The sequence below is a fragment of the Thalassospira sp. genome, assembly GCF_030690045.1.
In the GTDB taxonomy this organism is placed as follows: domain Bacteria; phylum Pseudomonadota; class Alphaproteobacteria; order Rhodospirillales; family Thalassospiraceae; genus Thalassospira.
This window is the reverse complement of sequence record NZ_JAUYHK010000014.1, coordinates 115,344-230,686: the sequence shown is the minus strand read 5'-3', so window position 1 is coordinate 230,686 and position 115,343 is coordinate 115,344. Positions and strand designations below refer to the sequence as shown.

Here is a 115,343-nt window from a genome sequence, read left to right as displayed (position 1 = left end):
GACCGTCGGGTGCGTTACCTTCGCAAACGGATCGAGGATGCGGTGGTCGTCCGCCCCGAAGATCAGGCCGATCATGCGCGGATTTTCTTTGGCGCGACCGTGACGTACGTAAATGCGCGGGACGAAGAAAAAACCATCCGCATCGTTGGCGAGGACGAGGCGGAATCCCTTGTCGGCAAAATCAGCTGGATTTCCCCGGTCGCCCGCGCCCTGATGAAATGCAAGGTTGGTGATGTGGTCACCCTGCGCACCCCGGCGGGCGAGGATGAGCTTGAGGTTTTGAAGATCAGCTATTGCGTCTGATCGTCCTGTTGATGGTCCTCTTGATGGTCTGGCCCGCCCGGCGATGTCAACGCAACCTCATAGCCATCCGGGTCGCGGACAAAGAACTGTAACCCGCCATTCTCAAGTTCGACCACCGGTTCCGGCTTGTAACCCGCATCATGCAGCGTCTGGAACAGCCCCGGCGCATCATCACATTCCAGATACAGCACCAGCCCGGCAAAGGGCGGACGCATGCGGCGTTCTTCATGCGAAACACCGCCATGCGCCGCCAGCATCAGCCGCACCGGATGATCCTGACCCTCCGGTGTTTCGGCCTGCATCATCACCCAGACCGCTTCACCATCCTGTTCCGACAATGTCCGCGCCACCACCTCAAAGCCCAGCAGCCGGTAAAACGCGGCACTGCGGTTGATTTCCGCAACATTCAAAAGCGGGGTGGTGGCGGTGATCGGCATTGGATTCTACAATCCGTAAACACACAAAATTGTATCTACAAAGTTGACACGATTTTCCCGGAAAGGTAATGTATCTTCATAGTAGATACATCAGAGGTTAACATGCTTTCCCAAATCAAGAAATGGGGCAATAGCGCCGCGATCCGCCTTCCGGCCAACATCCTGCTGGAAGCCGGGTTGCAAGCTGACAGCAAAGTCAACATCTCGAACGAAGAAGGACGGATCATTATCGAGAAGTCCCCTGATCCTGCCCAGTCCCTTGACGAACTGCTGGCGGGCATTTCGGATGAAAACCTTCATAACGAAGTCGATTTTGGCCCGGCGCGCGGCAAGGAATCCTTTTGATGGCTGGCGGTTATGTGCCCGATAGCGGTGATATCGTGTGGCTTGAATTTTCGCCACACGCCGGACATGAACAAGCCGGTCACCGCCCCGCACTTGTCCTGAGCCCCAAAGGTTATAACGGTAAAACAGGATTGATGCTGTGTTGCCCGATGACAACACAGATCAAGTCCTATCCATTTGAGGTCGCGATATCAGGGGATCGCAATAGCGTCGTACTTGCCGATCAGGTTAAAAGCCTTGACTGGCGTGCCCGCAATGCAAAGCCCAAAGGCCGCATCACCGATCAGGAATTGCAGCAAGTGCGACGCCTTGCCCGCACCCTTATCGGCACCGAATAATCGTTCCTGTCCAGCGACAGCCAAGTCCTGACCTACCCCCGCGGTTTCGGGTTTTTCACCCGCCGGGTCGGTTCGGCCAAAAGCGGATCATCGGGCCAGTAATGTCGGGGATAGCGACCCTTCATTTCCGATTTGACGTGGGCGTAGGACCCCTGCCAGAACCCGGCAAGATCGCCCGTAACCTGCAAGGGGCGCTGGGCGGGGGAGAGCAGATGCAGGGTGACGGCGACCTTGCCCCCGGCAATTTTCGGGGTATCGGTCGCCCCGAACATTTCCTGTAACCGCACCGGCAGGGCCGGGCCATCGGGCCGGTAATCAAGGCGGATATGCGATCCGGTCGGCACCGTCCAGTGGGTCGGTGCGAGGCGGTCCATTTCCTGTCTTTGTTGCCAGTCCAGCCCGGACAGCAAGGCAGCAGCCAAATCCAGATTGCGCAACTGGCTGCGTTTTGACATCCCGCCCAGATACGGCCCCAGCCAGTTTTCCAGCCCGGCCAACAAGGCGGCATCGCCAACATCCGGCCAGTGTTGCGGATCAAATTCGTGCAGAAAAGCCAGCCTTGCCCGCAGACCTTCGCTGTCGCGGTTCCACGGCAGGCAGGACAGGCCCAGACGCCGGATGCCGTCGATCATTGCCGCCGTGATTTTGGCAGTCATTCTGGCCGGATCAGCATCCTTTCCGGCGGCTTTTTCGTCTAGCACCAGCGCCCCGATCCGCCTTTGCCAGCGGGCGGTCACACCGTCGCCTTGCATGTCCCAGAAAACTTCTTCGCCTTCGGTCATCTGATCGGCGAAACGGGTTTCGAGCGTTGTGCGCGACAAGGGGGCCGCCAGATAAATCCGCGCTTCGCGCGATTGCCCATCCAGTTCGGCAACCGCCAGAAAGGTTTCCTGCGCCAGACCATCCTCATTGGGCAACACGCCGCCACCGCCGCCCGACAGGCGATAGCGTGCATCGCCGCCCTTGCGCCGTTCGGCGATTCGGTCCGGATAGGCAAAGGCCAGCAACAATCCGGCCTGATCATGAAGATCGACAACAGGATTGCCGGGTTTTTGCCCCTTTGTTGCGTCTTTCAGGCGGCGGGACAATTGCCGGGCGGCATCCATGATCATGCCCGGCGCATGGCCTTGTGCCATCGCATCAAGCCGGTGGCGGATATCAGCCCCGCGCCCGCGCAGAAAATCACGGTCCGACAGGATTGCCGCCAGCGCACAGGCGGCATCGGCAAGACCCAGCCTTGCCCCGCGCAACATCATATGCGCCAGACGCGGATGCACCGGCAACCCGGCCATCGCCTGCCCCATTGCGGTGATGCGGTTATTCTCATCAATGGCTTCGAGCCGTCGCAACACATCGCGGGCCTGATCCATCCGGGCGGCATCGGGCAGATCAAGCCACGGCAGACTGGCCGGATCAGCCACCCCCCATCGCGCCAGTTCCAGGGTAAGCGGGGCCAGATCGGCCCCGGCAATTTCGGGGGCGGTAAAAGGCGGGCGGGCACGTTGTTCGGCCTCCGCCCACAGGCGATAACAGATGCCCGGTTCCAGCCGCCCGGCGCGACCGCGCCGTTGTTCGGCACTTGATTGCGAGGATTTGACCGTCACCAGCCGCGTCATGCCCGATGCCGGATCAAAGCGCGGCAAGCGTTGCAAACCGCAATCAACCACCACCCGGATGCCGTCAATCGTCAATGATGTTTCGGCAATCGCGGTTGCCAGCACCACCTTGCGGCACCCGGCAGGCGCAGGCAAAATCGCCAGATCCTGTGCCTTGGCCGCCATCGCGCCATAAAGCGGGGCGAGGATCACATCGGGGCCCACCACATGGCGCAGGGCCGCCTCAACCCGGCTGATTTCGCCCTGTCCGGGCAAAAAGGCCAGTACCGATCCGCTTTCCTCGCGCAGGGCGTGGCGGATGGCAGCACTCATTGCGGTATCAATCCTGTCATCGGAGCGCATTGGCAGATAACGGGTTTGCACCGGAAAGGCACGGCCCTGGCTGGTGATCACCGGGCAATCGCCCAGAAGGGCGGCAATCGGTGCGCCGTCAAGGGTGGCCGACATCACGATGATGCGCAGATCATCGCGCAAGGCCCCTTGGGTTTCCAGCGATAGTGCCAGCCCAAGATCGGCATCAAGGGATCGTTCATGAAATTCATCGAAAATCAGCGCACCAATGCCGGTCAATTCCGGGTCATCCTGAATCATCCGCACCAGAATGCCTTCGGTCACGACCTCGATCCGGGTTTTCGCCGAGATTTTGTTGTCGAACCGGACACGATAACCGACGGTCTCGCCGATATCCTCGCCCAGCATCTGCGCCATGCGACGTGCGCTGGCCCGTGCGGCCAGACGGCGGGGTTCCAGCATGACAATCTTGCGCCCGGCCAGCCATGCGGCATCGCGCAAGGCCAGCGGCACCTTGGTTGTCTTGCCCGCCCCCGGCGGGGCCTGTAGCACCAGATTGCGCCCATCCCCGGCAAGGGCCGCCGCCATATCGGGCAGCACCGCATCAATCGGCAAGGGGAAAGCATCAGACATCATATGGCGCGGCACCCGGCAGCAAAAACAAAACCCTGCTGCCCGTTATTCCCGAAACAGGCCGGAGTGGCAAGGAGACAGGAGGATCAGATGTCATACCTGGCGGATTGCACCTGAATACCGGGCAACCATGGGGTCCGCAGTCAGCAGCACAATTCATTCGGCCCGCTGCACTTTCAGGACAATTCCCCTTTCCCCGCCAATTCGTTGCAGGGTTTTCAGGCCGCGTGTCAGGCCATAAAGCCGTTCCATATCACCCGCCCGGCGCATCGCCGATGCCTCGGCGCGGGTGCGGTGATACAGATCCCGAAAACCGGTTTCGGACAGGCGATACAGCATGGCTTCCTTATCGGCCCGATCCGGGTCGGGGTGGTCAAAACTCAGGATTTGCATCATTTGTCGGCCTGTTGTTGCGCCGCCCGGATCATAATCGACAGCGCCCAGACCATCCAGCCCTGTGTCCAGCGCATGAAAACCCGGCGGTCGGGGCCAAGATACCCAAGACCGGCGTAAAACAGACCGCGATCATCGTCAAACAAACGGTCCAGGGCAAACGCCATGACATGCCGTGCAGGGCCATCAAAACCAAACCGTTGCAAGGTACCGATGGCTTGGGCGACGGCGTGTGTATCAATATATCCGGCCCGCCCGGCAAAGGTTCGGGGCAGGCCGTGCGCATTGAAACACTGCGCCCGGTAAAAATCCAGCCCACGGGCAATTGGCGTATCAAGGTCCGCCATCCCGGCCTTGCGGAACCGGTCCAGCAGATCCAGCAGATAGCCGGTATGAAACCCATCGACAAAGCGATGATGGGGCCGCGTGCCATAGGACCATGATCCATCCGCCTGTTGGGCGGCCACCACCCGCGCCACGGCGCGATGTGATACTTCGTGGCCCGGTCGTATTTGATGCAGCGCCCATGCCGTCCACAGGCTGGCATTATGGATTTCGGTATCATCATCGCCCAGATAGGCAAAATAGCCATGCCGCCACAGATCGCGGATCATGAAATCCGCCGCCCGTTTCATCGCCGGATCATGCCGGGCCAGACCATTTGCAATCAGCCCATCGACGGCAAAGGCGGTGACAATCGCGTTTGACTGAGTGCGCCCGGCATAAAATGCCCGCGCCTGCCACGCAAAGGGATAGCCCCAGCCGCCATCGGGATTTTGCAGCGACAGCAATCGGTCGCCAACCGCGCACAAGGCAACACCATCCGCCGCCCCCGACATCAAAGCCAGCGTTTTGGGATTGCAGGCCAGCGGAATATGTGCCGCATGGCGCATCCATCCCGGCGCATGTTTGAGGATTTGCAGCCACACCAGCCGCGTTTCGCGCCAGCGGCCAAGGCCGGACATCTGAAACCACCGGCTTTCAAGCCCGTCAAACGGATCGGCCCCGGTAAAATCCTGTGCCTGCATCCAGCCCAGAACCCGGTCCTGCACCCCGGTCGTCCGGCGGATCAGATCATCGGTCATCTGCATTCCTCATCGCCATGCCTGCGGCAATCCCACTGACGATCAGATAATGCCCGTAGGACAGGGTATTATCCGTGATCATGGTCAGCATCACGGACAGTAAAATCATGACCGCCGCCCGCGATGACCGCACCCGCCAGACCAACCAGATCCACAACATCCCCCATAACCCCGCCCCGATCCAGCCGGTTTCAAACAGGATGCGGAAATGGTCATTATGCAGGGCACCGAACGATGCGGCACTGTCAAGCTGGGACAGGACCGCCTCGACACGGCCTGCGCCAAAACCAAACCAGCGATCCGGGGCCGGGGCATTTTGCCATGCCTGCCAGAACATCTGCCAAAATGCCAGCCGTCCGCTGCCATGTGTCTGCAACAGGCGTGGTAAAAACAGGGCCGCAATCCCGACCAATGCCAACGCAGCAGGCAAAAGCCACAACCATGTCACGGCGCGCTGCCAGCGCAAATGCCCCACCCCGATCACCAGCAAGGCCAGAACGGCAATGCGGGTCTGGCTCATCATCACCGCAAGGGCCGCCAGAATTGCGCCGGTTTTTCCGGCCTTGTCCCCGGTCCCGGCCCAGATCGACACCAGCGCCAGAAACAAAAACGGATGATTAAGCCGCCAGCCTTCATGGGTCAGGATCAGACGGGCATCGAAAACCAGAAACACCCCCATCGCCAGACCGACCGGCAAGATACAACGCCGCCCATACACCGCCCCGGCGACAATGCCCAGCGGCAGCAACACCACATTGCCGATCAGCCGGATTTTTTCGTCCATGGTTCCGGCGCCGATCCCGATCCAGACGCACAAAGCCAGCACACACAACCCGCCCGCCACATCATGGCGTGATACCCGGCCCATACCGGCCCTTAATACCGCCAGACCCCAAAACCCGACCAGAACCGCCTTGGACGCCGTCCCGCCCAGCGGCAACAACCATAAAGACAACACCATTGCCGCCAGGGCGGTCATGGTGAAAACGGCATTTTCGGGATGGGAACCAACACCTGCTGGCTGTTTTGTGCCGGTCATTCTATTCTCATGCCTTCTGGACCCGGATGGATATGGATAAAGCATGGCTGCAAGGATTGCTGTTTACTGTTTGCTTTTGCCGGTGGTCATTGCCCCGATTTTGCTGGGCGGGGCGCGGTTGTGGGCGCTGGCGATTCTGATCCTGTGTCTGGGGATCGGGGGGATGGCGGGCAGTTTTGCCCAACAGCGCATCGATTATCCGATCCTTGCCAAAATCTGGCTGGCCGGGGTGCTGTTGGGCGGCTGGATGGTTGTGCAATCCCTGCCGCTGTTTGGCCCTGCCGATTTTCCGGCGATTGACAGCACCATCGCGCTGAACCCGGCGGCCCTGCCTGCGGGTTTGCTGATGCTGTTGTTCTGTTTGCTGGCTTTTACGCTGGCGCACATCCTGCGACCGGACGGCAATCTGATCATCCGTATCGTTATCGCCTCGGCGCTGATACAGGCGGTTCTGGCCGGAATTCTTGCCGGGTTTGAGGTGCCGACAAATTTGTGGTTCACCAAAACCGCCCATATCGGGGATGCCACCGGCAGTTTTGCCAATCGCAATGCCTTTGGCGCGTTGATGGTAATCGGCATTCTGGGGTGTCTGCATCAATGGGCACGGGTTTCCGGTCCGTTGATGCACCGTCTGGACCGACAGGGCGGCTGGATCGCGCTTGCGATGATCCTGACCGTCGCCCTGATTGCCGCCCATTCGCGGGCCAGCCTGATCAGCCTTGCCACCGGCCTGATGGCGATGATGGTTTTTGCGCCGGTGGCCCGCCGCAAGATCATTATGTTCATGATTCCCCTGGCGATGATGTTGCTGATCCTCAGTGACACGACCCTGACCGCACGCTTTGCCGAACTGGCCCGCCCCGATTTTTTGCAACGTGATGATTTGTGGCGCACGGCACTGGCTGCCATCGCGGCACGGCCCCTTGCCGGATATGGCACGGGCGGAATGAATCTGGTGATTGATCATTTTGCGACACCGGAATTGAACATGGCGGCAAGATGGCCCAACAGCCATAATCTGTTTTTGGACGCGGCCCTGTGTTTTGGCCTGCCTGTCGCCTTCATCGGGATCGCTGCAATCCTTGCCTTTGCCATCCGTATCCTGCGCGCAACTGCCCAGCCCAAAGATCGGGCCCTGCTGGCCGGATTTGTCACCGTCGCCCTGACCCATGCCCTGTTTGACAGCGTGATCATTCTGCCTGCCCTGATCTTGCCGATATTGATTCTGGCCGGTTCAACTGTGCCAGTGTCGCCTGCCACAAGGGCGGTAAATCGGGGCGATGCGGGGCCAGACGGGCAGCCCGTGACAGCAGGGCGGTAATGTCGTTCTGGCGGGCGATGCCATCTGGTCCCTGTGCCAAAATCAGCGCATAGATGCTGATCACCCCGGCATCATGGGGGCGAATTTGCATCTGACGTTCGGCCCATATCCGCATTGTCGGCCAATCGCCCGCCTGCCATGCGGTTGCCATTCCGGATTCCTGCGCGGCGCGGATAAAGCCGACCGGATGGCGTACCAGATCGTTACCGCCGCCACCCGACCTGAAGGCCTGTCCCTCAAGGATCAGCACCACCAGCGCAATCACAACCGACGCCAGCCCGACCGCAAAAATCCGGATCCGGCCCGTCATTGTGCTGCCGCGTCCCATGAGGCGGCATGATCGACCGCCCCGCCATAGGCCCCACGCGATGGCACCCCGATCAAAACCATGCCATCCATTGGACCGACACTGGCGACCAGCCGCGCAATCGCCCGGCTTATATCGCCTGCCTTGCTATGCCCGGCCCGAACCAGCAGCAACCCGGTATCGGCCGCTTTCATCAGCCAGATCGCATCGCTGACCGGTAAAACCGGCGGTGCATCCACCACGATCACATCATAGATTTCGCGCAATTGGGTTAATATTCCGGGCATTTTCCCGGCAATCAAAAGAGCCGCCATATCGCCCGGCAGGGCCGCACGCGCCCCGATGAAATCGGCCAAACCGCCACCCGAACGGACAATCGCATCGGCAAGGTCGCATTCCCCAATCAGAACCGCGCATAAATCCGCCGACACCGCACCGGGGAGGGCCACATGGGACGGGCGGCGCAAATCGGCATCCAGCAACAATGTCTTGCGCCCGGTGGCGGCAAAACTGCGGGCCAGATTGCGGGCAAGGCGGCTTTTGCCTTCGCCCGATACTGCCGATGTCAGACAGACAATCTTGCGATTCACCCCGACGCCGCCAATTTGCAACATTGTGCGTAAATGGGCGACGGCATCGCGTTCTTCGGCACCGCCATCACGCCCGGCCTGCGGGATTTCGGCAAAAAGCGGCACCGCCCCGAATTGTGCCAGATCATCGCCATTGCGCACCGCCTGATCGCTGTAATGGCGCAACAATGCCGCCGCCACAGCGGCAAAAAGAGCCAGCATAACCACGGCAAGGGCCAGATCGCGACGGGCGGGGAATTGCGGCTGACCGGGGATTACCGCCATGCGCAAAATTTCGGTATCGGACTGCAATGCTGCCAGTTCGGCCCGGATATTGCGTTCGGTTTCGCCCAGAATTACAAGATTCTGACGCGCCAGATCGGCCTTGCGGATCAGATCATTCAGCGTCAACCGGGCCGTATGGCGCAATTGCAAGGCATCCTGCCATTGCGCCATGCGGGCGGCCAATTGGTTTTGACGGATATCGGCCTGCGCCAGATCGCGGGAAATCCGGTTCCCGATCCGGGTGGCTATCTGCAAAATATCGGCATATAGCGCATCGCTTTCGGCCTGTCGGGCGATTACCGCCGGGTGACGATCGCCATAACGTTGCCGCAAGTCGGACAAGGTTCCACGCAACTGGCTGTGGCGGGTAGTCATGCTGCGCAGGGTTTCGTCCCCAGCGATTTCGGGGAGAGTCAGAAGAGTTTGCGCATTACCGTCCTGTTGCGCCTGTTGCCATATCCGGGCGCGTTCGCGGATCTGTTCAAATTCAATGCGGGCGGACTCATATTCCGGGGTCAGATCGCGCAGACGGGCGCGGGCCATGTCGCTGTCATCGGGTTCCAGAAAACCGTTGCCCGCCTGCCAGGCTGCGATATTGGCATCGGCCTGTTGCAAGGCGGTTTCGACCTGTTCGCGTTGGGCGACGATATCCATCAGGCGGTTTGACAAGACACGTCTTTGATCGCGTTCGCGCTGCCAGACATAGGTTTCGGCAATTGCATCCGCGATAAGGGCGGCGCGTACCGGGTCGTGATCGTGCACCGCAATTGCCAGAACCCGTGCATGACCGGCCTGCTCCACCGTCATTTTTGCGCGTAAAGCCGCAATATCCAGGACTTCGGGGTCATCGCCGGGCCGGATATCCTTCGCCGGGGAAATTTCCACCCCTTGCCCGACAATTACTGCCCGTGCCGCTGACAAAACAGAGGTGCTGCGCAAAATCGCGGCCTCTGTTTCAAGATCGCCATTGCTGTGCGCCACAGGCAGGCCAAAGCCATTGCCTTGCCCCCCGGACAATGCCGGAACCGGGTGAGCAAAACCGATTTCCGCCACGGCCCGCCAGGCCGGATCAAACCGCGAAATTCCAGCCCCGCCGATCACCATCACCACAACGGCGACCACCACCACAATGCCGCGCCGCTGCCACAGGACCGGAATGAGATCGGCCAGTGACACAAAACGATCCGGCGCCATAACATGACCGGAAGCAGATGGCATGGAACGCGGCGTATCTGTCGTCATGGGGTTTTGGTTCCTGTCAATAGGGGCTGGCATCGGGGCGGCTGGTATCGGGCAGCGCGATCACATCGCGCGCCTCGGCCAGATCAAGATTCCAGTACATGCCGCCATGATCGGAGCGGCGAAACACCCGGTCCGGTTCGGTATTATACAAAAACCCGCCCCGGTTCGGAGCCGATGCGACGGGCGATGGACTGGTATCGGGCACAGCAGCGGATAGCACCTGTCGCGCCCCCGGACCCAACCGGGCGGCGAGTGCCGGGGCATAGCGCAAAATATCCGCTGCCAGACCATCGCGGCCCCGCGTCAGTTCCACAAGATATGCCACGGCTTCGTCGATCCAGTTCTCCAGTGCCGCAACCAAGGCAGTTGCAAACAGGTGCGGCGCATTGACAACCCTGACCCAAACCTGTTCGATCACCATCATGACATCCTGCCAGATCAGGCGATCTTCGACCCCGGCCCCGTACTGGTCGCGGAAAAAGGTTTCCAGCGCATGGATCAGGGCTGGCGCGTCAATCCCGGCATCATCCCGCCCCTGCAAAAACCCGGCAACAATCTGCGTTGCAGCCTGAATGCGGGCAAAACGGTTATCGGCGGACGGAAGCGCGGCCAGATTTTGGCGCAGGGTATCTGGCGGTGCAATTTCCTGCCCCTTCGCCGTGCCAAAACCCAAAAAGCAGGCGCAAAGCACAATGGCGGCAAGGGCAAGGCGCATCCGCCGCACCATCGCAGTGGCAATCAATCCGGCAAACTGCGTCAGCCCCATGCCGTATCGCGGTGCTTTATCACGCGGGTCCTGCAACACCCGCCACAGCCATTCACATCCGCAATTTTGCCAGATTTTGGGGGCCCGGCGGATATCCCCGGCAATCACATCAAACGCCCCACCCACCGCCATCATCAGGTAGCATCCGGTGGCATCGGCCTGATCGCACACAAAAATATCCTTGCGCGGCGATGGCAGGGCGACAAACGCCACATCGGCCCGGCTGGCCCTTATGATTTTCGTCAAAGCATCATCATCGCCATTATAGCCATGATGATACCCGCCGATGATCAGGCCGGGATAATCGCGTTGTAAAATATCGGCTGTTCGCGCCACGATTTGGGGCCGTGCGCCTAGCAAAAACACCCGCAATCCCCGTTGTGCCAATCCGGGCATCAAGGCCATCATCAGATCAATGCCACTGACCCGTTCGGCCACCCGATATCCCAGCATCCTTGCGGCCCAGACAATACCCATGCCATCGGCAGACAAAACATCACAGCGTGCAAGGGCATCCTGCAAGGCCGGATCGCGGCGGGCCGACACCAGTTTGACCGCATTCAACGACAAATGCCGGACCCGGTGCCCGTTTTCCATATCGGCCAATATCGTCTTTGCCACCACATCCAGAGGACGATGGTCCAGCCGCAACCCGAAAAATATGCTCATCCCCCGCCTACCCCCCGGCACCGGATCATTTTGAGGATGAAGCTTAACCCGTGATTGCGTAGGATGCCAAGATGGCGCGTTAAAAATGAAAGTTTCCCGTGCGGATTGTTCTTCTGACCAACCTGATCCCGCCTTATCGAAAGGCGGTCTATGCTGCTTTTGCCGACAGGCTGGTGCAAGAAGGCGGGATGTTGCACATCATCACGACACAGGCGGGCGAACCGCAACGCGACTGGCCGATTGCCACCGGCCCCTATGCCCAGACCCGTTTGCCCGGTCTGGCACTGCCATTGGGCGAAAACCGCGTATTGACGTTCAATACCGGGCTTGTCGCGTCGCTGAAGTCGATCCGGCCCGATATCGTGATCATTGCCGGATTTGGTCCGGCACAATGGCGTGCTGCGTTCTGGTGCAAGGCAAATCATATTCCCTATATCGTGCAATCGGATGGCTGGACCGGGTCGGAACGGATTTATGCCAATCCGCTGCGCCGTCGGGTCCGCCGTTACCTGATGTCCGGTGCCGCCGCCGAGATTGCGGCGGGAAGCAAGGGGGCAGACTGGTTCGTGCAGTCCGGCATGGAACCCCGCCGGATTGTCATTGCGCCGATCCCGGCTTCTTTTGCGGTTCCGGCTTCAATCGCCCCGCCTTTGGAAACCCGCCGGTTTGATGTGCTGTGGTGTGGCCGACCGACGTTTTCAAAGGGGTTTGAGGATTTCCTGTGCATTGTTGCCCGCTTGCGCGATTGCCATTCTGTCACCGGCCTTCACATTGTCGGCATTCCCGATGATGACACCATCGCCCGCAAGGCCATCACCCGGTATGGCTTGCACGATATCAGCACCATCACGGCCCCGGTCACACCGCATCGCCTGTCTGCTATTTACCAATCCGCCCGTCTGTTTCTGCTTCCCAGTCATAATGATGCGTACGGCGTTGCGGTGATCGAGGCAATGCAATCGGGCACGGTGGCACTTGCCAGTGACCGGACAGGTTGTGCCCATGATGTTCTGGTGGCCGGTGAAACCATGTTGCCAGTGGGAAAAATCGATATCTGGGTTGAAAAATGTGCGGCCCTGTTACGAGACAACACCACATGGCATAACACCTGCACGACACAACAGACCGCGACCGCCCACCTGACAGCCCAATATGCGGCCGATCAGATGTGGCGGGCCTGTGCCCTTATCCCCAAATCAGGGGATTTATCATGACCGAAAACCGCGATATCTGGATGATTGGCCGGGTGGACCAGTTTCGCATTCTGGCGGCACATCTGACCCAAAAGAACCGGCTGGCACGGTGGGACAGTTTCTGGCGAACCGATGGGACGGGCTGGCCCAATCCCGCCGCCCGGCGACTTGATCCGGTTATCTCGTCCATACCGGGCCGTCATGTGATGCCCGATATTTTGGGCAAGGCCGCACGGACTTTGCGCCTGCCGGGCCATAATCTTTGGTCCGATCTGCCGTTATCGTGGCTGGCAAAATATCACATGCCGGGCCCCATTCGCCTGTTGCACGGACAGGGTAATTACAGTCTGCCTGCGATGCGCAAGGCGCGTGATCAGGGCATTGTGTGCATCAGCGATGTCACCGGGCAACTGGCCCCGATCCGCCAGAAACAGCTTGCCCCGGAATATTGCCGTCATGGCCGGACATGGCGGGAAATATCGGGATTTCTGGCACAACGCCGCACCGCAGAAGCCCGTTTTGCCGATGCGGTATTTGCACCGTCCGAAACCGTTGCCTGCGGATTGGCAGAATGCGGGATTGCGGAACGGCATATTCACATCATCCCGTTTGACGCGCCGCGTGCCAGCCATCTTTTAACCCAACCGCGCCGCACGGATGGCGGGGAAAACGGGATCAAACTGTTGTATGTTGGCGATATTGCCATTGCCAAAGGTATCCGGCCATTGCTGGCCGCATTTTCGATGTTGCGGCATCAGGTCGGCATTTCCGTGACCCTGACCCTGATCGGCCCGGCACGCGACTGCGCCAGACCGTATCTGGCCGCTCTGCCCGACGGGTGCGACTGGCAGGGGAAACGCCCGGCAAAGCATGTGATGGATGCCCTGCACAATGCCGATATTTTCGTCTTTCCCAGTTTTTCCGAAGGCAGCAGCCTTGCCGTGATCGAGGCGATGGCCGCAAACCTTGCCGTGATTGCCACCCCGAATGCCGGAAGCCCGATCCGCGATGGTCATGACGGGGTGTTGACGCCTGCGGGTGATGTAACGGCACTTCACACCGCCCTGATGTGCCTGATCCATCATCCTGCCCTGCGTCAAAACCTTGGCGCACAGGCCCGCGCGACCATCCGTCATTTGACGGCGGAGGGATATGGCACGCGGGTCGAGGCGGCCTATGAAAGGGTGTTGTCGCGTCATGGCTGAATTTCTTGCGCCGGTCTGGATGATGATGGCCACCGGTTTGGCGCGTGCCGGGGGTCTGGTGATTTTACTGATACTGGGCCGTCATTTCAGCGCCGGTTTGCTGGCGCCGTATTTTAATGCCCTGATCATGGCCGGGGTCGGTGTGACCATTATTCAGGCCGGATGCGGGCCGCTTCTGGTTCGTCTTGCCCAAACCGCACAACACCGTATTTTGCTTATGCTATTGGGGTTGCGGTTGATCCTTGCCGGAATGGTCATTGTCATTCTTGCCCCCATGCTGCCCCTGGCAACATGGCCGGTTTTGCTGATGCCAATATGCGCGGCGCTTGCCCCGGACTGGCTGATGACCGCCCGCCTGCAATTTTCCAGACTGACCCTGCTTGCCGCCATCGCCCAACTGGCCGGGATTGTGATGGCCGTGTTTGCCGTTGGCAGTGACTCTGTCAACGGGTTGGTCTGGTGTGCGCCGATAATCAGTCTGGTGGCCTGTTTGGGGGCCGGTTGTTTTGCGGTTTCCAACCATCCATTGCCTGTTCCAAAACTCGCCCCTTTGCCCGCCCGTACGATTATGACGCTGGTGGTGATGACGCTTCTGGCCGGGTTATTGCCCAATCTGGATATTGCCCTTCTGGCCGGAAAGCTGTCATCTGCCGATCATACCGCCCTGATGATGGCGCATCGTCTTGTTTTGCTCGCCAGTGCGCTGTTTGCCGGCATTGCATCGGCATTGTTTGCGCAAAAATCCGTTGGATGGCGACGCGATATCTGGTTGCTGCTGCCGGGGGTATTGATCGCCCTGCCGATGCTGATCCTGCCGGATATGGTTATCCGCGTTATCTATCAAAATCCGGTTGCCGGGCTTGCGGAATTGCTTCGGATTGCCAGCCTGTGGCCGCTGCTGACCGGCTTTGTCTTGCGCCAGATTTTGGTCTGGCAGGAAAATCCGGGCGGCCTGTGGCCTGCCATTGCAGCATTGCTGTTGTTTGTCGGCGGTGCCGTTGTCCTTGCCCTTATGCCCGAATGGACGGCGCAAACGGTGTTGATCGCAATGACAGTCAAACTTGGATTTTTGGCCGCCCTGCTGTCGCTGGTCGGGCGGTTTTCGGTGATGCAAAGGCAGATGGCATGACCCGGTTGGTTGCCGATATCGTGGATCATCGCCTGTTACGGGGGCAATATGGGCCGTTTGGTTTTGGCAATTGGGGATTTGAGGCATCTGATCGCCAGTCTTTCCTGACACTCAGTGAAACCAGCCGCCATGTGACGCGGACGGGGGATGTTTTTGAGTTTGCCGAAGGATCATGGCGGCTGGAATATCAGACCATCCCTGATCCCGATCATAACCTGATCCGCATCACCGCCCGCCTGACCGCATTGCGCGATGGCATCTTGCAGGATGGTGTGATCCGTCTGGTGTTTGACAAAGACGCCATTGATTGCGGCACCCTTGCCGGACAGACATATCGCCACCGCAATACCGGTCGGTATCGCCTGTTTGCCACCCGCCATGTCACCTTGTCGGGGACCGGTCATCAGATTGATATCACGCTGGATCATGCCGACGGGGCCGGGCGGTTTGATCCTTATATGTATCTGCGCGACGAGGGGGATTTGTGGATTGTGCATGCGCGGATGTTGCCGTCCGCACCCGAAGATGTCATCTGGCTGCGCTGGGCCAACCGGTTATTTACCGTTACCGCGCCGGAAGCGGTGGCAAGATTTCTGTGGCAAAACCGCGTTGGCAAGGCATTGTTATGGCGCTTGCGCGAACGCTGGGGCCGTCATGCCCCGGAAATTCAGGCTGTACCGCTGAATATCCTGCGGCGCGGACAATCCTTGCAGATGGAGGTGACATGCCGGTTTCGCTGACCTCCGACCGCATCGGGCATCCGCAGCAACGCTGTTTGCGGCTGGCGCGATTAATCGCGATTGAGCTTGCCAGTATCCAGCGCCCCACCGGCGATTTTCCGCAACCGGGTTTTTATGCCGGTGCCTTTGCCGTTGCCCTGTGGCAACATCTTGACCCGGTTACCTTTGCCGATCCGGTGGCGCGGGCGCTGTCATTTTTGCGTACAGAACCGAAAACCCGGACCTGGCATTACGAATTTATCGACCATGCCCTGCGCGATGCGCCGGGGATTTCGGATGCCACCCGCACGGAAATTTTGCAAGGTGCCCGCCCGCAAAATCCGCCGGTTGCCAATTGGCGACTGATGCGGCTGATTGCCCTTGCACAGGGCAATCGACGGGAGCGTCTCCACGCCATTCTGGCAGGCCGGTTCTTTATGCGGCAATTCGTCCGGGGCGGGTTGATCTATGACCGCAAGGGATGTTTTTCCGCGCAATATCATGCCTTTTGCGCGATGTTACTCAGCCAAAGCGATGATGCCAGACACCGCCAACTGGCACAGGATGCCACCGCCCTGATTGCCAAACTGACCGATGATCATGGCCATGCCAATCTGATCGGGCGCGGGGCCGGGCAAAGTTTTGGTGCGGTCACCGCCCTTTATGCCCTGCTTGCACATGGTTACGTCCCGCAAACCACCGCCATCCTGACCCGGCTGGAAAGCGCGATGCTGGCGGATAACAGCCTGCCGCTGAATTTGCTGGCATCGGGTGACCTGCCCGGCATTCCTCATGACCCGTCCCCGGATCATCCCGACACACCGGGCTGGTACAGTTATAACCGCCATTATGATTATCTGGCCTTTGCCGGATATGTTCTGGCCCGTGCAGCGCAATTGCCTGCCGTATCCCCACCAGAACACGCCACCGCACCGGTGGTCTTGCCACCCGATACTTTGGGAATTTATCGCGGCGACCGTTATCAGGCTTATGGTTGCGTGCGTGGCACGGCCCCCTATGACATCACCCCGGCCCCGGTTGTCGTGGCCGATGGTGCGGTGTTGCTGCCACCCACCGGCGGCGAACAGGATTTCAGAAGCCTTTATGACAGTGCCAGCCTGCCGCTGCCCTGCCTGCCGCGCGGTCGGCATTTTGCGCGTTTTATCGGCGGTGCGATTGGCCGGAATGACATGCGCGTCGATTTCGATCTGGCCGGATGCAAGGGGCAACGCCATGTGCATTTCGCCGCCGATCATATCAGGATCACCGATCACATCACCCCGGCCGATGATCGCAGCGGCACGGATGATGAATTTCGGTTATTGCGCCTGTTTTTGCCCGCCGGGTTGGTTTTGCATCACCCCGCGCCCGATATTCTGACGGATCAAAACAGTGGCCTGACCCTGACCGGCTCTGCCGCCCTCCATATCGGACCATCACACCATTTTTCAGCCTTTGGCCCGGTGCAACTGGTGTTTCTGACCGCCCGCATGGGGCAGGATGGCGGGTGCAGCGGGTCGGTGCGGCTGTCATGGGGGGTGGCATGACACCCCCGATCACGATGATTGTTACCATCCATAACGGCCATGATCATTGGTCGGGTTGTCTTGCCAATCTGGCGGCAATCCTGACGGCAGATGATGGTGCCATTCTGGTTGATGACGGATCGGACCCGCCATTTGTGCTGCCTGCGCCCTATGATCAGGATAAGCGATTTCGCCTGATTTCGCCCGGTCGCATTGGCCGGGGGGCGGCGCTTGATCTTGCCATAAACCATGCATCCGACGGGATAATCTGCATTCAGGATGTCGATGACCGTTCCTTGCCGGAACGTCTTGCACATGTGCGCAGGATTTTAGGGCAATATCCGGACAAAATCCTGCTTGCCGCCGCAAAGGATGATCGCAAGATCTCATCCGAATCCCTGATTCCCGTCCCACCACACCGCCTTTATCGTGGCAATCCGTTTCATCATTCATCCCTGGCTTTCTGGCGCGATACTTGGGATACGGTTGGTGGATATGACGCCAGCCTGCCCTGTTGTGTCGATTATGATTTTTATCTGCGCTGTCTGGCCCGTCGCCCCGATGCGATGTTGTTTGCCGATACAGCGATGATCACGCGCAACCGGCAGGGCAACCGTCATTATCAAAATCTTGATCCGTCGATTTATCATCAGACGATGCGCCAGATTCGCAACCGATACCGGGCGGTACTTCGCCCGCCTTTATGGACCCGGCTTTATGATCTGCGGTTCTGGCGGGGCATATGGTGATGAAGACCCATCTTGTGGCCCTTGTGCAATTACCGCCGCCGATACATGGCGCGGCCATTATGAACCAACGCGCCCTTGCGGCCTTGCAGGCCCAATATCGCGTCACGATCCTGCCGATGCGGTTTACCCCGACCATTGCCGCGATTGGCAAAACCGGCATTGGTAAAATCCTGTCGGGATTGCGGTTATGGATTCGATTGATCGGGGTGATCTTTCGTGATCGGCCCGATGCCCTTTATATCTGCCTCGCACCGCGCGGGGCAGCGTTCTGGCGCGATGGGTTTTATGTTGCAAGCGCCCGACTGGCAGGCATTCCCTGTCTTGCGCATCTGCATGGGCGGGGTTTGCAAGATGGCATCCTGCAACGCTTCTTTGCCCGACTGGTTTTGCACGGGCAGACCGTGATTCTGCCCGGTGATGCCTTGCGGGATGAGGTCGCCGGTCTGGCCTGCGATATCCGCATTCTGCCCAATTGCGTATCGGCGGATGATTTTGCCAGCCCCGACCGCCCGCCGATCCATCGGGCACGACCCCTGAATTTATTGTTTCTGTCCAACCTGATTGCGACAAAGGGTATTGATACGGTGATTGCAGCGACATCGATCCTGCGGGAACGGAACATTGAATTTGATCTGGTTTTTGCCGGGGCGGAGGGCGACATCACCACCGATCAGCTTCATCGCAAAATCAGGGATGCCGGGTTATCGGATCAATGCCGCTATCACGGGCCGGTTACCGGGGCCGCGAAATCCGCCTTGCTGGCGCAGGCCGATCTTTTGCTGTTCCCGTCGCGCTATCGCAACGAGGCGCAGCCGCTTGTCGTGCTGGAGGCGATGGCCGCAAACCTGCCGGTGATTTGCAGCCCGGTCGGCACCTTGGGCGACATCATCCGCGATGGCGAAACCGGGCGCATTTGTGCGCCCGACAATCCGTTTGATCTGGCCGATAAAATCGTTCTGGCCCGCGACAATCCGCAACAAACCGTGAAAATGGCACGGGCCGCGCGTGCCTTGTGTCAGGAACATTTCGGTGCAGAAAATTTTGGCCGCATTTTGCGCCATCTGGTTCGGGATTGTCTCTTGATTTCGCCCGCCATGCCAAACAAGAATGGTCACGCTGCTTCACAGTGCAAAGAGGCCCCGGATGACCCGTGACGAGTTCAATGACTTTTGCCGTTCCCTGCCGATGACGACCCATGTTGTGCAATGGGGCGGGGCCGATGTCTGGAAAGTGGGCGGCAAGGTTTTTGCCATTGCGGGCTGGACCAAAGGCAACACGATGGGGATTACCTTCAAGACATCCGATATTGCCTATGAGGTTTTACGCACGCAGCCCGGCCTGCGGCCTGCACCCTATCTGGCGTCACGCGGCATGAAATGGATTCAGCATTACGATACACCCGGCCTTGATGACGCGGGGCTTCGCGATCATGTGCAGACATCACACCGGATCGTGGCACAGGGCCTGACAAAAAAGATGCAGCGTGAACTGGGGCTGTACCCGAATTAAAGCCGCCAGAAATCAATCCCGACCGGCACAGCATCACGGTCCAGCACCGCGCGGACATCGGCGACAAAACCTTGCTGGTCTTTTAGAAGATTCTGCACCATCGGCCAGCCGCCCTTGCCATATTGCCGGTGCGAAACCGCCAGAACCAGTGCATCTGCCGGTTTCAAATCCGCCTCGGCGACCAGTTCCAGCCCGTCAAATTCATGACGGACTTCGGCAGGATCGGCCAGCGGGTCATGAAGCTGCACCGTGATCCCGGCATCTTCGAGTTCGCGAATGATGTCGATCACGCGGGTATTGCGGATATCGGGCACATCTTCCTTAAAGGTCAGGCCCAGAACCGTTACCACTGGCGATTTGATACCGCCCTTGCGCAACAGGGCACGGATCACCTTGTTGGCAACCACCGCCCCCATGCCGTCATTGATCCTGCGCCCGGCCAAAATCACCTGCGGGTAATATCCCAGTTCTTCGGCCTTGTGCGTCAGGTAATAGGGATCAACGCCAATGCAATGCCCGCCAACCAGACCCGGCGTGAATTTCAGGAAATTCCATTTGGTGCCGGCAGCTTCCAGCACATCGCGGGTATCAATACCGGCCCGATCAAAGATCAGCGACAATTCATTCATCAGGGCGATATTCAGATCGCGCTGGGTGTTTTCAATCACCTTGGCGGCTTCGGCGGCCTTGATCGTCGGGGCCTTGTGGACACCGGCGGTTACGACACTGCCATAAACATCAGCGACAATTTCAAGGGTTTCCGGGGTCTGGCCCGACACCACTTTCAGGATGGTGGTAAAGCGGTGTTCGCGGTCGCCCGGATTGATGCGTTCGGGTGAATAACCGACCGTGAAATCCACCCCGGCCTTAAGGCCTGACAGGCTTTCAAGGATCGGCACACAGACTTCTTCGGTCGCACCGGGATAGACCGTGCTTTCATACACCACGATGTCGCCGCGTTTCAAAATGCCGCCCACGGTTTTGGAGGCAGAACGCAAGGGCGACAAATCCGGGCGGTTGGAGCCATCAATCGGGGTCGGCACAGTAACGATGTGAAAATCGGCCTGCCGCAAATCATCGGGATCATCCGTCAGAACCAGATCGGCAGCAGCCAGTTCAGGATCATCTATCTCGCCGGTGGCATCATGCCCGGCGCGCAATTGCGCGATACGGTTCTTGTTGATGTCAAACGCCACCGTCCGGCCAATATGCGTGCCAAAGGCCACCGCCACCGGCAAACCGACATAGCCCAACCCAATCACCGAAATCTTGCGCCCGTGGCTCATCAATCCACCCCTGAAATAAAAGACCGGTGAGTTCTAGCCAGCATGGCGGGCATCGTCAATCCTCATCACCGTCACCGGCCCGTTCCGGTATCATTGCTGATGCACATAACTTCCGGGCGCATCCTCCAGCACGGCATATCCGCGGGCCGAATTGCCGATTGCCGGAGGGGCCACTTGCCCGTTCGATCCGGTCGCCAGCCATTTCTGCCATTCCGGCCACCATGATCCTTCGTGATGCGGGGTCGTTTGTTGCCAGTTATCCGGATCGACATAACGATCCCCGGCCTTTTTCGTCGATATCTGAAAGGACCGGTGCGGATGGCCCGGTTCGCTGACGATTCCGGCATTGTGGCCGCCGCTGGTCAGAACAAAGGTCACATCGGTGGCCGGATGGAAGGTGATTTTATAAACCGACCGCCACGGCGCGACATGATCCTTGACCGTGCCGACTGCAAAGACCGGAAGGCGGATATCGGCCAGATTGACCGGGGTACCATCGACCATATGCCGGCCCGCCGCCAGATTGTTGTCCAGAAACAATCCGCGCAGATATTCCGAATGCATTTTATAGGGCATGCGCGTCAAATCGGCGTTCCACGCCATCAGATCATTCATTTCCTGGCGTTCACCCAACAGATATTCCTGCGCCAGCCGCGACCAGATCAGATCATTGGAACGCAAAATCTGAAAGGCCCCGGCCATCTGATAACCATCGAGAAACCCCTGATCCCACATCATGCTTTCAAGGTACGACACCTCGCTTTCGCGCACGAAATACATCAGTTCCCCGGCTTCGGTGAAATCGATCTGGGTCGCGAAACTGGTCAGGCTGGCAAGCCGGTCATCGCCGTCGCGCGCCATCGCGGCGGCGGCAATCGACATCAAGGTTCCCCCCAGACAATAACCGACCGCATGAATTTTCCGGTTCGGGACAATTGCACTGACCGCATCAAGGGCCGCCATCACACCCAGGGTACGATAATCCTCCATCCCCAGATCACGGTCGTCCGAGGTCGGATTGCGCCACGACACCATGAAAACCGTATGCCCCTGATCGACCAGATATTTCACCAGCGAATTATGCGCCGACAAATCCAGAATGTAGTATTTCATGATCCATGCCGGAACGATCAGGACCGGTTCGGCATAAACCTTTGGCGTGGTCGGGGCATACTGGATCAGTTCGATCAGATGATTGCGATACACCACCTTGCCCGGTGTGACCGCCACATCGCGCCCGACCTTGAAATTTTCGGCCCCGGCCGGTTTCTTTCCCGCCAGCATCAATTGGGCATCTTCGGCCAGATGTTCCAGCCCGCGCACCAGATTCATGCCGCCCTGTTCCAGTGTCGCGGCCAGAATTTCCGGATTGGTGGCAATGAAATTTGACGGGGCGGCGTGATCAAGAATCTGACGCAGGATAAAGGACATCACCTTTTCATCCTCGTCTGAGAGGCCATCGACATCGGTGGTGGCATTGTGCCACCATTGCTGGGTCAGCAAAAAGGACTGCGACATCACATTCCACGGCCATTTTTGCCACGCTGCCCCGGCAAACCGTTTGTCGGTCGGCAGTGGATCGATGCAGGGCGCACTGTCCGGATTTATGGCGTTATGCAGGCTGTATTGCCAAAGGCGGGCGAATTTGCGGTTATATTTTTCCGCCAGTTCGATCTGTTTGCCCGGCGACACCGCCAGATGCGCCAGCCAGTTAAAGGTGATCCCGGCCACCCCGGCAGGCGAAATACCGTTGGTCAGACGCGCCAGATTGGCCTTGAAAGCCCGGTCAATCGCATGGGCGGTATAATGGCCGGGGTCGGTATGATCCGGGCGGCAGGCGACGGCGGATGCATCATCCGTGGCCGTGGCCGAAACCGGGGATGTGCGCTTTGCCATGATTTATCCCTTGTCCAAAGGCCCAAAGTCATCATGGCGTGATCCTGCCACAGGTCTTGCAACGCCGCATTGCCATGAGTCAATTCATGACAATCGGGCCGTTTCAGATCGGCGTGATTATGCTAGACTGTGCGATAGTAAAGAAAGGATCAGCCCACATGACCGCCAGCATATCGATCACCATCAGCGATGACATGCGCAACCGCCTTGACCAAGTCGCCGCCCTGCGCGATCAGGAAAGTGATGATCTGATCCGCGCTGCCCTTGAAGATTATCTGACCCGCGAAATTGATATCATCAACGCCATCCAACGCGGCAGTGAGGATATCAAGGCCGGGCGGACGGTTGCGCATGATGATGCAATGGACGAAATTGACGCCATGCTGGATGCCATGTCTGTCCGGAAAACGGCGTGACATATCTGGTCCGCTGGTCTCGCGATGCGCTGGACGATATCAGGGAACAGGTCCGATATATCGGCACACACAACCTTCCGGCGGCACGCAAGGTTGCACAACGGTTGCGGCAGGCCGGAAACGATCTGACGCAGTTCAATTATGGCCGCAAAGGTCCTTTACCCGGAACATTTGAGAAAATCCTGCCCGACCTGCCCTATATCATCGTCTATCAACCCGATGAAGCATCGGGTTGCATCTTCATCCTGCGTCTGCTGCATTCCCGACAAAACCGGCCTGAACCATAAAGGGCGTCCCGAGGTGGAACGCCCTTTGGTCTGGTATTGAGGGTCGGTGGCGATCAGCCTTTGACCACGATATTGAGCAGTTTCGGCACCGGTTTGCCGACATAGATCACCTTGACGATTTCCATGCCGTCGAGATGGCGGGCGACATTGGGGTCGGCCTTGGCCAGGGCCTCGACACTGGCCTGATCGGCCCCGGCGGCGACCATGATCGCACCGCGTTTCTTGCCATTGACCTGTACGGGCACTTCAAATTCATCATCCCTGGCTTTTTCCGGGTCGAACACCGGCCAGTCAAACCGGATCACCGATTTTTTGGCAGCAAATTCGGCCGGGGCAAGGTGGCTTAACAATTCCTCGCCCAGATGCGGGGCAAAGGGGGCCACCATAAGGGCCAGTGCGCGGACATGATCGCCATGAACCGCATCCTGTTTGCCCAGCGCATTGGTCAGTTCGATCAAAGCCGCCAGCGCGGTATTGAGACGCAAATCGTCAATATCGGCTGTGACCTTGGCGATGGTTTTATGCAATTGCGTTTCGATTTTCGGATCGACAATACCGGTGCGTTCCGCCTGGGTTGCCAGTTTCCAGACATTGCCCAGAAACCGCAACATGCCGACAATCGCATCGGATTGCCACGGTTTGGACTGATCCAACGGTCCCATATACATTTCATAGGTGCGGAAGGTATCAATCGTGAAATTGTCGCAGATTTCCTCGGGCGGCAGGCCATTTTTATAGCGCTTGCCCATTTTGCCGGGAATGGTGATCAGGCGTTCGCCGGTATTTTTGTCAAAGGGGGCCTTTTTGCCGCCGTCATCGCGCATTTCGACATCATGGATATCGACATAGACCCCACGGGCGTCGGTATAGGCATCGGCCGTGATCATGCCCTGATTGAACAGTTTCTGGAACGGTTCGGGCGTTGCGACATAGCCCAGATCGAACAGAACCTTGTGCCAGAAGCGGGCATAAAGCAGATGCAACACCGCATGTTCCGCCCCGCCGACATACAAATCAACCGCGCCGGGTTTGGGTTTGCCATCGGCATCGGTCGAGGTGCCCCAATAGGCCGCCGCATCGGGCGAGGCAAAGGCCTGATCGTTATGGGCATCGAAATAGCGCAGATAATACCAGCACGACCCCGCCCAGTTCGGCATCGAATTGGCATCGCGGCGGAAGGCCTGCACTGTGTAATCGCGCCCGTCATGGGCATAAGTCGCGCCAATTTCGGCAGTGACCGGCAGGACCGATCCATCATCCAGCACAATCCCGGCGACATCCATCCATTCCTTTGCCCGTGCCAAGGGCGGTTCGGGTTCGGAATTGGGGTCTTCGTTTGATTGCGGTTTGAAATCGCTGACCTCGGGCAGCAATACCGGCAGGGCCTGTGCCGCGATGCCGCGCACCTTGCCGGTTTCGACCTCGAACAACACCGGAAACGGTTCGCCCCAATAACGTTGCCGCGAAAACAGCCAGTCGCGCAGTTTATATTGCACCCGGCCCCGGCCAATGCCACGGGATTCCAGCCATTCGATGATTTTCGCCTTGGCATCGGGGGTGGAAAGCCCGTTGATCGATACGGCATCATTCGCGGAATTGACGGTTTCGCCGATTTCGGTCTGGGCGATTTTAAAGGCCCCCGGTTCGGCGATATAGCGTGCAAAAAGCGCATCCGCGTCCAGCCCGGCGGCATCGGACGGCGCATTGTCGCGCAGCCAGTTTTCCGATGGTTTGGTGGTTGCGACAATCGGCAGATTGAATTTGTGCGCAAATTCAAAATCGCGCTGATCCCCCGCCGGAACCGCCATGATCGCCCCGGTGCCATAGCCCATCAGGACATAATCGGCGATCCAGACCGGGATATTTTCGCCCGTTACCGGATTGGTGGCGTGTGCGCCAATGAAAACGCCGGTTTTTTCACGTTCGGCATCATCCTTGGCCGAGACGGCCTTGAGTTCCGATGCCTGTTGGCGATAGGCCGCGACAGCATCGCGGCACTCATCGGCCACCAGCAGATCCACCAGCGGATGTTCGGGGGCCAGCACCATATAGGTTGCGCCAAAAATCGTATCGGGACGGGTGGTATAGACGGCGATTTTATCATTTGTGCCATCGCGGCGCGTCACCGGGAAATTGACCCGCGCCCCGGTCGAACGCCCGATCCAGCTTTTTTGCATTTCAACGACGCCATTGGGCCAGTCCAGCCCTTCGAGATCGGCGACCAGCCGGTCGGCATAGGACGTGATGCGCAACATCCATTGTTTGAGCGGGCGTTTGTAAACCGGATAATCGCCACGTTCGGATTTGCCGTCATTGGTGACTTCTTCATTCGACAAAACCGTGCCCAGCATCGGGCACCAATTGACATTGACCTCGTCAACAAAGGCCAGACGGCCCCGGTCAATGGCGGCCCCGATGTCATCTGCTGCGCATTTCACGCCATCGGAAATCAGGCTGGCGGGTTGCGGCACGCCGTCTTCGTCCAGCAACCATGCGCCGGATTGCAGCAGGGGTTCCAGTTCGGCAATCGGGCGGGCGCGGCCGGTGACGGATTTGCCGTCCGGCGCGGTCCAGATCAGGGTCGGGTCATAGAAACTGTTGAACAGTTGCAGGAAAATCCACTGCGTCCATTTGTAATAATCGGCATCGGTGGTGGCAAAACGGCGATGCGGATCATGGCCCAGACCAATCACCTGCAGTTGCCGCAGCATATTGTCGATATTGGATTCGGTGGTGATGCGCGGATGTTGCCCGGTCTGGATCGCATATTGTTCGGCCGGCAGGCCAAAGGCATCAAAGCCCATCGAATGCAGCACGTTAAAGCCGCGCATGCGGGCAAAGCGGGCCTTTACATCGGTCGCGATATAGCCGAGCGGATGGCCGATATGCAGGCCGACCCCGCTGGGATAGGGGAACATATCGAGGATGACGCTTTTTTTCCGGGTCGCATCGAAATCGGCATCGCCGGGATTGGGGGTGCGATAAATATCGTTTTCGCGCCAATAATCCTGCCAGCGTTTTTCAAATTCGCGCGCACTTTCCTGATAGGTCGCCACCGTAAATCTGCTCCTGCCTGTCCGGGGCATCCAAAGGGCAAGGCCAAGTCCGCCTTGCCGGGAAACCGCCCGGAAACAATATTGAAATTGAACCCGATTGAATATTGGTTCCGGGCGCGCGGTGCAATCCCTGATCACAGGGTTTGTGACGGTTTTGTCCGCCGCCATCCCCTGCCCCATATGTTTGACGATGGCTTTCTACCGCCAGATGTGCCATATTGGGGGTATGTTATGGGACTTCTGGCGGAACCGCGCCGGGAAACAGGAGACGGTCATGGATATCTCAACCACCGGATATGGCTTGCAAAACGGCAATGTATCGTTGCGTTCGGCGCAATCTTATTTGCCTTCGCAAGACGACTCGGACAGGGCGGGCAATCGTCGGGTCGAAACTGTTCTGGCGTCGGGCTTTCCGGATGCCACCAAGGTTTCCCTGTCGTCGCAATCCACCAATCTGTTATCGGCCGATCAGATTGTTTCGGCTATCAATGAAAGCCTGTCTTCGTCGGGTCTGTCGGTCAACGGGGTGAACCCGGATGATTACACGCCCGAGGCCGTGGCGGACCGCATCCTGTCGCTTGCCAGCGATGTGATTGCCAACAATGCCGGCAGCGAAGACGAAGCCCGCGAGATTTTTGCACAGGTCAAAACCGGGGTCGAACGCGGCCTTGAACAGGCGCGTGAAATTCTGGACGGGCTGGGCGCGCTGAATGGCACGGTTGCCAGCAATGTCGATGATACCGAACAACGGCTTCAGGATGGCCTGAATTCGCTTGAGGCCCGCCTGACCGAATTGCTGGGCCGCCCCGAAGCCACCGAACGGACCGACATCACCCCGGAACGCGATGAGCAGGTAACGCAAAGCCAGGTGACCCAGACCGCGCAAACCAGCCAGCAGCTGGCCGAATCCGAAATTGCCCGCGAGCGTTTCCGCACCCAGACCGCCGGGGTTCGCTAACCCCCTCACCGCCCGGAAAGCGTGATTTTTCGGGATTCTCATTTTTTTGAAAAAAGTTCTTGATTTGTTCTTTTTGCTGTGGCATAAGAGAAAAATCAACGGGGCAAATGCGCCCGGACCGAAACCCGCAAAGCCTTGTGCCTTGCGGGTTTTTGCGTTTGGCGCCAGATGAAAGAGACGATGATGATGCAGCGACAAAACAGCAGACAGACCGGCGGACGACCCCGCAAGATCATGACCGGCGGATGGAAAAGCCATTACGGCGGCAATCCGCCCAGGCGGTGAACACGGCCATTTGTCAGGACGCCCGAATTGCGTCTTGGTGGTGGCCGTGCGCCCGGATCGTGCCCGGTGTCATCCGGCAGTGCCGGGGTGGCGAAGGACCCGATGCGTGCGGCGCTTCGGGATGCGGGACCTCCCGCCCGATTTGCGCCTGCTGCCTTTCCGCCCGGCTCTCTCCACCCGGCTCCGGTCCGGCTTCGGCCGCCCGGAATCCGTTTGGCGGCCGCCCGACATGGGTGTGCAGGGCATTGGCGGGAGACTGGCATGGCTTTGCCCCATCGCAAGGATTTTGTGCGCCCGGACCAGAAGGCCGCAGGCCCGTATCCTGCCCGTCGGCGGTTATCGGTCTGCTATTGGCCCGGTATAGGCTCGGCATCGGCACATCGGCCTATAACCCGCCGGCAAGCGGGGGATCGCCATCATGGCGGGCACGGAAAAGTTTGCGCCCGGCATCCTGAATGCGGTTAAAGGCATCCTCGGCCATGAAACCGGAAACAAAGGCCATGAAGGTCAGCAGGAACGGGCTGATATCGATCTTGCCCGTGCTTTCCGATCCGCCGCCCTGTGTGACCATCAGCATCCCGGCCTGTGTGAACAGGAAAATGGCGATGGCGGCGGCGACACCCTCGCTGACCATGACCAGAAGCCTGCCGATGACGGCCGGATTGCCGCAGGTATCGATGATTGCATCGCCGGTGGATTGAGGGGTGGGTTGCGGGGCGGATTGCGGGGTGGATTGCGGCGATCCGACGGTCGCAGTGCCCGGCGACCTGCCCGCCGATGGCAAGGCCAGGCGATATCGCCGGATAAACGACACCACAGACCCCAGCCCGCCCGCCGCCACCGTCACCATCAGGGTCAGCATGATGGCGGGCATCTGCATCAGAAAGGCCAGAACACTGCCGACCGGCTGTTGAAACAGCGCCACCAGCGACCAGTGCCCCGCCGGGCCATCATGGCCCACACCGGCGGCGGTTCCGGCGGCGGTTCCGGCGGCGGGGCCGTATCCGGCAAGGCTGGCGATTTCGCGCTGCATGTCTTCCATTTCGGTCACAAGGCTGCTGCGCAGTTTTTCGGCCTGTTCGCGCTCTGTCAGAAGATTGATCTGTTCGACCTGCCCCCGGCCCCGGATTTCGGCAAAATGCATGGTGGCGGCTTCGGCCTCGGTTGCCCTTGCCGTAAAGCCGTTGCGAAAATCCATATCCGCCGCCGGGGAAAAGGCATTTTGGGAGATGGCATTGCGAAGGGCGGCCATGATGCGTTCGCCTTCGCGGTTGCGCGCCGTTTCCTGCCCGCGCAACATGGAACGCGCCCCGACATTGCCCGCCGCCATGCCATTTTGCGGCTCCTCGTCATAGAACCCTTCCGCGCCGTCTGATCCGTCTGCTCCGCCATCGGGCCCGGCGGGCGGGAAAGCAAGAAAATCATAGGCCGCGCGGATGGCGGCAAGGTAACTTTCGCGAAAACCGGGATCGAAATTTGCCCCATCGCGCGTGACCATTTCGCCGATATCGGCATAAAGATCAAAGGCGGTGCGCCATGCATCGACCGCATCGCGCCGCAATAGCTGCCCCTGTCGCACGATTTTGAGTGTATCGGCATCGATGGCGCGGATTTTCTGACGCAAATTGCGCACCCCGTCGCGCAATTCGGCCTCGTGCATGCCCTGAAGCACGACCCGCTCCAACGCCCCGGGCGAGGAGATGCCAAGCTCGCGACTGATCATTTCGCGCTGAATATCGGCGGTGAAACCGGCGAACAGAACCACGACAAAGAAAAGATACAAAACACACACCAGCGCAATCAGCGCCGAAGGCCCAACCCATATTGTCCAGCCCGCCCGGCGGACCCGGTTTTCCCTGATCATCTATACCGCCGTCAAAACAGGCGGCGCAAACCCGCGCCGCGAAAGGGATAGTTTGACGACGTTTGGGTAGAGGATGTGTGAGGGGGATGAAGGGATTGGAACTGAAAGCCGTCGGGTTCGCGCCGGTGGTACGTGTCGAGATCGAGGCGTGCGCCGAAGAAACCTTGCGCCGGAACCGCCCGGTCGGTGGGAGACAGGATGAACCAGTATGTCAATGGCAAGGGCAAACTTTACGCCCAGATTCTCAACACCGCCGTGCGCTTTGCCGTCGGCACAGGCAAGGCCGCAGTCATCCAGGCAGGCACCGACGATTATAAATCCCAGCCGTCAGGGGATACCGGGGACCGGATTGCTTGTGCGGTGATTGAGTAAAAAGATAAAAGGATCTTCACTGAGAATAAATTCAGGATATAAACATCAAAATCCCTATGTATATCTATATATACAATATATTTTAAAGATTAAATTCTATTTTTCACTATCAAATAAGTTAGTTTGTATAATCTCTGGCCCAGACTCACTTGAACTAATCTTTTTAATTATTAGATTACCATCTTTAATTTGCATAGAAAAACTCAGACATCCTCCCAAAGAAGATAAATTAACACTTGCTCTTCCGATTGAGTTCATTATAGCCATGAGGGGAACTGAAAAACCATCTTTAGTGTTTTGCGGTTTACTTAATGTATCCAGACTAACTACAGCTTGGCCTGAGTCTGTAGTAGCGGGACGGGCTAACGAGGTCTCGATCAATACCTTTCGATCCAAGAATCCACCACGCTTTTCTCTTTTTTGCTTCGCCGCTGCCTCTACTTCGTCCCAATCTAAATTGGCGTTTGCAGCCAACCCTCGCACGACTTCATAAACGTCTGCCATTTCTGCGAGCCTGTCTTCGCCGCCAACTGCATTGATAAACTCTTCCAGTTCTTCAACGACTTTTGCAGACAATCCATGGAGAGCATCATCTCTTTCAAGAATTGCCTCGACAACCTCTTCGCCACCATAAGCGATATTTGTTGGTATTTTATCCCGAACGATTTTTCCAAATTCCCTTTTTCCACGTTTTCGACTGTACTTGGCCCGGTTTTCGACCACAACACCGACACCTGCTTCGCATAGTCGATAATAGATGTGTGCAAGCATCGAACCTTCTAGCTTGACGGGAAGGCGGCGCTGCTTTGCTGTCTCAATTACTTTCTCTAGAAAAACATCGTCTCGTATCAAATTTGCGTCAGGCATCAATTTAATCGTTGCTTGCCTTTCAGTCAGCTTGTCCAAATCTGCGTAGCAGGTAACATCTACTTCCTTAAATTTTGCATCCACCCGAGGCGCTGTATCAAACTGTTCACGAGAACGAAACCACGGCAAATTTCTTCCGACACCGTAACCAACTGGAATCCCGCAGAACCACATAATTTGTGCATCGCTACCAAGCTTATCTGCGATCCGATGCGTTCGCTTTGCGATTTCCAGAATATCTTTGGGCTTAAGAACTTTAGAACGCCCTTTGCTCCGAAGCACACTCACATACGCCCAATTCCCATCATCCCGCTCAGACAAGAACCGCGTTTTATGTACTGATCGAGTATCAATAATCTTTTCTTGAGGAACAACGACTTCATAGGTATCGACAGGCAAAACCTGCATTCCGTCTGGCAATCCCCACAAAGCATCAACGATCACGGTTGGACTACCTTTGCGAGCATAAGCCCATGCTGAGGCTAGAGCCGGCAAAAATGCATGAATGAGAAACATTACATCAGATGGTTCAACGCCCTCCGTTTGAAGAGCGTTTAACGTTTTCTCACACCAATCCACAGCAGCTTCTGCCGTTACAGTATCTGTTCTCGGCAAATTGAATGATCGGAAATCTTCCTTACCACAATCGGTTCGCACCACTGCTCGATCATTAGTTACACGTTTGATTTCATGAACCAATTCCAGTCTTTTCTCCTGATCACCAGATGTTTGGACAACATCAGTACCCGAAAGCTGAAAAATTATTGGCTGAGAATGCTGCTCTTCAAAATCAAACTCAGAAAGGTTTTTTAGCTTCTTCCATTTCGTATGAGAGCCAATTTCATATTTTCGCAAGAAGCTTGTATTTTCAAGCTCTGGAACAAAATCACTTGTAACAGCAAGGTCCGTAGACGGATCTATTCCGTTATCAAGCTCTTTCCACTCCATGTCCAATTGCACAAGCCAAAGAATGCCGTCGGAACACACCCATTCCAAATGACATCTAGGGGCAACATTACTGCACACCCAGTTACCAACAGCACGAAGCAACTGATGAGGAACTGAACTACCACTCGCAAGCTTTTCCTTGGGGTCAGGCAACGGGGAAAATTTTGAATTCAAACCCTTAGTCGGAGCCCAAGGATGTTCAATTTCATATTTCCACTGATTCCTCGTTGGACTGTGCCGCACCTCGTTGGAAAGATGCCCAATTAGCGATGGCCTGACATATTGTTGAACAATCAATCCAAGAGCATCAGTTTTATCAACGCTTTCAGCTCGCTGATAAACCTCGGCAATAACATCCTCTAACTGCTTGATATCTTTCGCATCACCAACTTCAATTGAAGTATATTTTCCTCGATCAGCAATAGTTTCATTTCTACCACTTGATCGAATGATAACCTTGGGAATATTGGATTTTTCTGCCCACTCAAAAATCTCATTAACAAGATCAGAAAGGCAGTTTGGTTTTTCTTTCCATTTCTCATAAAATGAGACTGGAACAACAATGAATGTAGGCACCCATGTTGATGGCAACAGTATTAACCCGGCCGCTTTCGCTCCGAAAATTTTCGAAACATTCTGAAATGTTGAAAAAGAAAAACTTCCGCCCGATATTTCGGGCGCTAAATCCTTAATTATTTCTTCTGGATACGAAGTTATCAACTATCTGAACTCAAAGTCCCAAATATTTTTTGGGCAATCTTCTGCATAGAAGCGAGTATATTATCGGAGAAATAACCAAAAACAAATCCAAAACCTAAAAGAGTATATACTTCTCTAAAGTCTTCATTTCTTAAAAATGGGACAACACCGGATGCAAACAAGTACCCTGTAAAAAGAGATACCATTGCCGAATTAAAAGGAACAATTAACCGCCACAGAATCCTATCTTGATTCCATATCCCTCGACCAACCGAATGGTAAAGCCATTTCAAGTCAAATACGATACCACCAATCATTCCGGCGATAGCCAAGGCGACCCAATTTGCTCCGTCCACCGACAACCTTAAGCCTGTCAGGTTCGAAACAATAAACTCTGCCTGATCAATGCCACTCGGCTCACTCCAAAGCGCACCATCAACAAGCACGGCAATGCCAAGGCATAATAAAGTAATTAAATAAATGAGTTCGATGGAGATTTGAACCCAAGCCGCCGCGCAGAATCTGGTTTTCCATTCTCCAACTTTTCTGCCGTCATCAAGCTCGTGGTGATCTTCCCCGTGCGACATCTACTGACCAAACGCTTTAGCGGTTTTGTGAAGCCGATCCAAACTTGGAAACTTCTTATAGTCCCATCTATTTGCACATCCCAAGTTTCTTGCAATAATTTTGCGAAACCACTGAGATGTGTTTTTCTCAGGAAAACCAACAAACTCCGTATCGTAATTTGCTAAGTACAAATATTCACGACCGCTCGTAATCGTCTCATCAAGCTTATAAGCTTCCGGTATTTGCTGCCAGTCAACACCAGTTTCTGAAATCGATGTCGCGATCAAATCAAAAGGAAGTGGAACTAAATGCAAATGCGCTTGATCTACGGAGCAGCTCACCACCGAACCGTATCTGCCTCCATGCTCAAACGAGAACACACTCTCCGAAAAAAGTTCAAGCCTCTTGGTCAAGTTTTGGCGCAAGGTAACCAGCTCACGCCGCTCACCTTCCGTCAATCCAGCTAAATTTGGCATGGGACGTTTAGGGACAATGAGAATCCACCCGTCAACGAGCGATCCCAAGGAGGGCAAGACAACGAAGTTATCTGTTTCCGAGAGGACGATATCGTAACTTGGCTTATGCTGCTTATCCGCAGACATAAATAACCAAGAAAATTTCGAACCTGTATCAGCTCGGCGCATGTCGTTCTGCCTCTAGTCGCGAAGTCACTTAAAAATAGACCTATTTCGTTAAGTTTTAAATACTAATCTGATTGCTATTCCCCACTCTAACATCATAATCGCCCCGTGGATCCATATAAATAGTATACTCAAAAGCTCGCCGCATCCCATACCGAGAACAATCCTGATAAACGGCACGTCGTTAATTTCCAGACCAAGCCCGGTTAACAATGCACGTGAACACTACCTGCGAAAAAATTAGCTCTTGGCACCACCTCTCCCCCGACTGGCTGAACTGGGCGGATCAACTCGCCCCCGCAGCACAGAAGATCAACCGGCATCTAATCGACGCCCTCGACCTGCCTGCTTTGGCGCGGGCCGCCGACGGGCGGGCCTTGGTGGTGCTTGATCTGGCATCGGGGGTTGGCGAACCGGCCTTTGGCATTGCGCGGATGCTGGCCGGGGAGGAGGATGCCGCCCTGCACGGTCATGTGATTGCATCCGACATTGTGCCGGGCATGTGTGCCGGGTTGCGGGCGCGGGCACAGGCCGGGGGGATTGGCAATCTGTCGGTGGTGGCGGCGGATATGGAAAAGCTGCCGTTTGGGGCAGGGGCGGTTGATGCCGTTTCCTGCCGGTTTGGCGTGATGTTTTGCGCCGATCCCGACCGCGCCCTTGGCGAGGCCCGGCGCGTTTTACGCCCCGGTGGGCGGGCGGCATTTATGGTTTGGGGGGCGATGGCCGACAATCCGCTGTTTGGCGCGATGGAAGATGTGCTGGACCGTGTCCTTGGCACCGGGTTTGATGCCTGCGGGCATGATATCTGTGCGCTGGCCGATCCGGGCCTTGCCCGTGCGCGGCTGGAACGCGCCGGGTTTGCCGGGGTGGACATCACCACCCACCGCCCCGTCGGGCGCATTCCCGAAACGGCGGCATTCTGGGTGCCGCAACTGGAAATGCTGTTTGGGCATGTGATGCGCAGCGCCACACCGGGCCAGATTGAATCGATTCACTCCGCAATGTCTGACCGCCTGCGCCCCCATATCGCAGACGGGCATTTCCGGGTGCCGATGTGTTTTCATGTGGTGTCGGGGAAGACACCACTGATAAAATTCATATCAGCTTAATTTAAATGAAAATCAATTTAAACTAGACATATACTTATCAACAAATGAGAATATTAAATCTCCAACCGAAATTAATAGAGACATCGACATAAAAATAGAAATTGTATAAGATAAATACCTATTTTTAGAGAAATTTGTTTTCGAAAGAATCTTTAATGCAACCACAAGATTCATAACGTACAATGTAAATCCTGAAATGCTAAGTAAAATTCCCGTTACCATTCCAACATAAGGAAGTATAATAAATTTAGATCCATACTTAAGTATGTACAAACCAGCAGCCATAACTGATGCTGCGATTAAATAATTCCGAATGTGATCAAATATTAATTTTATATTTTTCCCACCATCTTTTGGGTCTGATACAAAATCCAAAAAATCAAGCAGCTTCCCATGAGAACCCTTATTCTCCGACATCCCATCCCCTCTCAAATTCAACTCACTGAAGAAATATCTTCGCATTTTGGGTGTCACAATGACACCAAGATGAATATCAGTCTTGTCGCAATTTCACTTGTAATAAGCTGTCAGTCGTGGCACATCGCGGCCATTGGTAGGGTAGTTCCCTCCCCTGTCGTAGCACCAGGTTAAAAACACGAAAGACATGACATATGAAGACGATTGTCGTCTGCTCTGGCGGGCTGGATTCCGTCACGCTGGCCTATAAGGTCGCGGCCGAGCATAATCTGCATTCCCTGATTTCGTTCGATTATGGCCAGCGCCATAAAAAGGAACTGGATTACGCCGCACGTGCCGCATCCGACCTTGGCGTCAAACATCATATTGTTGATTTGACCCCGGTCGGCGCACTTCTGACCGGATCATCGCTGACCAGTGATGATATTGATGTGCCCGACGGCCATTATGCGCAGGAAACCATGCGCATCACCGTGGTGCCCAACCGCAATGCCATCATGCTGGCGGTTGCGTTCGGGGCGGCGGCCTCGGCCGGGGCCGATGCAGTTGCCACCGCCGTTCATGGCGGGGATCATTTTATCTATCCCGATTGCCGCCCCGGTTTCATCAAATCGTTCCAGACCATGCAGAACCACGCCCTTGAAGGGGTGCGCGACGTTGCGCTTTATACGCCGTTCGTCAATGTGTCCAAGGCCGATATCGCGCATGAGGCCGGGCGGCTTGGCGTGCCGATTGACCGCACATGGTCGTGTTACAAGGGCGGGGATGTGCATTGCGGGCGGTGCGGCACCTGTGTCGAGCGGCGCGAGGCGCTGGAACTTGCCCGTGTGCCCGATCCGACGGTTTATGCAGATCGTGATTACTGGAAACAGGCCCGAGCGGAGCATATGGCGCGGACCCTTGGGGCTTCCTCCCCCTCCTCCGTCACGCCTGCGCGGGCATGACGGGGATATACACATTCCGCCCCTCCCGCGCAGGCGGGCGTCCATATCGCCACAACGAGAATTTTGCACTCTGGAACCAAACCGGCCGCAAGCCCTCCGCCGCATCGCGGGCACGGGCGCGCCGTATCGAAAGCAGCAACGATGTTTACCATCACCAAACAATTCGCCTTTTCCGCCAGCCATCAACTGGCGGGGCTTGCCGCCGATCATCCGTGTTCGCGCCTGCATGGGCATAATTATATTGTCGAGGTCGAATTGCGCGGTGCGACGCTGGATGATCGTGGCTTTGTCCGCGATTACCGGGAATTGTCGCCGCTTAAACGCCTGATCGACGATGAATTTGATCACCGGCACCTGAACGAGGTTCTGGGCCATGATCATCCCACCGCCGAAAAACTTGCCAAATTCTTTTGCGACTGGGCGCAGGCCCGCTGGCCGGAGGTTTCGGCGGTGCGGGTCTCGGAAACCCCGAAAACATGGGCGGAATACCGGCCATGAACATGCCATCCCATCCGCGCGACACCACCGGCGATATCATCCGCATTTCCGAAATTTTCGGCCCGACCGTGCAGGGCGAAGGTGCGCTGATCGGCGTGCCGACGGTGTTTGTGCGCACCGGCGGCTGTGATTTTCGCTGTTCATGGTGCGATACGCTGTATGCCGTCGATCCGGCCTTTCGCGCCGACTGGCACCCGATGACGGCACCCGATATTCTGAACGCCGTCAAAAAACTGTCGCAGGACAAGCCGATCCTGATCACGCTGTCGGGCGGCAATCCGGCGATCCAGCCGCTGGGCGGATTGATTGCGCGGGGCAAGGCCGATGGTTTTACCTTTGCCCTTGAAACCCAGGGCAGCATCGCCCGCGACTGGTTCGCCGATCTGGATTATCTGACGCTCAGCCCCAAGCCGCCCAGCGCGCAAACCCCGTTTGATGCCGATGCGCTGGCGGCCTGTATTGCCCGCGCGCAGGCAGGCGGGCTGTTAACCGGCCCGGCGATCACCCTTAAATTTCCGGTGCGCGATGGCTATGATTTGCAATTTGCCGATCATGTCCGCCGTTTGCATCCGGGCATTCCGGTGTGTGTGCAGCCGGTCAATACCACGCCGGCGGACCCGCACCCGGACGGCGCAAACGGGGTGGATATTGCCGGACTGACCGAACGGTATCGCTGGCTGGTGGATCAGGTGGCGGCAAAGGGCTGGTTCGATATCCGGGTTTTGCCGCAATGGCATGTGCATGTCTGGGGCAATCTGCGCGGGGTGTGATCAGAACAGAGTGACCAGCGGTTTGATCCAGCCGCTGTCTTGCGCCATCTTTACCGCCTCGCACAGCGGAATGGCGACCACAAACCAGCAGGCATCGCGCACGGTGCGCACAAACAGGGCCGGGCGGCAGGTGATATCGGAAACATCGCGCCAGCGATACCATGTCGGACGAAATCGCGGGACGGTATTGCAATAGACGCGGTATGCCCTGCCGAAAGTTTGCATCAGCACTTTTTCCTCAAGCAAGACCACGGGCCGGAACACACCGACACAAACCAAAAGGCAGGCACAGGCGATCAGGATGCTGCCGCTTTGCGCCCCGGCGCCAAAGGCCCCGATGAAACTGAACATATAAAGCGGATTGCGGCAGATCGAATAAGGCCCGGTGGTGACCAGTTCGGTTTTTTTGCGCCCGCCAATATAAAGCGCGCACCAGCCCCGGCCAAAAATGCAGATCGCAATGGCGACAAAGCCGACCGCCCGGATCATGTCATGGATCGCGGTGCTGTGGTGCCAGTATGCCTGAGTAAACACAATCAACGCAAACAGGGCCACCCCCCCCAGCCGCAACGCATATTTGCGCAGGCGGTGAACCTGTTGCAGATTGTTGGGCGGGATGGCGGGAATACTGTCGGGAACACTGTCGGCGACACTGTCCTCGACACTGGCGGCCGTCATTTCAGGGACGGCATGCGGTTCCGGATTTGTCATTCGGGTCTCCTGCAATCGGGAATCGGAATTGCAGGAGACTGGCCTGTTGCACGGCGGTTGGCGTCCGGTTGGAGCAACCCGGACGTCCGGCTGCACCCGTTCGGACGGTCAGGCCACCTCTGGCCTGTTTTCGATCTGGTTTTCTGGTCGGCTTTCGGACGGGTCTTCCAGTTGGCCACTTTCCTTGCGGCGCAAGGTACTGGGCGTTTCACCGGTCAGTTTCCTGAAGGCCAGATTGAAGGTCGATTTGGAATTGAACCCGACGCTCAGCGCGACATCGAGGATCGTTCTGTCCGGTTCGGCAATCAGGACGGCGCGGGCTTCTTCGATCCGCGCCCCATTGACATAATCAAAGAAATTCTGCCCGACATGGTGGTTCAGAACATAAGACAACTGATTGGGCGACACCCCCACCGCCCGCGCCAGTTTGGGCAGCGATACCAGCGGGTCCAGCAACAAATCCCCCGCCCGGCGCACATCCCCCAACCGCCGGACGACCAGGGCGGCCGTATCCTCGTCCACCAGGGCACGCGGTGCGCCTTCGGGGCCGCGACCTGTTGCCGGGGCGGGTAAAACGACGTTCCCAAGGTCGTCATCGTTCTCATCCTCTGCATCATCGTCTTCGGGCCAGCGGGGCATGACAAACAGCACCGGGCGGGTGGCAAGGATATAGCTGAGGATCAGAAACATGATCAGAAAGGAGGCCTGAACGCTCAGCCCGGTGAATTCGCCGGAAAACAGGGATTTGCTGACGACAAGGGTGGCAAAGATAAAGGTAATGCTGCCGACAATCGCCGTCACCCAGACCCGCATGGCAGCACGGTCTGCGCCAAGCTGTTCCTGGGTTTGCCGGAAATAGTGATACCCGGCCTTCCAGATCAGCACCAGATAGACCGCCGCCTGCACCTTGGCCAGCCCATAGGGGAAAAATCCCGGCAATGCGCGATAACCCATGGCATCCCACGGCACCAGAACCCCGCCATGGGGCATTCCGGCACCGTTATAGACAAAAACCCATGCCACCAGATTGAACATGATCGCCGCAGGCAGGAAATGCAGCCATTGATACCGCGATGGCGTGCCGGAAATTTCGCGGAAATACAGATAAATGGCCGGGGCAATGGTAAAATTGACCGGCAGGAAAAACAGCGCCGCGTAATAGGTCATCTGCGGTAACGCCACGATTTCGATGACTTCTTCGCTCATATTCAGGGCCGAGGTGATGACAAAAACCATCATCCAGCGATTGGCCCGCAAGGCGCGCACCCCCTCGCCCCGCAACAACAGGCACAAAAAAAGCGCCTGTATGATTGCACAAACGGCAATCACTGTTTCCACGTAGTTCACCATATTCCCAACTCAGTCCCTTTGCCGTATGGCATTATTTTTGGCCGATTGCACCCATTGCGTCTGCCCGGGGGGCCGGTTCGGTCAGATCATTTGCAACCGCATTGCGTGCCGTGGCCCGAATTGCACTGGGCGTTTCGCCGGTCAGTTTCCTGAAGGCCAGATTGAAGGTCGATTTGGAATTAAACCCGACGCTAAGGGCAATATCAAGGATCGTGCGATCCGGTTCGGCCAGCAAAACCGCACGGGCTTCGTCAATCCGGGCGTTATTCACATAATCAAAGAAATTCTGTCCGACATGACGATTCAGCACATAAGAAAGCTGATTGGGGGAAATCCCCACCGCGCGCGCCAGTTTGGGCAGGGATACCAGCGGATCGAACAAAAGATCACCCTGTTTGCGAATGTCATCCAGCCGCCGACGCGCCAGAACAATCCCCTCATCATCAAGCAAAGGCCGGGATACGCCCGAAGTGCCATTATCCGGTACGGGGATGGTGGTGTTCACAGGTGCTGCCGCGTCATCGTCAGGCCAGTCTGCCATGACAAACAGAACGGGCTGGGTCGCAATCACGTAACTCATGGCGAACAGCACCAGCACAAAGGCAACCCCGGTGCCGGTCATTGCCATGTCTTCGGGCAGGTAGAAAGCGGTGATCTTACTGGTAATGACCGTCACGAAAATCAGACTGACACCGCCCAGAATAACCACCATCCAGCGCTGCATCGCGTGCCGGTCCGCCCCCAGCTGGGTCTGGGTCTGACGGAAATAACGGCGCGACACCCGCCAGATCAGCATAATATAGATCGCGATCTGGGTAATGATCGCAAACCAGCAAAAACTTTCAATCGCCGAAGACAGAATGCCAGGGGCGCCCGATACGGTTGCGGTTTGCCCGCCATCCATCGTCACCAGCCATGCCATCAGGTTAAAAATCAGCCCGGCCAAAAGGAAATGCACCCAGGGCCGACGCGATGGCGTCCCCGATATTTCGCGAAAATACAGATAAATCGCCGGGGCGATCAGGAAATTGGCCGGAAAGAAGAATAACAGGATCAGGCCTTCGCCCCGACCGTCGGCGAACAGTTCGATAACGTCTTCAAACAGATTGATCATCACCCCGCCAATGAAAAGCATCATCCAGCGGTTGGCGGCAAAGGCCCGCATGCCTTCGGCACGCAACAACAGGAACAAAAAGACCCCCTGCACCAGCCCGACCACCCCGATTGTGACATCGGCATATTTGGCAAATTCCACCGTCATAAAAATACCCGTTCGTCGCATCAATGCGCACCGGCATCCCTGCCAACACAATCGTTTCAATATGCACGACCAGACACAATCGGCGTCCGACCATGCACAAACGGACGCAAAACCCGCAACATCCGTTCATTTTCAGGCCGGGGCATCCTGTTTCAATCCGGGGGAGCATAACACTGTTGACAACTTCTTGACTATATCAATCCGTCATACTACAGACTGATATATATCGGACCGATACAGTCACCCTGATCAGGTGAAAACAGAAAAGACAAAATGTAATGGATGTACGCACGTTATGCCTTGGTGCCCTGATGGGGGGTGAGGCCAGCGGATATGAAATTCGCAAAATGTTTGAAGATGGCACCTACAGCCATTTTCAAATGGCTTCGCTGGGGTCCATCTATCCGGCCCTGACCCGCCTGACACAGGACGGGATGGTAACCTTTGTCGAGAAGGAGCAGGAAAACCGCCCCGACAAAAAGGTTTATCAACTGACATCCGAGGGACGGCGCAGCTTTTTGCGCGGCCTGCTGCAAACCCGGCCGGGCGAAGACCGTTATCGTTCCGACATTTTGTTCATGCTGACCTTTGCCGAAGAATTGCCGGTCGAACTGACCGAAGCCCTGCTGGACGAAATGGAAGCCCGCCAGGAAATTGCCCTGGCGCAGATTGACCCGGACCGTAAACGCGACGACACATCGTGCGGCATTTATGGCCGCGAGGAAAATGGCGATCTGAAACCCGGTTGCAAGTTTGTCTCCGGGCTGGGCGAGGCGATGTATCGCGCCACGCTGGACTTTATCCGCAAGAACAAAACCGCCCTGATCGATGATCTTAGGGCGCGCCGCAACAATCATAAAAGCCGTTAACCTTCGGGTCCGGCCCACAGGATGACAACAAAGGACTGATACCATGAATGCCTCACGCATCATTGCCATTGCTCTTGCTGTCGGGGCGACCCTGTGGGTGGTCTCGGGCATGTTCGCCGGAGAGGGCGACAGTGCGACCACCGACGGGCCGGACGGCGCCACGGTATCCCAGCCGGCCGAGGCCCTGCCTGCGGTGCGTGTCATGACATCGACCGCACAGGAACATGTGGATTATCTGCATCTTTCCGGCCGGACCGAGGCGGTGATCAAGGTGGATATCAAGGCCGAAACCGCCGCCCGCGTCACCGAAGTCGCCGTGGAAAAAGGCAACCGGGTTGAAAAGGGCGATGTGTTGATCCGCCTTGCGACCGAAGACCGCACCGCACGTCTTGAACGGGCACGTGCCCTGGTCGAACAGCGCAAACTGGAAAACGATGCCTCCGAAAGCCTTGCACAAAAGGATTACCGGTCGAAAACCGGGGTTGCCGAGAGCAAGGCCCTGCTGGAAGAAGCCCGGTCCGATCTGAAGGTTATCGAGGTTGAACTGGCCAATACCGTGATCCGCGCCCCGTTTTCCGGCCTTGTCGAGGACCGGCAGGCTGAAATCGGCGATCTGGTGGCGGTGGGCGATATCGTCGCCACCGTGATTGACAGCGACCCGATTCTGGTGGTCGGCCATGTCCCCGAACATTCGATTGGCATGATTGAGCCGGGACAACTTGCCCTGGCGCATTTGCTGGACGGGACCGAACGCGAAGGGATGGTGCGCTATACCTCACGCATGTCCGATGCGGCAACCCGCACCTTTCGGGTGGAAATTGAAATTGCCAATCCCGATTACCGTATTCCCGATGGCATGACCGCCGAACTTCAGGTGCCGATTGGCACCAAACGCGCCCATCCGGTGCCGCCGTCTGTCCTGACGCTGAACGATGCCGGGCAATTGGGTGTGCGCGGGGTGGTTGATGACCATGTGGTGTTTTATCCGGTCGATTTGCAGGGCGGGAACCGTGATTCCGTCTGGGTTGGCGACCTGCCCGATCAGATTGAATTGATTGTGGTCGGCCATGACTGGGTGCGCGAAGGCGTGCATGTCACCGTCAGCCGCCTTGATCCTGCCGATGTCGCCAAAAATCCAGCCAACGCGGTCGCAAACTAGCGCCATTCAGACGAGGGACATCACATGTCTTTGATTGACGCTGCCCTGAACCGGTCCCGCACCGTGATTCTGACCCTGATCCTGCTGCTGGTGGCGGGTTGGGTGGCCTATGACGCCATCCCCAAGGAAGCCGATCCGGATATTCAGATTCCGATCCTGTATGTATCGATGCATCATGACGGCATTTCGCCCGAGGACGCCGAACGGTTGTTGCTGCGCCCGATGGAGCAGCAATTGCGCACGGTCGAAGGCGTCAAGGAAATGCGGTCGCAATCGTATCAGGACGGGGCATCGGTCACGCTGGAATTCTATGCCAATGTCGATATTGACGAGGCACTGGCCGATGTGCGCGAACGGGTCGATATCGCCAAATCCGACCTGCCCGACGATACCGACGATCCCGAAGTGCATGAAGTCAATCTGTCGCTGTTTCCGGTTCTGGTCGTCACCTTGTCGGGCGATCTTCCCGAACGGACCCTGGTGCGGCTTGCCCGCGATCTGAAAGACGATATCGAAGGCATTCCGGCCGTATTGGAGGCCAATCTGGCCGGGGACCGCGAGGAACTGGTCGAATTCATCATTGATCCGGTCAAGGTTGAAAGTTATCGCCTGAACGGCACCGATCTGGTGCAACTGGTGCGCAATTCCAATTCATTGGTTGCCGCAGGCGCACTTGACACCGGCACGGGGCGCTTTAACATCAAGGTTCCCGGCCTGTTTGAAACGGTTGATGATATCCTTGATATGCCGCTTGTGGTCGATGGCGATGCCGTGGTGCGGTTCCGCGATATCGGCGAAGTCCGCCGGACATTTAAGGACGTTACCAGCTTTGCCCGCCTGAATGGCCAGCCCGCCATTGCAATCGAGATTTCCAAACGGGTCGGTGAAAACATCATCGAGGTGATCGATAACGTCAAGGCATTGACAGCCGCGCGTGCCGAAACCTTCCCGCCGACCGTTCAGATCAGCTATTCACAGGATCAATCCAACGATATCCGCACCATGCTGAACGAACTGCAAAACAGCGTGATTCTGGCGATTTTGCTGGTGATGATTGTGGTGATCTGGTCGCTGGGCTGGCGGTCGGGGCTGTTGGTTGGTCTTGCCATTCCGGGGTCGTTCCTGACCGGGATTCTGATCCTGTATGCGTTGGGCATGACGGTGAATATCGTGGTGCTGTTCAGCCTTATACTGGCCGTCGGGATGCTGGTGGATGGCGCGATTGTCGTGACCGAATATGCCGATCGCAAGATGCTGGACGGCCTGCATCGCAAACAGGCCTATCCGCTGGCGGCCAAACGCATGGGTATGCCGATCATTGCCTCGACCGCCACCACCCTTGCCGCCTTTTTGCCGTTGGCTTTTTGGCCCGATATTGTCGGCGAGTTTATGAAATTCCTGCCGATTACGGTGCTGTTTACCCTGTCTGCATCGCTTGTCATGGCCCTGATTTTTGTGCCGACCGTCGGCGCATGGTTTGGCAAGCCCGGTGCCGCATCCAGCCCGGCCCTTGACGCCGTGGCGGCTGGTCAAATCGATCAGCTAAACGATCTGACCGGTGGCACGGGGTTTTATGTCCGCACGCTGCGCCGTGCCCTGAAAGTCTATTGGCTGATTATTCCGTTGGCCTTTGGCATTCTGATCGGTGTCTGGATGGTCTTTGGACAGTTTGGCAAGGGGTTTGAATTTTTCCCGGAAGTCGAACCCGAAGTATCGTCCATCCAGATCCGGGCACGCGGCAACATGTCCTATTACGAGCAGGATGAGCTGGTCCGCGAGGTTGAAAACCGCATTCTTGAACTGGATGCAGGGCATGTGAACCAACACTGGTTTGATACCGTCTATGCCCGGTCGGGTCTGGGTTCCGGGGGCAACGAAGCCGCCGAAGACGTGATCGGCGTCATTCAGCTTGAATATGCCGATTGGCAGAACCGGCCCAAGGCATCGATCATGGAACAGGAAATCCTTGCCGTCACGGAGGACCTTGCCGGGGTGCATGTCGAAATCAGTGCCGCCGAAGCCGGACCGCCGCAAGGCAAGGATGTGCAGATTCAATTACGGTCATATTATCCGCAATTGCTGGACGAAGCGGCCACCCGCATTACCGATGGCCTGCATGAACTGGGCGGTCTTTATAATTACGAAGATGGCAAATCACCGCCCGGTATTGACTGGGAATATGTGGTGGACCGTGCCCAGGCGCTCAAATTCGGGGCCGATATTACGACGATCGGCAACACCATCAAACTGGTGACCAACGGCATTACCTTTTCGACCTATCGCCCGGATGATTCGACCGAGGAAATCGATATTGTCGGACGTTATCCCGATGACCGCCGCACGCTGGAAGAATTGCAACGCCTGCGGATTGTCACCGATCAGGGGCTGGTGCCGTTGTCGAACTTTGTTGAACGCCGCCCCAAACTGAAAACCGGCACCCTGACCCGGGTGGACAGCCAGCGCGCCCTGACCGTCAAGGCTGACGTATCCGAAGGTGTTCTGGTCGACACCAAAGTGCGTGAGGTCAAGGAATGGATGGCCGGGCTGGAAATCGACCCGCGCGTCAGTGTCACCTTCAAGGGGCAGGACGAAGAACAGCAAAAATCGGCAGACTTCCTTGCCAAGGCCTTCACGGTTGCGCTGTTCATCATGTTTGTCATTCTGGTCACCCAGTTTAACAGCATTTCCAGTTCGCTTTTGATCATGGCCGCCATCATCATGTCTACGGCGGGTGTTCTGGCCGGGTTGTTACTGACCGGGCAGGCTTTTTCGATTGTCATGAACGGCATTGGCATTGTCGCGCTGGCCGGGATTGTCGTGAACAACAATATCGTGCTGATCGATACCTTTGACCGGCTTAAAATCACGGCGGACAATATCGAGGATGCCATTCTGCAAACCGGGGCACAACGTTTGCGTCCGGTGATGCTGACGACCATCACCACCATTCTGGGGCTGGTGCCGATGGTTTTGCAGATCAATATCGATTTTGCCACCCGCGAATTTTCCATCGGCGCGCCTTCGACGCAATGGTGGGTGCAACTGGCAACCTCGATTGCCTTTGGCCTTGCCTTTGCCACCGTGCTGACCCTGATTTTTACCCCCTGCGCCTTGTTGATGCGTCACAAGGCGGCGGGTCTGATGCGGCGTGTGCGGGCACGCCTTGCCCGTCGCTTTGGCCATCAGGAAGGTGAAACCGGTCAGGTGCCGCTGTAACGAGACAGGCCGCGCAGACTCTCCCCCCGACCCCGCTGCGCGGTTTGACCGGCCCCCTGTTTTCAGGGGGCCGGTACTTTTTGGAACGCATCCCGGACCGCACACTATGCAATGGGATAGTATTTTACACTTTCTTATGTAATTCTGTGATAAAGTCTGCGTCATCTGGCCGGAACAGTAGCGAGAAAGTCAGCATTATGGGCTGTTTGCGTTCCTTCATTGCCGCAAGCTGTTTTATTCTGGGCGGATATGACATCGCGCGGGCTGCTGATCCGGTGGCTTTGACATGGGCGGCACCGGTGTTTCCCCCGGCCTTTATCGAGGATGGTGCAGGTTTGTCGGGCTATGGTGCCCAAACCCAGAACTGGTTCACCGAACGCCTGCCGGATTATCGCCATAACAATGTCATCCTGCCGATTTCGCGCATTCTGGCCGAAATTCGCAACGGGACGCTGGTGTGCAGTTCATCCCTGATCCCGACCGAAGACCGCAAGAGTTATATCAGCTTTGCCGATACCATCCTGTTGCATTTGCCCGTTACGGTCATCATTCGCGAGACGGATCGGGACCGTTTTGCCGGTTATCTTGATGCCAATGGCCATCTTGATTTTTCGTCGCTTGTGTCGGACACGTCGCTTCGGGCGGCCTTGCGCAGCGGTCGCGCCTATGGCCCGGCGATTGACACCATTCTGGATCACATCCCGCAAACCGCCCATATTACCCGCATCAGCAATGACGACAAATTTCTGGCCCTGCTGGACCTCAAGCGGATCGACTGGACCCTGTTTTTCCCGTCCGAGATTGAATATTTCCGCCGCCAGATCAATCCGCAAACCGGCTTTACCACCCTGCCGGTTGCCGGAAATACCGACCTTTTACAGGCCACCTATGGCTGTTCAAACACCCCTGCCGGACAGGCGGCGATTGCTGCCATCAATGACATTGTTGATGACCATCCCGACATGCCGTGGACGCATTTTTATGCCACTTGGCTGAGCGATGCCGACCGCGCATGGTATGCCAATGCGGTGCGCATCTGGCAGAATGGCCGCAATCGGCCACCGTCATAATCACCGGTTTTCCGACATATTGAAACCGAATCCCCGTCATCCCAGATAACAGGAAGCCTTATTAAAACCGATACCGTCAAGGACACACGGCACCATGAAAGCACCCGCAACATTCCGCAATCTCTATCGCGTGGCTGTCGTTGTCTTTCTGTTCCTGAACGGCACGGGATTTGCATCGGCCCAACAAACGATTATCTGGGCCCATGATGCCCAACCACCCGGCTTTGTTGAAACCCCGAATGGCCTTGAAGGTTTTGCCGGATATACCTTGCGCTGGTTTCAGGAACATCTGACCGGTTATGATCATCAAACCACTGTCATGCCGCTGGCCCGGACGATTGCCGACATGCGCAATGGCAACTTTGCCTGCTGGGCAGGCCTGATCAAAACCGAAGAACGGGCGAATTTTGTGACCTTCAGTGACGTGATCGCTGTCAATTTGCCGGTTTCCGTGATCATCCGGGCAGAACAATTGACGCTTTTCACTCCTTATCTGAATGATGACGGCGCTTTGAGCCTGCAACGCCTGTTGCAAAACACCGCGCTGAATACTGCGATCCGAGGCAGCCGTTCCTATGGGCCGACGATTGATGATATGTTGAAACACACCAATCTGATGCGCAATGTCCGGCAAACTGCGAATGACGACATGTTTCTGGAATTGCTGGCCCTGGGGCGGTTGGACTGGGTTTTGTATTATCCCGCCGAAATGTATCATTACCGCGCCAGTGCAGATACCGACACCGATTTGATATCGATCCCGATTATCGAGGCCCCGGACCCTTTGAATATCCATGTCGGCTGCACCAAAAACCCGGTCGGGATGGCGGTGATAAATGACATCAATACCCTAATCAAAGTCCGCCCCGACAAACCGTGGATGAAACAGTTTCTGGCCCTGCATACCATCGCCGAACAACAGCGCATTTTTGCCGCCATGGAACATCATCCGGAAGACCTGACCGAATAGGGACGCCCCAAACAAAACGGGCAAGGTTATGACCCTGCCCGTTTTTCTGCGAAATATCCGGTTTTCTCAGTTCTGATGCACCCGGTTCAGCCCGTCATCAGGGTCATCATCGGATTGCCCCAGATCGTCTTCTTCCTCCGCCCCGCCTTCTTCGCGGTGATGTTCGATTCCCATGCGGCGATAGGACTGGAAACTGAAGAAAAAGGTCGCGAAATAAACCCCGGCAATGATCGACAATGTCAGCCACGGCGACGATACCAGAAATGCCACCGACGCCCCGAAGGCCAGCATCAACGGCAAGACCCAGGCACGCGGCACCTTGATTTTCTTGAAACTGAAGGTCGGCAACCGCGACACGGCCAGACAGGCAACCAGCACGATATAGGGGGCGGTGATCACCGGGCTGTCGAAAAATTCGCCGCCGAACTGGAATTGCAACACCATCGGCCACATCAAAAGCCCGGCCGCCGCCGGGGCAGGCACCCCGGTAAAGAACCGGTAGGCCCATGTCGGCAATTCCGGTTCGCCCAGCATTTGCGTATTGAATCGCGCCAGACGCAACACCATACACACCGCAAATAACAGCGACAGCGCCCAGCCGATCGACCCCAACTGATGCAATGACCAGAAATACATCATCATCGCCGGCGCAACGCCAAAACAGACGAAATCCGACAGGGAATCGAGTTCGGCGCCAAAGCGGCTGCTGGAATTGAGCATCCGTGCCAGACGCCCGTCCAGCCCGTCAATGATTCCGGCAATCAGAATCGCGGCAACGGCGGCTTCCCACCGCCCCTGCATCGCAAAGCGGATTGCCGTCAGACCCGCACACATGCCCAGCAACGTCGCGACATTCGGCGCCAGACGCGCCATCGACAATGCCTTGAAACGGCGGGGTTTGCGGTGCGTGCCGTCTGCCATTAACGAATCTCCCCGGTCAGAACTGTTGCATCACTGGCCGAAACATCGGCCAGAACGGTTTCACCGGCCACGGTCAATTGCCCGACGCAGACCTTTGGCTCCACCCCTTCGGGTAGATAAACATCAACGCGCGAGCCAAACCGGATCAGGCCAAACCGTTCACCCGCCTTGAGGATCGACCCGCGACCGACATCACACAAAATCCGCCGTGCGACCAGACCGGCAATCTGCACCACGCCAAATTCGCGGCCCCCGGCATCGCGGACCAGCAAAATCTGCCGTTCGTTGGCCTCGGATGCCTTGTCCAGTTCGGCATTGACGAATTTGCCAGGCACATAGGCCTCGCCAACGATTTCACCGGCCACCGGCGACCGGTTTACATGGACGTTAAAAACATTCATGAAAATCGAAATGCGAGTGCGCGGGGTTTTGTCGTCCAGTTCCAGTTCCTTGGGCAACGGGGCCTTGGAAATCATGCAAATCCGGCCATCGGCCGGGGCAATCACCAGATTGTCACCAACCGGGGTGACGCGATCCGGGTCGCGAAAGAAATACGCGCACCACAAGGTCAAGATCACGCCAATCCAGCCCACAGGCTCGGCAATCAGAAACAGGATCACGGTCACTGCGGCGAAAATCGCAATAAATTTCCAGCCTTCGGGATTGATCGGTACAAGAACTGATTTCAAAATATTATTCCCTAATTGCCATGCATCCGGCCCGATCCACGGGCCGAACGACGTTCTTATCATCTAGTAGGGGGTGCGGGCAACGCAACCTGAACCAAAAAGCGAAAACGCCGCTTATTGCGGCGTTTCCCCGGTTTCTGGCAAGGCAAATATTTGCCCTGGGTAAATCAGGTCAGGATCGCGAATCTGCCCGCGATTCTGATTATAGATCACCCAATATTGCAAACCGTCGCCATAGGTCCGACGCGCAATGCGCCACAAACTGTTGCCCGGTTGCACGACATAGCGTGCGCCCGGCTCCAAAATCCGGCTGGTATCGGCGCGTTCAAACGGAATTTCTACCCGTGCCACCACCTTGCCATCGGGATCAAGCTGATCGGCACGCAGGGTATATTGCCCCGGTTCAACCGGTTCGCCAATCGTCAGGGCCCATGCGCCGTCATCACTGCCGGGGGCCTCGCCGACAAAACGGTTATCCAGATAGACCCGGACATCATGACCGGCATCGGTCTTGCCCGACATCGCCACCCGGCCCTGATCGTCGTAATCGACAACATCGATGCTCAGGCGCGGCTGTGGTGCGGCATCAGTTGCGGCGTCAATCCGGGCGTCATTTGCCGGATTTTCAACAGCCCCTGGCCCCTGCATCACTGTCGTCGGACCATCCCCGTCATTGGGCACCAGAAGGGCAATGACAGATTGCTGTTCCGGCGCCGCCGGTGCCGCAGCAGGTTCGTCAGCCGTTTCGGCCGGAGCAGGAGCCGCTTCAGCAGCCGGTGTCGGTGCGGCCTGTTCCGGGATCAACAGCACAACATGATCATCGGCGGTGCGGATTTCGCCGTCGGTTCCCTCGGCCTCGACCGATAATTCACGATCCCCGGCAGATAACGGCGTTTCCGGTAAAATCACCCATTCGCCGCGCGCATCGGCGGTTGCCTCGCCAATCACCGTTTCACCGTCGCGGACACGCACCTGGCTGCCCGGTTCGGCGCGACCGGCAATCACGGTATTGCCTTCGGGACTGACCCGGACAACATCGAAACTGGGATTGGCAATTTCCGGCGCATCCCCGGAGGGGTCCCCCGTCACCGGCGCACCATCACCCGACGTCGGGCCAGGCCGCGCCATCGGAGCCACGGATGATGCGTCGGATGAAACCGGCGCGTCATCATCGGCTGAACGGGTCAACATGTAATTGAGGATGATCGCAGCAATAATCAGCAATACGCCAATAATGACGAGGATATAAGGTCTTTTCACCGGCAATATCCTTGAACGGTGGTTGTGTTTTTTTATAGCGACCGGGAAAAAGCCCCTGCACCGGCATAACCAATTGCCACAGGTCTGGCCCTTCTCCCGGCACGATTTGAAACTTGTACTACTTTCATCGCACAGTTTCCATACCGTAACAAATGCAGATTACGCCCCAACCCTTAGGCAAAGATGAACAGTTTCAGGATGTTTGCATCGATGCCCCGATATAAGCGACCAAAACCGCCACCAGAACCGGCAACACCAGCACGCTGGCCCGCACCATCAGCGAAACCACAAGTTGCCCGGCCCCGCCCGAAACCGGCAAGGATCGTTCAATCATTGCCGATCCGGTCCCGGCAAAAATCACCAGAACCAATATCAGGTGGGCCACCACCGATGCCGGGACCATGATCATCGCACTGCTGGCCGCCACCATCAGGCCCGGCCCCATCGCCAACCACAGGGCCGCCCGATATTCGGGGGCCGCCTTTTCCCAGATCAGGGCAACCAGCAAGGCCACCGCCATCGCCCCGTGCAAAATCACATGATCATGGAGGCCAAACAGGCCGGCAATCATGCCCTGCCCGATTGAAAGCGCCAGAAACACCGCCACTGCGCCCGGCCCCCGGTCTGCTGTGGTTGCCGCAGCGGCAACCGTTTCGCGGCTTTTTTTCGACCGGGTTTTCTTGCCTGACCCGGCGGGTTCAACGGTAAAATCAGGTACCGTCACCGCCATCAATGCCGCGCCAAATCCGAAAAACGCCGCCCAGCACACCATGACCAGAATGGCCGATCCGCCCGGAATCCCGCCATGAACCCCGGTGGACAGCACCAGCCACCCGGCCCCGGTCAGGACCAAAGCCGCCATGATCGCCGCACTGCGCCCGGCCAGACGCATGACATCAAGAACAGCCCCGGCCATACCGCCCAGAAGAACCGCCACCAGAACCGCGCCCACCCCGTTGCGTGCGCTCTCGGGCAGGCCGCCTGCCGCAGGCACCGCAACCATGATTGCCGGAATCACGGCGGCCAGAACAATGCGCCGCGCCACCGCCCGGTCAAGACCCAGCCACAGGGCAAGCATCAAAACCGTGGCGGTCACACCCGACACCAGAATGGCGAACCAAAAGGGATTATCGACAAACACCGGGGAAAACCTGCCTTTATTCAAATCATATATTCAGGGCGACAACCGGCATCCTGCCCGGAATTACGGCACAATTCGGGTTGTATCATCAAATTCTGTTGACCGCGTTGCCATATCATAAGCTATGGTCCCGAAGAAAGGGGACAGTAACATCGGGCAAAAGTCCCGATACTGTTTCCATCCGCAACACGATAATCAAAGAGGCCGGTCGCCAATGACCAAGATCAAATCCATTTGCGTTTTTTGCGGCGCATCGAATGGCGTCAATCCGCAACACCGTGAAAATGCCATTGCCTTTGGCCGCATGATGGCCGAACGCGGTGTGGCACTTGTTTATGGCGGGGGCCGCATTGGCCTGATGGGGGCAGTTGCCGATGCCGTCATGGCCCATGGCGGCAAGGTTATTGGCATCATCCCGCAGCATCTTGACGATATCGAAGTCGGCCATACCGGCCTGTCGGAACTGATCGTGTGCAAATCGATGTATGAACGCAAGGTCGAAATGTTTCGCCGGTCCGATGCCTTTGTCACCCTTGCGGGCGGCATGGGCAGCCTTGACGAAGCGTTCGAGGCCCTGACCCTGCGCCAGCTTGGCATTCATGACAAGCCGCTGGTGTTTTTCAATGACCTTGGTTATTGGGACAAATGCCTTGAAATGATTGACGGCATTATCGAGGAAGGCTTTGCCCGCCCGTCGAACCGCAATCTTTTTACGGTTGCCGATACCCTTGAAGAGGTTTTTGAACAGCTTGCCGCCGAACCGGCTCCGAAATTCGATCCGCGCGAAAAACTGCTGTAAGTCCTGCTGTTACGGTTCAAATCCCGCAGTCTGTGGCTGCGGGATTTTTGCGTTTTCCGCGACACTCATGATTTGCAGATTCTTGCCTTGATTCAGGACAAACAGACGGCTTCTATTTACATTAGAACTTTGACATAAGTCATGGTTCCCAAAGCCCCCCGGTGGTGTAGTTCCCTGACCTGAAGAGAGAAAGAGGGGACTATCATGAGAGTTTCAAGTATGATCCGGTTGTTGGGGACAACGGCGATGATCGCCGGGATCAGCACCGCCGCATTTGCCACCGACATTGCCAGCCTGCGCGAAATGGCAAATGAAAATTTCGACGTCATTCCGTCCATGGTTCCCGCCGTGCGCGACAATGCCGTTACCCGTGACAAGGTCGAACTGGGCAAGATGCTGTTTTTCGATCCGCGCCTGTCGTCTTCGGCGCTGATTTCCTGCAATACCTGCCATAATCTGGGCATGGGCGGGGATGACAATCTGGAAGTATCGATTGGTCATGGCTGGCAGAAAGGCCCGCGCAATGCGCCGACCGTCCTGAACGCCGTGTTCAACGAAGCCCAGTTCTGGGATGGCCGCGCCGAAGATCTCAAGGCACAGGCCAAAGGCCCGGTTCAGGCCGGGGTTGAAATGGCCAGCACGCCGGAACGGGTTGTTGAAGTGCTGAACAGCATGCCGGAATATATTGCCCGTTTCAAACTTGCCTTCCCCGGCGAGGCAGACCCGGTCAGCTTTGACAATATGGCCAAGGCGATAGAAGCCTTTGAAGCCACCCTGATCACCCCGGCATCGCGGTTTGACCAGTTCCTTGAAGGCAATGACGCTGTCATGACCGAAACCGAACTGGCCGGGCTTGAAAAATTCATCGATGCCGGATGTGTGTCCTGCCACAATGGGGTGAATATCGGCGGCAGTGGGTATTACCCGTTCGGTGTGATGGAACAGCCCGGTGCTGAAATCCTGCCGCCTGATGACCGGGGCCGCTTTGCCGTTACCCAGACGGCAGACGATGAATATGTCTTCCGTGCCGGTCCGTTGCGCAATATCGAACTGACCGCGCCCTATTTCCATTCCGGCAAGGTCTGGAGCCTTGAACAGGCCGTGGCCGTCATGAGTTCCAGCCAGCTTGGCACCGAAATGGATGATGCCGACATCAAACTGATCACGGCATTTCTGCGCACCCTGACCGGTGAAACCCCGCGGGTTGAATATCCGATCCTGCCGGTCGAAACTGCAACCACCCCGCGCCCGGTATCGATGACCGCACCGTGATCCTGCATCACAAAACCTGACACTTGCGGACAAACACCCGCAACCTCGCCGCCCGATACACCGGGCGGCGTTTTTTTTTGCCGGAAATCGGGGAATTCCGGCAACAGGTTCCCTCCGGGGAAACATTCATACGAATGTCACAAGCCTGAAACACCAATGAAAACAATCACGAATATGATCGCATCATCGTTCAAAACAACAAATGATGCGCGCAAATGAACATTTCGGATCGCCAGCGAGACATTATCGATATTCTGCGCCGCGATGGATTTGCGTCGATCGAAGGACTTGCCGGTCAGTTTGCCGTAACCCCGCAAACTGTGCGGCGCGATGTCAACATCCTGAACCGCGCCAATCTGGTCCGACGGCGGCATGGTGGCGTGGAATATGCCGGTGAACCGGGGATGAACATGTCCTACGATTCCCGACAGGTGATCAATATCGGGGCCAAACACGCCATTTCCCTGCATGTTGCCAATCTGATCCCGGACAATTCATCAATCCTGATCGGGATAGGCAGCACGCTTGAACTTCTGGCCCTGAATCTTGCCGGGCACCGCAATCTGACGGTCATCACCAACAATCTGAACGCCGCCATGGCGCTGGGTACCAATAGCGGCAATCGCATTGTCATTCCCGGCGGTGTTCTGCGCCTTCCCGACCGCGATCTTTTGGGGCCGGATGTTGAAGCCATGTTTCACAATTACAAGGCGGATTTTGGCATTTTTGGCGTTGGCGGCATTGAAACAGACGGCACCCTGACCGATTTCGATCACCGCGAAGTCGCCCTGCGGCAGGCGATTGCCGCCAATTGCCGCTGTTCTGTTCTGGTTGCCGACCATTCCAAATTCAACCGCGCCGCCCCCGCCAAGGGCGGCCATATCACCGATTCCGACATTGTGGTGATCGACACCCTGCCCGGTGGTGCCTTTATCCCGCTTTTTGACCGGCAGGATGTGCGCAAACGCCTGCAAATCGCGAAAGGCGACCAGTAAAATGACTGCCCAGACTTCGTTTATCCGCATCGATCATGTTTCAAAGGTTTTTGGCGGCGGCAATGGTGTCCATGACGTTTCAATTGATATTCCGCGCGGAGCGTTTGTCGTGTTGCTGGGGCCATCGGGATGCGGAAAATCCACAACCCTGCGCCTGATTGCCGGGCTGGAAACCCCCGATAGCGGTGCCATTTATATCGATGGACGTGATGTCACCGCCGAACCGCCCGCCAAACGCGGCCTGTCGATGGTCTTTCAATCCTATGCGCTGTTCCCGCATCTTAGCGTCGCGGAGAATATCGTTTTTGGCCTGAAGGTTCGGAAATGCGGCAAGGATGACATTTTGCGCCGCCTGGCAGAATCCCTTGACCTGACCGGCCTTGCCGGACTGGAAAACCGCAAACCGTCGGCATTGTCAGGCGGTCAACGCCAACGTGTTGCCCTTGCCCGCGCCATCGTTGCCGGACATCCGTTATGCCTGATGGATGAACCGTTATCGAACCTTGATGCCAAATTGCGCCATTCAGTGCGCAAGGATATCCGCGATCTGCAACAACGCCTTGGCATTACCGTGGTCTATGTCACCCATGACCAGACCGAAGCCATGGGCATGGCCGATACGGTTATTCTGATGAATAACGGACGTGTCGAACAGGCCGGAAGCCCGACCGATCTGTATTGTACCCCGGCAACCGCCTTTGCCGCCGGTTTTGTCGGCAGTCCGCCGATGGAATTGTTACCGGCCACCCTTTTGCCGCCAGAAATGCAACCCCGTGACATCGCCCCCGAAGACCTTTTGCTGGGCGTTCGCCCCGAAGATTTCCAACTGATCCCCGAAACCGGGCGCGGCCTGTCGGCCAAAGTGGTTTCAACCGAATTTCTGGGGCCGGAAACCTTTGTTTATCTTGCGATTGCAGGCACGGGCGAGGTTACAGCCCGCCTGCCGGGTCGTGTCCATTGTTCGCCGGGCATGTTTGTGTCCCTTTCCTGGGCCCGCGTTGCGGCCCACTGGTTTGCGCGCGAAAGCGGCCAGCGCCTGATGCTGTCCGGTGCAACGCCCCCTGCCCGTTCCATTGATAGCGATTCTGCAACATCCGTTATTGACCGGTCATTAGAAAGGACCCCTTCAGATGCGTAAGACCTTCACCCGCACGGCCCTTGCCGCAGGGCTTTTTGCCAGCGTGGCGTTCCCGGCATCCGCCGTTGAACTGACCATGTATTACCCGGTGGCTGTTGGCGGCCCCCTGACCGAAGTCATCGACAATATGATCGACGGTTTTGAAAAGGAAAACCCGGATGTGACCGTCAATGCCATCTATTCCGGCAATTATGACGACACCCGTTTGCGGGCCCTTTCGGCAATCAAAAGCGGCGAACCGGCACAACTTTCCGTGCTGTTTTCCATCGATGTCTATGACCTGATCGAACAGGATATAATCCTGCCGTTCGATGAGATTGTCAAAACAGCCGAAGACAAGGAATGGCTGAACGGGTTTTATCCGGCCCTGATGGCGAATGGCAAGGTCGATGACAAAACCTGGGGCATCCCGTTTCAGCGTTCGACCATCGTGATGTATTACAACAAGGACATGTTCCGCGCCGCCGGACTGGACCCCGAAACGCCTCCTGCAACGTGGGACGCCATGGTTGATGCCGGCAAGGCATTGGCCAAAGACGGCAAATGGGGCCTGATGGTGCCATCGACCGGCTATCCTTACTGGATGTTCCAGTGCTTTGCGATCCAGAATGGCAAGGAATTGATGAGCAAGGACGGCACCGAAACCTATTTTGCCGATCCTGCCGTGATTGAGGCGCTGGATTACTGGCGCGGCCTTGCCACCGAACACAAAATCATGCCCGAAGGCACCATCGAATGGGGCACCCTGCGTCAGGCCTTTGTTCAGGGCCAGACCGGCATGATGTGGCACACCACCGGCAATCTGAGTGCCGTCAAAAAAGAAGCCAGCTTTGACTTTGGTGTTGCCATGCTGCCCGCAGGCAAACAGCCCGGTTCGCCGACCGGCGGTGGCAATTTCTATTTGTTCAAGGATGCCACCGAAGAACAGCAGCAGGCATCGCTGGCACTGATCAAATACATGACGGCCCCGGAACGTGCGGCTGACTGGTCGATTGCCACCGGTTATGTCGGCGTCACCCCGGATGCCTATGCCACCGACAAGCTGCAATCCTATGCCGCCGACTTTCCGCAGGCGCTGGTCGCCCGCGATCAGCTTGATGTCGCGATTGCCGAATTTTCCACCTATGAAACCGCCCGTGTCCGCGAAGCCCTGAACAATGCCATTCAGGCGGCCCTGACCGGTGCAAAAACCCCGGCAGACGCCCTGACCGAGGCCCAGGCCGAAGCAGACCGCCTGCTGAAACCGTTTCGCTAAACCATAAGGCATCCGGGGCAGTGTTCCTGCCCCGGATGTTTCCATTCTTACCGCCCTGCCGCAGGACACGATCTTATGAATGCTCTGGCCCGGACCCAAAAACGCCGCCTGTCGCTGTATGGCTGGATGCTGGCGGCACCCGCCCTGATCCTCCTGACGGTTTTTGCCTTTATCCCGACGATCTCCACCCTTTGGAACAGCCTGTTTTCCCGTGGAACGGCGCGACGGCCCAGTGTTTTTAACGGTCTGGAGAATTATCAGGATCTGTTTGCCGACCCGGTCTTCTGGACGGTGACGACCAATAATCTGATTTACGCCGGAATTACCATTCCGGTTTCGATCCTGTTTGCCCTGATCATGGCCTTGTGGGCCAATGCCCGTATTCCGGCCCGCAGTTTTGTGCGCGGCGCCTATTTTACGCCGACAATCCTGCCGATGATTGCTGCGGCCAATCTGTGGCTGTTTTTCTATACCCCCGACCTTGGCGTGATTGACCGCCTGACCAGTCTGTTTGGCATGTCCCCGACCAACTGGCTGGGACAACCGGAAACCGCCCTTGCCGCCGTGATCATTGTAACAATCTGGAAAGAAGCCGGGTTTTTCATGATTTTTTATCTGGCGGCCCTGCAAACCATCCCACCCGACCTGCACGAGGCCGCCCGCATCGAAGGGGCGGGCCGCTGGACCTATACACGCCGGGTTTTACTGCCCTTGCTGATGCCGACCACGATTTTCGTCTTCGTCAATGCCCTGATCAATTCGGTCAAACTGATTGATCATCTTTTTATCCTGACCAAGGGCGGGCCTAACAATGCCTCCAAGCTGATCCTTTACTGGATTTGGGAGATGGCTTTTTCCTATTTTGATCGCCCCCATGCTGCGGCCATGACGGTTCTGGTCCTTCTTGTTCTCGGGATCATCGCCGTGCTGCAATTCCGCCTGGTTGAAAAACGGACCCATTACCGATGATTGCTGTGCGCTTTTTTGAAACCACGGTCCTTGCCCTGCCATGGGGCCGGATTCTCGATACACTGGGCGCGTGGGTGCTGGCGATTGTCTGGATCGCGCCGCTTTTGTTTGCCACATGGGCCTCGTTTCAGGCCCCCGGCACGGCGTTTGCGCTTGATCCGGGCGGGTTGATGACATTCGATAATTACCGGGCCGTCTGGACGGCAGTGCCATGGGGAACCTATTTCCTCAACACCCTTGTTCTCGTCACTCTTATTCTGATCGGGCAACTGATATTATGCACCCTTGCCGCCTATGCCTTTGCCCGGTTTGATTTTCGCGGGCGCGATACGGTGTTTCTGCTGGTGCTGTTGCAACTTTTCATTCTGCCCGAAGTTTTGATCGTCGAAAATTATGCGATGATTTCCCGACTGGGCCTGTTTGACACGGCGCTGGGCATTGGCCTGCCCTATATGGCCAGCGCCTTTGGCATTTTCCTGTTGCGGCAAGCCTTCAAATCGATCCCCCTGGAGTTGGAAGAAGCCGCCCGGATTGAGGGCTGTTCATGGATGGGCGTGCTGTGGCGGGTGTATGTGCCGGCGGCGAAACCGGTTTATCTGGCCTATGCGCTGGTGTCGGTTGCCACCCACTGGAACAATTTCCTGTGGCCGCTGATTGTGACCAATTCGCCTGACACCCGCCCGCTGACCGTCGGTCTGTCGCTGTTTGGCGCACCGGAAACCGGGGTTGATATTTCCGTGATCAGTGCGGCCACCCTTCTGACCGTCCTGCCCTTGCTGGTGGCGTTTCTGATTTTTCAGCGGCACTTCATTCAGGCTTTCCTGCGGGCGGGCATTCGTTAACCCGACCGGACACATAAAAAGCCGGCCCCCCCGGAGACTAAGAGGGACCGGCCAGGCCGCACCGAGCGGGGATGCTCGCGGGGTCGGGGAGACGGGTGTGCGGCCTGTTCTGTGAGTTACAATTATCGTCCTGTATCAGTGTGCGTCCGCCGACGGTTTGCCACTGCGCACCGGACGGGCAAAGGGCAGCAACAGCAGGGCCAGAACAAAAACCGCCGCCATGGCCAGTTGCACATCGTTAAACGAGATCATGCTGGCTTCTCGCGTTACGATATTGACGATGGATTTCATGGCGGCTGCCTGCGGATCGGCAAGCCCCATTTCGGTATAGCGCGCCGTCAGGGCCGTCAGATAATTCAGAAAACCGGTGCTTGCCATATTGATGTGTTCGGCCAGATGGGCGAAATGCAAATCTTCTCGTTTATCAAGCAACGTATTAATCGCCGCCAGCCCCATGGCACCGCCCAGATTGCGCATCAGGTTATACAACCCGCTGGCATTTTTAATCTTTTCCACCGGCAAGGTGCCCAGCGCCAGATTGGTGATCGGCAGCATGCAAAACATCAGGGCGAAACCGCGCACAGCCTGAGGCAGGATCATTTCATGGAACGCCACCTGACTGTCCTGAAACCCGTTCAGCGCCACACCACAGGCAAACAGGGAAAGCCCGATTCCCAACACCAGACGCGCGGGCAGTTTGGCCGTCATTTTTCCGGCAATCGGGGCTGAAATGAACTGACAGATGCCGGTCACCGCCATGATCGTGCCGATCTCCAGACTGTCAAAACCCCGCACCCGACTGAGCAGTAACGGCAGAATATAGACGCTGCCATAAAGCCCGATACCAAGGGTAAAACTGAAGATACAGCCCATAGTGAAATTGCGATCGGAAAACGCCCGCAAATCGACAATGGGATGGTCACAGGTAAACATCCGCCGAAAGAAATAGATCCCCGAAATCACACAGATAATCGCGCCATAGACAATGGCCCGTTCATCAAACCAGTCATCCTTTGGCCCTTCGTCCAGAATATATTCAAGACTGCCCAAAAAAAACGCCATCGCCACAAGGCCGCGTAGATCAAAATTGCGCAACACCGATCTGTCACCGCGGTCAACATCAATAGTTATGGCAACGACAATCGCAATCAGGATGCCCGGTACGACATTGATCAGAAACAGCCAGTGCCATGAAAAAGACTGCGTCAGATAACCACCCAGCGTCGGCCCGACCGTCGGGGCCATGGTCGCAATCAACCCGATTATCACAGACGCCATATTGCGTTTGCTGGGCGGAAAAATAATATAGGTGGTGGCAAAAACCGTCGGGATCATCGCCCCACCCAGAAATCCTTGGGCGGCCCGGAACCAGATCATGCTTTCAAGGGACCACGCACAGGCCGAGGCAATTGACATGATCGTAAACCCGATTGCCGAAATCACAAAAAGCCATCGGGTGGAAATCAGACGCGACAGATACCCCGACAGCGGGATCATCACGACTTCGGCGATCAGGTAACTGGTCTGCACCCAACTGATTTCATCGGGACTTGCCGACAAACCCGCCTGAATATTCTCAAGCGAGCTTGCGACAATCTGGATGTCCAGAGTTGCCAGAAACATGCCAAAAACCATCGCGATCCAGCCGATAAATTTCAGGGTATCGACATGTTGCGTTGGCCCGGCAGGCGGGGCAATTGTGGTGGAGGCCGTGCGGGTCATCAGTTACGCTCCGAGACTTCCGCAACCGGTACGACAACACTGGCAAGACCTGTACCTTCGGCGTGCTCTTCTCCATCCGGATCGCGGATATCGACGGTGACCACAACCGACAATCCCGGTCGTAAGGCCGATGCAAAATCGCTGTTATCAAGGGCGATGCGCACCGGTACGCGCTGGGTGATTTTGGTAAAGTTTCCCGTGGCGTTTTCCGGCGGCAACAGGCTGAACTGCGCGCCGGTGGCGGGTGCGAAACTGTCCACCCGACCGGTGATTTCGGCATCCGGAAAGGCGTCGACATCGATCCTGACCTTTTGCCCCGGCGCCATATGGCCGATCTGGGTTTCCTTGAAATTGGCAACCGCATAAACACCCGGCAGCGGCACAAGAACCAAAAGCTGTTCACCGGGCTGTACCAGCGCGCCGGTCTGAACCGACCGGTTGCCGATCACCCCGTCAAACGGCGCATAAATACAGGTATCGTCCAATGCCTGTTGCGCAATTTCGCGGGCGGCATCAGCCTGTGACACCGCACGTTCGGCCTCAATTCTCTGGGCGTGCAGAACTGCAAGACGCCCCTTTTCAACCGACAGGGTGGCATTGGCAGCTGAAACTTCGGCCTGCGCCTTTTGACGGTCGGCCTTGGCATAATCGAATTTTTGACGGCTGGCCGCACCCTTTTTGACCAGATCCTGATACCGGTCAAAATCATCGGCGGTGCGGCCAAGCTCCACCCTTGCCATCTGAAGATTGGCTTCGGCCTGTTCAATGGCGGCAGCCTGCAACAGGATCTGTTCGTCCATGGTCTGAACGGCGGCGACTTTCGCCTGCCAGGCCGCCATGCTTTGCTTCAGGGCGGCGCGATAATCCGTATCATCAATCGCTATCAACAGATCGCCCCGGCGCACCGGCTGGTTTTCCGCAACCCGAAGATCGGCGACATAACCCGATACCTTGGGCGAAATCGCCACCTCGTCAGCCTGTAAATAGGCGTTATCGGTTTCCTGATGAAACTGACCTTCTGTCACCCAATAGACACCATAATAAGCGCCGCCGCCAATGATCGCCGCCGCGAAAATCGGCAGGATGATCTTCTTCACATCCATCGTCTTTCAATTTCCTTTTGGTATTGATCAGTACCATTTGCTCCTTTATGGTACCAATCAGTACCAACCGTCAAGCTTGGAATTGGAAAATCTTTTGTCCGACACGCAACCACCCGCCACCGATGCCCGAACACGCAAACGTCGCGAAATGATGATCGACGTTGCCCGGGAACTGTTTTGCGAACACGGTCTGGCCGGGACGACGCTTGAAATGATCACGGCTGAGGCTGGCGGATCGCGCCGCACGATTTATGAATTGTTTGGCAACAAGGATGGTTTGTTCGAGGCGGTCATCCGAAATTGCACCGGCCGGGTGACATCGGTCATGGCCGATCTGAAACTGTCAGAAATGCCGTTGCGCGATGCCCTGATCCATTTTGGCGAAACGTTGATGACGCTTCTGACCTCGCCCGATACAATCCGCTATATGCGACTCTATCTGTCCGAAGTGCCGCGTTTTCCCCATATGGGGAAGGTCTTTTATGAAAGCGGCCTGATGATCGGACGCAAGATCATCACATCCTATTTTGAACACCAGATGACCGAGGGAAACTTCCCCAAAAGCGACCCGAAACAGGCCGCCGTTTTTTTTGCAAGCTTGCTGAAAGCCGATTACGATTTACGGCAGATGACCTATATCGACTGGGAACCACAGGCCCGCGATTTGCACGCCCATGTGATTGCCGCAGTCGATATGTTCCTGCGCGGTTACGGGATTGATCCCCACAAGGCCGACGACACGTCAAAAAATTATTGACCAACGGTCACCAAATTCACCCGAACGTCATGAAAATCTTGTAGGCGACCGGCACCATCATGGTCGCCGCCCCAATGGCAATCAGGGCGATCCCCCAGTTCTTGTCACGGTTGGTAAAGCCCACCCCGATCAGAAGAAAACCCGCAAAAATCACGGTCATCAACACAGCCAAATGGTCAAACATCGACATGGTCCGGTATCCCCATTGTTTTGTATCGTGTCATTATGGCACCGATATCACACAAAGAATTGCCTTTTTCGCAGCCTGTGTCCTTGATCGAAATCAGTCCGGTTCGCATTTGGCATCATGTGCGCCAGGCCGGGTCGGACAGGGGGCGGATGACGGAAAAATCCGCTGTCCGAAAGTCTGATTTTTTGTCATGCGTGCCCCCTTTGATTTTTGGCGCGCATCCTGTATGTTGCGGGCTCCCGACGCGGCCAGGGCGCTCCCTCGCGCGCCGGATGGGAATTTGACCAATTCGTCAAATGGCGGCCGCGCTGTTTTCCGGCAGCGGCCAGAAAGGGAGTATTTTTATGACCAAGATCAAAGTGGCAAATCCGGTTGTCGAGCTTGACGGCGACGAAATGACCCGGATCATCTGGGATTTCATCAAGACCAAGCTGATTCTGCCCTATCTTGATATCGACCTGAAATATTACGATCTCAGCGTTGAAAAACGCGACGAAACCAACGACCAGATCACGATTGATGCCGCCAATGCCATCAAGCAATATCGCGTTGGCGTCAAATGCGCGACCATCACCCCCGATGAAGAGCGCGTAACCGAATTCAATCTCAAGAAAATGTGGAAATCGCCGAACGGCACGATCCGCAACATCATCGGCGGCACCGTGTTCCGCCAGCCGATCATTTGTTCCAACGTGCCGCGTCTGGTGCCGGGTTGGACCCAGCCGATTGTGATCGGCCGTCATGCCTTTGGCGACCAGTATCGCGCCACCGATTTCAAGGTACCGGGTGCCGGTAAACTGACGATCAAGTTTCAGCCTGCCGACGGCGGGGAGCCCATTGAACATGAAGTGTTCGATTTCCCGTCTTCCGGTGTGGCGATGTCGATGTATAACCTTGATGACAGCATCATCGGTTTTGCCCGCGCCTGCATGAATTATGGCCTGACCCTTGGCTGGCCGGTTTATCTTTCGACCAAGAACACCATCCTGAAAGCCTATGACGGGCGTTTCAAGGATCTGTTTGAACAGGTTTATCAGGAAGAATTTGCCGACAAGTTCAAGGCGGCGGGCATCACCTATGAACATCGTCTGATCGACGATATGGTTGCCTGCGCCATGAAATGGAATGGCGGTTTTGTCTGGGCCTGCAAAAACTATGACGGCGACGTTCAGTCCGACACCGTCGCACAGGGTTTTGGCTCGCTTGGCCTGATGACCTCGGTTCTGATGACGCCGGACGGACAGACGGTCGAAGCCGAAGCGGCCCACGGCACCGTCACCCGCCATTATCGCCAGCACCAGCAGGGCAAGGAAACCTCGACCAACCCGATTGCGTCGATCTTTGCCTGGACGCAGGGCCTGAAATATCGCGGCCAGTTCGACAACACCCCGGATGTGGTGAAATTTGCCGAAACGCTGGAAAAGGTCTGTGTCGATACGGTCGAAGCCGGTTTCATGACCAAGGATCTGGCATTGCTGATCGGTCCGAACCAGAAATGGCTGACCACCACCCAGTTCCTTGACAAACTGGACGAAGGCCTGAAATCGGCCATGGTGTGATCAGCTTGCTGATCTTCCCCGTGATATAAACGGGCCGTTTTACCCATCAGGAAAGCCCCTGCTGATCCATATCAGCGGGGGCTTTTCGCATTGCGGCGTTGGTCTTTAGACCAACCATAGAACAGGTCTATTGTGCCGCCCTGAATTTCGTTACCGACATCAGGGGCCAGTGATTTCAGAGCCTTGCTTGATAAAAAGAGCCTCCGATTGAAGTGCCGTCACGACATTATCGTTCGCGCCTTTGCCCTTTGCCTTGCCCCAACGTCAATCTTGAATAGATTACCGCTCTCTTTGTAGATATTATAAGAACGTCTTCATTGCTTTTTGACATAGGGAACAGCGCATTATTCGGGGGGATAGACGTTGGGGGCGGCAATGACCTATTTACAAAACCATACGATTTTATCTTCGACCGATTTGGATCAGGTTCGAGAGTCCATTAAGAATTTAGCCTCCCGTCATGACTTTGATATTAAGGGGCCGAATGCGGAATTGAATGTCCGTGTTGCCGCGGTGGAGTCTGGTGACATCAGCCTCATGCATGTGACTCTCGATGCAACCAGACTCAGTGTGACCTCTTCTGAACAGGATCCGGACGGGCTGCTGTTATATATGCTTACCAGTGGTTCGGGGGTAGCCCAACATTGTGGAAAAGATCTGACATTCTCAACCGGTCAGGGGTTCATGCGTGACTTGGCTGCCCCGGTCAGCGCCACGGAAGATAACTTCGGCGCATTCGTCCTTCGTTTATCCAAGGATAAATTGAAAAACCATGCGCGTTCTCTGGTTGGCGAAGACGTCGATTTGATGGGATTAAGTTTCGATCCCGCGATTGATTCCAGTGCGCTTGGTTGGACTGTTTTCCGCAATACCGTTCACTATGTCGCCGAAGCACTTGATGGTCCCTTGCGTGAATTACACAATCCAATCGTCACAGCGCAGATGGAAGATATCCTGTTAACGCAGTGCCTGAGCCTGTTGCCCAACAGCTATCAGGACATCATGAATGGCCATGACGTCACAAAGGTTGTTCCCTATTACATTAAACGTGCGCGTGATTATATCCACGCCCATTCTGACAAGAAAATAGGACTTGCCGATATCGCAGCAGTGGCCGGATGTGGCTATCGCGGCATGCAAAGAGGATTCATGGATGCGTATGGTATAACGCCGATGGCCTATTTGCGCATTGTCCGATTGAAACGCATCCGGGCAATCTTGCTGGCAGAGTTGGACGGGGATGCGATCTCTGATGTCGCGAAACAATGGGGCTTCACGCATATGAGCCGTTTTGCCCAGGATTATTGTCGGGAGTTCGGCGAACTTCCCTCCGAGACTGTACGTAAAAACGCATAGAGTCTTGGCCCTCAATATCCGAAAAACGACAGCAATATCCCAAATGCGTCATAAACGTATGGCTGCTTATCATTACGTGTTCCCTTCTCAAAGCTCCTGCTCAATTCTCTGTGCGGGGATTGGGCCATCTTATCTTGTTTTGCAGATTTGACCGAGTGTGGGGCGCGATTTTGCTTAACGAAAAGTCCCGACATCAAAGGGGCTTTTCCATCTGGCGGTCATCACCGCGTTGGCCTTGTTCTGTAACAAGACTTGATGTGTCGCGGTCGTTTCGCGTTAGGGAAGCATTTCGCATTTCCATGATTTTTCTCATCCCCCACGCAGTCCATGGGCACATCTCATGGTCTTTGCGCCGTTAGTCTTGTCTGCTTTCCCGCAGGCAAGGCGCAACACGTGTTGATTGGTTGAGGAATAACCCATGAGAACCTGTTTTAAGTCTGTGAACGCAACTCGGCGGGCTTTGCTTGTGCTGATTTTGCTGACCATCGGCGTCTTTTCTGGCGCATCGGATGCAGCAGCTCAGCAGACGCAAGCTGCCTTCACAGAAGCGGGCTATGCCATTTGTGGCGCAATGGATTTGCGCACAAACACCCTTTTGGGGGCTTGCGGCTTTGCATCGGCAACCAAAACAGGCAAGGCCGTTGGTGAGTGCCCACGGGGATCCTTCTTCGATATCGGCACCTGGTCCTGTTTCTCATGTCCAAGCGGTTACAACCGAACCGGTTTTGCGGTGGACACGCCGAAGGCATGTTCAAAGCAGATTTCAGCAGAATATAAACGCGCAACCCGGGTCGGCGCACACAAATCCTGCCCGTCTGGCTCGTTCAAAGATCTTCGTAATGGCGGTGAATGTTGGTCATGCCCAGCCGGATTTGACCGTACCTTGTCGGCCGTGAATGAATGGGATGCTTGCGGTAAAATCTTTGAACCAGCACGTCGGGCCGAATTCATTGATCGGGTTTGCCCAGAAGGTTCGTTCCCGGATTTGAATGGCAGTTGTTATACCTGCCCTGACGGATATCGCCGTACGGCGGCTGCGGTCAGCGCACACAATGCCTGTTTCCGCAATGAAAGTCTCGTGGCTGCAGAAAAAATAACCGCGCTGACCTGTAAAGCTGGCGAACATTTCGACTTCATCGACGGGGGGACCTGCTGGTCATGTCCGGTGAATTCGGTCCGGTCGGTTTATGGCGTTAAGACCAGTCAGGCTTGTGAATACCTTACCATGCGTTGGGAACCCGCAAGACGCACACCCAATGGGTTGTTCGGTCTGCCTGGCGCCCATGAGATCGTTGCCGAGGTAATTAAGGACCGTACGCTGATCGATGAAAGCATCAGCAATTACATCGCAGCAGCCGGACTCAATAAAACCAAAACAGACGAGCTAAAAACCGAAGCTTGGAACCTAATCCTGACGGAACCCGAGGAATCGGCGATCCTAAAGGCGGCCGTTTATATGCATGTTTTCAACGTGATCAAAAGAGGGGCAAAGACCAAAGCTGAACGCGATTTATTGAATTATTTGGCTGTATACGTTCAGCAGTCCCGGCTTTTGGTCGCGAAAGAAATGCAAAGCGTCTGGCAAAGCTGGGAACGCGGCTTGAAGGTAGCGCGTCCGGGTATGTCAACCGGCTTGAATCCCAATGATATTGGTGTTCGTCCGCCACAAATGGAAGACCAGGTAGGCGATATCATGTTGCTTGCACCTGGTGCTGCAGTTGTCGTTGCATATGTAGGGCTTGGGGCCGCAACGCTTGTATCAACGTCCGTCGCCAAAGCGGTGGGAACGGTTGGCCAAGCAATTTTTCCCCACCTGGTGCAAGGTATGAAAGAAACAATGAGAATAACAGTAACGACGACTAGTATTGGCACCACCTCTATGGCCTTTATGGCGCCGACAATGATTATTTTGACCGCAAGCTCGATTGTCGCCAGCATCGGAACCGATATTGCCCTGGATCAGATCAAACAAGAGTCCATTATCACTGACGCCCTGGCGAACTCGAAAAAGCCCGTAAACTTAGCCCGCCTTCTATTGACCGATAACGGGCGGACCGAGGTGTTGATGAACTGGGGGCTTATGACCCAGGAGTCGATCAAGCCGCAAGTACAGACTTGGGCAAAATTGATGGGGACTGAAAAATCATACGGTCCGGTTATCAACATGACCGTGGAAGGCGACCGTGTTGATATCGGTGAACCGACCCAACAAACAATCGAACTCACCCAGATTGAATCGACCGGTACAGCCGGCGCTGCTGGTCGTGCAACAAAATGGGACTTGATCCCGGGGGACGCCACCGATGTTGCGATCGGCACGGATGGAACCACCTATGTCATCGGTGTAAGCAAAGCTGGCGGTGGATATGAAATCTTCAAGCGCGCCAAGACGGCAAAAAGATGGATCAAAATGGCCGGTGCGGCAATCCGTGTCGCTGTTTCAGATAAAGACGCATGGGTCGTCAACGACGCGGGCCTGATATTTGCCCAATCAGGATCAAAATGGCGGCAAATCCCCGGCCCAGCGGCACAAGATATTGGCGCCAGTGCCAACGGGGTTTGGATTACCGCCGTTGACGGCACCATCCATGTCCGGGATGGGAACCGTTGGCAAAAGCTTCCGGGAACGGCAAAACGGATCGACATTGATCAGAATGGTCGGCCATGGGTCGTGAACGACCAAGGCCATATCTATGTCCATGACAACAACAAGAAGTGGGAAAAGCTTCCGGGTTCTGCCGTCGATATTGCGGTCGATATCCCGGGCGCGGCGTTAATCGTTGGCACGGATGGCAAAACTTACCTGTTTAATGCCACGAAACGCGATTGGGATCCGATTGCCCAAGACACGGATTCTAGCACCATCGGTGCGGGCGGCGGGCAGGTCTGGCGGCTGACCAAGAAGAATGAAATTTACCAGATGAACTAAGGGAAAAGGGCTGAGGCAATTTCAGCCCTTTTCGTTCTGTTTTCAATTTTTGATGGCGTGGGCAATCCGGGCGGTTTTGCAGCCCGGATTGCCAAAGACCGAATTGCCAAAGACTGTCGGTGCCGGGGGCGCCCTGTTTTTTAGCGAGAAGGTGGCTGATATTTTGTGGGGAAGTGGCGTTTGGTCCAGATACGTAAACAATTTAAGCGCGAACCTATGCTTAAAGCGTCTTTTAGGGGGGCATTGATTTTATCGACATTGCTGGTTGCCGGTTGTCAGACAGCCGGTTTGATGTCTGATGGTTCGCTGAACGCCAGCGGCGTGCTGTCCGTGGAGCGCGAGGGTGTGCAACAACCGGCTTTCAAACATTCCATCGCCCAAGATGATGCCGTTCAGGTCCTGGTGCGCGAAAGTATTGACGCTTTGGAAGCCCAGAACATGGATGAAGCATCACGCTTGATCAATCTGGCTTTGAAACTTGATATCACCAATCCGGATTTGCAGTTTCTCAATGGATTAACCTACCACTTGATGGGGGTGCAGGGCGATGCCAGCAAGTTTGAACTGGCGGAGCAAGGGTACAAGCAGGCGCTTAAATTCGATCCGGGCAACTTGTCGGCCAGTTACCAGTTGGGCCTTTTGTATATGGACCAGCGGCGCTATGGCCTGGCGCAGGGCTATTTCGCGGCCGTCGCCCTTCACCGTGGTGACGACCCGGCGGTGCTGTATAGTCTGGCTTCGGCCTCATATTATGCGCGTGATCCCGAAACGGCGGAAGCGGCGCTAAAGCAGTTGTTGGCTGTGGCACCCGAAGCAAAGGAACAGCCCGAAGTCCTGAAAGCGGTGGCGTTGTCCCTGGCGGCGATGGATGATCGCGCGGGGGCATCGTCATTTGTGTCAGCGTATCGCAAGGCCGTTCTGGGGCCGGAAAACATCAAATATCTGGAACGCCGGGTTCAGGGGTGGCAGTCGTTTTATGACAGCGATGCCAAGGTTATGATGGCACAGTATGGAAATGATCCATATGGCCCCGGCAATAATCCATACGGGTCCAGTGACCCATACGGGTCCAGTGATCCCTATGGTGCTGCCCCTGATCCTTATGGCTCTCAGCCGCAGGATGCATATGGCGGGCCCGGCCCGCAAGGTGATCCGATGCAGCAAGGTTTTGCTGATTCAAGTATGGTGGTGGTCGATGTTGTCTTGATCGGCACGCAGGAAGATGTTCGCAATTCGCGAGGTATCAATCTGTTGAACGGATTGCAGTTGCAGTTTGGTGATCCACTGACCGGGACGGCGGGGTTTGGGTACGAATCGACGCGAACCAAGGATTATTTAAATACCGGCCTTGAAGAAAGCACCCAGACCATCACCCGCGCAATCAGTATTCCCGCCGTGACATATTCGTTGAACATTGCCAATTCCGCTGATGCGAACAATCAGGTTTTGGCCAAGCCAAGTTTGGTGGCGCAGGCGGGACAAACGTCGGAATTTTTCTCGGGCACGGAAATCCTTGCCGCCGCTGTTTCAGGCGGAAATGGCGACAGCGTCTCGGTGCAAAAGGAGGTTGGTGTCAAGCTTGCGGTGACGCCGGAAATATTGCCCGATGATATGATACGGTTGCATGTCGTCGCAGAACGCACCTTCCTGACCGATCCGTCCAATTCGGTTGTGTTTGAATTCCGCCTCGACACCACCAAGACCAATGTCAATTCGACCGTCACCATGAAGTTCGGCGAGACCCTGGTGCTGGGCGGCTTGAGTGAACGCGAGACATCCAAATCGGCAGATGGCGTACCGGGTTTGATGGATATACCGATCCTTAATCTGTTGTTCTCGCAGCGGGTTGATCGCCATTTCGAACGTTCTGTCCTGATTTTGATGACGCCACGTCGTCCACATTACGCCCGTCGGGCGCAAGCCGATCGTGATATCGTGATCGAGGAAATGTCGGATCTGGAACGCGATATTGAACGTCTTCAGCATCGTCACAAGGATTGGTTTACACCGCGACCGACATTCAGCGAAGTCATTGAAAAGCTACAGGGACGTGAATTCTTTGAGGAATTCAGAAACGGGGATGTGAAAGTTCAGTCATGGCAAAACGACGCCAACGGCCAGCAACATATAGCGATGGTGCGGGACCGGTTGCTAAATAAATAACGTTTTTGTTTTCAGAAACTGTGATGCGAGGTCGTCCAATGACGATAGTGCGGTTTTGTCTGGTTCTGTTCTGTATCGTCCTTACGACAGGCTACCCCAACGGTGCCTGGGCGCAAGACAGTTCAACGACCTTGAATTGGACCCGCTTGCCCGGCACGGCTGTTGATATATCGATCAACAGTCAGGGGCAGGCTTATGTCGTTGCCCCGAATGGCACGCCGTGGCGCTGGGATGCGCTGGAACAACGCTGGCGTAAAATGTCCGGGGTTTTCGTCCGAATTTCAGCAGCAGAGGGAAATCGCCCATGGGCGGTCAACTCGGAAGGCGTGGTTTTTCGCTATAACGGTTTGTGGTGGGAAAACAAAGATACGGATGTTGTCGACGTCGCCGCCGACGCGCAGGGCAATGTCTATATCGCCAAAGTGAGCGGTGAAATCAAAAAATGGAACCCGTTGCGCAGTGAGTGGAAGCCCGTGGAAGGGCAGGCTTATCGAATCGCATTGGATATGGCGGGCAATCCCTGGGGCGTGACCCGCGATGGACGTATTGGTGCGTTTGACGGCAAGACTTGGGGGGCGATGCCCGGGCGTGCCATCGACATTGCCATTGGTGGGAACGATACGGTAGTAATTGCGGATGCCGAAGGCCGGGTAAGGATCTGGGACAAGTCACAGCGCAGTTGGCGGGCAGTCGCCGGGGTTGAAGGTGTAACAGCGACGGCGGCAACACCCGATGGCGGACCATGGGCTGTCATCACAGATGGTGTCATTATGGCGACGACGTTGTTGGTCGAACCCGAGAAAATCAAAACCGAAGAAGGCCGGGCACCGGAAATTCAAGCACCTCAGGCGGATGCACCTGTCGATAGTGCCCCTGTGGCAGTTGCTTCGGGGATCTCTGCAACACCTGTAACACCGACGGCGCCTGTTGCGCCATCGGCGCAAGCAACTCCGGCAACAGCGCCAGCACAGACCGCAGAGACGCTAAGCGCGTCCCCGGTTTCACCTGAAACAGGCGGAGCCGGGCAAACCGCAGCCAAAACCGTTGCCCCGGCAACAGGGAATCCTGCCACTATTGATCCGGTCGCTGTGACAACGAAGGAGGACATTACCTTTGTGAACACCCAAAAGATCGCCGCAACACTGGCGATCGGGCGCGATGGCAGTGTGTTTGGTCTGGATGTCGGGGGCAATATCCTGCGGTGGTCGAACAGCCGCAAACAGTTCGAAAGCTTCCCCGGGACTTTGGTGCGTCTTGCGGTTGATGCACTGGGCAACCCATGGGGCATTTCCACGTTGGGGCGGGTGTTTCGCCATACCGGAAATCTGTGGAAACAAATCCCCGGCGCGACGGGTTCTGACATTGCCATTGGTGCGGATGGGGCGGTGGTGATTGCTGATGCTTCCGGCACGTTATCCAAACTGAATGACGCAATGACCCGGTTTGACCGTCTTTCCGGACAGGGCCTGTTGGTGGCGGTGGCCCCGGATGGCACCCCTTGGACCATCCGTTCTGACAATCTGGTTCAGCGTTGCGCATCATTGCCCTGCGAAATTTTCGCGCAAAAAGCCAAAAGTATCGCGATTGGTCCGGATGGCAGTGTCTATGTGGTGTCGGACAGGGACCTTCTGATGCGTCTGGGAACAGACGGCAAAACCTTCGAGGTGGTTCGCACACCAGGGCACACACCAAAAAGTGTGGCAGTGGGGCCAAATGGTTACCCTTGGGTGGTTACGATGGATACGCTTGTGCTGGCTTCTACGTTCTTTGAACGCGACGAACAGGCCGATCGTGCCACCGCCGTAGCAACAGCCGGTGATACCACCGGCAGCGGAAGTACCGCAGCAGTGGTCGATGTGCCATCGGACAATGCCTTTACCTTTTCAAAAAACATTAGCTTCGACACCTATGTCACAAACCTAAACACGATCGAAGAATTTACCGTTGGGCAAAATGATGATGTCTATGTCTATGGCACGCCGCAAAATCAGGGCGCGAACCAGTTTTTGAAATTCAACAACACGACCGAGAAATTTGAGGAAGTTTCTCTTTCATTTAATCAAAACCTGCAAAATATCGACGTTGCAAGCGATGGCAGCATTTGGACGACCCAAAACGGATCGGTTTATCAACTGTCATCGACGGGCAGCGTGCGACGCACCTATTCGGTCACATCGGGCAGTATCGGCAGTTTGTCGATTGGCGTGGATGGCACGGTTTACGTTGTGATCAGCCAAAAGCTTTATCATCTTAAACCCGGGACCAGTACATTTACCAAGTTCAGCAACGATGACGTTGGCAAGGTCGCTGTTGGTCGGGCCGGTGATTTATGGATTGCTGATTCTGGCAACATCGTTCAACAATTTACCGGTACAAAATTTGAAAATCGCCCGTTAGGTCAAAGCGTAAGCGTAGAGGACATTGGGGCGGGGATGGATGGCAGTGTTTATATCTCTTCCTGGAACGGCAGCCAGTACGTTTTGAAAAAATGGAATGCCACAAACAACTCGTTCGACACGGTCAAAAATACAAATGCCAACCGGGTGGATGTGATGTCCGATGGCCGTCCCTGGATTGCCAATACCAGTTCAAATACAGATGTGAAGCGCGGCAAAGATTAGGTTTGAACATTCAAGGTGCCCCCTTCTCCGGTACTATGCTTAACATCGAACGACGCCCTTGATATCGGGTTCGCCGCTGTTACGTATTTTGCCAAGAGCTGTGTGACATCCGTCATGATCTGCTGTGTGTGGGCGGGCGATGACGTGGAATGGCGGTACTGGCGACGAACCGGCCCTTTTGGAAATCGTCAAAGGCCTGCATCAGTTCGGCCTTGGTATTCATCACAAACGGCCCATAACGCGCCACCGGCTCGTTGATCGGGGCGGCAGCAATCAGCAAGAGCCGCCCGCCACCATCCCCGCCGCGCAAGGTGACTTCGGTGCCATCGGCCAGTACCGCCAGATGATGGGTGGCAATTGACGTTCCGGCAATATCGGCGGTGCCGATAAAGACATAGGCAATTGCCGCATGGCCGTGCGGCACCGGCAGGGTGATTTCCGCCCCCTGTGCCAGTTTGACATCGACAAATAACGGGGCGGTGGCAATGCCCGATACCGGTCCGGTTTTGCCTTCGACCGATCCGGTCACCAGCCGTAAATCAACACCGGGTTTTGGCGCGATTTCCACCACTTCGTCGGCTTCGAGATTCTGATAACGCGGCGGTTTCATCTTGTCGCGGCCCGGCAGGTTGATCCACAACTGAAACCCCTGCAACAATCCGGCTTCCTGCTCGGGCGTTTCGGAATGGATGATGCCGCTGCCTGCGGTCATCCATTGCACCCCGCCCGACCGCAAAATGCCATCGGCCCCGGTGCTGTCCTGATGGCGCATCGCACCTTCGACCATATAGGTCACAGTTTCAAAACCGCGATGCGGATGATCGGGAAACCCGGCGATATAATCATCGGCCTTGTCGGTTGAAATGGAATCAAGCATCAAAAACGGATCGAGCATATCAAGGGCGGGCGACCCGACCGAGCGTTTCAACGACACCCCGGCCCCGTCCGATGTATCCATCGCCCGGATCACTTGCGCCACATGGCGCGGGGATTTGGGGCGCGGGGATTTGGCCTGTTCAGACATGGCACTGTCCTTTCCAAAAATATCCTTATCTATATCTATCGGCACAGATTGGCAGAAAACTGTCGCGAAACAATGCCCAATCAGGCACCGGATTGTTTCGATCCGGATAACAATGCACCCAATCCGCATAAAAAAGGCCGCGCCGAAAACACCGACGCGGCCTGAAATGCAAGGAGAGTGGAGGCTTAACCGGCCAGTTTCGCCGCCAGTTCCGCCACATGTTTGCCCTGAAATTTTGCAATATCGAGTTCGTTTTGCGATGGCTGACGCGAACCATCGGCCCCGGCAAGGGTGGTCGCCCCATAAGGCGTTCCGCCGGTGATTTCATCCATTTTGGTCAGCCCGGCACAGCTATAAGGCACGCCGACAATCACCATGCCATGATGCAAAAGCGTGGTGTGGGTCGAGGTGATGGTGGTTTCCTGTCCGCCATGCTGGGTGCCGGTCGAGGCAAACACCGACCCGATCTTGCCGATCAGCGCACCCTTGGCCCACAGACCGCCGGTCTGATCGAGAAAGGCGCGCATTTGCGAACACATATTGCCAAAACGGGTCGGCACGCCAAAAATGATGGCATCATAATTGACAAGATCGTCAACAGTTGCAACCGGTGCGGCCTGATCCAGCTTGGCCCCGGCCCCCTTGGCAACATCCAGCGGCATGGTTTCGGGCACACGTTTGACGTCCACCGTCGTTCCGGCAACGCTGGTCGCTCCTTCGGCAATGGCACCGGCCATGGTTTCGATATGACCATACATCGAATAATACAGCACAAGAACTTTCGCCATTTCAGGCTCCTTTGGTTAGATGTCAAACCCGGTTTCGGGCAATGTCGCAAAAGATAATGCCTCATAGGGCAGCAGACGAAAAGACCGTGCATGGAAACAGTCTATTTCATCCGGCGGTAGCGCATCATTGCAGGGTCGCCAGATAATCCGCGACCTGATCGGGGAAATCGGTAAAGACGCCATTGATCCCGGCATCGTCAAAAATCGCGCCCAGCGCAATATTGAAATCCCCGGCCCATTTCGGCAACTGATCGGCACGCAGGGTATAGGGGTGCACCGCCAGTTGGCGGCGCTGGGCGGCAATCAGGGTCGGGGTCATGATGGCGCGGCCTTCGGTGCTCAGCCCTTCGATCACCTGGGACAGGGCCGGGCCGATGCCATCGACCACTTTGGCCATCGCCGCCACACCGTCGTCGGTTTTCAGAAAATCGTAATCGGTGCCGGGCGCAATGTTCCAGTCATTCTCGCCCAGCAACTGCACCAGACGCCCCTGATAGTTCAATTCACCGCGAATACGCTGAATTTCCGTCCAGTCGAAACTTTGGACATAGGCATTGCCCTCGCGGCTGCCATAGCCCCAATGTTCCATCATCTTGATGACGGCCATTGAAATATCCTGCCCTTCGGCGCGGTGAAAGGCCGGGTCCTTGATTTCGGGATAAATGCCGACGTCGCGTCCGGTCGATTTGTTCAGGCCCCGCACCAGCATGATTTCTTCTTCAAGGGTCGGGATTTTGAAAATGCCGTATTCCTTGGGAAATCGCCCGGCATAGACCTGATCGCCGCTATCGGCTTTGAAGCGTTCGGAAACATTCAGGGTTTTGAGTTCATCCAGCGTGAAATCAATCGCGTAATAACGGCCATCGGCGCGGTGGCGGTCCGGGAATTTTTGCGCGACATCGGTCGTGGTATCAAGATGAATGTCATGCAGCACCACCGGCACACCATCCGCCGACATTACCACATCCTGTTCGATGTAATCTGCGCCCATGGCATAGGCCATCGCCTTGGCGGGCAGGGTATGTTCCGGCAAATAACCCGATGCCCCGCGATGCGCAATCACCACCCGCTTTTCCGCCATGCCTTGCGCCAATACCGGGGATGCCGCCCCGGCAATCATCATGACCGGGGCCATCACCCAAAAAACCGCCCGCGTCATTGCCCTGAACATATCTTGCAACTCCCTGTTTCACATTTGCATTTTCGCAAGTGTGACCGGTCGCTGCGGCAGGATCAAGGCAGGATCAGGGCTGTCATGCAACTGTCATGGTTCAGGAGGATTTATAAAGCCCGGCCAGCCCCATCACCGCATAGGCCAGAATGGTCACCCCGACCAGCCCCCCGCCCCAGATCAGCCCGATCAAAAGCCAGTCCACCGGCCCACCGGCATCGGTAAAGCCCGATACCGTCACATAGGCCATCAGGGCAAGGGCAGCAAAACCGCCCAGCACGCCAATAATTTCGGCCCGCACCAGACGGCGACTGGAAATCGAACGTTCCACCAGCAACACCCGCCCCAGCCCCACCAGCCCAAACAACGCCAGAAGGATCAGGGCCCACAAAACCCAGCCCATCATTTCAAACAGAACGGCGAAAACCACGCCAAGGTCAAAATTTTCCATTATTTTTCCTCCCTCAGGCCTTGCCGCGCAACATCGACACATAGGTGGGTTTGAGCGCAATCGTCTTCATCACCCATGTCACCCACAATTCTTCCAGCGGCGCAATCACCCGCGGGAAGGACGGCAGCAGGTCGTTGTTGAAATCAAATTCCACCAGCATCGCCCGGCCATAGCGCGTGATCATCGGACAGGAGGTATAGCCGCCATAGACACTGTCGCTGTCACGCCCGGCAATGTCGGCGACGATGTGATCGACCGCGACGGGCACCTGAAACTTGATGCTGGCCGCTGTTTTGCCCTTGGGCACACCGGCAACATCGCCCACCGCAAACACATTGGCAAAGCGCGGATGGCGCAATGTGCCCTTGTTCACCTCGACCCAGCCATCATGGGCAAACGGCCCGTCCTGCCAGGCAAGCGCACTGTTGCGCACAGAGGCGGCGGCACGCATCGGCGGAATGACATTGATAAAATCATAAGGCAGTTCGACCGGCCCGGACGGGCTGGCAAAGGTGGCGCGTTGGCGCCCCGGATCAATCGCTTGCAGGACATGATGGTAAACCGTTTTCATGCCCCGGTCCTTAAACAGCATCCGGGTTTTTTCCGATACAATCGGCACGCTGAACAGCGCATCATTATGGGCGGCATAGGTCAAATTGGCCTTGCCGCGATTGCCCTTGCGGCGCAACTGGTCATCGGTCAGAAAGGCATATTTCAACGGTGCCCCGGCGCATTTCATTTCGGTTGCCGGACGCAAAAACACCCCGTCACCGCCGGTTTCAGCAAATTGCGCCATCAGGTTCCAGGTTGCAGCCGCCCCTTCGGGGCTGTGATAGACACTGCCAAGGCCATCCTTGCCAATCCGGCTGACATCCATGCCGTCAATCGCGGCATAATCAAGGTCAATCCCCGCGGCCACCACCAGATAATCATAGGGCACAGGTTTACCCGATGCCGTGATCACCTTGCGGGATTCAGGATCAAATTCGGCGACACGATCCTGAACCCAGTTCACATCGCGCGGCATATAATCGCCGGTTGCACTGATGCTGTAGGATGCCGGTTTCAGACCGGCGGCAATCAGGGTAAATCCCGGCTGATACAAATGACGTGCCCGGTCATCAATGATGGTCAATGTCGCCCCGTCCAGCCGTTCGGACAGGCGGGCCGCCATCGCAAGCCCCGCTGCCCCGGCCCCGACAATCACGATCCGCGCTTTGGTTGCGGTTTTTTCCACCGCCCCCGATGAGGCGGATGCCAGCGTCAGGGCCGTCGCCCCGGCGATGCCCGCCATCCCCAGTTTTAAAAAATCGCGCCGGTCAAGCCCGGCATTCTCCCCGGTCTGTATGCGTTTTTCAGACATGATTTCTTCCCCGTTTCCACCCGGAACAATGCCCCGAGCATGATTAAGTTTCATTACATTAAAATATTATAATGTTAATCTGTAGCGGGATCATTGAGGGAAATCAATTCCAATCTGTCTGTTCAAATCCGCCTAATCGCGGTCCAGAATTTCTCCCGCGATTTCGGCGATGAAATCGGGCAGGACGTCAAACGCATAGGGCGCATACAGCCTTTCATGGCGTTGATGATATTCCCGCCCCCACGGCCCGATATTGACCACCGGCCAGGACAGCGCATCGGCCACCGGATGATCGACCAGTTCGGAAACCGGCGTATTGGCCGCCACAATCGCGGTTTGCGCTTCATTCGGCGCATGACCGAAAAAGCTCATATCGGAAATCCCCATGAAATAACCGCGATCGCAAATTGTCGTATCATGACGCTTGGTAATGATGGTCCGTGCGCGGTCTATCGCCGCCAAAAAATGTGCGTCCTTTGGTGCATCGGGGTCCAGATGCACGGCGGGATAATGCAGGGAGCCAAACCCGATCACCACCGCCGGGCCGCGCAACCGGGCCTCGGCCATCATCGCCTGAACCAAAAGACGGGACCGCTGCAACGGATTGTTGTTATCGGCATGGGCGGCCTCGATATCCGCCAGACGATCAATGGCGGCATTCCCGCCGGTCATGACGACAATTTCGCGCAGTTCGGCAATGCTTAAAACCCGAAGATTCGGCAGGGGGGCCGGATCGGCAAGGTGATTGGCCCTGGCCTGTTGCCGCCCATGCAGGCCAAACCGATGCAGGGCGCGTTCGCCTGCGATGGTGACGATATCGCGAAATTCCGCCATCACATCGGCACAACTGCGCCCCATCATCAACCAGTTAAACGCCATCCAGACATGTTCGGGCGTGGTGACTTCGTAAGTATCGCGCACATCGCGGCATTCAAGGCAGACCGGTGGCGGGGCCACCTCGCCGCGTCCGCGATCACACAGGGCGGTATTGGCCTCCATCGCCGTCATGATCTCCGCCGCCAGCGCATGGGCGCTGATGCCGTCAAACGGATAACCGGCATGGGTTGGCTGCCCGGCAACAAAGGCAAAGGGCAATAATTTGCCAACCGATCCATGATAAATCACCCGCCCGTCTGTGCCATCCCCCTGATCGCTGCTGGCATCCAGATTGATGCCCCCGACAATCTCCAGATTCCAGCGCGCCATCAGGCCGGGCAAGGCATTGCGCAGGCTGCGCATGCCGCAGGAATTTCGTTCTTCATCCGGGGTCAGAAACAACACCACATTGCCCCGGCGGTCCGGCTGCGACGCAAAATGTTCCAGAAAGGCAATGCCCGCCGCATCACCACTTTTCATATCCAAAAGTCCGCGCCCCGGAATGAAATCGCCACTGCGCAAATCGTCCAGTGCCGATTTTTCCTTTTCACTCAGGTTGTCGCGCTGCGACAAATCGGCAATCAGCGCCCCGGTCAGGGCTTCGGGCGCAAAGGCCAGATGTTTGAGATCGCCGTAATTTTCAATCGACACCACATCAAAATGCCCGGCCAGTGCCAAAGTCCGGCGACCCTTTCCGCGCACCAATGCAACCACGCTGCGCGCCATCGCGGTTCCGCCCGCCACCCGATGACTGTCGATCACGGCAATATCATCGGGATTGTCGCGAAAATACGGGATGTCGCGCAGCAGTCCCAACAGCCTGTCGGTAAACCCGGCCTCGTCCGCCGTGGTGGTGACACTGGCCCAGCGCGTCAGTTGCAGGGCAATTTCGCGGGTGCGCGGGGCCGGGTTCCAGTGCGGTGCGGGGGTGGTCATTGGCGTCTCTCCTGCCTGATCGGGGCAGCAGATTACGCCGGAACAACCTTCAATAAAAACGGCAGTTTCATGCAGAAATCATTTGTAAATTGCCGAAACCGGAAGGATCATTGCCGAAACCGGCAAGGAGCCCGCATATGGATGATCTCGACCGTCGCCTGATTGCCGAATTGCGGGTCAATGCCCGTGCCTCGGTCCCGAAACTGGCGCAGCTTTTGGACGTCGCACCGGGCACGGTCAAAACCCGGATGGACCGCCTGACCGATAGCGGCGTGATTGCCGGATTTACCGTGCGCCTGCGCGATGATGCCACCGATGGCACCATTCGCGGCGTGATGATGATTGAACTGGCCGATCGCAATGTGAAGGCGCTGGTGGCGACCTTGCGCAAAAACCTTGGCTTTGCCGCCCTGCACACCACCAATGGACAATGGGATTTGATTGCCGAAATTCAGGTCCCCGGCCTTGCCGATTTTCATCAGGTCGTCACCACCGTCCGCGCCCTTGACGGCGTCGCCAAAACCGAAACCTATCTGTTTTTGGGACCTGCGTGACAGACCGGAATCAGCCCTTATTCTCATCCTTGGGCAACACCGCCGCAATCCGGTCAGCCAGCCGTGCAAAGGGCAGGCTTTGCAGCCAGACGGTGCCGGGGCCTTTCAGGGTGGTGACAAAAAGTCCTTCGCCGCCAAACAGGGCATTGCGAAAGCCGCCGATGAATTTGATCGCATAATCAATTCCCGGCGTCAGGGCAACCAGCGATCCGGTATCGACCCGCAAGGTTTGGCCTGCCTGCAAATCCTTACGCACAATCGTGCCCCCGGCATGGACAAAGGCAAGGCCGTCCCCGCTCAGCCGTTGCAGGATAAATCCCTCACCGCCAAAAAGACCGGCACCGATGCGTTTGGTAAAGGCAATGTCGATATCAATTCCGGCTGCGGCACATAAAAAACCGTCTTTCTGGCACAGAATACTGCCGCCAAATTCGGCAAGATTTAGCGCAATAACCTTGCCCGGATAGGGGGCGGCAAAGGCGACATGGCCCTTGCCCGATCCTTCATGAACGAAACTTGTGATGAAAAAGCTTTCGCCGGTCAACATGCGCTTGAACCCGGAAAACAGCCCGCCGCCGGTATTGGTCTGCATATTGATGCCATCCGACATATACATCATCGCCCCGGCTTCGGCCCGAACCCCTTCGCCGGGGTCCAGTTCAATCTCCACCAGCTGCATTTCCGACCCGATGATTTGATAATCGATGACATCTGCCATAGGGATTTCTCCGTCATAAAAGGGACCATGCCCCATCATGCCAAAAACATCTGTATCGCGTCTTTGAAAAAAGGCCGGTCTGGCGCAGTATGGCAGGATTGATTTCCTTTGGGGGCCGACCGTGCGGACAGGGGCTTTCTTTCAGATCATGCTGGTACTGTTGCTTGCCCCCATGCTGGGCGGATGCGAAGACCGCGATCCTTATATGTTCAATATCTGTCGCCTAGCCCTGCCGGGGATCGAGGAAGCCGGAACGAAGCTGCATCTGATCACACAATTGCCCGATACCGGCCCCGGCAGCAACATCACCCTGCATTATCACCTCATTCCGTCCGTAACCGACGACATTCCCGACACATCGCAAACCCATGCCATCACCTGTTTTTTTGCAAGTGATGCCGCCCCCGGTGCCCGCCCGGCCCTGACCGGGATTGAAACCACGCGGTTCGGCCCGGTTTCGACCACCCATCTGGCCTTGCTGACCCGCTTCTGGCTTAATCGCATCGGCGGGGAGGCCCTCGCATCCTATGATACGCAAAGTCTTGAAGCCGCACTTCCCGGTTATGATATCGGCCTTAAGGCTGCCTATGGCCTGCAACTGACCCTTCATGGCCTGTCACGCGGGGCGGTTTACGGGATGATGGCGCTGGCCTTTACCCTGATTTACGGCTTGATCCGGCGGATCAATCTGGCCTTTGGCGAATTGATGATGACCGGGGCGCTGGCCACCGTTCTGACCAGTTTGTTTTTATCGACCACGATTGGCTGGCTGGTACCGGTGATTGTCGGGGCATCGGGCCTTATGGCGATGATTTATGGTGGATGGATCAGCCACATCACATGGCGCTGGGTGTTTGCGCCATTGACCGAACGGCGGGTCAGTGGTCAGGCGATCCTTGTCGCGTCGCTGGGCTGTGTATTGTTTTTGCAGGAACTGGTGCGCCTTGCCATTTCATCGCGCAATTTCAATTTGCCGCCGGTGTGGCATTTGTCCTTTCCACTGTTGCGCGGCGATCATTTCGTCGTGCGGCTGCACGGGTTTGATCTTGTGACCATCGGCATGGCGATCATCGCCGCCATCGGTCTGGTGTGGCTGATGAAAAAAACATCCTTTGGCCGGGGCTGGCAGGCAATCAGCCAGGACCGCCTTGCCGCTGCCCTGTGTGGCATTCGCCCGCAAAGGATCGAGGCGCAAACCTTTATCCTTGCCGGGATTTTATGCGGTCTGACCGGCTGTTTGCTGGCCCTGCGTTATGGCGTGATCAATTTTCATTCCGGCACATTGTTTGGCTTCAAGGCCCTGACAGCCGCCATTCTGGGCGGGATTGGCCATCTGCGCGGCGCGTGGCTGGGCGGGATATTGATTGGTTTGCTTGAAAGCCTGTGGACCGGCTATTTCGGCGATCCTTACCGCGATGTCGCGGTGTTTGGCTTGCTCGCACTTGTGCTGATGCTGCGCCCGGCCGGGTTGCTGGGCATTGATGACCGGCGCGATGCTCTGTTGGCGGCGCGGGGGGATCAATGAGGATTATGAGGCGTGTTCCGGCTGAAAAACATGACAGATGACAACAATACCCGTCAAAAATCAGACATATCACGTCACGAAACAATATTCCCGACGTCCTTGATCCGGTTACGCGATTTGCCGGAAGGATAAAGGGCATGGACCAGTTCCAGATGACGCTGCAATCCATTATCGACAGTTACAAAAGCAGCGTGACAAAGTTATGTACGGATTCGATGCTTAAACGCATCACGGCCTCGCTTGATACGGTCATGGCACTGGTGGCAAGCACCGAGCCACCGGGCAAACCATCGGACGGCAGCACATCATCCGATGCCCTTGTCGTGCTGCGCAATGCGCAGGCTGTAACGGCTTCGTTCAGTCTGGCGCTGTCATCCCTGCATCAGTTGTTTGACACTCTGGCGCAAGAGCGTCAGGCCTTCATCAAAAACGCCGCACTGGTCAATCAAAAGGCCCTGATTGCCGTCGATCAAACCCAGACGAAAATGGACCAGAATCTGGAAGTTTCCGTTGGCAACCTTGTCAATTCCGTTCTGATGACGGGTGGCAGTCAAACCATGATCGCCCCGAAAGTCAAAATCCGGTCGCAAGACGATCTGATGACCATCGATACCAGTGCCTTTGAGGCCTGGCTTGACAATTTCGCCGCCGCATTCCGGTAACACCGACCGGAACAAATATCAGGACCATCACCCAAACACATTTGCTGTCGGGAGAATCACATGCCCTATGTCGAAACAAAAACGGAAAAAGTGTCCGATCTGGAAGTTTTGCTCAAAGCTATCGAAATGTGGCACCAGCAACCCGGCAACTCCGCCTTTGGCACGACAGGACTCAGCCCGGCGCAGGACCTGCAAAATGTGCTTCTGGAAATGATTGCAGGATTGTCGGAAACCGGCAGTTCCGGCTGGCAGCTTGAACTGCCAGACCAGACGACTGCCCCAAAGATCAGATCCCTTATCATGGCAGCCCTTTATGCCTATACCCGGCACAAACGCAAGGGTGGCGGCAATATGGACATCGCCACAATTGATATCAACCCGACCAACATCAACATTTCATATGTCGCCCTTGCGCAATTCGTTTACCTGATGCTGCGCATTTTCCTTGTCAGCAGTGCCCTGTCCCTTGAAGGCGCGATTTCCGTCGCCGTTGCCTTCCTGACCTGGTATGCTACCTCCGTCGGCGAACAGGACAATCATCAGGAATTGTATATCAATATTGCCGGTATGGCCGCATCGTTTGTCCTGTGGCTCTCCGGGTGGTTCTCAAGCGGTTCCTTGCAGCTTGAATGGCAGAAGGCCCAAAGCATCCCCGACAAGATCAGCTTCGTCGCAAGCCAGATCGGCACTGTCGCCGCTGCCGGTTCCATGGGGGTTCTGGCCTATCTCGGCACACGGGATGATACCTCGGACGAAATCGGCTATATGCTTTTCGCCCTGATCGCAATCGTACTGGTTCAAAACAACAAACCCGCGATCCTGCAAGTGCGGAAAGGGATCGATGTCCTGATCCATTTGATCTATGCATTGTTCAGTCTGGTGTTCTGGTTTTTTGCCGCAACGGCGCGGTCATTTACATGGGGACGTTATGGCGGGAATGCTGGCAATGACGGAAATGCAATCGTTTGAACACTTAAAGCCGCTTGCACGTCACGATCCGGCAATCGTTTTGGGAACCGGCTTTTGGAAATGCCCTGTTTCAGAATCGCGTCTCATACGGGCATAAAGCACCGTCGGTTCCTGTTTCATGGTATGAATGGCAATACGCACTGCCGGATTAACAGGTGAAACACCTGCCTTGAAGTTTTTGATTTGGCTGACTTTGTACCCCAAAGCCAATCCGACCTGTTCATTGGTCAACTTGAAACAGTTTTGAAAATCCTCAATAAGCGCACGACCATCTTCTTCTGCCTGTTCATCGGCGATCCGCGAAAGGTTTTCAGTACTGTAATCAAGGCCGTTTTCCCATTCAAGGCCGTGCCCCCAATTGATGACACGCACCCTTGCAAAGGCATCCGGGTCATCGGCAAAAACGGCAAAATGGCGGGATAGCGAAATCAACCCGGACAAATCGGCAACCTGCTCTGCACCATCTTCCCATTTCAGGATCAGGGTAAAGGGCTTATCCGATGTCGAGACTCTTGCGAGACGCTTCATATCCATATCCGTTCAGCCATTATACTTGTTCCAAAGGTCATCCAATTCTGCGGCATGTACCAGAACATATGCCGACGCCTGTTTCTCCACTTTCCCCGGCAAGGTTCCCGCGAAAACACCAGCATCCCCAATCCGCATCTTTGCACTGAAATCCGGGCCAATCACATGGATATGAGGTGGATTGTGACCCCCAAAATACATGTAAATCCGAAACCCGCCGAAATCCTTGATTGTCGGCATTTCACCCCCATGTTTGATATTTCAATATAGGCCAATCTTTGGCCCCAAAGAAGAAAATATCCACATTAAATCTACCAATGAAAAACCCGCCCGGTTTCCCGGGCGAGTCAAGTTTAACAGGGAGCTTCCTGTTGGGTAACGTACGGGTCCCGGGTCGGGCAAGGCTAAGCCTTGCCATAGCCCCCGCCGCCCGGCGTTTCGATGATGAAGACATCGCCGGGATACATTTCCGTACCATCCGTACCTTGCAGAATTTCAAGCGTGCCATTGGCGCGCTCCACCGCATTGCGGCCCAACTGGCCCGGCTCACCCCCCGCCACGGCCTGAACCGGCACCCGGCGGTGGTTTGACAGGATGGATGCGGTCATTTTTTCAAGGAAGCGCACCCGGCGCAACGTGCCGTTGCCACCCCGGAATTTGCCATTGCCGCCTGAGCCTTCGCGAATGCCAAAGCTTTCGAGCAGGACCGGGAAGCGCCATTCCAGCACTTCGGGATCGGTCAGGCGGGAATTGGTCATATGCGAATGCACCGCACTGGTCCCGTCATAATCCGGCCCGGCCCCGGTGCCACCACAGATGGTTTCATAATACTGGTGCGTATCATTGCCCCAGGTGAAATTGTTCATCGTGCCCTGCGAACCCGACATCACGCCAAGGGCGGCATAGAGCGTATCGGTGACATGCATGCTGGTTTCAACATTGCCCGCCACCACGGCTGCCGGATAAACCGGATTAAGCATCGAACCTTCGGGCACAATCAGATTGACCGGTTTCAGACACCCGGCATTCAGCGGAATGTCATCATCGACCAAAGTCCGGAAGACATACAGCACCGCTGCGCGTGTCACCGCCGAAGGTGCGTTGAAATTATTGTCCAATTGGGCTGAAGTCCCGGTGAAATCAACGGTGGCTGAGCGGTTGGGCCGATCAATGGTTACTTTGACCTTCACCACCGCGCCATTATCCATTTCATATTCAAAGGCCCCGTCTTTCAGGCCTTCAATCACCCGGCGCACACTTTCTTCGGCATTGTCCTGCACATGCCCCATATAGGCATGGACAACATCCAGCCCGAAATGATCAACCATCTTGCGCAGTTCCTGCACGCCCTTTTCATTGGCCGCAATCTGTGCCCGCAGATCGGCGATGTTCTGATACGGGTTGCGGGCCGGGTATGTCGCCCCTTCCAGCAATGCGGTCAGGCCCGCCTCGTCGAATTTGCCCTGATCAACCAGTTTGAAATTGTCGATCAGAACGCCTTCTTCATCCAACACGCGGGAATTGGGTGCCATCGAACCGGGCGTAATCCCGCCAACATCGGCATGATGGCCGCGCGAGGCGACATAGAACAAAATATCCTTGCCATCGCCGCCAAACACCGGGGTGATCAGGGTGATGTCGGGCAAATGTGTGCCGCCATTATAGGGATCGTTCAGCATATAGACATCGCCGGATTTCATCTTGCCGGCATTCTTGCGCATCACCGCCTGAACCGATTCCCCCATCGATCCCAGATGCACGGGCATATGCGGTGCATTGGCGATCAGAAGGCCTTCCTGATCAAACAACGCACAGGAGAAATCAAGCCGTTCCTTGATATTGACCGAATAGGAGGTATTGGCGAGTGTGACGCCCATCTGTTCGGCAATATTCATGAACAGATTGTTGAAGACTTCGAGCATCACCGGGTCAGCCGCCGTACCAATTGCTTCCATGCGTTTCATCGGCACGACACGGGTCAAGACCAGATGATGACGGCCATTCATCCGTGCTTCCCAGCCCGGATCAACCACGGTTGTCCCCACCGCCTCGACAATCACCGCCGGACCGCGCACGGTCGCCCCCGGTGCCATGTCTTCGCGTTTGTAAAACGGCGTGTCGGACGGTTTGCCGTCGAACACCACCTTGCAGGTCGCCAGCGGATTTGTGACGATATTGGTTCCTTCGGCCTCGGCCCCGCCATCGGCCGGGCTTTCGGTTGCGCCAATCGCCTCGACCGCGACGGCCTCAACCACCAGCGGTTTTTCCGGCATGGTAAAGCCGTAACGCTGCTTGTACTGGGTGGCAAAGGCGTCTTCGATATCGGCTTTTTTGCCAAAATCAATGATCAGGGCGGTGTCGGTCCCTTCATAGCGCAGATGCAGTTTTTTGAGGATGGTGGTTTTATCCTCGAAAATTCCCTGTTCACGCAATTCAAGGCGGGCTTCGGCCGCGAGTTCGTCCAGTTTTTCATCCAGACCGGCAAGGCCATCTTCTTCAAGGCGGCTTTCAACTGCGCGTTCGCGCATGGCGCGAATATCGGCAAGGCCCATGCCATAGGCCGACAAAACACCCGCAAACGGATGCACAAACACCCGCGTCATGCCCAGCGTATCGGCCACCTGACAGGCATGTTGCCCGCCCGCCCCGCCAAAACACTGCAAGACATAATCGGTCACGTCATAACCGCGCTGAACCGAAATCTGTTTGATCGCATTGGCCATGTTTTCAACTGCGATGCGCAAAAATCCTTCGGCAACTTCTTCGGCGCTCATATCATTGCCGGTCGCGGTTTTGATCTTTGCCGCCATCTCGGCAAAACCCTTTTTGACCGCATCGGCATCAAGGGGTTCGTTGCCATCGGGGCCGAAAACATGCGGGAAGAATTCCGGCTGTACCTTGCCCAGCATGACATTGATATCGGTTACCGCCAACGGACCGCCCCGACGATAGGCCGCCGGTCCCGGATTGGCCCCGGCACTGTCCGGGCCGACGCGGAACCGCGCCCCGTCAAAATGCAGGATCGATCCGCCACCTGCGGCCACAGTATGGATTTTCATCATCGGGGCACGCATCCGCACCCCGGCAACCTGGGTTTCAAAATCGCGTTCATATTCGCCGTCATAATGCGAAACGTCGGTCGATGTACCCCCCATATCAAACCCGATGATCTTGCCAAAACCATCCATTTCAGCCGTGCGCACCATGCCGACAACACCGCCCGCCGGACCCGACAGGATGGCATCCTTGCCCTGAAACTTGTTGGCGTCGGTCAGGCCGCCATTGGACTGCATGAACATCAGTTTCACACCGCCCAGTTGCGATGCGACCTGATCGACATAACGGCGCAGGATCGGCGACAAATAGGCATCGACCACCGTGGTATCGCCGCGTGATACCAGTTTCATCAACGGGCTGACGGCGTGGCTGACTGAAATCTGGGTAAAGCCGGTTTCGCGTGCGATGGCGGCGGCGGCATTTTCATGGGCGGTGTAACGATAACCATGCATGAAAACGATCGCACAGGACCGGATACCATCATCATAGGCTGATTGCAGATCGGCGCGCAGTGCTGCCTGATCCAGCGGTGTCAGTTCCTCGCCCTGGGCGTTAAAGCGTTCGGATGCCTCGATCACCCGTTCATAGAGCAATTCCGGCAATTTGATATTGCGGTCAAACAGGCGCGGCCGGTTCTGATAGGCAATGCGCAACGCATCGCGGAAACCGGTGGTCGTTACCAGAACCGTGCGGTCGCCCTTGCGTTCCAGCAAGGCATTGGTGGCAACGGTGGTGCCCATTTTAACGGCTTCGATTTTATCGGCCGGGATGGCCGCGCCATCGGGCACATTCAACAATTCGCGAATGCCCTGAATGGCGGCGTCGTTATAACGTTCCGGGTTTTCCGACAGTAATTTGTGGGTGATCAGTTCGCCTTCGGGCGACCGCGCCACAATGTCGGTAAACGTGCCGCCACGGTCCACCCAGAACTGCCATTTACCAGAGGATGCGGGTGTTGATCGGGTCGGTTTTTGGTCAAACGAGGCCATGACGCCTAACTCCTTGAGCATCGGAATTCAGAATAAAATCGTGATCAGTCCAGATGACCCATGACGGGCCCGGATCAGGTTATCTGCCCATTTGGGCCGGTAACCATGTCGCGATATCGGGAAACACCGTAATCATCAGCACCGCCAGCAGCAGCAGGAAGAAAAACGGCAAGGACGCCCAGGCAATGGAAAACAGGTTTTTCCCCGTCAATCCTTGCAGGACAAAAAGGTTGAAGCCGACCGGCGGGGTGATTTGCGACATCTCAACCACCAGAACGACATAGATGCCAAACCACAAAAGATCGATCCCGGCGGCCTGCACCATCGGCAGAATGATCGAGGTGGTCAGCACCACCACCGAAATCCCGTCCAGAAAACAACCCAGAATGATGAAGAATACTGTCAAAGCGGCCAAAAGCGCATAGGGCGACAAATTCATCTCGGCGATCCAGGCCGCCAGACCACGCGGAATGCCGGTAAAGCCCATCGCCACGGTCAAAACCGCCGCCCCGACCAGAATAAAGCAGATCATGCAGGATGTGCGGGTCGCGCCCAAAACACCGTCAACAAAACTTTGCCAGTTCAGGGTGCCGCTGCCAGCCGACAGCAACAGGGCCCCGACCACGCCAAAGGCGGCAGCCTCGGTCGGGGTGGCGATGCCGCCATAAATCGATCCGATGACGGCGACAATCAGCAATACCACCGGAATCAACCGGCCCGAAGCCCGGATTTTTGCCATGAACGGCAATGTTTCCGCCGCCGCAGGCATTTTGTGTTTGTTGATCAACGCCCAGATAATGACAAAGCCCATAAACAGGGAAATCAGCATCACACCGGGCAGGACACCGGCGACAAACAACCGCGCAATCGACAATTCCGCCGACACGCCATAGACAATCAGGATGATCGATGGCGGGATCAAAAGGCCCAGCGTACCTGACCCGGCAAGGGTGCCAAGGATCATATTGTCGGCATAACCCTGCTTGCGCAATTCTGGGATCGACATGCGGCCAATGGTGGCCGCAGTTGCCGCCGACGACCCGGATACGGCAGCAAAAATGCCGCAACCCAGAATATTGACGTGCAACAGGCGGCCCGGCAATTTGTTCAGCCACGGCGTCAGGCCGGTAAACATGTCTTCGGACAGACGGGACCGAAACAGGATTTCCCCCATCCAGATAAACAACGGCAACGGGGCCAATGACCAGCTTGCAATCCCCGCCCATGCGGTGGTCGCGATGATTGGGCCAGTTTGCGCATTGGTAAAAAATTCAAGTCCGATCACCCCGACGGCAAACAGAGACAGCGCCACCCATACCCCTGCCCCAAGGAACAGGAACAACAGAGCCATCAGGACGACGCCAATTTGAAGAACATCCATGATCGTTTCCTATTCCGTCAGATCGCGGGTTTCGCGTTCGGCATATAAAGGATTGCGCCCGCGCACCATGTCAAACAGGGCCTCAATCAGCGCCACGGTCAGCATCACCAGCCCAAAGACCATCGCGGCCTGCGGTATCCATAACGGAAAGGCCAGAACACCGGGCGACGTATCACCATAAGACCAGCTTTCATGCGCCAGATCGGCAATCCAGTAGGTGAAATATCCCGCCAGAAACGTCGCCAGCAGCAGGGAGAAAAGCTCCAGCACCCGGCGCATGGTCCCTTGCAAATGCGAAATCACCAGCAACACCCGGATATGCGATCCGGCCCGCAAGGATGACCCCAGTGCCAGAAACGTCGCCGCAGCAAGGCAAAACCCGGCCATTTCATTGGCATCATGCACGGCAATGCCGACCAGCCGCCCGATGGATTGCGCCAAAATCAACAAGGCAATCATCACCAGAAAAACTGCTGCCAGACCGCCGCTTATTCTGAACAAAACATCCAGTATTTTACGCACAACCATCCCCTTCCGTTCCGCCATCGCCCATGGGCCCCGGAACAGTATTATCGAAGTTGCGGTTTTTCGGGCCCGGAAAATCATCCGGGCCCGAAAACGCCGTATGTGCAAAATTACTGACGGAAGGCGTCAACAATCGCCTGGCCTTCGGCACCGGCTTCGGCAAGCCAGTCGGTGACCATGGTTTCACCTACCTTTGACAGACCGTCTTTCAGATCAGCGCTGGGTGCGGCAACTGTCATGCCGTTATCGGCCAGAACTTTTTTCTGGGCGTCGGTTTCGGCAACGCTCATTTCCCAGCCACGGGTTTCGGCACGGGCTGCGGCATCCAGAACCGCCTGCTGGGTTTCTGCCGACAGGGCGTCAAATGCCTTCGCATTGACGATCACCATGTTTTTCGGAAGCCATGCCTGCACGTCATAGAAATTGCTGACAAAATCCCATGCCTTGGAATTGGCACCGGTAGAGGGCGATGTCATCATCGCCTCGACAATACCGGTGGCAAAGGCGGTCGGGATTTCGGGCACTTCAACCTGGGTCGAAACCATACCGGTCAGATCGGCCAGCTTGGAGGTCGCGCTGTTATAGGCGCGAAACCGGATACCCGACAAATCGGTAACCGAATTGACTTCCTTGCTGGTGTAAAGCCCCTGGGATGGCCATGCGACGGCATACAGAACCTTCAGGCCTTCGGCGGCCAGTTTGGCCTCGATCGTCGGGCGCGAGACCTGCCATAATTTCTGTGCCTGATCATAGCTGGTGGCAAGGAACGGAATGGCATCAAGATTATAGATCGGATCTTCGTTTGCCAGTAACGAAATCAGGGTTTCACCGGCCGGAACCAGACCGCGCTGCACCGACCGTTTGATGTCCGGATGCTTGAACAGCGACCCGCCCGAATGCACAGTGATTTCAAGATCGCCATTGGTGGCTTCTTTAACGTCCTTGGCAAATTCGATGATGTTCTGGGTGTGGAATGTCGCGTCGGGATACGGAGTCGCCATATCCCATTTATCGGCGGCAAATGCCGCACTTGTCGAAAGGGTAAATGCCGCAATGGCGGCGGTCGAAAGCGCTTTTTTAAACATTTTTGATGTCTCCCGTTTTTATGTTGCGTGGTAGCCTTCCCACAAAACGGTCACATTTTATCGGTAATTTGTCAATGTTATTTCATGGCAGATATGCGTAAAGCGGGCAACTTATGCTCACATTGCGCCCTCTAAACCACCCAAGCAATTGATCAGAAACAATATTTACTTTTCTGCCAGAATAGGAAAAGCCGTAAGCAGCGGAAACTGCTTGCGGCTTTTGACGTCGAAAAAACAGAATCGGATCACATCGCACTGGCAGCCCGCGATGCCTGATCGTAAACCCCCGACAGGGCACGCAGGGTTTTGGCGACATCGCCAACCTCGGCATGGTTGATGCCCAGCCGCTGAAAGGTTTCAATCAGGCAGGCCTCGCGAACTTCGCGGTATTTCTCACACATTTCGCGGCCTTCTTTGGTGGTGCCATAATGCACTTCCTTGGCGCGTTTGACCCCGTCAACCAGCCCGATCTTGCGCAGTTTTTTCAGGGCATAATTGACCAGATGGCTGTCTTCGACATTCAAAACGAAACAGACTTCCGACAGGCTTTTTTCGCGTTCGCGGGAATTGACATTATGCAGCACCAGAATATCAAGCACCGACAAATCGGGCATCCCCGCCGCCCGCATACAGCGCACAACCCAGCGGTTAAAGGCATTGCCCGACAGAATCAGGGCAAATTCCAGTTCCGACAATTCCACCGCCCGTTCGGACACCAGATGCGACGAAGACACAATGCGCGGTTTATCAGCCATGACGTTCCATACCCCAAATGTCTGCCCGAAATTTATGTCCTTCGGACCTTGAAAACATATTATCGGGATTTTACTTTACAAAACATCCAACAAACAAGGGATAAAAGACCCATTATTGACGACAAATCGTTATCAAACTAACGATATCAATCTCGAAGGCCCGGCTTCCCGGCATTCCGGGCTTTGACCGCGCCCGGCTCCCGGTGTACATCATCATGAAACGACATCGCACAGACAGGACGACAGGAAACCGGCATGAGCATCTGGGGCAAAATCATTGGCGGTACGGCCGGTTTCGCATTAGGCGGGCCGTTAGGTGCCCTTCTGGGAACGGCGGCGGGACATGTTGTGGATCGCCTGCATGCCAAAGGCAGCCTTGAGTCCGCCAGACAGGGCGGATCCTATAAGGGGCCGTGGGGAAATGGCGGCGGAGGAACCGGTGATGCCGATCCGCGTCAGGTCGCCTTTGCCACCGGTGTCATTGTGCTGGCGGCGAAAATGGCCAAGGTTGATGGTCATGTCACCCGCGATGAAATCAATGCCTTCAAACGCGCCTTTAACGTTCAGCCCCACGAAATGCCCGAAGTCGGTCGTATTTTTGATCAGGCCCGTACATCGGCCGATGGTTACGAACCCTATGCAAGGCAACTGGCCGTCCTGTTTGCCGGGGAACGCGCCATGCTGGAGGATATCCTTGAGGCCCTGTTTCAGATTGCACTGGCCGATGGCGCGTTGCATCCCGCCGAACAAGCCTATTTACGCAATATTGCGCGCATTTTCGGCTTTGCCGATATCGAGTTTGACCGGGTTCATCAGGGCAATATCCATCCGCAGGATTGCGACCCTTATGGTCAGATCGGCATGCCGCGCGATGCCAGCAATGACGACCTTAAGGCCGCCTACCGCAAACTGATCCGCGAAAACCACCCCGACACCCTGATCGCCAAGGGCATGCCCGAAGAATTTGTCACCCTTGCCACCGAGAAAATGGCCCGCATCAATGCCGCATGGGATCAGATCAGCAAGGAGCGCAATATGCGTTGATCCGCTTTCTGCCCCACACGACAACAGCATTCAGGCACAACCTATCGAGCCAGAATTTGTGCGGCTTCCCTTGTCCGGAACACCGCCCCGGCAACAAGTTCAGCAGTCAGCTTGATGTTTTCGATATTGCGTGAAAAGCCATCTACGGCTTCTGACATATTCTGCATATTGCCAGATACATCCTCGGTAACGGCACTTTGTTCTTCGACGGCTGCCGAGATCATCGTGACATTATCGCGCACCGTTTCAACCGAATTGCGGATCGACTTCAGCGAAGCAACCACTTCGGTTGTGATGTTCTGGATGCCATTGATTTCCAACGCAATTTGTTCTGTCGCACGGGCCGACTGATTGGCCAGATTTTTCACTTCATTGGCGACCACGGCAAAACCCTTGCCCGCCTCGCCCGCACGGGCAGATTCAATTGTGGCATTCAAAGCAAGAAGGTTAATCTGACCGGCAATATTTCGGATCACCTCGACAATCCCGCCCATCGCAGAAACGACTTCAGCCATGCGCTGTGTTGATGAGTCTGCGGAAACAGCCTGATCAAACATTTGTTCCGTCGCGGTCCGTGATTGCGACATATTCCGGGAAATTTCTGCAATCGATGCCGATAATTGTTCTGCACCGGCGGCAACAGTCTGCACATTGACCGCCGTTTCACTGGACGCCGAAAAAGCCAATCCGGCCGAACCACCCAGTTGTTCAATCGAGGCATCAATTTCGGTGAAATTATTGTCAATCATCGATTTAAGTTCGACCAGCAAATTGATCTGATCTGTAATGTCAGTGGCGAATTTTGTCACTTTCACCGGCTTGCCATTCGGGTCAAGGATCGGATTATACGATGCTTCGATCCAGACAATCTTGCCATTTTTGCCGATACGCTTGAACTGGGCTGCCTGAAATTTACCTGCGTTCAGTTCTTTCCAGAAATTTCTGTATTCCGGACTGTTGCCATAGCCTTCCTCGACAAACATGCTGTGGTGTTTGCCGACGATTTCATCTGCACGATATCCCATTACACTCAGAAAATTCTCATTTGCCTTCAGAATCGTGCCGTCCATTTCAAATTCGATGACAGCCTGTGATTTGGAAATTGCGTCGGAAATGCCTTCCAGTTCGGCTTGTCGCATTCGCGAGGCTGTAATATCGCTGGCGAATTTGATCACCTCGACAATCCGCCCCTTGCGGTCAAACACCGGGTTATAGGATGCCTCAATCCAAACGGCCCCTCCACTCTTTGCCAGGCGTTTGAACTGGGCCGCCACATAATTTCCACGGTTCAGTTTTTCCCAGAAGGCGGCATATTCCAGACTGTCACGATAATTCGGCTCGACAAACATGCTGTGATGTTTGCCAACGATTTCATCTGCACTGTATCCCATCAAACTGCAAAAATTACCGTTTGCGCTCAGAATTGTACCGTCCAGCGTAAACCGGATGATTCCCATTGATAAATCAAGAGCTTTCATAACCTGCTCTCCATCAATGGTCGTTCCGGTAGCTTTTTTACCAAAAAAATCCATCACAAACCCCACACCTAAAGAAACAATAACTATCCTTAGGTATATATTCTAATTCTGTGGGAAAATATCCCCGTTTGGGGAGTATCAATCAACCACCGGAACATGCTCCACCGCACCGGGGCGCATGATTTCCCTTGCATGGAATCGTGATTTGCGGTTTCAGATGCCCACGCGCATTTGCTTTTCACCGGTTATTCAGGTTTTTCATGGCTCCGCCTCTTTTGAACATCAATGACATCCGCCTGACATTTGGCGGCAACGATCTGTTTTCCGACGTTTCGTTTGCCATTGGCGAACGGGACCGGCTGTGTCTGGTCGGTCGCAATGGCAGTGGCAAATCAACCCTGCTGAAAATCATTGCCGGTGAAATCGAAGCCGATGGCGGCGAACGTTTTGTCCAGCCGGGCTGCAAGGTTGCCTATCTGCCGCAGGACCCGAAATTGTCGGGTTATGCGACGGTTGAGGAATATGTGCTTTCGGCCCTTGATGATCATGAAGAAGATTATGCCTATCGCGCTGCCATTCTGCTGGATGAAGTCAAACTGGACCCGACGACCGACCCGACCACCCTCTCGGGCGGGGAAGGCCGCCGGGCGGCAATTGCCCGCGCCCTGATTGCCGATCCGCAGATTTTGTTGCTGGACGAGCCGACCAACCATCTGGATTTGCCCACGATTGAATGGCTTGAAGGCGCGATCAAAAGTTTTCGCGGCGCTATTGTCGTGATTTCACATGACCGGGCATTTTTGAACGCGGTTTCCAACGGCATCTTGTGGCTGGATCGTGGCGTGATGCGCCGCACCGACCAGAATTTCAGCAAATTTGAAGACTGGTCAGAAGAAGTTTATCGCAAGGAATCCGAAGAACGGGCCAAGCTCGATAAACTGATCGCCCAGGAAACAGTATGGTCGGTACAAGGCATTTCAGCCCGGCGCAAACGCAATCAGGGTCGCCTGCGCCGCCTGTATGACATGCGCGAAACCCGGTCTGAACAAACCGCCCGTCAGGGCAATGTATCCCTTGCCGCCGATACGGGCAGCACATCGGGCAAGGTGGTGATCGAAGCCACCGACATTGCCAAATCATGGGGCGATACCGTTATTCTGGACGGTTTTTCCACCCGCATTCTGCGCGGCGACAAGGTTGGCGTGATTGGTCCGAATGGCGCGGGCAAAACAACCCTGTTGAAATTGCTGACGGGGCAGATTGCACCCGATAGCGGCACGGTCAAAATCGGCACCAATCTGACGCCCAGCTATTTCGATCAGAAGCGGGTGGCCCTGGATGACAGTGTGACCTTGTGGGATACCCTGTGCGATGTTGGCGGCGATCAGGTGATGGTGCGCGGCAATCCGCGCCATGTCGTCAGTTATCTGCGCGATTTCCTGTTTGATGAAAAACAGGCCCGCAGCCCGGTGGGCGCACTTTCGGGCGGCGAACGTAACCGGTTGTTGCTGGCCAAACAACTGGCCAAGCCGACCAACCTTCTGATCATGGACGAACCGACCAACGATCTGGATATGGATACGCTGGATCTGTTGCAGGAAATGCTGTCGGATTATGAAGGCACCCTGCTTCTGGTCAGCCATGATCGCGATTTTCTGGACCGGGTGGTAACATCCTCCATCGTCATGGAAGGCGATGGCAGTGCGGTAGAATATCCCGGCGGTTATTCCGATTATCTGGCACAACGCAAGGAAAATGCCATCGAATTCAGCCGCGCCAAACCGGCCCCAACCGGCAAGAATGTCGCCAAGAATGCAGCGGAAAACAGCGCCAAAGCCAAAAGCAGCGGCAAGATGAGCTATAAGGACCAGCGCGAATATGACGTGCTGCCGGGCAAAATCGCCGGGCTTGAGGCCGAAATCGCCGATATCGAAGCCGCCCTGTCCGATGGCAGCCTGTTTACCACCGATCCGGCATCCTTCCAGAAAAAGGCCGACCGCCTGATTGCGGCACGCCACGATCTGGAAAGCTGCGAGGAACGCTGGCTGGAACTGGAAATGCTGCGCGAAGAACTTGGGCTGGGTTAAAATACTCATTCCAGATATTCTGACAGAATACCCCTTTGTGCCGGAGAAACGGGCATGCCTCTTAACGCTATCCTGATGTCGCTTGCCGTTGCCGTGATCTGGGGCATCAATATGCTGACGGTCAAAGGCGCGGTGGCCGAAATTCCGCCTTTGATGCTGACCGCGATCCGGTTTGGGGCGGTGGCCCTGTTGCTGGTGCCGTTTACCCGGTTACCGTCGGGCCGCCTTGGGCGGCTGGCGATTTTATCGGTGGTGTTTGGCACCTGTCATTTCGGGGTGTTGTTTGTCGCGCTGGCTTTGCTGGATGCCGGGCCGGTGGCGATTATTGTCCTGCTGGGGGTGCCGTTTTCATCAATGCTGGCGACCTATTTCTTCAATGACCGGCTGGGCTGGAAACGTCTGTCGGGCATGGCGCTGGCCTTTATCGGGGTGACCCTGATGTTCTGGGATCCGGCAATGGCGGAATTGAAATTGCCGTTATTGCTGGTGGTGTTTGCCGCCCTGATGTGGGCGGTTGCCAATGTGATGATCAAGAAACTGGGTCAGATCGACACCTTTCAACTCAATGGCTGGATCGGTCTGATGGCAGCCCCGCAATTGCTGATCCTGTCGCTGATCATGGAACCCGGTGCGACCCAGGCCGTGCTGAATGCCAGTTGGATGGCGTGGGCCAATCTAAGCTTTACCGTTATCATGTCCTCCATCGTCGCTTATGGTTTCTGGTATCATTTGTTGAAAACCCATGATGTCAATCAGGTGGTGCCGTGGTCGTTGCTGGCCCCGGTGATCAGCGTCACCGGATCGTTCCTGATTTTTGACGAACCGATGGGGTTGATGAAAATTATTGGCGGGGCAACGGTTCTGGCCGGGGTGGCCGTGATTATCCTGCGCAAGCCGCCACAACGCCGGGAACAGGGAATGGGGTGATCCCGTCATGCACCTGATCAACCATCCATCCCCCAATTTCGGGCCGCGTCCCGATGGGGCGGAAATTGATATTCTGGTGTTGCATTATACCGGCATGCGAACCGGTCAGGCCGCCCTTGACCGGCTGTGCGACCCGCAATCCATGGTGTCCTGCCATTATCTGGTCGAGGAAGACGGACGGGTTTTCAAACTGGTGGATGAAGACATGCGCGCATGGCATGCCGGGCGCGGTATCTGGCAGGGGTGCGAGGATGTCAATTCCCGATCCATCGGCATTGAAATCGTCAATCCCGGTCATGAATTTGGTTATCGCCCGTTTCCTGATATCCAGACCAGCGCCGTGATCAATTTGTGCCGCGATATTTTATCGCGCCGTGCAATCCCCTCGGACCGGATCATCGCCCATTCCGATATGGCACCCGACCGCAAGGAAGACCCCGGCGAATTGTTTCCGTGGGCGCAACTGGCGCAACACGGCATCGGACTTTGGCCCGCACGGCAAGACACGCCGCATGGCGCGGGCAATATCGCCGATATCGATGCGATGTTGATCCGTCTGGGATATGGTCCGGCACAGAGTGATAAAAACCGGGTGGCATTTCAGCGCCACTGGCGGCCATCAAATATTGATGGCAAAGCCGATCAGGCCTGCGCCGATATTCTGGCAGGCCTTCTTGCTGCCCGCGATCAATAGGCCTTGGTTGCCGGATGGATTTTTTCCATCAGGGCAGATGTCACCGGCGTCGAACTGCGACTGATATAGCGTTGAAAACCGATCTGACTGAAACCCAGATGTTTGTAATAGATCCGGTCAATCATCCCGGTCTGCGACAGGGTTTCCATTGCCCGGTTATAATCCGTCATCACACCGCCCAAAGACGGTATCAGGCGCAGGAACTGCTGGTCAATCGAGATGGCAGGCATGACAATTCGGATCCCCGCCGGACTGACCATCGGGTCGCGGCCAAAATGCAGGCTGGCAAGATCGCGAAACACCACATCGACATGGCGTTTTTGTAACATCTCAATCCCGTGGGCATTTTCGGCAACATCCACCGGGATCATGTCCTGATTTTCCGTCAGGCTGACGGGGTAATCATGCCCGGCCACTTTCAGCCAGTTCGCCCCGGCGAACATATCCATCGCCCGTGACGCCCCATGCCGAAAGTCTTCTCGCACCAGCGCGACCAGCACCCGGCTGACCACGGAACGATCCGCGACCAGCAATTTCAGGGCATCATAATCATCCCCATGATCCAGCAATATGCCATCAAAAATGCCATAGCGAATGCCGAAATAACACCGGGCACGCGGCATCTGGAAAAATTCGGCATGATGCCCGGCTTCATTCAGGGCCATTTGCGTCAATTCAACCGCAAGCCCGGTCGCCCCGGCCCCGTCGTCATAGGCATAAGGGGCCCAGCGATCATAACACAGACGCAATTCCGCGCCCTGCACCCGCAGGGAGGTCAGACCGATCAGCATCAAGGCACAAAATGCGATTACAAAACGATGCATGCCAAATCCCGGAACTGTGCAAATTATAATAACATGAAACCGCAGATACTATCCTTTTGAGGGGGATGCAACAGACCATAAAGCGGGGCTTTCATGCGTATTCATCATACTTAAGGATAGACTGCTGCCAACCCACGGCAATCCCTGCTTTTTCTTGACCGCGACCGATTGTTGGCGTACATCCGCGCTCACCAGATGGCTGGATGGCCGCCCCTGATCTGCTTGCAGAAAGGGGGAGGAAAGTCCGGGCTCCACGGAAACACGGTGCCAGATAACGCCTGGCGGGGGCGACCCCAGGGAAAGTGCCACAGAAAGCAAACCACCGGATCGCGCAAGCCATCCGGAAAGGGTGAAAGGGTGCGGTAAGAGCGCACCGGTCCTTCGGTAACGCGGGACGCATGGTAAACCCCACCGGGAGCAAAACCTAATAGGAATGGCCGGTCGGACGGTTCGCCGTTGACGACAGGTGCGTTTCCGCACTGTCATTCGGGTTGGTTGCAGGAGGCGTTTGGTGACAAACGTCCCAGATGAATGGCCATACACCGCGCTTCGGCGCGGGGACAGAACCCGGCTTACAGGCCATCTGGTATTTTTTCAGCGCAACGGCAGCAAGCAGAAGTACCTTAACCGCGTTCGGCAATCGATTGCGCGAAATAGGCGTCGGTTTCTTCTTGGGTCTCGGTGGCGTCCCCCACCGCGAGTTGGTCCTTGATGATCTGGCCCAGTGTCGGGAATGTTTTGCGGTCAATCCGGGTTTCCGGGTCCCACAGCCGGGACCGCATCAGCGATTTGGCGCAATGGATAAAGGCCTCGGTCACGGTGATTTTCAAAACGGTCTGTGGCAGTTTGCCGGTATCGGCAAACTGATCAATCAGTTCCGGGTCATCGTGAATGGCGGCAAGACCATTCACCCGCAGGGTTTCATTGATCCCCGGCACCAAAAACAGCAAACCGATTTCGGGATTTTCAAGAATATTGCACAGCGTATCAATGCGGCGATTCCCGGGGCGATCCGGAATCAGCAGCGTTTTATCATCCAGAACCCTGACGAAACCCGGCCCATCTCCGCGCGGGCTGACATCGGCAGACCCGTTTACCCCCGCCGAGGAAATGACGGCAAACGGGGCAAGTGCAACAAAATGGCGACAATGCACATCCAGATGATCAAGCTGCTTGCGGATCGCAAGTTCAAGCGGCGAACCGTATATGGCGCGTAATTTTTCAGTTGTATCGATTTTTGCCATTTGGAGCCTCCGTCAAAGTTTGCGGGGCGCAGACTGCGTCATCACGGATTGCAAGTCAATCGCATTGCATATCCATCAGGATATCATCCACATTCCGAATTTTGGCAAATTCCCCTTTCAGGCTGGCGAGATGCACATCATGGACCGTCTGCGCGGGAATGACCGTGCCATCCTGTGCCTTGCGGTCAAATGCATAACAGGCATCAGCAGCCAGTGTGACGTCAAAACCAAGATTCCCGGCCATCCGGGTGGTGGTATTGACGCAATGATCGGTCGAAATCCCGCACAGAACAAGGCGTGTCATGCCCCGCATCCGCAAATCGGCCTCCAATGTTGTGCCGATAAAGGCCGAATTGACGTTTTTGGCATAGACGGCCTCGCCCGCCTGCGGCATCACGCGTTCTTCAAACCCGTTGCCGGGATGATCGGGATGCAGGCGCGATTGCGGCGTTTCGGAATCATGGCGCACATGAATAACCGGCCATCCCCACCCCCGCCAGCCCACCAATAACCGTCGGGCATTTTCAAGCGCATCGGGATTGTTGCGATTGCCCCAATAATCAAGGTCGCGAAACCCGGTTTGCCAGTCGATCAGAACAAGAACCTGCATGTTTGTATCCTTCAAAGGGCATGAACACGCTGATAGACTATCAAATGCCGATATGGCATAAATGACATTATGCCCTTAAATCATGCCAAACCCCCTGTCACAACCGCCCGACGGATTGTCTTTGTCCTGACACCCGGCACGGTGTTACTGGATGTGACCGGCCCGTTACAGGCCTTCCACGAAGCCCGTCAGGCCGACAATCATACACCCTGTTACGAAATCATTATGGCATCGGTGCCGGGCGGGCCCGTGATCACCGATACCGGCATTGCCCTTGATACCATCACGCTGGATCAGGCGGCAGAACATCCGATCCATACCCTGATTGTCGCCGGATCGGATGAACATCATATTGCCCTGTCCGATCATTCCCTGATGGCATGGCTGGTAGCGCAACGACCCAAAGTCAAACGGGCTGCCTCGATCTGCATCGGGGCATTTTTACTGGGAACCGCCGGGTATCTGGATGGACGACGGGCGGTAACGCATTGGCGCTGGTGCGAACGGTTACAAAACCATTGCCCCAAAGCCCGCATCGAACAGGACCCGATTTTTGTGCAGGATGGCCCTGTCTGGACATCGGCAGGGGTGACAACGGGGATTGATATGGCAATCGCGATGATCGAACAGGATCTGGGCCATGACGCCGCCCTTGCCGTCGCACGCAGCCTGATTGTTTTTATCAAGCGCCCCGGCGGGCAATCACAATTCAGCCTGCCACTACAACGTCAAAGCCATGACCGCTCCGGGCGGTTTGACGCCCTGCATGTCTGGATGCAAAGCCATTTGCAGGCACGGTTAAGTGTCGAAGACCTTGCCGCACAGGCCCATATGAGCCCGCGCAACTTTTCCCGCGCCTATCATCGCGACACCGGACTTAGCCCGGCAAAATCGGTGGAACTGATGCGGCTTGAGGCCGCCCGCCATCATCTTGAACAGGGCGATACCGGCATTGCCCAAATCGCCACCTTATGCGGCTTTGGCGATGACGAACGCATGCGGCGCTGTTTTGTCAAACATTTGGGTGTCGCCCCCACCGATTACCGGAACCGGTTTAAAGCCAGCCTTTCCGCCTGAAATACCATAACGGCAAAACGGCAGAGAGGATCATCAGGACAATCGCCGCAGGATAACCGTAATCCCATTGCAATTCGGGCATGATCTCGAAATTCATGCCGTAAATGCTGGCAATCAGGGTCGGCGGCAAAAAGGCGGCGGCGGCGACCGAGAAAATCTTGATGATGTTGCTTTGTTCGATATTGATCAGGCCCAGCGTCGCATCCAGAAGGAACGTCACCTTGTTGGCGATAAAATTGGCATGTTCGGTGATGGATAAAATATCGCGCGACAAGGTTTTAAGCCTCGCCTTGGCATCTTTTTTAAACCGGACCTGGGTGGATAGAAACAGGGCAACGCGATTGAGATTCAGCAAGCTGTCCTTGGCCTTGCTGCCAAGGTTTCCGGCCCGACCAATCTGACGCAGGATTTCGTGATGGCCGCGATCTCGGGCCTCGGCATCCCTGGCAAATAACCGGTTTGAAATTGCTTCCAGATCGGCCACCGAAAGTTCCATGATATCAGCCAGCCGATCAACAATTTGTTCCAGCAGGCCCAGCAATACCCCCTCCGACGAACTGGCAAGGGCGGCATGGCGTTCGACCTTGCGCAGGAAAATCTTGAACGGCACCGGATCGGCATAACGCACCGTGATCAGGGTTTTCCGAACCAGAACAAACGTCACTGCCGTTGTTTCCGGTTCACTGCTTGACGCCCGATTCAGCACAGATACCGTCATAAACAACGCGCCGTCTTCTTCATACAGCCGCGACGAAAGCTCAATTTCCTGCATTTCCTCGCGGGTCGGCAGGACAATGCCAAAACGATCCTGTACCGACTGGATTTCATCGGAACCCGGTTCATGCAAATCAATCCAGACAGGCACCGTGGCACGCAACGGGGCCGGTTTTTCGGGTGTCGCCCCGCCCTCACTCCCGGGTGGTGTTTCTGCCGGGTCCGGGGTGGAACGCACCGGTGCGTAAAATTCGTTGCTGTCCATTTGCGGCCTCCGGGTTGGTCTGCGTGGCTGCTTTATTGACGGGGTGCGGGGCTTTTGTCACCCCTTCTGTGATGACAGTTTTTTAAAACGGCAAAACCGTTTGAAAGGCAAAGGGCGTGATACCGGGATCATCGCCACGCTTTTCGTCAAAATTTTGGGCAGCATGGTCCATGAATTCATCTTTGCTGATCATCTTGTCACCATTGGTATCAAGGGTGGCAAATAGCAATTCCAGCCGCCGCGATTCCGTCCGCAGCCGTTGCCGGTTGGCCTCGGCCGTGCCGGGCAGTTGTTCGACGGCGGAAAATTCGCGCATCACCAAAACACCGTCCCCATTGATATCACGCCGCCGGAACATCCATGCAGCATAGCTGGCGGCTTCATCCGCGCTGATTTTACCATCCAGATCAATATCAACCGGATGATATTGCTGCCGGTAAATCTGCACCTGTTCGGGAACAGCCTGCGGCAATGCAACGCCGGGTGGCGTGACACCGGGAACGGACGGCACCGCAAGCCCCGGAATACCCGCCCCGTTCAGACCGGCAGCCCCCCCCACCCCGAACTGTTTCAGCAAATCGGGATTATCCTGCAATTGCTGCATTAACAGCGGCAAAAGCTGCCGCATGGCCGGGGATACCGAACCCGGCGCACCTTCACTGTCTTCCAGTCCGTCAAATCCGCCGCCGGACTGGGCATGAACCGACAGTGGCAGGGCCATCCCGATCAGGAAAATGCCCCGCAAAATTAACGATATAACAGGGTTTATGCGCAAAACTGGGGTCCGATCTATTGTTTGATCCCCTTTATCCATACGATTCCGGAACCCGGCACGCAACATCCCATTGTCCCATCAAAACCCATCGGGCGGCAAATCGCCCCCGTATCGTTCACCCGCAAGAACGACGCCATGGGATTTTATGGGAAAATCCAGAAAAACACCTGAAAACTCGGGCCCGACAGGATTTTTTCATTCCAAATGCGGTTTTCAAAGCCCTTGGAAGACCGCCAATTTTGGCCATACACACCATTGGATACCCATGAATTCCCATTGACCCCCATCATAGCCCATGTTACCCCATTATAGATTACATCGGCGATGTATGCAGGGTACGACCGTCCGGACCGGGATTTCAGGTAAACAAATCCTTAAGACCGGCGGTCCTTGATCAGGGGAATTGCCGCCGTGCTGTTCACAGGAACGCACATTCACAAACTGGATCGAAAAGGGCGCGTTTCCGTGCCCAAACGGTTCCGTGCGGCCCTTGAAAGCGAAACCTTCGCCGGTATTTATCTGTATGAATCGCCCAAACAGGTCGCCCTTGAAGGATGCAGCGAAAGCCACATGGAACGCATTGCAGCCTCCCTTGATGCGCTGGATATGTTTTCCGACGAGGCCGACGACCTTGCCGACACCATTCTGGGTGCATCGCACATGCTGCCGTTTGATGGCGAAGGCCGGATCATCCTGCCGCCCGAACTGATCGAATTTGCCCAAATCACCGATCAGGTCGCCTTTGTTGGCCGGGGCCGGACGTTCCGCATCTGGAACCCCGATATTTACAAGCCGCTGCAAACCGCCAGCCGCACCCGCACCCTTAATCGCGGCTCAACCCTGAAGCTGGGTCCGTTCGTCGCCCCCGCCAAACCGGCAACCCATACCCCGCCGTCAGAGGAGGATGCGTCATGACCATGCGCAATCTTCCCTTTGATCCCGGCCCCGACAATCCGCACAAGCCGGTTTTGCTGCGCGAGGTACTGGATGCCTTGCAGCCCACAGACGGCGATATCATGGTGGATGGCACATTTGGCGCAGGCGGATACAGCCGCGCCATTCTTGATGCGGCCCCGTGCGTTCTTTATGCGATTGATCGCGACCCGTCAGCGGTTGCCACCGGCAAGACGATGGCCGCCCAATATCCCGGACGGTTCCACATGATCCAGGGATGCTTTGGCGATATCGGGCAGCTTTTGCCCGCCAATGACGCCCCGAAGGTCGATGGCATTGTGCTGGATATCGGCGTGTCGTCGATGCAACTGGATCAGGCCGAACGCGGATTTTCGTTCCGCGAGGACGGCCCGCTCGATATGCGTATGTCGATGTCCGGTCCGACCGCGGCCGATTTCATCAATACTGCCGCCGAAGAAGACATCGCCAATGTGATTTACCGCTATGGCGAGGAACGCGCATCGCGCAAGGTCGCGCATAAAATCATTGAAATGCGGCAGGAAACACCCTTTGCCACCACATCGCAATTGGCCCGTGCCGTGCGGTCGGTGGTGCGCAAATCCAAGGATGGCATCGATCCCGCCACCCGGACATTTCAGGCCCTGCGCATTCATGTCAATGACGAACTGGGCGAACTTGACCGCGCCCTTTTGGCGGCCGAAACCCTGCTGAAACCCGGCGGGAGGTTGGTCGTTGTCACCTTTCATTCGCTGGAAGACCGGCAGGTCAAAACCTTTTTCAAGGAACGGTCCGGCGATCCGTCGAAAATGTCGCGCCGCCTGCCCGGAGAACCCGAAATTGCCGTGCCGACCTTTGGCCTTGTGCATCGCAAGGCGGTGACCGCACAAAAGGACGAATTGCGCGCCAATCCCCGGTCACGTTCGGCAAAACTGCGTGCCGCCATCCGCAATGACGTTCCGGCAGGAGGGAAATCATGACCCGCCTGATGACGTTTATGTGGCTGGCGATGACGGTACTGATCGGGGTCGGCACCTATTGGGTATCGCATGAGGTCGATCTTCTGGAACGCGAATATGCCAGCATACAGTCGCGCATTGTGTCGGAACAGGAAACCATCCATGTTCTGGATGCGGAATGGAGCTATCTGAACACGCCGCAGCGGATCGAGGATCTGAGTAACAGCTATTTGCAACTGGCTCAGATTCAACCCCTGCAAATGGCCAGTATTAATGATCTGCCAGCCGACAATGACATGCATTTGTACCGGCTTGATAAATTTGGCGAAGCCGTAAAATTCCTGCCTGTGCCGCGCGCCCGGCCCGGCGAACTTGCCACCGACGAAGCCGCCGAAAGCATGATCATCAACGCCGCCCCGGTTGGTATCCCTGAACGACAAGGGGGCCAGCCATGAGCTTTTTGCGTTTTTCATACTGGCTGCGCGGCGACCGCCCGGAACTGGGCCCGGATCAACGCGAACGCCATGCGCTGGAAACCGCGCGCAACCGCATTTTCATTACCGGCGCGATGTTTACCATCGGGTTTTTGTGGATTTCAGGGGGGCTGATCAACGCCACCATCCTCAAACAGGGCAATGAACCGCGTGTTGCCTCGGGCACTGATACCCGCGAACTGAAAACCGAACGCGCCGATATTGTCGATCGCAATGGTATGTTGCTGGCAACCGATTTGCCGACGTCATCGCTATATGCCGATGCCCGTGTGATCAAGGACCCGGTTGGATCGTCCGATCTGTTGCGCACCGTTCTGTCGGAACTTGATCGCGACACTCTGATCCGGCAACTAAGTTCGGGCAAACCCTTTGTCTGGGTGCGCCGCAATCTGACCCCGGAACAACAATATGAAGTCAATGCGCTTGGCATTCCCGGTCTGAATTTTCAGCGCGAAGAACGCCGCGTTTATCCGCAGGGTCGGCTGTTTGCCCATGCGCTGGGCTTTACCGATATCGACAACAACGGCATTGCCGGGATCGAACGTAAATTCGACAATGAACTGCGCGTCAATAACGGCCCGCTCAGTGTCTCGCTGGATATCCGGGTGCAGCATGCCCTGCATACCGAAATTGAAACCGCGATGAAAACCTATGATGCGGTTGGCGGTGCCGGATTGGTGATGGACGTCTATACCGGCGAGGTTCTGGGCATGGTTTCCCTGCCCGATTTCGACCCGCACCGCCCCGGACAGGCTCCGGCAGATGCCCGGTTCAACCGCACGACACTGGGCGTTTACGAACAGGGATCGACCTTTAAACTGTTTAACACTGCCATTGCTCTTGATACCGGTTCGGTGCAGTTGAATTCGATGTTCGATGCCTCGCAACCGCTACGGATCGGGCGTTTTGCCATCAATGACTATCGCGGTGAAAATCGCTGGTTATCGGTGGCCGAAATCATCAAATACAGCTCGAATATCGGGTCGGCCCGCATGGCGATGAATTTCGGCACCGAAACGCAAAAGCAATATTTTAAAAAATTCGGGTTGCTGGACCCGGCCCGCATCGAACTGCCTGAAATCGGGTCACCCCTGATTCCCAATCCGTGGCGTGATGTCAACACCATGACCATTTCGTTCGGTCATGGCCTTGCCGTCACCCCGTTACAATTGGTGAATGGCATTTCGGCCCTGGTCAATGGCGGTATTCGCCGCCCGGCCACGATTATCAAACAGGACGGCGCACCGGCGGGTGAACGGGTGGTTTCAGCCCAGACATCCGAAATGATGCGCCGTCTGATGCGACTTGTCGTAACCGAAGGTTCCGGCAAAAAAGCTGAAGTTCCGGGGTATTTCCTTGGTGGGAAAACCGGGACGGCAGAAAAACTGGTGAACGGGCGCTATGTCAAGAACGCCCGCATCTCGACCTTTGTGGCCGCCTTTCCGATGAACGATCCGAAATATGTGGTCGTTGTGACGCTGGACGAGCCCAAAGGCACAAAAGAAACGTATGGTTTTGCCACCGCAGGCTGGGTTTCAGCCCCGGCGGTCGGCAAGGTGGTGACACGTATTGCGCCCCTTTTAGGGGTTGAACCGGCGAATGCGAGGGCGCCGGAAATAGAGCAAGCGTTGCGGTTGGATCTTCGCTCAGGGGAACGCAATCTTGCGTCTTTCTAAGCTCATGGCAGGTGATCAGGCGGCATTGAAACATGCCCGCGGACAGGACCCGGATATTACCGGCCTGACCGCCGATTCTCGCACAGTCAAGGACGGCTATCTGTTTGCCGCCCTTGCCGGTGCCCGCGACGACGGGTCAAAATATATTGCCGACGCCATCAAACAGGGTGCGGCAGCGATCCTGACGAAAACCGGTGAAAAGCCGATGGCAACCACGGTGCCGTTGATCCCGGTAGAAAATCCGCGACAACGCTATGCGCAGCTTGCCGCCCGGTTTTATGGCAAACAACCCGATACCATTGCCGCCATCACCGGCACCAATGGCAAAACATCGACCGCCATTTTCACCGAACAGCTATGGACCCTTCTGGGTCATTCGGCGGGGTCCATCGGCACCCTTGGCATTCGGGCCGCCGGGGCCAAAATTCCCGGTTCACTGACAACGCCCGATCCGGTTGCCCTGCATCAAAGCCTGTCGGAAATGGCCGATATCGGCGTCAATCATGTCGCGATGGAAGCCAGTTCGCACGGGCTGGACCAATATCGTCTGGACGGGGTGAAAATCAAGGTCGCGGCCTTTACCAACCTGACCCATGATCATCTGGATTATCACGGCGATTTTGACAAATATTTCGCCGCCAAGGCCCGCCTGTTTATCGATCTTCTGACCAAAGATGGCACTGCGGTTCTCAATGCCGATGTACCGCAATTTCCGCTTTTGCGCACCATCTGCGAAGGCCGTAATATCGATATTCTGTCTTATGGCAAAAATGCCACCGGCATTATTCTGCAAGAAGCAAAACCCGATGCCATCGGCACCAAAATCAAACTGACCATCGAAAACGGCGACTATTCCGTGCATTTACCGCTGATGGGGAATTTTCAGGTGATGAATGCGCTGGCGGCCCTTGGCATTGTCATTGCGTCGGGGGCCGATATTGATGCCGCCGTCATCGCCCTTGAAAAACTGCAAGGGGTTCGGGGTCGGATGGAAATGGTTGGTAAAACCAAATTCGGCGCACCGGTCTTTGTTGATTACGCCCATACCCCCGATGCCTTGGAAACAGTTTTGCGGGCGGTGCGCCCTCATTGCAAGGGCCGCATCATTTGCGTCTTTGGCGCAGGCGGTGACCGCGACACGCGCAAACGCCCGGAAATGGGTCGTGCGGTCAAGGAAAATGCCGATATTGCCATCATCACCGATGACAATCCGCGCAGCGAAGACCCGGCGAAAATCCGCGCCGCCATCAAGGCCACCTGTGAGGGCAGCGTTGAAATCGGCGACCGCGCCGAAGCGATCAAGCGCGGCATCGGTATCCTGCAACGCAACGATATCCTTATTATTGCCGGAAAAGGCCATGAAAGAGGCCAAATTGTCGGCGATACCGTTCTGCCCTTTGATGATGCCGCGATTGCGCGCAACATCCTTTTGGGCGGAAACTGATTTTAAAACAACGGCATGACTGCCGTTTCAGATCGCATGCAACACGGAAAAAAGATCTATGACACAGGCTGTTTTATGGACGGCAAAGGATGCCGCCACCGCAACGGGCGGCAAGGCCACCGGTAACTGGCAGGCATCCGGCCTTTCGATTGACAGCCGCAAGACCCGCAAGGGGGATGTGTTCATCGCCCTGAAAGGCCCGAATTTCGACGGTCACAAATTTGCCACCAGTGCGATTGAAAACGGTTGTGTCGCGGCAATGGTTTCCGACCCGGCCTACCTCCCCGCCGATGCCCCCTGTCTGGTTGTTGATGATACGCTTGATGCGCTGAACCGTCTTGGTCTTGCCGGGCGGGCACGCAGTACCGCCAAAATCATCGCCATAACCGGCAGTGTCGGCAAAACCGGCACCAAGGAAGCCCTGAAATATCTGTTGGGCGAACAGGCCGCCACCCATGCCAGCCCGGCCAGTTTCAACAATCACTGGGGGGTGCCAATGAGTTTGGCCATCCTGCCCGTCAATACGCAATATGGCGTTTTTGAAATCGGCATGAACCATCCCGGTGAAATCAGTCCGCTGGTTAAAATGGTCAAACCGTCGGTCGCCATCATCACCACCGTTGTTGGCGCCCATACCGAGTTTTTCAAAAATGAAGGCGAAATTGCCACCGCCAAGGCCGAAATTTTTGATGGGCTGGAACCGGGCGGCACCGCCATTCTGAACCGCGACAACCCTCATTTCTTTGCCCTGCAACGCCGGGCAAAGGAGCTGGGCATTGAAAATATCAAAAGTTTCGGCACCGATGCCGTGGCCGATTACCGCCTGTTTGAAGCCAACATCACCCCCGACGGCAGCGCCGTGCGCGCCCGCATGAATGGTCGCGATATTGAATATTTTGTCGGTTGCCCCGGCGAACACTGGGTGATGAATTCCCTTGCCGTGCTGGCCGGGGTCGAGGCGCTGGGCGGGGATATTTTACGCGCCGCACAGGATTTTGCCGATTTCACCCCGCCTGCCGGACGCGGGGCACAACATATTGTTGACCTGCCCGGCGGCGATGGCAGCTTTACCCTGATTGATGATGCCTATAACGCCAATCCGACATCGATGCTGGCCGGATTAAATGTTCTGGCCGCGACCAAACCACAGAACGAAGGCCGCAAGATCGCGGTTCTGGGCGATATGCGCGAATTGGGGAATGCATCGGAGAAATTGCATGGCGACCTTGCGCATCCGGTGATTGCCCTTGGCATTGATGCCGTCTATACCGTCGGCCCGATGATGGCGGCCCTGCGCGACGCCTTGCCTGACAATCTGCATCTTGGTCATTTCGAGACGGCCGAAGACGCCATTGCGCCGATCCGCGCCGGTTTGCGCGACGGCGATGTGGTTTTGGTCAAGGGATCGCTGGGCATTTACGTTTCTAAAATTGTTCAGGCTTTAAACTTCACATCCACGGGCAATTCCCCGCATAAAAACGACGCATGAAGGACGTAAGGCACGGCGATGCTTTATAATCTGCTTTATCCGATGGCCGACCAGTTCCCGGTATTCAACCTGTTCCGTTACATCACGTTCCGGACCGGCGGGGCAATCATGACGTCGCTGGTTCTGGCCTTTGTGCTGGGACCGTGGCTGATCAATCTGTTGCGCTCCCGCCAAAGCGAAGGGCAACCGATCCGAGAAGATGGCCCCGAAAGCCACCTTCTGACCAAAAAAGGCACGCCAACCATGGGCGGCCTTTTATTGTTGATCTCCACCACCATTGCCACCCTGCTGTGGGCGGATTTGAAAAATCCGTTTGTCTGGGCGGTTTTGATGGTCACCATCGGATACGGGTTTCTGGGGTTTCTTGATGATTATCTGAAAGTTTCCAAACGAAATTCCAAGGGCTTGCCCGGCAAGATCAAACTTTTGGGGCAGTTTGGCATTGCGGCGGCGGCGGCCTTCTGGATTTCGTCCTATACCGCCGATCCGTTATCCACCGCCCTGGCATTCCCGTTTTTAAAGAATTTCCTGCTGGATCTGGGCTGGTTCTTTGTTCCGTTTGCAATGTTTGTCATGGTTGGTGCCTCAAACGCCGTCAATCTGACCGATGGTCTGGATGGTTTGGCGATTGTGCCGGTGATGATTGCAGCGGCCAGTTTCGCCCTGATCACCTATCTGATCGGCAATATCCAGTTCGCCGAATATTTGCAGGTGCATTATGTCGCCGGATCAGGCGAACTGACGATTTTTCTGGGTGCGCTGGTCGGGGCGGGCCTTGGCTTTTTGTGGTATAATGCCCCGCCTGCGATGGTGTTTATGGGCGATACCGGGTCGCTGGCCTTGGGCGGTGCATTGGGTGCGGTGGCGGTTGTCACCAAACATGAACTGGTTCTGGCAATTATCGGCGGCCTGTTTGTTCTGGAAACATTGTCCGTCATCATTCAGGTCGCATCCTTCAAAATGACCGGCAAGCGAGTGTTTCGCATGGCCCCGCTGCATCATCATTATGAGAAAAAAGGCTGGCAGGAACCGACCATCGTTATCCGGTTCTGGATCATCGCCGTCATTCTGGCGCTGGTCGGTCTTGCTACATTGAAATTGCGCTAAAACGGATCGGTAAAAAGTGATCGAACTTTCACATCTGCGCGGAAAAATCGTTGCGGTTCTGGGTCTTGGAAAATCCGGGCAGGCCAGTGTGAAAGCCCTGATCGCATCAGGTGCAATTGTCTGGGCCTGGGATGACAATCCTGACAGCCTCCTGCAACTGGACACCCTGAATCTTGCCCCGGTCAATATCGCGGAATGTGACTGGAACGATCCGGTGATGCTGGTGATCAGCCCCGGCATCCCATCGACCTTTCCAACCCCGCATCCGGCGGCGGAACGCGCCCGGCGGGCCGGGGTGCCGATCATTTGCGATGTGGAATTGCTCTGTACCGCCCATCCCGATGTGCCAACCCTTGCCATCACCGGCACCAATGGCAAATCCACCACCACCGCCCTGACTGCCCATATCCTTGCCCATGCCGGTGTAAAAACACAGGCCGGGGGCAATCTGGGCAATCCGGCACTCGGATTTGATCCGATGGAGGCGGATGACTGTTTTGTTCTGGAACTGTCCTCCTATCAACTTGAACTGCTGCAAGACGCCAGTTTTGATGCCGCCGCCCTTTTGAACATCACGCCCGACCACCTGGACCGGCATGGTGGCATGGATGGCTATATCGCGGCCAAAAGGCTTGTTTTTGCCCGCGCCAAAGGCCCGAAATGGGCGATCATTTCAGGCGATGATGAACCCTGCCACCGCATTGCCGAAGAACTGGCCCGCGAAGGGGGCCGTTACATCGTGATGATTTCGGTGCGTGAAACCGTTCCACACGGGATTTATGTCCGTGACGGCCATCTGATTGATGATCTGGACGGCACCGCCGATGCCGTGTTTGATTTGCGCCAGGCAACCCATATGCCGGGCCTGCATAACTGGCAAAATATTGCCTTTGCATATGCGCTGTGCCGGGCACGCGGCATCGATGCCGCCAAAATTATTGATGGCATCATGAGTTTTCCGGGCTTGGCCCATCGGCAGGAACGGCTTGGCGCGATTGACAGCATTGTCTTTGTCAATGACAGCAAGGCCACCAATGCCGAAGCCACCGCCAAAGCGCTATCCGCCTATGACAACATCTACTGGATTCTGGGCGGCAAACCCAAGGAAGGCGGCATTGACGGTCTGGACGTATTTTATGACCGCATTCGCAAGGCGTTTTTGATTGGCGCAGCCAGTGATGCCTTTGCCGAAACGCTTGAAGGCAAATTGCCGTTTGAATCCTGTGGCACGCTGGAAATCGCCGCCAGCCGGGCGCTGGCCTGTGCGCGTGCCGATGGTGTTGCCGGGGCTGTGGTGTTGTTGTCACCGGCCTGTGCGTCGTTCGACCAATATAAAAGTTTCGAGGCCCGCGGCGATCATTTTCGCGATCTCTTTGCCCGGTTTGAACGGGGGCAGGCATGAAAACCCCGTTTGGCAATACCCCCAATATCGCCTTTTCCCGTGCCGATACGTCGGTTCTGGGGGTATGGTGGTGGACGGTGGACCGCTGGATGCTGGCGGCGACCATTCTGCTGATGGGAATTGGTGCATTGCTGGTAATGTCCGCCAGCCCACCGGTCGCTGACCGCATCGGCGTTGACAGTTTTCATTTTGTCCGGCGGCAATTTGTCTTTCTGACCCTTGCGATTCTGTGTGCGGGCGGCATTTCGTTGCTGTCGGTCAAATGGGTGCGCCGGGTGGCCTCCATCCTGTTTTTAGGGGTGATTTTCCTGTTGATCCTGACCCCCTTCATCGGGTCAGAGATCAAGGGTGCCATCCGTTGGATCAATCTGGCCGGGATTACGGTGCAGCCATCGGAATTTCTCAAACCCGCCTTTGCCGTCGTCATCGCCTGGATGTTTTCCGAAGGACGGCTGAACCCCAATTTTCCCGGCTATATCGTCAGTTGCCTGTTGCTGGCAACCTCGATCATTTTACTGATGATCCAGCCGGATTTCGGGCAAACCATTGTCATAACCGTTATCTGGGCCACCCAGATTTTTCTGGCCGGATTACCGATGGTTCTGGTGTTTGGTCTGGGCTTTGGCGTGTTCGGGCTGGCGGTGACCGCCTATCTGGTTTTGCCGCATGTGCAATCACGTGTGGACCGTTTTCTGGACCCGGCATCAGGCGACAATTACCAGATCGAACGCTCGATGGAAGCCTTCATGAATGGCGGCATCATGGGGCGCGGTCCCGGCGAGGGATCGGTTAAAAATTATCTGCCCGACGCCCATTCCGATTTTATCTTTGCCGTTGCTGGCGAGGAATTCGGGCTGTTATTCTGTTTGTTGATGGTGGGCGTTTTTGTTTTCATCATGATCCGAGGCCTGTCGCGCCTGATGGGCGA

The 115,343-nt window shown here is 56.2% G+C and carries 101 protein-coding genes and 1 other RNA gene (2 of these 102 cut by a window edge); 57 read left to right on the top strand and 45 right to left on the bottom strand.

The window, feature by feature from the left end; all coding sequences use genetic code 11:
* Positions 1-303 carry the 3' portion of a transcription elongation factor GreB gene (greB, locus tag Q8O73_RS11495; protein ID WP_305558301.1) on the top strand. The gene continues 177 nt to the left of window position 1, outside the view, so the window shows 303 of its 480 coding nt (coding positions 178-480); its start codon lies beyond the left edge, outside the window; its stop codon occupies positions 301-303.
* On the opposite strand, the gene Q8O73_RS11490 is transcribed toward greB, so the two are convergent.
* A complete protein-coding gene (locus tag Q8O73_RS11490) occupies positions 291-740 on the bottom strand; it encodes a VOC family protein (protein WP_305558300.1) in 450 nt (149 codons plus the stop codon). The genes greB and Q8O73_RS11490 overlap by 13 nt on opposite strands.
* Before the next feature lie 102 nt (positions 741-842).
* Here Q8O73_RS11490 and Q8O73_RS11485 point away from each other — a divergent pair, with 102 nt between their 5' ends.
* Positions 843-1,085 carry an AbrB/MazE/SpoVT family DNA-binding domain-containing protein gene (locus Q8O73_RS11485; RefSeq protein ID WP_305558299.1) on the top strand — a complete coding sequence of 81 codons (243 nt, stop codon included), beginning with the start codon at positions 843-845 and terminating at the stop codon, positions 1,083-1,085.
* Complete coding sequence (gene mazF, locus Q8O73_RS11480; protein WP_305558298.1) at positions 1,085-1,423, top strand: endoribonuclease MazF; 339 nt, start codon at positions 1,085-1,087, stop codon at positions 1,421-1,423. The genes Q8O73_RS11485 and mazF overlap by 1 nt, the downstream gene beginning before the upstream one ends.
* A 32-nt stretch (positions 1,424-1,455) precedes the next feature.
* Here the strand turns inward: mazF and hrpB are convergent, their stop codons facing one another.
* The 4 genes from hrpB to Q8O73_RS11460 all read right to left on the bottom strand — a co-directional run bounded on the left by hrpB (position 1,456) and on the right by Q8O73_RS11460 (position 6,480).
* Positions 1,456-3,963, bottom strand: coding sequence for an ATP-dependent helicase HrpB (hrpB, locus tag Q8O73_RS11475; RefSeq protein WP_305558326.1), 2,508 nt, complete (start codon positions 3,961-3,963; stop codon positions 1,456-1,458).
* Positions 3,964-4,119: 156 nt separating this feature from the next.
* Positions 4,120-4,359 (bottom strand): hypothetical protein, encoded by a 240-nt coding sequence (locus tag Q8O73_RS11470; protein ID WP_305558297.1) that lies wholly within the window; start codon positions 4,357-4,359, stop codon positions 4,120-4,122.
* A complete protein-coding gene (locus Q8O73_RS11465) occupies positions 4,356-5,441 on the bottom strand; it encodes a hypothetical protein (RefSeq protein WP_305558296.1) in 1,086 nt (361 codons plus the stop codon). Before Q8O73_RS11465 ends, Q8O73_RS11470 begins: the two co-directional genes overlap by 4 nt.
* Complete coding sequence (locus Q8O73_RS11460) at positions 5,431-6,480, bottom strand: O-antigen ligase (RefSeq protein ID WP_305558295.1); 1,050 nt, start codon at positions 6,478-6,480, stop codon at positions 5,431-5,433. The genes Q8O73_RS11465 and Q8O73_RS11460 overlap by 11 nt, the downstream gene beginning before the upstream one ends.
* Positions 6,481-6,523: 43 nt before the next feature.
* Here Q8O73_RS11460 and Q8O73_RS11455 point away from each other — a divergent pair, with 43 nt between their 5' ends.
* Complete coding sequence (locus Q8O73_RS11455; protein ID WP_305558294.1) at positions 6,524-7,801, top strand: O-antigen ligase; 1,278 nt, start codon at positions 6,524-6,526, stop codon at positions 7,799-7,801.
* A gap of 306 nt (positions 7,802-8,107) precedes the next feature.
* Here Q8O73_RS11455 and Q8O73_RS11450 read toward each other — a convergent pair whose 3' ends face one another.
* On the bottom strand, positions 8,108-10,204 hold the full coding sequence (locus Q8O73_RS11450; RefSeq protein WP_305558293.1) for a tyrosine-protein kinase domain-containing protein: 2,097 nt from the start codon (positions 10,202-10,204) through the stop codon (positions 8,108-8,110).
* 16 nt (positions 10,205-10,220) lie between these two features.
* Entirely contained in the window at positions 10,221-11,639 is a 1,419-nt protein-coding gene (locus Q8O73_RS11445; protein WP_305558292.1) for a WecB/TagA/CpsF family glycosyltransferase, read from the bottom strand.
* A 98-nt stretch (positions 11,640-11,737) separates the two neighbouring features.
* Between Q8O73_RS11445 and Q8O73_RS11440 the strand changes: the two genes are divergently transcribed.
* From Q8O73_RS11440 to Q8O73_RS11405, 8 genes are read left to right on the top strand one after another with little or no spacing between them, the layout of a single operon-like run.
* Positions 11,738-12,853, top strand: coding sequence for a glycosyltransferase family 4 protein (locus Q8O73_RS11440; RefSeq protein ID WP_305558291.1), 1,116 nt, complete (start codon positions 11,738-11,740; stop codon positions 12,851-12,853).
* Positions 12,850-14,037: a glycosyltransferase family 4 protein gene (locus Q8O73_RS11435; protein ID WP_305558290.1), complete on the top strand. Its 1,188-nt coding sequence runs from the start codon at positions 12,850-12,852 to the stop codon at positions 14,035-14,037. The genes Q8O73_RS11440 and Q8O73_RS11435 overlap by 4 nt, the downstream gene beginning before the upstream one ends.
* Positions 14,030-15,166, top strand: coding sequence for a hypothetical protein (locus Q8O73_RS11430; protein WP_305558289.1), 1,137 nt, complete (start codon positions 14,030-14,032; stop codon positions 15,164-15,166). The genes Q8O73_RS11435 and Q8O73_RS11430 overlap by 8 nt, the downstream gene beginning before the upstream one ends.
* On the top strand, positions 15,163-15,906 hold the full coding sequence (locus Q8O73_RS11425) for a hypothetical protein (protein ID WP_305558288.1): 744 nt from the start codon (positions 15,163-15,165) through the stop codon (positions 15,904-15,906). Before Q8O73_RS11430 ends, Q8O73_RS11425 begins: the two co-directional genes overlap by 4 nt.
* Positions 15,891-17,432 carry a hypothetical protein gene (locus Q8O73_RS11420; RefSeq protein WP_305558287.1) on the top strand — a complete coding sequence of 514 codons (1,542 nt, stop codon included), beginning with the start codon at positions 15,891-15,893 and terminating at the stop codon, positions 17,430-17,432. The genes Q8O73_RS11425 and Q8O73_RS11420 overlap by 16 nt, the downstream gene beginning before the upstream one ends.
* Positions 17,429-18,160: a glycosyltransferase family 2 protein gene (locus Q8O73_RS11415; RefSeq protein ID WP_305558286.1), complete on the top strand. Its 732-nt coding sequence runs from the start codon at positions 17,429-17,431 to the stop codon at positions 18,158-18,160. Before Q8O73_RS11420 ends, Q8O73_RS11415 begins: the two co-directional genes overlap by 4 nt.
* Positions 18,160-19,314, top strand: coding sequence for a glycosyltransferase family 4 protein (locus tag Q8O73_RS11410; protein WP_305558285.1), 1,155 nt, complete (start codon positions 18,160-18,162; stop codon positions 19,312-19,314). The genes Q8O73_RS11415 and Q8O73_RS11410 overlap by 1 nt, the downstream gene beginning before the upstream one ends.
* On the top strand, positions 19,304-19,669 hold the full coding sequence (locus tag Q8O73_RS11405) for an MmcQ/YjbR family DNA-binding protein (protein ID WP_305558284.1): 366 nt from the start codon (positions 19,304-19,306) through the stop codon (positions 19,667-19,669). Before Q8O73_RS11410 ends, Q8O73_RS11405 begins: the two co-directional genes overlap by 11 nt.
* Here Q8O73_RS11405 and Q8O73_RS11400 read toward each other — a convergent pair.
* Positions 19,666-20,955 (bottom strand): nucleotide sugar dehydrogenase, encoded by a 1,290-nt coding sequence (locus Q8O73_RS11400; protein WP_305558283.1) that lies wholly within the window; start codon positions 20,953-20,955, stop codon positions 19,666-19,668. The two genes, Q8O73_RS11405 and Q8O73_RS11400, sit on opposite strands and share 4 nt — an antisense overlap.
* Positions 20,956-21,045: 90 nt before the next feature.
* Positions 21,046-22,851, bottom strand: coding sequence for an alpha/beta hydrolase (locus Q8O73_RS11395; protein ID WP_305558282.1), 1,806 nt, complete (start codon positions 22,849-22,851; stop codon positions 21,046-21,048).
* Between the two features lie 158 nt (positions 22,852-23,009).
* Here Q8O73_RS11395 and Q8O73_RS11390 point away from each other — a divergent pair, with 158 nt between their 5' ends.
* Entirely contained in the window at positions 23,010-23,267 is a 258-nt protein-coding gene (locus tag Q8O73_RS11390) for a CopG family ribbon-helix-helix protein (protein WP_305558281.1), read from the top strand.
* Positions 23,264-23,554, top strand: coding sequence for a type II toxin-antitoxin system RelE/ParE family toxin (locus tag Q8O73_RS11385; protein ID WP_305558280.1), 291 nt, complete (start codon positions 23,264-23,266; stop codon positions 23,552-23,554). The genes Q8O73_RS11390 and Q8O73_RS11385 overlap by 4 nt, the downstream gene beginning before the upstream one ends.
* Before the next feature lie 53 nt (positions 23,555-23,607).
* Here Q8O73_RS11385 and Q8O73_RS11380 read toward each other — a convergent pair whose 3' ends face one another.
* Positions 23,608-26,610, bottom strand: a complete 3,003-nt coding sequence (locus Q8O73_RS11380) for a leucine--tRNA ligase (RefSeq protein ID WP_305558279.1) — start codon at positions 26,608-26,610, stop codon at positions 23,608-23,610.
* Positions 26,611-26,884: 274 nt separating this feature from the next.
* Here Q8O73_RS11380 and Q8O73_RS11375 point away from each other — a divergent pair, with 274 nt between their 5' ends.
* Positions 26,885-27,568, top strand: coding sequence for a DUF5610 domain-containing protein (locus Q8O73_RS11375; protein ID WP_305558278.1), 684 nt, complete (start codon positions 26,885-26,887; stop codon positions 27,566-27,568).
* Between the two features lie 670 nt (positions 27,569-28,238).
* Here the strand turns inward: Q8O73_RS11375 and Q8O73_RS11370 are convergent.
* A complete protein-coding gene (locus Q8O73_RS11370) occupies positions 28,239-29,717 on the bottom strand; it encodes a hypothetical protein (RefSeq protein WP_305558277.1) in 1,479 nt (492 codons plus the stop codon).
* 132 nt (positions 29,718-29,849) lie between these two features.
* Between Q8O73_RS11370 and Q8O73_RS11365 the strand changes: the two genes are divergently transcribed.
* Positions 29,850-30,089 (top strand): superoxide dismutase family protein, encoded by a 240-nt coding sequence (locus Q8O73_RS11365; protein WP_305558276.1) that lies wholly within the window; start codon positions 29,850-29,852, stop codon positions 30,087-30,089.
* 96 nt (positions 30,090-30,185) lie between these two features.
* Here Q8O73_RS11365 and Q8O73_RS11360 read toward each other — a convergent pair whose 3' ends face one another.
* From Q8O73_RS11360 to Q8O73_RS11350, 3 genes are read right to left on the bottom strand one after another with little or no spacing between them, the layout of a single operon-like run.
* Entirely contained in the window at positions 30,186-32,624 is a 2,439-nt protein-coding gene (locus Q8O73_RS11360) for a nucleoside triphosphate pyrophosphohydrolase (protein ID WP_305558275.1), read from the bottom strand.
* Complete coding sequence (locus Q8O73_RS11355; RefSeq protein WP_305558274.1) at positions 32,621-33,190, bottom strand: hypothetical protein; 570 nt, start codon at positions 33,188-33,190, stop codon at positions 32,621-32,623. Before Q8O73_RS11355 ends, Q8O73_RS11360 begins: the two co-directional genes overlap by 4 nt.
* Positions 33,191-33,814 (bottom strand): HIT domain-containing protein, encoded by a 624-nt coding sequence (locus Q8O73_RS11350; RefSeq protein ID WP_305558273.1) that lies wholly within the window; start codon positions 33,812-33,814, stop codon positions 33,191-33,193. It lies immediately after the preceding gene.
* Positions 33,815-34,029: 215 nt separating this feature from the next.
* Between Q8O73_RS11350 and Q8O73_RS11345 the strand changes: the two genes are divergently transcribed.
* Entirely contained in the window at positions 34,030-34,920 is an 891-nt protein-coding gene (locus Q8O73_RS11345) for a class I SAM-dependent methyltransferase (RefSeq protein WP_305558272.1), read from the top strand.
* A 12-nt stretch (positions 34,921-34,932) separates the two neighbouring features.
* Here the strand turns inward: Q8O73_RS11345 and Q8O73_RS11340 are convergent, their stop codons facing one another.
* Positions 34,933-35,337: a hypothetical protein gene (locus Q8O73_RS11340; RefSeq protein WP_305558271.1), complete on the bottom strand. Its 405-nt coding sequence runs from the start codon at positions 35,335-35,337 to the stop codon at positions 34,933-34,935.
* A gap of 194 nt (positions 35,338-35,531) precedes the next feature.
* On the opposite strand from Q8O73_RS11340, the gene queC reads away from it, so the two are divergent.
* The 3 genes from queC (at position 35,532) to queE (ending at position 37,549) form a co-directional block, all read left to right on the top strand.
* Positions 35,532-36,281 carry a 7-cyano-7-deazaguanine synthase QueC gene (queC, locus tag Q8O73_RS11335; protein WP_305558270.1) on the top strand — a complete coding sequence of 250 codons (750 nt, stop codon included), beginning with the start codon at positions 35,532-35,534 and terminating at the stop codon, positions 36,279-36,281.
* Between the two features lie 141 nt (positions 36,282-36,422).
* Positions 36,423-36,779 carry a 6-carboxytetrahydropterin synthase QueD gene (gene queD / locus Q8O73_RS11330; protein ID WP_305558269.1) on the top strand — a complete coding sequence of 119 codons (357 nt, stop codon included), beginning with the start codon at positions 36,423-36,425 and terminating at the stop codon, positions 36,777-36,779.
* Positions 36,776-37,549 (top strand): 7-carboxy-7-deazaguanine synthase QueE, encoded by a 774-nt coding sequence (gene queE / locus Q8O73_RS11325; protein ID WP_305558268.1) that lies wholly within the window; start codon positions 36,776-36,778, stop codon positions 37,547-37,549. Before queD ends, queE begins: the two co-directional genes overlap by 4 nt.
* Here queE and Q8O73_RS11320 read toward each other — a convergent pair whose 3' ends face one another.
* From Q8O73_RS11320 to Q8O73_RS11310, 3 genes are all read right to left on the bottom strand, one after another.
* Positions 37,550-38,260 (bottom strand): isoprenylcysteine carboxylmethyltransferase family protein, encoded by a 711-nt coding sequence (locus Q8O73_RS11320; RefSeq protein ID WP_305558267.1) that lies wholly within the window; start codon positions 38,258-38,260, stop codon positions 37,550-37,552.
* Between the two features lie 108 nt (positions 38,261-38,368).
* On the bottom strand, positions 38,369-39,610 hold the full coding sequence (locus tag Q8O73_RS11315; protein ID WP_305558266.1) for a helix-turn-helix domain-containing protein: 1,242 nt from the start codon (positions 39,608-39,610) through the stop codon (positions 38,369-38,371).
* A 31-nt stretch (positions 39,611-39,641) separates the two neighbouring features.
* A complete protein-coding gene (locus tag Q8O73_RS11310) occupies positions 39,642-40,871 on the bottom strand; it encodes an AraC family transcriptional regulator (RefSeq protein WP_305558265.1) in 1,230 nt (409 codons plus the stop codon).
* Positions 40,872-41,149: 278 nt separating this feature from the next.
* Here Q8O73_RS11310 and Q8O73_RS11305 point away from each other — a divergent pair, with 278 nt between their 5' ends.
* From Q8O73_RS11305 to Q8O73_RS11285, 5 genes are all read left to right on the top strand, one after another.
* Complete coding sequence (locus Q8O73_RS11305) at positions 41,150-41,740, top strand: PadR family transcriptional regulator (protein WP_305558264.1); 591 nt, start codon at positions 41,150-41,152, stop codon at positions 41,738-41,740.
* Positions 41,741-41,783: 43 nt separating this feature from the next.
* On the top strand, positions 41,784-42,899 hold the full coding sequence (locus tag Q8O73_RS11300) for an efflux RND transporter periplasmic adaptor subunit (protein WP_305558263.1): 1,116 nt from the start codon (positions 41,784-41,786) through the stop codon (positions 42,897-42,899).
* Between the two features lie 24 nt (positions 42,900-42,923).
* Complete coding sequence (locus tag Q8O73_RS11295) at positions 42,924-46,115, top strand: efflux RND transporter permease subunit (RefSeq protein WP_305558262.1); 3,192 nt, start codon at positions 42,924-42,926, stop codon at positions 46,113-46,115.
* Positions 46,116-46,312: 197 nt separating this feature from the next.
* A complete protein-coding gene (locus Q8O73_RS11290; RefSeq protein WP_305558261.1) occupies positions 46,313-47,185 on the top strand; it encodes a hypothetical protein in 873 nt (290 codons plus the stop codon).
* Positions 47,186-47,279: 94 nt separating this feature from the next.
* A complete protein-coding gene (locus Q8O73_RS11285; protein WP_305558260.1) occupies positions 47,280-48,155 on the top strand; it encodes a transporter substrate-binding domain-containing protein in 876 nt (291 codons plus the stop codon).
* Between the two features lie 66 nt (positions 48,156-48,221).
* On the opposite strand, the gene pssA is transcribed toward Q8O73_RS11285, so the two are convergent.
* The 4 genes from pssA to Q8O73_RS11265 form a co-directional block, all read right to left on the bottom strand.
* Positions 48,222-49,076 carry a CDP-diacylglycerol--serine O-phosphatidyltransferase gene (gene pssA / locus Q8O73_RS11280; protein ID WP_305558259.1) on the bottom strand — a complete coding sequence of 285 codons (855 nt, stop codon included), beginning with the start codon at positions 49,074-49,076 and terminating at the stop codon, positions 48,222-48,224.
* The gene (locus Q8O73_RS11275) at positions 49,076-49,765 is read right to left on the bottom strand and encodes a phosphatidylserine decarboxylase (protein WP_305558258.1); all 690 of its coding nucleotides are present in this window, start codon (positions 49,763-49,765) and stop codon (positions 49,076-49,078) included. The genes pssA and Q8O73_RS11275 overlap by 1 nt, the downstream gene beginning before the upstream one ends.
* Positions 49,766-49,879: 114 nt before the next feature.
* Positions 49,880-51,025: an Ig-like domain-containing protein gene (locus tag Q8O73_RS11270; protein WP_305558257.1), complete on the bottom strand. Its 1,146-nt coding sequence runs from the start codon at positions 51,023-51,025 to the stop codon at positions 49,880-49,882.
* Positions 51,026-51,218: 193 nt separating this feature from the next.
* Positions 51,219-52,166, bottom strand: coding sequence for a hypothetical protein (locus tag Q8O73_RS11265; RefSeq protein ID WP_305558256.1), 948 nt, complete (start codon positions 52,164-52,166; stop codon positions 51,219-51,221).
* A 214-nt stretch (positions 52,167-52,380) separates the two neighbouring features.
* On the opposite strand from Q8O73_RS11265, the gene Q8O73_RS11260 reads away from it, so the two are divergent.
* The 7 genes from Q8O73_RS11260 (at position 52,381) to Q8O73_RS11230 (ending at position 59,436) form a co-directional block, all read left to right on the top strand.
* On the top strand, positions 52,381-52,965 hold the full coding sequence (locus Q8O73_RS11260; protein ID WP_305558255.1) for a TIGR00730 family Rossman fold protein: 585 nt from the start codon (positions 52,381-52,383) through the stop codon (positions 52,963-52,965).
* A gap of 204 nt (positions 52,966-53,169) precedes the next feature.
* On the top strand, positions 53,170-54,237 hold the full coding sequence (locus tag Q8O73_RS11255) for a cytochrome-c peroxidase (protein ID WP_305558254.1): 1,068 nt from the start codon (positions 53,170-53,172) through the stop codon (positions 54,235-54,237).
* A gap of 215 nt (positions 54,238-54,452) precedes the next feature.
* On the top strand, positions 54,453-55,232 hold the full coding sequence (locus Q8O73_RS11250) for a DeoR/GlpR family DNA-binding transcription regulator (RefSeq protein ID WP_305558253.1): 780 nt from the start codon (positions 54,453-54,455) through the stop codon (positions 55,230-55,232).
* A gap of 1 nt (position 55,233) precedes the next feature.
* Positions 55,234-56,370, top strand: a complete 1,137-nt coding sequence (locus Q8O73_RS11245; RefSeq protein WP_305558252.1) for an ABC transporter ATP-binding protein — start codon at positions 55,234-55,236, stop codon at positions 56,368-56,370.
* Positions 56,363-57,625 (top strand): ABC transporter substrate-binding protein, encoded by a 1,263-nt coding sequence (locus tag Q8O73_RS11240; RefSeq protein ID WP_305558251.1) that lies wholly within the window; start codon positions 56,363-56,365, stop codon positions 57,623-57,625. Before Q8O73_RS11245 ends, Q8O73_RS11240 begins: the two co-directional genes overlap by 8 nt.
* Positions 57,626-57,700: 75 nt before the next feature.
* On the top strand, positions 57,701-58,594 hold the full coding sequence (locus tag Q8O73_RS11235) for a carbohydrate ABC transporter permease (RefSeq protein WP_305558250.1): 894 nt from the start codon (positions 57,701-57,703) through the stop codon (positions 58,592-58,594).
* Positions 58,591-59,436: a carbohydrate ABC transporter permease gene (locus Q8O73_RS11230; protein WP_305558249.1), complete on the top strand. Its 846-nt coding sequence runs from the start codon at positions 58,591-58,593 to the stop codon at positions 59,434-59,436. The genes Q8O73_RS11235 and Q8O73_RS11230 overlap by 4 nt, the downstream gene beginning before the upstream one ends.
* A gap of 135 nt (positions 59,437-59,571) precedes the next feature.
* Here the strand turns inward: Q8O73_RS11230 and Q8O73_RS11225 are convergent, their stop codons facing one another.
* The gene (locus Q8O73_RS11225) at positions 59,572-61,158 is read right to left on the bottom strand and encodes a DHA2 family efflux MFS transporter permease subunit (protein WP_305558248.1); all 1,587 of its coding nucleotides are present in this window, start codon (positions 61,156-61,158) and stop codon (positions 59,572-59,574) included.
* Positions 61,158-62,261, bottom strand: a complete 1,104-nt coding sequence (locus Q8O73_RS11220) for an HlyD family secretion protein (protein WP_305558247.1) — start codon at positions 62,259-62,261, stop codon at positions 61,158-61,160. Before Q8O73_RS11220 ends, Q8O73_RS11225 begins: the two co-directional genes overlap by 1 nt.
* Before the next feature lie 94 nt (positions 62,262-62,355).
* Between Q8O73_RS11220 and Q8O73_RS11215 the strand changes: the two genes are divergently transcribed.
* Positions 62,356-63,018, top strand: a complete 663-nt coding sequence (locus Q8O73_RS11215) for a TetR/AcrR family transcriptional regulator (RefSeq protein ID WP_305558246.1) — start codon at positions 62,356-62,358, stop codon at positions 63,016-63,018.
* Between the two features lie 16 nt (positions 63,019-63,034).
* Here Q8O73_RS11215 and Q8O73_RS11210 read toward each other — a convergent pair whose 3' ends face one another.
* Positions 63,035-63,208, bottom strand: coding sequence for a hypothetical protein (locus tag Q8O73_RS11210; RefSeq protein ID WP_305558245.1), 174 nt, complete (start codon positions 63,206-63,208; stop codon positions 63,035-63,037).
* Positions 63,209-63,552: 344 nt separating this feature from the next.
* Here Q8O73_RS11210 and Q8O73_RS11205 point away from each other — a divergent pair, with 344 nt between their 5' ends.
* The 5 genes from Q8O73_RS11205 to Q8O73_RS11185 all read left to right on the top strand — a co-directional run bounded on the left by Q8O73_RS11205 (position 63,553) and on the right by Q8O73_RS11185 (position 73,836).
* Positions 63,553-64,767, top strand: a complete 1,215-nt coding sequence (locus tag Q8O73_RS11205) for an NADP-dependent isocitrate dehydrogenase (RefSeq protein WP_305558244.1) — start codon at positions 63,553-63,555, stop codon at positions 64,765-64,767.
* A 375-nt stretch (positions 64,768-65,142) separates the two neighbouring features.
* Entirely contained in the window at positions 65,143-66,123 is a 981-nt protein-coding gene (locus tag Q8O73_RS11200; RefSeq protein ID WP_305558243.1) for a helix-turn-helix transcriptional regulator, read from the top strand.
* A gap of 418 nt (positions 66,124-66,541) precedes the next feature.
* Positions 66,542-69,052, top strand: coding sequence for a tectonin domain-containing protein (locus Q8O73_RS11195; RefSeq protein ID WP_305558242.1), 2,511 nt, complete (start codon positions 66,542-66,544; stop codon positions 69,050-69,052).
* Positions 69,053-69,343: 291 nt separating this feature from the next.
* Positions 69,344-71,215, top strand: coding sequence for a hypothetical protein (locus Q8O73_RS11190; RefSeq protein ID WP_305558241.1), 1,872 nt, complete (start codon positions 69,344-69,346; stop codon positions 71,213-71,215).
* Between the two features lie 257 nt (positions 71,216-71,472).
* Positions 71,473-73,836, top strand: a complete 2,364-nt coding sequence (locus Q8O73_RS11185) for a hypothetical protein (RefSeq protein ID WP_305558240.1) — start codon at positions 71,473-71,475, stop codon at positions 73,834-73,836.
* 112 nt (positions 73,837-73,948) lie between these two features.
* Here the strand turns inward: Q8O73_RS11185 and Q8O73_RS11180 are convergent, their stop codons facing one another.
* The 6 genes from Q8O73_RS11180 to Q8O73_RS11155 form a co-directional block, all read right to left on the bottom strand.
* The gene (locus tag Q8O73_RS11180; RefSeq protein WP_305558239.1) at positions 73,949-74,860 is read right to left on the bottom strand and encodes a pirin family protein; all 912 of its coding nucleotides are present in this window, start codon (positions 74,858-74,860) and stop codon (positions 73,949-73,951) included.
* Between the two features lie 185 nt (positions 74,861-75,045).
* Positions 75,046-75,648: an NAD(P)H:quinone oxidoreductase gene (wrbA, locus tag Q8O73_RS11175; RefSeq protein ID WP_305558238.1), complete on the bottom strand. Its 603-nt coding sequence runs from the start codon at positions 75,646-75,648 to the stop codon at positions 75,046-75,048.
* A 124-nt stretch (positions 75,649-75,772) separates the two neighbouring features.
* Positions 75,773-76,819, bottom strand: coding sequence for a glycerophosphodiester phosphodiesterase (gene glpQ / locus Q8O73_RS11170; RefSeq protein WP_305558237.1), 1,047 nt, complete (start codon positions 76,817-76,819; stop codon positions 75,773-75,775).
* A gap of 100 nt (positions 76,820-76,919) precedes the next feature.
* Positions 76,920-77,270 (bottom strand): DUF5368 domain-containing protein, encoded by a 351-nt coding sequence (locus tag Q8O73_RS11165; protein WP_305558236.1) that lies wholly within the window; start codon positions 77,268-77,270, stop codon positions 76,920-76,922.
* Between the two features lie 13 nt (positions 77,271-77,283).
* Positions 77,284-78,633 (bottom strand): NAD(P)/FAD-dependent oxidoreductase, encoded by a 1,350-nt coding sequence (locus tag Q8O73_RS11160; protein WP_305558235.1) that lies wholly within the window; start codon positions 78,631-78,633, stop codon positions 77,284-77,286.
* A 132-nt stretch (positions 78,634-78,765) separates the two neighbouring features.
* Positions 78,766-80,445 carry a M20/M25/M40 family metallo-hydrolase gene (locus Q8O73_RS11155; protein WP_305558234.1) on the bottom strand — a complete coding sequence of 560 codons (1,680 nt, stop codon included), beginning with the start codon at positions 80,443-80,445 and terminating at the stop codon, positions 78,766-78,768.
* A 137-nt stretch (positions 80,446-80,582) separates the two neighbouring features.
* On the opposite strand from Q8O73_RS11155, the gene Q8O73_RS11150 reads away from it, so the two are divergent.
* Positions 80,583-80,999, top strand: coding sequence for an Lrp/AsnC family transcriptional regulator (locus Q8O73_RS11150; RefSeq protein WP_305558233.1), 417 nt, complete (start codon positions 80,583-80,585; stop codon positions 80,997-80,999).
* A 10-nt stretch (positions 81,000-81,009) separates the two neighbouring features.
* Here the strand turns inward: Q8O73_RS11150 and Q8O73_RS11145 are convergent, their stop codons facing one another.
* Positions 81,010-81,717, bottom strand: a complete 708-nt coding sequence (locus tag Q8O73_RS11145) for a TIGR00266 family protein (protein ID WP_305558232.1) — start codon at positions 81,715-81,717, stop codon at positions 81,010-81,012.
* 148 nt (positions 81,718-81,865) lie between these two features.
* Between Q8O73_RS11145 and Q8O73_RS11140 the strand changes: the two genes are divergently transcribed.
* From Q8O73_RS11140 to Q8O73_RS11130, 3 genes are all read left to right on the top strand, one after another.
* On the top strand, positions 81,866-83,242 hold the full coding sequence (locus Q8O73_RS11140; protein WP_305558231.1) for a branched-chain amino acid ABC transporter permease: 1,377 nt from the start codon (positions 81,866-81,868) through the stop codon (positions 83,240-83,242).
* Between the two features lie 137 nt (positions 83,243-83,379).
* Entirely contained in the window at positions 83,380-83,904 is a 525-nt protein-coding gene (locus Q8O73_RS11135; protein ID WP_305558230.1) for a hypothetical protein, read from the top strand.
* Positions 83,905-83,964: 60 nt separating this feature from the next.
* Positions 83,965-84,873: a hypothetical protein gene (locus Q8O73_RS11130; protein WP_305558229.1), complete on the top strand. Its 909-nt coding sequence runs from the start codon at positions 83,965-83,967 to the stop codon at positions 84,871-84,873.
* 21 nt (positions 84,874-84,894) lie between these two features.
* Here Q8O73_RS11130 and Q8O73_RS11125 read toward each other — a convergent pair whose 3' ends face one another.
* The 7 genes from Q8O73_RS11125 to Q8O73_RS11100 all read right to left on the bottom strand — a co-directional run bounded on the left by Q8O73_RS11125 (position 84,895) and on the right by Q8O73_RS11100 (position 93,193).
* The gene (locus Q8O73_RS11125; protein WP_305558228.1) at positions 84,895-85,401 is read right to left on the bottom strand and encodes a DUF2442 domain-containing protein; all 507 of its coding nucleotides are present in this window, start codon (positions 85,399-85,401) and stop codon (positions 84,895-84,897) included.
* Between the two features lie 12 nt (positions 85,402-85,413).
* Positions 85,414-85,641 carry a DUF4160 domain-containing protein gene (locus Q8O73_RS20150; RefSeq protein WP_371135076.1) on the bottom strand — a complete coding sequence of 76 codons (228 nt, stop codon included), beginning with the start codon at positions 85,639-85,641 and terminating at the stop codon, positions 85,414-85,416.
* Positions 85,642-85,805: 164 nt separating this feature from the next.
* Entirely contained in the window at positions 85,806-89,447 is a 3,642-nt protein-coding gene (locus Q8O73_RS11120; RefSeq protein WP_305558227.1) for a hydantoinase B/oxoprolinase family protein, read from the bottom strand.
* A 79-nt stretch (positions 89,448-89,526) separates the two neighbouring features.
* Entirely contained in the window at positions 89,527-90,828 is a 1,302-nt protein-coding gene (locus tag Q8O73_RS11115) for a TRAP transporter large permease (protein ID WP_305558226.1), read from the bottom strand.
* Positions 90,829-90,837: 9 nt separating this feature from the next.
* Positions 90,838-91,356 (bottom strand): TRAP transporter small permease, encoded by a 519-nt coding sequence (locus tag Q8O73_RS11110; protein WP_305558325.1) that lies wholly within the window; start codon positions 91,354-91,356, stop codon positions 90,838-90,840.
* Positions 91,357-91,463: 107 nt separating this feature from the next.
* Positions 91,464-92,438 carry a TRAP transporter substrate-binding protein gene (locus Q8O73_RS11105; RefSeq protein ID WP_305558225.1) on the bottom strand — a complete coding sequence of 325 codons (975 nt, stop codon included), beginning with the start codon at positions 92,436-92,438 and terminating at the stop codon, positions 91,464-91,466.
* 245 nt (positions 92,439-92,683) lie between these two features.
* Positions 92,684-93,193, bottom strand: a complete 510-nt coding sequence (locus Q8O73_RS11100; protein ID WP_305558224.1) for a winged helix DNA-binding protein — start codon at positions 93,191-93,193, stop codon at positions 92,684-92,686.
* 255 nt (positions 93,194-93,448) lie between these two features.
* On the opposite strand from Q8O73_RS11100, the gene Q8O73_RS11095 reads away from it, so the two are divergent.
* The gene (locus tag Q8O73_RS11095) at positions 93,449-94,237 is read left to right on the top strand and encodes a TerB family tellurite resistance protein (protein ID WP_305558223.1); all 789 of its coding nucleotides are present in this window, start codon (positions 93,449-93,451) and stop codon (positions 94,235-94,237) included.
* 41 nt (positions 94,238-94,278) lie between these two features.
* Here Q8O73_RS11095 and Q8O73_RS11090 read toward each other — a convergent pair whose 3' ends face one another.
* Complete coding sequence (locus Q8O73_RS11090) at positions 94,279-95,715, bottom strand: PAS domain-containing methyl-accepting chemotaxis protein (protein ID WP_305558222.1); 1,437 nt, start codon at positions 95,713-95,715, stop codon at positions 94,279-94,281.
* Positions 95,716-95,975: 260 nt separating this feature from the next.
* Here Q8O73_RS11090 and Q8O73_RS11085 point away from each other — a divergent pair, with 260 nt between their 5' ends.
* Genes Q8O73_RS11085 through Q8O73_RS11075 form a run of 3 tightly spaced genes read left to right on the top strand, consistent with a single transcriptional unit; the run spans position 95,976 to position 99,423 of the window.
* On the top strand, positions 95,976-97,802 hold the full coding sequence (locus tag Q8O73_RS11085; RefSeq protein ID WP_305558221.1) for an ATP-binding cassette domain-containing protein: 1,827 nt from the start codon (positions 95,976-95,978) through the stop codon (positions 97,800-97,802).
* Between the two features lie 54 nt (positions 97,803-97,856).
* Positions 97,857-98,729 (top strand): DMT family transporter, encoded by an 873-nt coding sequence (locus Q8O73_RS11080; RefSeq protein ID WP_305558220.1) that lies wholly within the window; start codon positions 97,857-97,859, stop codon positions 98,727-98,729.
* 7 nt (positions 98,730-98,736) lie between these two features.
* On the top strand, positions 98,737-99,423 hold the full coding sequence (locus Q8O73_RS11075) for an N-acetylmuramoyl-L-alanine amidase (RefSeq protein WP_305558219.1): 687 nt from the start codon (positions 98,737-98,739) through the stop codon (positions 99,421-99,423).
* Here the strand turns inward: Q8O73_RS11075 and Q8O73_RS11070 are convergent.
* Positions 99,417-100,247 (bottom strand): hypothetical protein, encoded by an 831-nt coding sequence (locus Q8O73_RS11070; RefSeq protein WP_305558218.1) that lies wholly within the window; start codon positions 100,245-100,247, stop codon positions 99,417-99,419. The genes Q8O73_RS11075 and Q8O73_RS11070 overlap by 7 nt on opposite strands.
* 191 nt (positions 100,248-100,438) lie before the next feature.
* On the opposite strand from Q8O73_RS11070, the gene rnpB reads away from it, so the two are divergent.
* Positions 100,439-100,838, top strand: an RNA gene (gene rnpB / locus Q8O73_RS11065) — RNase P RNA component class A.
* A gap of 32 nt (positions 100,839-100,870) precedes the next feature.
* Here rnpB and Q8O73_RS11060 read toward each other — a convergent pair.
* Positions 100,871-101,491: a pyridoxamine 5'-phosphate oxidase family protein gene (locus Q8O73_RS11060; protein ID WP_305558217.1), complete on the bottom strand. Its 621-nt coding sequence runs from the start codon at positions 101,489-101,491 to the stop codon at positions 100,871-100,873.
* A 55-nt stretch (positions 101,492-101,546) separates the two neighbouring features.
* Positions 101,547-102,101: a cysteine hydrolase family protein gene (locus Q8O73_RS11055; RefSeq protein ID WP_305558216.1), complete on the bottom strand. Its 555-nt coding sequence runs from the start codon at positions 102,099-102,101 to the stop codon at positions 101,547-101,549.
* Positions 102,102-102,170: 69 nt separating this feature from the next.
* Between Q8O73_RS11055 and Q8O73_RS11050 the strand changes: the two genes are divergently transcribed.
* Entirely contained in the window at positions 102,171-103,178 is a 1,008-nt protein-coding gene (locus Q8O73_RS11050) for a GlxA family transcriptional regulator (protein ID WP_305558215.1), read from the top strand.
* On the opposite strand, the gene corA is transcribed toward Q8O73_RS11050, so the two are convergent.
* Complete coding sequence (gene corA / locus Q8O73_RS11045) at positions 103,156-104,157, bottom strand: magnesium/cobalt transporter CorA (RefSeq protein WP_305558214.1); 1,002 nt, start codon at positions 104,155-104,157, stop codon at positions 103,156-103,158. The two genes, Q8O73_RS11050 and corA, sit on opposite strands and share 23 nt — an antisense overlap.
* An 82-nt stretch (positions 104,158-104,239) precedes the next feature.
* The gene (locus tag Q8O73_RS11040) at positions 104,240-104,878 is read right to left on the bottom strand and encodes an EF-hand domain-containing protein (RefSeq protein ID WP_305558213.1); all 639 of its coding nucleotides are present in this window, start codon (positions 104,876-104,878) and stop codon (positions 104,240-104,242) included.
* A 465-nt stretch (positions 104,879-105,343) separates the two neighbouring features.
* On the opposite strand from Q8O73_RS11040, the gene Q8O73_RS11035 reads away from it, so the two are divergent.
* The 9 genes in view from Q8O73_RS11035 to ftsW are tightly spaced (at most 58 nt apart) and all read left to right on the top strand, a layout consistent with a single transcriptional unit that may run on beyond the window.
* Positions 105,344-105,847 carry a division/cell wall cluster transcriptional repressor MraZ gene (locus tag Q8O73_RS11035; protein ID WP_305558212.1) on the top strand — a complete coding sequence of 168 codons (504 nt, stop codon included), beginning with the start codon at positions 105,344-105,346 and terminating at the stop codon, positions 105,845-105,847.
* A 2-nt stretch (positions 105,848-105,849) separates the two neighbouring features.
* Positions 105,850-106,824, top strand: a complete 975-nt coding sequence (gene rsmH / locus Q8O73_RS11030) for a 16S rRNA (cytosine(1402)-N(4))-methyltransferase RsmH (protein ID WP_371135081.1) — start codon at positions 105,850-105,852, stop codon at positions 106,822-106,824.
* The gene (locus Q8O73_RS11025) at positions 106,821-107,258 is read left to right on the top strand and encodes a hypothetical protein (protein WP_305558210.1); all 438 of its coding nucleotides are present in this window, start codon (positions 106,821-106,823) and stop codon (positions 107,256-107,258) included. Before rsmH ends, Q8O73_RS11025 begins: the two co-directional genes overlap by 4 nt.
* The gene (locus Q8O73_RS11020; RefSeq protein WP_305558209.1) at positions 107,255-108,973 is read left to right on the top strand and encodes a penicillin-binding protein 2; all 1,719 of its coding nucleotides are present in this window, start codon (positions 107,255-107,257) and stop codon (positions 108,971-108,973) included. Before Q8O73_RS11025 ends, Q8O73_RS11020 begins: the two co-directional genes overlap by 4 nt.
* Complete coding sequence (locus Q8O73_RS11015) at positions 108,960-110,417, top strand: UDP-N-acetylmuramoyl-L-alanyl-D-glutamate--2,6-diaminopimelate ligase (RefSeq protein ID WP_305558208.1); 1,458 nt, start codon at positions 108,960-108,962, stop codon at positions 110,415-110,417. Before Q8O73_RS11020 ends, Q8O73_RS11015 begins: the two co-directional genes overlap by 14 nt.
* 58 nt (positions 110,418-110,475) lie before the next feature.
* Positions 110,476-111,906, top strand: a complete 1,431-nt coding sequence (locus tag Q8O73_RS11010; RefSeq protein WP_305558207.1) for a UDP-N-acetylmuramoylalanyl-D-glutamyl-2,6-diaminopimelate--D-alanyl-D-alanine ligase — start codon at positions 110,476-110,478, stop codon at positions 111,904-111,906.
* A gap of 18 nt (positions 111,907-111,924) precedes the next feature.
* Complete coding sequence (gene mraY / locus Q8O73_RS11005) at positions 111,925-113,013, top strand: phospho-N-acetylmuramoyl-pentapeptide-transferase (protein ID WP_305558206.1); 1,089 nt, start codon at positions 111,925-111,927, stop codon at positions 113,011-113,013.
* 16 nt (positions 113,014-113,029) lie between these two features.
* Entirely contained in the window at positions 113,030-114,415 is a 1,386-nt protein-coding gene (gene murD / locus Q8O73_RS11000) for a UDP-N-acetylmuramoyl-L-alanine--D-glutamate ligase (RefSeq protein ID WP_305558205.1), read from the top strand.
* Positions 114,412-115,343 carry the 5' portion of a putative lipid II flippase FtsW gene (gene ftsW / locus Q8O73_RS10995; RefSeq protein WP_305558204.1) on the top strand. Its footprint extends 208 nt past the window's final position, so the window shows 932 of its 1,140 coding nt (coding positions 1-932); the start codon lies at positions 114,412-114,414; its stop codon lies beyond the right edge, outside the window. Before murD ends, ftsW begins: the two co-directional genes overlap by 4 nt.

Excerpts from the sequence above, each read along its gene's own strand:
- Q8O73_RS11490 (WP_305558300.1), bottom strand. The coding sequence starts at position 740 with ATGCCGATCACCGCCACCACCCCGCTTTTGAATGTTGCGGAAATCAAC.
- Q8O73_RS11485 (WP_305558299.1), top strand. The coding sequence starts at position 843 with ATGCTTTCCCAAATCAAGAAATGGGGCAATAGCGCCGCGATCCGCCTT.
- mazF (WP_305558298.1), top strand. The coding sequence starts at position 1,085 with ATGGCTGGCGGTTATGTGCCCGATAGCGGTGATATCGTGTGGCTTGAA.
- hrpB (WP_305558326.1), bottom strand. The coding sequence starts at position 3,963 with ATGTCTGATGCTTTCCCCTTGCCGATTGATGCGGTGCTGCCCGATATG.
- Q8O73_RS11470 (WP_305558297.1), bottom strand. The coding sequence starts at position 4,359 with ATGATGCAAATCCTGAGTTTTGACCACCCCGACCCGGATCGGGCCGAT.
- Q8O73_RS11465 (WP_305558296.1), bottom strand. The coding sequence starts at position 5,441 with ATGACCGATGATCTGATCCGCCGGACGACCGGGGTGCAGGACCGGGTT.
- Q8O73_RS11460 (WP_305558295.1), bottom strand. The coding sequence starts at position 6,480 with ATGACCGGCACAAAACAGCCAGCAGGTGTTGGTTCCCATCCCGAAAAT.
- Q8O73_RS11455 (WP_305558294.1), top strand. The coding sequence starts at position 6,524 with ATGGCTGCAAGGATTGCTGTTTACTGTTTGCTTTTGCCGGTGGTCATT.
- Q8O73_RS11450 (WP_305558293.1), bottom strand. The coding sequence starts at position 10,204 with ATGACGACAGATACGCCGCGTTCCATGCCATCTGCTTCCGGTCATGTT.
- Q8O73_RS11445 (WP_305558292.1), bottom strand. The coding sequence starts at position 11,639 with ATGAGCATATTTTTCGGGTTGCGGCTGGACCATCGTCCTCTGGATGTG.
- Q8O73_RS11435 (WP_305558290.1), top strand. The coding sequence starts at position 12,850 with ATGACCGAAAACCGCGATATCTGGATGATTGGCCGGGTGGACCAGTTT.
- Q8O73_RS11430 (WP_305558289.1), top strand. The coding sequence starts at position 14,030 with ATGGCTGAATTTCTTGCGCCGGTCTGGATGATGATGGCCACCGGTTTG.
- Q8O73_RS11425 (WP_305558288.1), top strand. The coding sequence starts at position 15,163 with ATGACCCGGTTGGTTGCCGATATCGTGGATCATCGCCTGTTACGGGGG.
- Q8O73_RS11420 (WP_305558287.1), top strand. The coding sequence starts at position 15,891 with ATGCCGGTTTCGCTGACCTCCGACCGCATCGGGCATCCGCAGCAACGC.
- Q8O73_RS11415 (WP_305558286.1), top strand. The coding sequence starts at position 17,429 with ATGACACCCCCGATCACGATGATTGTTACCATCCATAACGGCCATGAT.
- Q8O73_RS11410 (WP_305558285.1), top strand. The coding sequence starts at position 18,160 with ATGAAGACCCATCTTGTGGCCCTTGTGCAATTACCGCCGCCGATACAT.
- Q8O73_RS11405 (WP_305558284.1), top strand. The coding sequence starts at position 19,304 with ATGACCCGTGACGAGTTCAATGACTTTTGCCGTTCCCTGCCGATGACG.
- Q8O73_RS11400 (WP_305558283.1), bottom strand. The coding sequence starts at position 20,955 with ATGAGCCACGGGCGCAAGATTTCGGTGATTGGGTTGGGCTATGTCGGT.
- Q8O73_RS11395 (WP_305558282.1), bottom strand. The coding sequence starts at position 22,851 with ATGGCAAAGCGCACATCCCCGGTTTCGGCCACGGCCACGGATGATGCA.
- Q8O73_RS11390 (WP_305558281.1), top strand. The coding sequence starts at position 23,010 with ATGACCGCCAGCATATCGATCACCATCAGCGATGACATGCGCAACCGC.
- Q8O73_RS11375 (WP_305558278.1), top strand. The coding sequence starts at position 26,885 with ATGGATATCTCAACCACCGGATATGGCTTGCAAAACGGCAATGTATCG.
- Q8O73_RS11370 (WP_305558277.1), bottom strand. The coding sequence starts at position 29,717 with ATGATCAGGGAAAACCGGGTCCGCCGGGCGGGCTGGACAATATGGGTT.
- Q8O73_RS11355 (WP_305558274.1), bottom strand. The coding sequence starts at position 33,190 with ATGTCGCACGGGGAAGATCACCACGAGCTTGATGACGGCAGAAAAGTT.
- Q8O73_RS11350 (WP_305558273.1), bottom strand. The coding sequence starts at position 33,814 with ATGCGCCGAGCTGATACAGGTTCGAAATTTTCTTGGTTATTTATGTCT.
- Q8O73_RS11340 (WP_305558271.1), bottom strand. The coding sequence starts at position 35,337 with ATGTCGGAGAATAAGGGTTCTCATGGGAAGCTGCTTGATTTTTTGGAT.
- queC (WP_305558270.1), top strand. The coding sequence starts at position 35,532 with ATGAAGACGATTGTCGTCTGCTCTGGCGGGCTGGATTCCGTCACGCTG.
- queD (WP_305558269.1), top strand. The coding sequence starts at position 36,423 with ATGTTTACCATCACCAAACAATTCGCCTTTTCCGCCAGCCATCAACTG.
- queE (WP_305558268.1), top strand. The coding sequence starts at position 36,776 with ATGAACATGCCATCCCATCCGCGCGACACCACCGGCGATATCATCCGC.
- Q8O73_RS11320 (WP_305558267.1), bottom strand. The coding sequence starts at position 38,260 with ATGACAAATCCGGAACCGCATGCCGTCCCTGAAATGACGGCCGCCAGT.
- Q8O73_RS11315 (WP_305558266.1), bottom strand. The coding sequence starts at position 39,610 with ATGGTGAACTACGTGGAAACAGTGATTGCCGTTTGTGCAATCATACAG.
- Q8O73_RS11310 (WP_305558265.1), bottom strand. The coding sequence starts at position 40,871 with ATGACGGTGGAATTTGCCAAATATGCCGATGTCACAATCGGGGTGGTC.
- Q8O73_RS11305 (WP_305558264.1), top strand. The coding sequence starts at position 41,150 with ATGGATGTACGCACGTTATGCCTTGGTGCCCTGATGGGGGGTGAGGCC.
- Q8O73_RS11300 (WP_305558263.1), top strand. The coding sequence starts at position 41,784 with ATGAATGCCTCACGCATCATTGCCATTGCTCTTGCTGTCGGGGCGACC.
- Q8O73_RS11295 (WP_305558262.1), top strand. The coding sequence starts at position 42,924 with ATGTCTTTGATTGACGCTGCCCTGAACCGGTCCCGCACCGTGATTCTG.
- Q8O73_RS11290 (WP_305558261.1), top strand. The coding sequence starts at position 46,313 with ATGGGCTGTTTGCGTTCCTTCATTGCCGCAAGCTGTTTTATTCTGGGC.
- Q8O73_RS11285 (WP_305558260.1), top strand. The coding sequence starts at position 47,280 with ATGAAAGCACCCGCAACATTCCGCAATCTCTATCGCGTGGCTGTCGTT.
- pssA (WP_305558259.1), bottom strand. The coding sequence starts at position 49,076 with ATGGCAGACGGCACGCACCGCAAACCCCGCCGTTTCAAGGCATTGTCG.
- Q8O73_RS11260 (WP_305558255.1), top strand. The coding sequence starts at position 52,381 with ATGACCAAGATCAAATCCATTTGCGTTTTTTGCGGCGCATCGAATGGC.
- Q8O73_RS11255 (WP_305558254.1), top strand. The coding sequence starts at position 53,170 with ATGAGAGTTTCAAGTATGATCCGGTTGTTGGGGACAACGGCGATGATC.
- Q8O73_RS11250 (WP_305558253.1), top strand. The coding sequence starts at position 54,453 with ATGAACATTTCGGATCGCCAGCGAGACATTATCGATATTCTGCGCCGC.
- Q8O73_RS11245 (WP_305558252.1), top strand. The coding sequence starts at position 55,234 with ATGACTGCCCAGACTTCGTTTATCCGCATCGATCATGTTTCAAAGGTT.
- Q8O73_RS11240 (WP_305558251.1), top strand. The coding sequence starts at position 56,363 with ATGCGTAAGACCTTCACCCGCACGGCCCTTGCCGCAGGGCTTTTTGCC.
- Q8O73_RS11235 (WP_305558250.1), top strand. The coding sequence starts at position 57,701 with ATGAATGCTCTGGCCCGGACCCAAAAACGCCGCCTGTCGCTGTATGGC.
- Q8O73_RS11230 (WP_305558249.1), top strand. The coding sequence starts at position 58,591 with ATGATTGCTGTGCGCTTTTTTGAAACCACGGTCCTTGCCCTGCCATGG.
- Q8O73_RS11225 (WP_305558248.1), bottom strand. The coding sequence starts at position 61,158 with ATGACCCGCACGGCCTCCACCACAATTGCCCCGCCTGCCGGGCCAACG.
- Q8O73_RS11220 (WP_305558247.1), bottom strand. The coding sequence starts at position 62,261 with ATGGATGTGAAGAAGATCATCCTGCCGATTTTCGCGGCGGCGATCATT.
- Q8O73_RS11210 (WP_305558245.1), bottom strand. The coding sequence starts at position 63,208 with ATGTCGATGTTTGACCATTTGGCTGTGTTGATGACCGTGATTTTTGCG.
- Q8O73_RS11205 (WP_305558244.1), top strand. The coding sequence starts at position 63,553 with ATGACCAAGATCAAAGTGGCAAATCCGGTTGTCGAGCTTGACGGCGAC.
- Q8O73_RS11200 (WP_305558243.1), top strand. The coding sequence starts at position 65,143 with ATGACCTATTTACAAAACCATACGATTTTATCTTCGACCGATTTGGAT.
- Q8O73_RS11195 (WP_305558242.1), top strand. The coding sequence starts at position 66,542 with ATGAGAACCTGTTTTAAGTCTGTGAACGCAACTCGGCGGGCTTTGCTT.
- Q8O73_RS11190 (WP_305558241.1), top strand. The coding sequence starts at position 69,344 with ATGTCTGATGGTTCGCTGAACGCCAGCGGCGTGCTGTCCGTGGAGCGC.
- Q8O73_RS11185 (WP_305558240.1), top strand. The coding sequence starts at position 71,473 with ATGTCCGGGGTTTTCGTCCGAATTTCAGCAGCAGAGGGAAATCGCCCA.
- Q8O73_RS11180 (WP_305558239.1), bottom strand. The coding sequence starts at position 74,860 with ATGTCTGAACAGGCCAAATCCCCGCGCCCCAAATCCCCGCGCCATGTG.
- wrbA (WP_305558238.1), bottom strand. The coding sequence starts at position 75,648 with ATGGCGAAAGTTCTTGTGCTGTATTATTCGATGTATGGTCATATCGAA.
- glpQ (WP_305558237.1), bottom strand. The coding sequence starts at position 76,819 with ATGTTCAGGGCAATGACGCGGGCGGTTTTTTGGGTGATGGCCCCGGTC.
- Q8O73_RS11165 (WP_305558236.1), bottom strand. The coding sequence starts at position 77,270 with ATGGAAAATTTTGACCTTGGCGTGGTTTTCGCCGTTCTGTTTGAAATG.
- Q8O73_RS11160 (WP_305558235.1), bottom strand. The coding sequence starts at position 78,633 with ATGTCTGAAAAACGCATACAGACCGGGGAGAATGCCGGGCTTGACCGG.
- Q8O73_RS11155 (WP_305558234.1), bottom strand. The coding sequence starts at position 80,445 with ATGACCACCCCCGCACCGCACTGGAACCCGGCCCCGCGCACCCGCGAA.
- Q8O73_RS11150 (WP_305558233.1), top strand. The coding sequence starts at position 80,583 with ATGGATGATCTCGACCGTCGCCTGATTGCCGAATTGCGGGTCAATGCC.
- Q8O73_RS11145 (WP_305558232.1), bottom strand. The coding sequence starts at position 81,717 with ATGGCAGATGTCATCGATTATCAAATCATCGGGTCGGAAATGCAGCTG.
- Q8O73_RS11140 (WP_305558231.1), top strand. The coding sequence starts at position 81,866 with ATGCTGGTACTGTTGCTTGCCCCCATGCTGGGCGGATGCGAAGACCGC.
- Q8O73_RS11135 (WP_305558230.1), top strand. The coding sequence starts at position 83,380 with ATGGACCAGTTCCAGATGACGCTGCAATCCATTATCGACAGTTACAAA.
- Q8O73_RS11130 (WP_305558229.1), top strand. The coding sequence starts at position 83,965 with ATGCCCTATGTCGAAACAAAAACGGAAAAAGTGTCCGATCTGGAAGTT.
- Q8O73_RS11125 (WP_305558228.1), bottom strand. The coding sequence starts at position 85,401 with ATGAAGCGTCTCGCAAGAGTCTCGACATCGGATAAGCCCTTTACCCTG.
- Q8O73_RS20150 (WP_371135076.1), bottom strand. The coding sequence starts at position 85,641 with ATGCCGACAATCAAGGATTTCGGCGGGTTTCGGATTTACATGTATTTT.
- Q8O73_RS11120 (WP_305558227.1), bottom strand. The coding sequence starts at position 89,447 with ATGGCCTCGTTTGACCAAAAACCGACCCGATCAACACCCGCATCCTCT.
- Q8O73_RS11115 (WP_305558226.1), bottom strand. The coding sequence starts at position 90,828 with ATGGATGTTCTTCAAATTGGCGTCGTCCTGATGGCTCTGTTGTTCCTG.
- Q8O73_RS11110 (WP_305558325.1), bottom strand. The coding sequence starts at position 91,356 with ATGGTTGTGCGTAAAATACTGGATGTTTTGTTCAGAATAAGCGGCGGT.
- Q8O73_RS11105 (WP_305558225.1), bottom strand. The coding sequence starts at position 92,438 with ATGTTTAAAAAAGCGCTTTCGACCGCCGCCATTGCGGCATTTACCCTT.
- Q8O73_RS11100 (WP_305558224.1), bottom strand. The coding sequence starts at position 93,193 with ATGGCTGATAAACCGCGCATTGTGTCTTCGTCGCATCTGGTGTCCGAA.
- Q8O73_RS11095 (WP_305558223.1), top strand. The coding sequence starts at position 93,449 with ATGAGCATCTGGGGCAAAATCATTGGCGGTACGGCCGGTTTCGCATTA.
- Q8O73_RS11090 (WP_305558222.1), bottom strand. The coding sequence starts at position 95,715 with ATGAAAGCTCTTGATTTATCAATGGGAATCATCCGGTTTACGCTGGAC.
- Q8O73_RS11085 (WP_305558221.1), top strand. The coding sequence starts at position 95,976 with ATGGCTCCGCCTCTTTTGAACATCAATGACATCCGCCTGACATTTGGC.
- Q8O73_RS11080 (WP_305558220.1), top strand. The coding sequence starts at position 97,857 with ATGCCTCTTAACGCTATCCTGATGTCGCTTGCCGTTGCCGTGATCTGG.
- Q8O73_RS11075 (WP_305558219.1), top strand. The coding sequence starts at position 98,737 with ATGCACCTGATCAACCATCCATCCCCCAATTTCGGGCCGCGTCCCGAT.
- Q8O73_RS11070 (WP_305558218.1), bottom strand. The coding sequence starts at position 100,247 with ATGCATCGTTTTGTAATCGCATTTTGTGCCTTGATGCTGATCGGTCTG.
- Q8O73_RS11060 (WP_305558217.1), bottom strand. The coding sequence starts at position 101,491 with ATGGCAAAAATCGATACAACTGAAAAATTACGCGCCATATACGGTTCG.
- Q8O73_RS11055 (WP_305558216.1), bottom strand. The coding sequence starts at position 102,101 with ATGCAGGTTCTTGTTCTGATCGACTGGCAAACCGGGTTTCGCGACCTT.
- Q8O73_RS11050 (WP_305558215.1), top strand. The coding sequence starts at position 102,171 with ATGCCCTTAAATCATGCCAAACCCCCTGTCACAACCGCCCGACGGATT.
- corA (WP_305558214.1), bottom strand. The coding sequence starts at position 104,157 with ATGGACAGCAACGAATTTTACGCACCGGTGCGTTCCACCCCGGACCCG.
- Q8O73_RS11040 (WP_305558213.1), bottom strand. The coding sequence starts at position 104,878 with ATGGCCCTGCCACTGTCGGTTCATGCCCAGTCCGGCGGCGGATTTGAC.
- rsmH (WP_371135081.1), top strand. The coding sequence starts at position 105,850 with ATGCGCAATCTTCCCTTTGATCCCGGCCCCGACAATCCGCACAAGCCG.
- Q8O73_RS11025 (WP_305558210.1), top strand. The coding sequence starts at position 106,821 with ATGACCCGCCTGATGACGTTTATGTGGCTGGCGATGACGGTACTGATC.
- Q8O73_RS11020 (WP_305558209.1), top strand. The coding sequence starts at position 107,255 with ATGAGCTTTTTGCGTTTTTCATACTGGCTGCGCGGCGACCGCCCGGAA.
- Q8O73_RS11010 (WP_305558207.1), top strand. The coding sequence starts at position 110,476 with ATGACACAGGCTGTTTTATGGACGGCAAAGGATGCCGCCACCGCAACG.
- mraY (WP_305558206.1), top strand. The coding sequence starts at position 111,925 with ATGCTTTATAATCTGCTTTATCCGATGGCCGACCAGTTCCCGGTATTC.